The organism is Vibrio sp. HM8-C, from assembly GCF_058630515.1.
In genome coordinates this window covers 115,343-207,206 of record NZ_JBMMKS010000007.1, presented here as the reverse complement: position 1 = coordinate 207,206, position 91,864 = coordinate 115,343, and the positions used below count along the sequence as shown (strand labels likewise).

93 protein-coding genes (1 of these 93 only partly in view) are annotated in these 91,864 nt (G+C 42.9%); 66 read left to right on the top strand and 27 right to left on the bottom strand.

The window, feature by feature from the left end; all coding sequences use genetic code 11:
- Positions 1–228: 228 nt before the first annotated feature.
- Positions 229–1,086 carry an N-6 DNA methylase gene (locus ACOSVQ_RS10695; RefSeq protein ID WP_491982551.1) on the bottom strand — a complete coding sequence of 286 codons (858 nt, stop codon included), beginning with the start codon at positions 1,084–1,086 and terminating at the stop codon, positions 229–231.
- 436 nt (positions 1,087–1,522) lie between these two features.
- On the opposite strand from ACOSVQ_RS10695, the gene thrS reads away from it, so the two are divergent.
- From thrS to ACOSVQ_RS10635, 12 genes are all read left to right on the top strand, one after another.
- A complete protein-coding gene (thrS, locus tag ACOSVQ_RS10690) occupies positions 1,523–3,451 on the top strand; it encodes a threonine--tRNA ligase (protein ID WP_491982550.1) in 1,929 nt (642 codons plus the stop codon).
- A gap of 3 nt (positions 3,452–3,454) precedes the next feature.
- Complete coding sequence (infC, locus tag ACOSVQ_RS10685; RefSeq protein WP_165314170.1) at positions 3,455–4,006, top strand: translation initiation factor IF-3; 552 nt, start codon at positions 3,455–3,457, stop codon at positions 4,004–4,006.
- Between the two features lie 117 nt (positions 4,007–4,123).
- The gene (gene rpmI, locus ACOSVQ_RS10680) at positions 4,124–4,318 is read left to right on the top strand and encodes a 50S ribosomal protein L35 (protein WP_042485685.1); all 195 of its coding nucleotides are present in this window, start codon (positions 4,124–4,126) and stop codon (positions 4,316–4,318) included.
- 41 nt (positions 4,319–4,359) lie between these two features.
- Complete coding sequence (gene rplT / locus ACOSVQ_RS10675) at positions 4,360–4,713, top strand: 50S ribosomal protein L20 (protein ID WP_102939616.1); 354 nt, start codon at positions 4,360–4,362, stop codon at positions 4,711–4,713.
- Positions 4,714–4,886: 173 nt separating this feature from the next.
- Positions 4,887–5,327, top strand: coding sequence for a GNAT family N-acetyltransferase (locus ACOSVQ_RS10670; RefSeq protein ID WP_491982549.1), 441 nt, complete (start codon positions 4,887–4,889; stop codon positions 5,325–5,327).
- 62 nt (positions 5,328–5,389) lie between these two features.
- Positions 5,390–5,857 carry a GNAT family N-acetyltransferase gene (locus tag ACOSVQ_RS10665; RefSeq protein WP_491982548.1) on the top strand — a complete coding sequence of 156 codons (468 nt, stop codon included), beginning with the start codon at positions 5,390–5,392 and terminating at the stop codon, positions 5,855–5,857.
- A gap of 43 nt (positions 5,858–5,900) precedes the next feature.
- Entirely contained in the window at positions 5,901–6,374 is a 474-nt protein-coding gene (locus tag ACOSVQ_RS10660) for an ASCH domain-containing protein (RefSeq protein ID WP_491982547.1), read from the top strand.
- 123 nt (positions 6,375–6,497) lie between these two features.
- On the top strand, positions 6,498–7,442 hold the full coding sequence (locus ACOSVQ_RS10655; protein ID WP_491982546.1) for a D-2-hydroxyacid dehydrogenase family protein: 945 nt from the start codon (positions 6,498–6,500) through the stop codon (positions 7,440–7,442).
- A 72-nt stretch (positions 7,443–7,514) separates the two neighbouring features.
- Positions 7,515–7,850, top strand: coding sequence for a 5-carboxymethyl-2-hydroxymuconate Delta-isomerase (locus ACOSVQ_RS10650; protein WP_491982545.1), 336 nt, complete (start codon positions 7,515–7,517; stop codon positions 7,848–7,850).
- Between the two features lie 27 nt (positions 7,851–7,877).
- Positions 7,878–8,153 (top strand): putative quinol monooxygenase, encoded by a 276-nt coding sequence (locus ACOSVQ_RS10645; RefSeq protein ID WP_491982544.1) that lies wholly within the window; start codon positions 7,878–7,880, stop codon positions 8,151–8,153.
- A 90-nt stretch (positions 8,154–8,243) separates the two neighbouring features.
- On the top strand, positions 8,244–8,462 hold the full coding sequence (locus ACOSVQ_RS10640) for a VF530 family protein (protein ID WP_165312960.1): 219 nt from the start codon (positions 8,244–8,246) through the stop codon (positions 8,460–8,462).
- Between the two features lie 114 nt (positions 8,463–8,576).
- Positions 8,577–8,996 (top strand): MarR family winged helix-turn-helix transcriptional regulator, encoded by a 420-nt coding sequence (locus ACOSVQ_RS10635; protein WP_491982543.1) that lies wholly within the window; start codon positions 8,577–8,579, stop codon positions 8,994–8,996.
- A 45-nt stretch (positions 8,997–9,041) separates the two neighbouring features.
- Here ACOSVQ_RS10635 and ACOSVQ_RS10630 read toward each other — a convergent pair whose 3' ends face one another.
- Positions 9,042–9,224 carry a hypothetical protein gene (locus ACOSVQ_RS10630; RefSeq protein ID WP_491982542.1) on the bottom strand — a complete coding sequence of 61 codons (183 nt, stop codon included), beginning with the start codon at positions 9,222–9,224 and terminating at the stop codon, positions 9,042–9,044.
- A gap of 169 nt (positions 9,225–9,393) precedes the next feature.
- On the opposite strand from ACOSVQ_RS10630, the gene ACOSVQ_RS10625 reads away from it, so the two are divergent.
- The 5 genes from ACOSVQ_RS10625 (at position 9,394) to ACOSVQ_RS10605 (ending at position 12,081) form a co-directional block, all read left to right on the top strand.
- Positions 9,394–9,888 (top strand): arsinothricin resistance N-acetyltransferase ArsN1 family B, encoded by a 495-nt coding sequence (locus ACOSVQ_RS10625; protein ID WP_491982541.1) that lies wholly within the window; start codon positions 9,394–9,396, stop codon positions 9,886–9,888.
- Positions 9,889–10,008: 120 nt separating this feature from the next.
- Entirely contained in the window at positions 10,009–10,257 is a 249-nt protein-coding gene (locus tag ACOSVQ_RS10620; RefSeq protein ID WP_042485816.1) for a DUF3297 family protein, read from the top strand.
- A 263-nt stretch (positions 10,258–10,520) separates the two neighbouring features.
- Positions 10,521–10,901 (top strand): TonB-dependent receptor, encoded by a 381-nt coding sequence (locus ACOSVQ_RS10615; protein ID WP_491982540.1) that lies wholly within the window; start codon positions 10,521–10,523, stop codon positions 10,899–10,901.
- Positions 10,902–11,074: 173 nt separating this feature from the next.
- Positions 11,075–11,440 carry a VOC family protein gene (locus ACOSVQ_RS10610; RefSeq protein ID WP_165312955.1) on the top strand — a complete coding sequence of 122 codons (366 nt, stop codon included), beginning with the start codon at positions 11,075–11,077 and terminating at the stop codon, positions 11,438–11,440.
- 23 nt (positions 11,441–11,463) lie between these two features.
- Positions 11,464–12,081, top strand: a complete 618-nt coding sequence (locus tag ACOSVQ_RS10605) for an NUDIX hydrolase (protein ID WP_491982539.1) — start codon at positions 11,464–11,466, stop codon at positions 12,079–12,081.
- Between the two features lie 143 nt (positions 12,082–12,224).
- On the opposite strand, the gene ACOSVQ_RS10600 is transcribed toward ACOSVQ_RS10605, so the two are convergent.
- The gene (locus ACOSVQ_RS10600) at positions 12,225–14,174 is read right to left on the bottom strand and encodes a methyl-accepting chemotaxis protein (protein WP_491982538.1); all 1,950 of its coding nucleotides are present in this window, start codon (positions 14,172–14,174) and stop codon (positions 12,225–12,227) included.
- A gap of 317 nt (positions 14,175–14,491) precedes the next feature.
- Between ACOSVQ_RS10600 and ACOSVQ_RS10595 the strand changes: the two genes are divergently transcribed.
- From ACOSVQ_RS10595 to ACOSVQ_RS10575, 5 genes are all read left to right on the top strand, one after another.
- On the top strand, positions 14,492–14,962 hold the full coding sequence (locus tag ACOSVQ_RS10595; RefSeq protein WP_491982554.1) for a GNAT family N-acetyltransferase: 471 nt from the start codon (positions 14,492–14,494) through the stop codon (positions 14,960–14,962).
- A 63-nt stretch (positions 14,963–15,025) separates the two neighbouring features.
- Entirely contained in the window at positions 15,026–15,817 is a 792-nt protein-coding gene (locus tag ACOSVQ_RS10590) for a PhzF family phenazine biosynthesis protein (RefSeq protein WP_491982537.1), read from the top strand.
- 37 nt (positions 15,818–15,854) lie between these two features.
- Positions 15,855–16,055 (top strand): DUF1289 domain-containing protein, encoded by a 201-nt coding sequence (locus tag ACOSVQ_RS10585; protein WP_491982536.1) that lies wholly within the window; start codon positions 15,855–15,857, stop codon positions 16,053–16,055.
- Between the two features lie 23 nt (positions 16,056–16,078).
- Positions 16,079–16,570: a GNAT family N-acetyltransferase gene (locus ACOSVQ_RS10580; protein ID WP_491982535.1), complete on the top strand. Its 492-nt coding sequence runs from the start codon at positions 16,079–16,081 to the stop codon at positions 16,568–16,570.
- Positions 16,571–16,585: 15 nt separating this feature from the next.
- The gene (locus ACOSVQ_RS10575) at positions 16,586–17,020 is read left to right on the top strand and encodes a GNAT family N-acetyltransferase (protein ID WP_491982553.1); all 435 of its coding nucleotides are present in this window, start codon (positions 16,586–16,588) and stop codon (positions 17,018–17,020) included.
- A 145-nt stretch (positions 17,021–17,165) separates the two neighbouring features.
- Here the strand turns inward: ACOSVQ_RS10575 and ACOSVQ_RS10570 are convergent, their stop codons facing one another.
- The gene (locus ACOSVQ_RS10570; RefSeq protein ID WP_491982534.1) at positions 17,166–17,687 is read right to left on the bottom strand and encodes a DUF2058 domain-containing protein; all 522 of its coding nucleotides are present in this window, start codon (positions 17,685–17,687) and stop codon (positions 17,166–17,168) included.
- 229 nt (positions 17,688–17,916) lie between these two features.
- On the opposite strand from ACOSVQ_RS10570, the gene ACOSVQ_RS10565 reads away from it, so the two are divergent.
- Positions 17,917–18,417, top strand: coding sequence for a GNAT family N-acetyltransferase (locus ACOSVQ_RS10565; protein WP_491982533.1), 501 nt, complete (start codon positions 17,917–17,919; stop codon positions 18,415–18,417).
- 125 nt (positions 18,418–18,542) lie between these two features.
- Here the strand turns inward: ACOSVQ_RS10565 and ACOSVQ_RS10560 are convergent, their stop codons facing one another.
- From ACOSVQ_RS10560 to ACOSVQ_RS10550, 3 genes are all read right to left on the bottom strand, one after another.
- Positions 18,543–19,223 carry a tRNA (adenine(22)-N(1))-methyltransferase gene (locus ACOSVQ_RS10560; RefSeq protein ID WP_491982532.1) on the bottom strand — a complete coding sequence of 227 codons (681 nt, stop codon included), beginning with the start codon at positions 19,221–19,223 and terminating at the stop codon, positions 18,543–18,545.
- A gap of 153 nt (positions 19,224–19,376) precedes the next feature.
- Positions 19,377–20,051 (bottom strand): SDR family oxidoreductase, encoded by a 675-nt coding sequence (locus tag ACOSVQ_RS10555; RefSeq protein WP_491982531.1) that lies wholly within the window; start codon positions 20,049–20,051, stop codon positions 19,377–19,379.
- Between the two features lie 161 nt (positions 20,052–20,212).
- A complete protein-coding gene (locus ACOSVQ_RS10550) occupies positions 20,213–20,494 on the bottom strand; it encodes a hypothetical protein (RefSeq protein WP_491982530.1) in 282 nt (93 codons plus the stop codon).
- A gap of 90 nt (positions 20,495–20,584) precedes the next feature.
- Here ACOSVQ_RS10550 and ACOSVQ_RS10545 point away from each other — a divergent pair, with 90 nt between their 5' ends.
- Both ACOSVQ_RS10545 and ACOSVQ_RS10540 read left to right on the top strand, forming a co-directional pair.
- On the top strand, positions 20,585–21,280 hold the full coding sequence (locus ACOSVQ_RS10545; RefSeq protein WP_491982529.1) for an aspartate/glutamate racemase family protein: 696 nt from the start codon (positions 20,585–20,587) through the stop codon (positions 21,278–21,280).
- 72 nt (positions 21,281–21,352) lie between these two features.
- A complete protein-coding gene (locus tag ACOSVQ_RS10540; RefSeq protein ID WP_491982528.1) occupies positions 21,353–22,396 on the top strand; it encodes an AbrB family transcriptional regulator in 1,044 nt (347 codons plus the stop codon).
- An 89-nt stretch (positions 22,397–22,485) separates the two neighbouring features.
- On the opposite strand, the gene ACOSVQ_RS10535 is transcribed toward ACOSVQ_RS10540, so the two are convergent.
- Positions 22,486–22,923, bottom strand: a complete 438-nt coding sequence (locus tag ACOSVQ_RS10535; protein WP_491982527.1) for a DUF3069 domain-containing protein — start codon at positions 22,921–22,923, stop codon at positions 22,486–22,488.
- Between the two features lie 140 nt (positions 22,924–23,063).
- On the opposite strand from ACOSVQ_RS10535, the gene ACOSVQ_RS10530 reads away from it, so the two are divergent.
- The gene (locus ACOSVQ_RS10530) at positions 23,064–24,026 is read left to right on the top strand and encodes a GGDEF domain-containing response regulator (protein ID WP_491982526.1); all 963 of its coding nucleotides are present in this window, start codon (positions 23,064–23,066) and stop codon (positions 24,024–24,026) included.
- A gap of 3 nt (positions 24,027–24,029) precedes the next feature.
- Here the strand turns inward: ACOSVQ_RS10530 and ACOSVQ_RS10525 are convergent, their stop codons facing one another.
- Positions 24,030–24,872, bottom strand: a complete 843-nt coding sequence (locus tag ACOSVQ_RS10525; RefSeq protein WP_491982525.1) for a LysR family transcriptional regulator — start codon at positions 24,870–24,872, stop codon at positions 24,030–24,032.
- Positions 24,873–25,013: 141 nt separating this feature from the next.
- Between ACOSVQ_RS10525 and ACOSVQ_RS10520 the strand changes: the two genes are divergently transcribed.
- The 10 genes from ACOSVQ_RS10520 to ACOSVQ_RS10475 all read left to right on the top strand — a co-directional run bounded on the left by ACOSVQ_RS10520 (position 25,014) and on the right by ACOSVQ_RS10475 (position 38,312).
- Positions 25,014–26,531 carry an arylsulfatase gene (locus tag ACOSVQ_RS10520; protein ID WP_491982524.1) on the top strand — a complete coding sequence of 506 codons (1,518 nt, stop codon included), beginning with the start codon at positions 25,014–25,016 and terminating at the stop codon, positions 26,529–26,531.
- A 66-nt stretch (positions 26,532–26,597) separates the two neighbouring features.
- Positions 26,598–27,893, top strand: coding sequence for an anaerobic sulfatase maturase (locus tag ACOSVQ_RS10515; RefSeq protein ID WP_491982523.1), 1,296 nt, complete (start codon positions 26,598–26,600; stop codon positions 27,891–27,893).
- A 148-nt stretch (positions 27,894–28,041) separates the two neighbouring features.
- A complete protein-coding gene (locus ACOSVQ_RS10510) occupies positions 28,042–29,025 on the top strand; it encodes an AAA family ATPase (RefSeq protein ID WP_491982552.1) in 984 nt (327 codons plus the stop codon).
- A 5-nt stretch (positions 29,026–29,030) separates the two neighbouring features.
- Complete coding sequence (locus tag ACOSVQ_RS10505) at positions 29,031–29,981, top strand: DUF58 domain-containing protein (RefSeq protein ID WP_491982522.1); 951 nt, start codon at positions 29,031–29,033, stop codon at positions 29,979–29,981.
- The gene (locus ACOSVQ_RS10500) at positions 29,978–30,490 is read left to right on the top strand and encodes a DUF4381 domain-containing protein (protein ID WP_491982521.1); all 513 of its coding nucleotides are present in this window, start codon (positions 29,978–29,980) and stop codon (positions 30,488–30,490) included. Before ACOSVQ_RS10505 ends, ACOSVQ_RS10500 begins: the two co-directional genes overlap by 4 nt.
- A complete protein-coding gene (locus tag ACOSVQ_RS10495) occupies positions 30,483–31,478 on the top strand; it encodes a VWA domain-containing protein (RefSeq protein WP_491982520.1) in 996 nt (331 codons plus the stop codon). Before ACOSVQ_RS10500 ends, ACOSVQ_RS10495 begins: the two co-directional genes overlap by 8 nt.
- A complete protein-coding gene (locus tag ACOSVQ_RS10490; protein WP_491982519.1) occupies positions 31,471–33,177 on the top strand; it encodes a vWA domain-containing protein in 1,707 nt (568 codons plus the stop codon). The genes ACOSVQ_RS10495 and ACOSVQ_RS10490 overlap by 8 nt, the downstream gene beginning before the upstream one ends.
- The gene (locus tag ACOSVQ_RS10485) at positions 33,174–34,466 is read left to right on the top strand and encodes a BatD family protein (protein WP_491982518.1); all 1,293 of its coding nucleotides are present in this window, start codon (positions 33,174–33,176) and stop codon (positions 34,464–34,466) included. Before ACOSVQ_RS10490 ends, ACOSVQ_RS10485 begins: the two co-directional genes overlap by 4 nt.
- Positions 34,467–34,699: 233 nt before the next feature.
- Positions 34,700–37,216: a bifunctional diguanylate cyclase/phosphodiesterase gene (locus ACOSVQ_RS10480; RefSeq protein ID WP_491982517.1), complete on the top strand. Its 2,517-nt coding sequence runs from the start codon at positions 34,700–34,702 to the stop codon at positions 37,214–37,216.
- Positions 37,217–37,328: 112 nt separating this feature from the next.
- Positions 37,329–38,312, top strand: a complete 984-nt coding sequence (locus ACOSVQ_RS10475; RefSeq protein ID WP_491982516.1) for an HAD family hydrolase — start codon at positions 37,329–37,331, stop codon at positions 38,310–38,312.
- A gap of 118 nt (positions 38,313–38,430) precedes the next feature.
- Here ACOSVQ_RS10475 and ACOSVQ_RS10470 read toward each other — a convergent pair whose 3' ends face one another.
- Genes ACOSVQ_RS10470 through ACOSVQ_RS10460 form a run of 3 tightly spaced genes read right to left on the bottom strand, consistent with a single transcriptional unit; the run spans position 38,431 to position 41,464 of the window.
- Complete coding sequence (locus tag ACOSVQ_RS10470; protein WP_491982515.1) at positions 38,431–39,186, bottom strand: DeoR/GlpR family DNA-binding transcription regulator; 756 nt, start codon at positions 39,184–39,186, stop codon at positions 38,431–38,433.
- Positions 39,183–40,169, bottom strand: a complete 987-nt coding sequence (gene pdxA, locus ACOSVQ_RS10465; protein WP_491982514.1) for a 4-hydroxythreonine-4-phosphate dehydrogenase PdxA — start codon at positions 40,167–40,169, stop codon at positions 39,183–39,185. Before pdxA ends, ACOSVQ_RS10470 begins: the two co-directional genes overlap by 4 nt.
- On the bottom strand, positions 40,166–41,464 hold the full coding sequence (locus ACOSVQ_RS10460; RefSeq protein WP_491982513.1) for a four-carbon acid sugar kinase family protein: 1,299 nt from the start codon (positions 41,462–41,464) through the stop codon (positions 40,166–40,168). The genes pdxA and ACOSVQ_RS10460 overlap by 4 nt, the downstream gene beginning before the upstream one ends.
- A 200-nt stretch (positions 41,465–41,664) precedes the next feature.
- Here ACOSVQ_RS10460 and ACOSVQ_RS10455 point away from each other — a divergent pair, with 200 nt between their 5' ends.
- From ACOSVQ_RS10455 to ACOSVQ_RS10425, 7 genes are all read left to right on the top strand, one after another.
- Positions 41,665–42,801 (top strand): iron-containing alcohol dehydrogenase, encoded by a 1,137-nt coding sequence (locus ACOSVQ_RS10455; RefSeq protein ID WP_491982512.1) that lies wholly within the window; start codon positions 41,665–41,667, stop codon positions 42,799–42,801.
- A gap of 9 nt (positions 42,802–42,810) precedes the next feature.
- Entirely contained in the window at positions 42,811–43,686 is an 876-nt protein-coding gene (locus tag ACOSVQ_RS10450) for a dihydrodipicolinate synthase family protein (RefSeq protein ID WP_491982511.1), read from the top strand.
- 37 nt (positions 43,687–43,723) lie between these two features.
- A complete protein-coding gene (locus ACOSVQ_RS10445; RefSeq protein WP_491982510.1) occupies positions 43,724–44,722 on the top strand; it encodes a TAXI family TRAP transporter solute-binding subunit in 999 nt (332 codons plus the stop codon).
- A 109-nt stretch (positions 44,723–44,831) separates the two neighbouring features.
- Positions 44,832–46,712, top strand: a complete 1,881-nt coding sequence (locus ACOSVQ_RS10440; RefSeq protein WP_491982509.1) for a TRAP transporter permease — start codon at positions 44,832–44,834, stop codon at positions 46,710–46,712.
- A 79-nt stretch (positions 46,713–46,791) separates the two neighbouring features.
- Positions 46,792–47,943 carry a sialidase family protein gene (locus ACOSVQ_RS10435; protein WP_491982508.1) on the top strand — a complete coding sequence of 384 codons (1,152 nt, stop codon included), beginning with the start codon at positions 46,792–46,794 and terminating at the stop codon, positions 47,941–47,943.
- Between the two features lie 62 nt (positions 47,944–48,005).
- Positions 48,006–48,482, top strand: a complete 477-nt coding sequence (locus tag ACOSVQ_RS10430; RefSeq protein ID WP_491982507.1) for a NanQ anomerase/TabA/YiaL family protein — start codon at positions 48,006–48,008, stop codon at positions 48,480–48,482.
- On the top strand, positions 48,479–49,156 hold the full coding sequence (locus ACOSVQ_RS10425; protein ID WP_491982506.1) for an SDR family NAD(P)-dependent oxidoreductase: 678 nt from the start codon (positions 48,479–48,481) through the stop codon (positions 49,154–49,156). The genes ACOSVQ_RS10430 and ACOSVQ_RS10425 overlap by 4 nt, the downstream gene beginning before the upstream one ends.
- Before the next feature lie 46 nt (positions 49,157–49,202).
- Here the strand turns inward: ACOSVQ_RS10425 and ACOSVQ_RS10420 are convergent, their stop codons facing one another.
- Positions 49,203–49,823 carry a response regulator transcription factor gene (locus ACOSVQ_RS10420; protein ID WP_491982505.1) on the bottom strand — a complete coding sequence of 207 codons (621 nt, stop codon included), beginning with the start codon at positions 49,821–49,823 and terminating at the stop codon, positions 49,203–49,205.
- Positions 49,824–50,311: 488 nt separating this feature from the next.
- On the opposite strand from ACOSVQ_RS10420, the gene ACOSVQ_RS10415 reads away from it, so the two are divergent.
- The 4 genes from ACOSVQ_RS10415 to ACOSVQ_RS10400 are packed head-to-tail and all read left to right on the top strand — an operon-like array spanning position 50,312 to position 52,559.
- A complete protein-coding gene (locus ACOSVQ_RS10415; RefSeq protein ID WP_491982504.1) occupies positions 50,312–50,932 on the top strand; it encodes a hypothetical protein in 621 nt (206 codons plus the stop codon).
- Between the two features lie 25 nt (positions 50,933–50,957).
- A complete protein-coding gene (locus ACOSVQ_RS10410) occupies positions 50,958–51,284 on the top strand; it encodes a carbon storage regulator (protein WP_491982503.1) in 327 nt (108 codons plus the stop codon).
- Between the two features lies 1 nt (position 51,285).
- Entirely contained in the window at positions 51,286–51,963 is a 678-nt protein-coding gene (locus tag ACOSVQ_RS10405) for a C39 family peptidase (RefSeq protein ID WP_491982502.1), read from the top strand.
- Between the two features lie 17 nt (positions 51,964–51,980).
- A complete protein-coding gene (locus ACOSVQ_RS10400) occupies positions 51,981–52,559 on the top strand; it encodes a hypothetical protein (RefSeq protein ID WP_491982501.1) in 579 nt (192 codons plus the stop codon).
- 39 nt (positions 52,560–52,598) lie between these two features.
- On the opposite strand, the gene ACOSVQ_RS10395 is transcribed toward ACOSVQ_RS10400, so the two are convergent.
- Complete coding sequence (locus ACOSVQ_RS10395; RefSeq protein ID WP_491982500.1) at positions 52,599–53,594, bottom strand: transporter; 996 nt, start codon at positions 53,592–53,594, stop codon at positions 52,599–52,601.
- Between the two features lie 575 nt (positions 53,595–54,169).
- Between ACOSVQ_RS10395 and ACOSVQ_RS10390 the strand changes: the two genes are divergently transcribed.
- The 5 genes from ACOSVQ_RS10390 to ACOSVQ_RS10370 all read left to right on the top strand — a co-directional run bounded on the left by ACOSVQ_RS10390 (position 54,170) and on the right by ACOSVQ_RS10370 (position 59,127).
- Positions 54,170–55,543: an L-cystine transporter gene (locus ACOSVQ_RS10390; protein ID WP_491982499.1), complete on the top strand. Its 1,374-nt coding sequence runs from the start codon at positions 54,170–54,172 to the stop codon at positions 55,541–55,543.
- A gap of 234 nt (positions 55,544–55,777) precedes the next feature.
- Positions 55,778–56,140, top strand: coding sequence for a hypothetical protein (locus ACOSVQ_RS10385; protein WP_491982498.1), 363 nt, complete (start codon positions 55,778–55,780; stop codon positions 56,138–56,140).
- Between the two features lie 136 nt (positions 56,141–56,276).
- Positions 56,277–56,756: a DUF2127 domain-containing protein gene (locus tag ACOSVQ_RS10380; protein ID WP_491982497.1), complete on the top strand. Its 480-nt coding sequence runs from the start codon at positions 56,277–56,279 to the stop codon at positions 56,754–56,756.
- A 516-nt stretch (positions 56,757–57,272) separates the two neighbouring features.
- Positions 57,273–58,241, top strand: a complete 969-nt coding sequence (locus ACOSVQ_RS10375; protein WP_491982496.1) for a calcium/sodium antiporter — start codon at positions 57,273–57,275, stop codon at positions 58,239–58,241.
- 46 nt (positions 58,242–58,287) lie between these two features.
- On the top strand, positions 58,288–59,127 hold the full coding sequence (locus ACOSVQ_RS10370; RefSeq protein ID WP_491982495.1) for a mechanosensitive ion channel family protein: 840 nt from the start codon (positions 58,288–58,290) through the stop codon (positions 59,125–59,127).
- 137 nt (positions 59,128–59,264) lie between these two features.
- Here ACOSVQ_RS10370 and ACOSVQ_RS10365 read toward each other — a convergent pair whose 3' ends face one another.
- On the bottom strand, positions 59,265–61,154 hold the full coding sequence (locus ACOSVQ_RS10365; RefSeq protein ID WP_491982494.1) for a methyl-accepting chemotaxis protein: 1,890 nt from the start codon (positions 61,152–61,154) through the stop codon (positions 59,265–59,267).
- A 279-nt stretch (positions 61,155–61,433) separates the two neighbouring features.
- Here ACOSVQ_RS10365 and ACOSVQ_RS10360 point away from each other — a divergent pair, with 279 nt between their 5' ends.
- Positions 61,434–61,928: a YcxB family protein gene (locus ACOSVQ_RS10360; RefSeq protein WP_491982493.1), complete on the top strand. Its 495-nt coding sequence runs from the start codon at positions 61,434–61,436 to the stop codon at positions 61,926–61,928.
- Between the two features lie 76 nt (positions 61,929–62,004).
- On the opposite strand, the gene ACOSVQ_RS10355 is transcribed toward ACOSVQ_RS10360, so the two are convergent.
- Both ACOSVQ_RS10355 and ACOSVQ_RS10350 read right to left on the bottom strand, forming a co-directional pair.
- On the bottom strand, positions 62,005–63,702 hold the full coding sequence (locus ACOSVQ_RS10355) for an FAD-dependent oxidoreductase (protein ID WP_491982492.1): 1,698 nt from the start codon (positions 63,700–63,702) through the stop codon (positions 62,005–62,007).
- Between the two features lie 68 nt (positions 63,703–63,770).
- The gene (locus ACOSVQ_RS10350) at positions 63,771–63,956 is read right to left on the bottom strand and encodes a YgaP family membrane protein (protein ID WP_102942180.1); all 186 of its coding nucleotides are present in this window, start codon (positions 63,954–63,956) and stop codon (positions 63,771–63,773) included.
- 156 nt (positions 63,957–64,112) lie between these two features.
- On the opposite strand from ACOSVQ_RS10350, the gene ACOSVQ_RS10345 reads away from it, so the two are divergent.
- From ACOSVQ_RS10345 to ACOSVQ_RS10325, 5 genes are all read left to right on the top strand, one after another.
- Positions 64,113–64,415, top strand: coding sequence for an ArsR/SmtB family transcription factor (locus tag ACOSVQ_RS10345; RefSeq protein ID WP_165312919.1), 303 nt, complete (start codon positions 64,113–64,115; stop codon positions 64,413–64,415).
- A gap of 38 nt (positions 64,416–64,453) precedes the next feature.
- On the top strand, positions 64,454–64,873 hold the full coding sequence (locus tag ACOSVQ_RS10340; RefSeq protein ID WP_165312918.1) for a YeeE/YedE family protein: 420 nt from the start codon (positions 64,454–64,456) through the stop codon (positions 64,871–64,873).
- A gap of 57 nt (positions 64,874–64,930) precedes the next feature.
- Positions 64,931–65,389 carry a YeeE/YedE family protein gene (locus ACOSVQ_RS10335; protein WP_165312917.1) on the top strand — a complete coding sequence of 153 codons (459 nt, stop codon included), beginning with the start codon at positions 64,931–64,933 and terminating at the stop codon, positions 65,387–65,389.
- A 114-nt stretch (positions 65,390–65,503) separates the two neighbouring features.
- Positions 65,504–66,508, top strand: a complete 1,005-nt coding sequence (locus ACOSVQ_RS10330) for an efflux RND transporter periplasmic adaptor subunit (RefSeq protein ID WP_165312916.1) — start codon at positions 65,504–65,506, stop codon at positions 66,506–66,508.
- 2 nt (positions 66,509–66,510) lie between these two features.
- Entirely contained in the window at positions 66,511–69,678 is a 3,168-nt protein-coding gene (locus ACOSVQ_RS10325; RefSeq protein WP_491982491.1) for an efflux RND transporter permease subunit, read from the top strand.
- 119 nt (positions 69,679–69,797) lie between these two features.
- On the opposite strand, the gene ACOSVQ_RS10320 is transcribed toward ACOSVQ_RS10325, so the two are convergent.
- On the bottom strand, positions 69,798–70,691 hold the full coding sequence (locus tag ACOSVQ_RS10320; RefSeq protein WP_491982490.1) for an endonuclease/exonuclease/phosphatase family protein: 894 nt from the start codon (positions 70,689–70,691) through the stop codon (positions 69,798–69,800).
- Positions 70,692–70,999: 308 nt separating this feature from the next.
- On the opposite strand from ACOSVQ_RS10320, the gene nrdD reads away from it, so the two are divergent.
- From nrdD to ACOSVQ_RS10300, 4 genes are all read left to right on the top strand, one after another.
- A complete protein-coding gene (nrdD, locus tag ACOSVQ_RS10315) occupies positions 71,000–73,120 on the top strand; it encodes an anaerobic ribonucleoside-triphosphate reductase (RefSeq protein WP_491982489.1) in 2,121 nt (706 codons plus the stop codon).
- A 17-nt stretch (positions 73,121–73,137) separates the two neighbouring features.
- Positions 73,138–73,611 (top strand): anaerobic ribonucleoside-triphosphate reductase-activating protein, encoded by a 474-nt coding sequence (nrdG, locus tag ACOSVQ_RS10310; protein WP_491982488.1) that lies wholly within the window; start codon positions 73,138–73,140, stop codon positions 73,609–73,611.
- 122 nt (positions 73,612–73,733) lie between these two features.
- Positions 73,734–74,915, top strand: coding sequence for an amino acid aminotransferase (locus ACOSVQ_RS10305; RefSeq protein WP_491982487.1), 1,182 nt, complete (start codon positions 73,734–73,736; stop codon positions 74,913–74,915).
- A gap of 26 nt (positions 74,916–74,941) precedes the next feature.
- A complete protein-coding gene (locus ACOSVQ_RS10300) occupies positions 74,942–75,643 on the top strand; it encodes an ATP-dependent zinc protease family protein (protein ID WP_491982486.1) in 702 nt (233 codons plus the stop codon).
- Between the two features lie 202 nt (positions 75,644–75,845).
- On the opposite strand, the gene ACOSVQ_RS10295 is transcribed toward ACOSVQ_RS10300, so the two are convergent.
- From ACOSVQ_RS10295 to ACOSVQ_RS10285, 3 genes are all read right to left on the bottom strand, one after another.
- Positions 75,846–78,467 carry a bifunctional diguanylate cyclase/phosphodiesterase gene (locus ACOSVQ_RS10295; RefSeq protein WP_491982485.1) on the bottom strand — a complete coding sequence of 874 codons (2,622 nt, stop codon included), beginning with the start codon at positions 78,465–78,467 and terminating at the stop codon, positions 75,846–75,848.
- Complete coding sequence (locus ACOSVQ_RS10290) at positions 78,460–80,010, bottom strand: methyl-accepting chemotaxis protein (protein ID WP_491982484.1); 1,551 nt, start codon at positions 80,008–80,010, stop codon at positions 78,460–78,462. Before ACOSVQ_RS10290 ends, ACOSVQ_RS10295 begins: the two co-directional genes overlap by 8 nt.
- 496 nt (positions 80,011–80,506) lie before the next feature.
- The gene (locus ACOSVQ_RS10285; protein WP_491982483.1) at positions 80,507–80,971 is read right to left on the bottom strand and encodes an HPP family protein; all 465 of its coding nucleotides are present in this window, start codon (positions 80,969–80,971) and stop codon (positions 80,507–80,509) included.
- Between the two features lie 94 nt (positions 80,972–81,065).
- On the opposite strand from ACOSVQ_RS10285, the gene ACOSVQ_RS10280 reads away from it, so the two are divergent.
- Positions 81,066–81,644 carry a TetR/AcrR family transcriptional regulator gene (locus tag ACOSVQ_RS10280; protein ID WP_491982482.1) on the top strand — a complete coding sequence of 193 codons (579 nt, stop codon included), beginning with the start codon at positions 81,066–81,068 and terminating at the stop codon, positions 81,642–81,644.
- Between the two features lie 98 nt (positions 81,645–81,742).
- Here the strand turns inward: ACOSVQ_RS10280 and ACOSVQ_RS10275 are convergent, their stop codons facing one another.
- The 6 genes from ACOSVQ_RS10275 to fruB form a co-directional block, all read right to left on the bottom strand.
- Positions 81,743–82,387 carry a glutathione S-transferase family protein gene (locus ACOSVQ_RS10275; protein WP_491982481.1) on the bottom strand — a complete coding sequence of 215 codons (645 nt, stop codon included), beginning with the start codon at positions 82,385–82,387 and terminating at the stop codon, positions 81,743–81,745.
- Positions 82,388–82,447: 60 nt separating this feature from the next.
- A complete protein-coding gene (locus tag ACOSVQ_RS10270; protein ID WP_491982480.1) occupies positions 82,448–83,044 on the bottom strand; it encodes a DJ-1/PfpI family protein in 597 nt (198 codons plus the stop codon).
- Between the two features lie 184 nt (positions 83,045–83,228).
- Positions 83,229–83,495, bottom strand: a complete 267-nt coding sequence (locus ACOSVQ_RS10265) for a hypothetical protein (RefSeq protein ID WP_491982479.1) — start codon at positions 83,493–83,495, stop codon at positions 83,229–83,231.
- A 206-nt stretch (positions 83,496–83,701) separates the two neighbouring features.
- Positions 83,702–85,444, bottom strand: coding sequence for a PTS fructose transporter subunit IIBC (gene fruA, locus ACOSVQ_RS10260; RefSeq protein ID WP_491982478.1), 1,743 nt, complete (start codon positions 85,442–85,444; stop codon positions 83,702–83,704).
- Positions 85,445–85,461: 17 nt separating this feature from the next.
- On the bottom strand, positions 85,462–86,424 hold the full coding sequence (pfkB, locus tag ACOSVQ_RS10255; protein ID WP_491982477.1) for a 1-phosphofructokinase: 963 nt from the start codon (positions 86,422–86,424) through the stop codon (positions 85,462–85,464).
- Positions 86,425–86,434: 10 nt separating this feature from the next.
- Positions 86,435–87,574, bottom strand: a complete 1,140-nt coding sequence (gene fruB / locus ACOSVQ_RS10250) for a fused PTS fructose transporter subunit IIA/HPr protein (RefSeq protein WP_491982476.1) — start codon at positions 87,572–87,574, stop codon at positions 86,435–86,437.
- Between the two features lie 323 nt (positions 87,575–87,897).
- On the opposite strand from fruB, the gene cra reads away from it, so the two are divergent.
- From cra to ACOSVQ_RS10235, 3 genes are all read left to right on the top strand, one after another.
- Positions 87,898–88,878 carry a catabolite repressor/activator gene (gene cra / locus ACOSVQ_RS10245; protein WP_491982475.1) on the top strand — a complete coding sequence of 327 codons (981 nt, stop codon included), beginning with the start codon at positions 87,898–87,900 and terminating at the stop codon, positions 88,876–88,878.
- 201 nt (positions 88,879–89,079) lie between these two features.
- Positions 89,080–90,216, top strand: coding sequence for an exonuclease SbcCD subunit D (locus ACOSVQ_RS10240; protein ID WP_491982474.1), 1,137 nt, complete (start codon positions 89,080–89,082; stop codon positions 90,214–90,216).
- Between the two features lies 1 nt (position 90,217).
- A protein-coding gene (locus tag ACOSVQ_RS10235; RefSeq protein WP_491982473.1) for an AAA family ATPase crosses the window boundary here: on the top strand, positions 90,218–91,864 show its 5' portion. 1,395 nt of this gene lie beyond the right edge of the window; only the first 1,647 of its 3,042 coding nucleotides appear in the window; its start codon is at positions 90,218–90,220; its stop codon lies off the right edge, out of view.

Below are 91,864 nucleotides of genomic sequence, written 5' to 3'. Positions count from 1 at the left end.
GTGGCGGGTATTGGCTTTTCAAAATCAATATTTAGCTTTGTCGGTGCGAAAGTCGCTTTGATTACCCGCCAATATTTATTACAAGGACGAGAAGCGTAAATCTTGTCTAGAGTGACAGTGAGCATAGTAACCTCAAAATACTTGCTAACGTTCTAGTGATACTAAGTATGGCTTTTGACATTTTTATCATGGTTTTGTCATAAAGCTTTTTGATTCATAGTTTTACGATCATGCGCACATTAAATCGTAAACACTGTCATTAATGATTACACGAGAGACGTTCTGAATAATGCTAACTTTTTGATAGCTAGCTCCACGTTGTAACTGTTCAAGTAATTCAGAGCGTATCACTTCGGTGCTAGCTTCTGAGCAGTGCTTTATAATTGTTGTTGCGCGTTTAACAAGTAAGTTCGTTTCGGGTTCTTGGGTACGCTGCCCAATCATTTCCTTTATTGACCAACCGCCCAAATGATACATAGGAGTAAGCATCGTTCTGGAAAACTGCATTGTTAGTGTATTGCCAATAGTTACCTTGGCGGGAATACCCCAAAGAGCTAGTTGTATGTAACACATCATTGCTGCGGTCTGATCTACATCTACACAATAAGCCAGAAGTTTTTCTTGTGGGTTGTAGCCTTCTTCTATCATCACATCTGCTTGAGCTATGATCATCCCGCCTGAACCACATGCGGGTTCATGTGCCGTAATGAAGTTTTTCGTTTCTATGGTTTGCTTATCTAGTGACAGCTTTGCGCATAATTTAGATAGAGAGTAGGGCGTAAAAAACTGACCTAAATTTTTTGAGCTGATTTCCATCGCCATATACATTTCACCAAGCAAATCGCAATGACCGGATTCTTCAAAGGCACAAACTAGCATTCCTACCAACTTAGGCATTTCTAGCTGCTCATTTCTTTCGTAATTTCGAATAATACCCAAATACTTATTCTCTAATTCTTCATCCTTGGCGATTCCGTTGTTAATGGAAATTGCAAAACAGGTGATTAGGTCATCCCAAACTTTATGACGGTGATGGTATGGCGCGAAGTGTTTAAACGTTTTTTCGAATTCAGTTCTATGACTCATTTTCATATCTCACATTTTGGTACGTCGATTTGGTACAAGTGTGGGACATTGAATACTTCTGACCTTATGAACTCCAGTCGTCAATGTTAGATGTCGGTAAAAGCTCGGGTGTCGAAATGGAGTTTGGTATCAAAAGTCGGGTTGCCGGTTTCTCGAGTAAAGGTGTTTTGGTATCAGTTTGTAGTGGGCTATCTATATCGAGGGGCTAGTTTTGGTATCAAAAGACTTTTAAGAATTGTCATTTTGTTTGATAGAAATCACTAAAGGCTGTACTCTATGCCGTCTTGAACTTTTTGGTATGTATGTTTTGAATTGTACCAAAGCTGTACCAAATCCGGTTCCTGAAATAATTTATCCTTGATAACTAATTGTTTTCTAAGGTAACAAAATGATTATATGTGTTGCTTGGTGTGCAACACCACTGTAAGGACTATTCATGCCTATTATTACTCTTCCTGACGGCAGTCAACGTCAATTTGATAACCCAATTTCTACAATGGACGTCGCTCTATCTATCGGTCCTGGTCTTGCTAAAGCAACGATCGCAGGTCGCGTTGATGGTGTTCGTGTTGATGCTTGTGATTTGATCGAAAACGATGCAAGTCTAGAAATCATCACAGTTAAAGACGAAGTTGATGGTCTAGAAATTGTTCGTCACTCTTGTGCACACTTGCTTGGTCATGCTCTTAAGCAGCTATACCCAGAAGCAAAAATGGCTATTGGTCCTACGATCGATAACGGCTTCTACTACGACATCGATGTAGAGCAACCTCTATCTCAAGAAGATTTAGAGAAGATCGAAGCTCGCATGCTAGAGTTGGCTAAAACCAAATATCAAGTTGTGAAAAAGAACGTTAGCTGGCAGGAAGCTCGCGATACATTTGAATCTCGTCAAGAACCATACAAGATGGAAATCTTAGATGTGAATGTATCTCGCGATGATCGTCCAGGTCTTTACCACCATGAAGAATACATCGACATGTGTCGTGGTCCTCACGTACCGCACATGGGTTTCTGTCAACACTTCAAACTGTTGAACGTTGCAGGCGCATACTGGCGCGGTAACAGCGACAACAAGATGCTACAACGTATCTACGGTACTGCTTTCCATGATAAGAAAGCACTTAGCGCGCACCTAACTCGCCTTGAAGAAGCCGCGAAGCGTGACCACCGTAAACTGGGTAAGCAACTTGACCTGTTCCACATGCAGCAAGAAGCTCCGGGTATGGTTTTCTGGCACCACAATGGTTGGTCAGTATTCCGCGATCTTGAAGTTTTCATTCGTTCAAAACTGAACGAGTACGGTTACCAAGAAGTAAAAGGTCCGCTAATGATGGACCGCGTTCTTTGGGAACGCTCTGGTCACTGGGACAAATACGCAGACGCAATGTTCACAACGTCTTCTGAGAACCGTGAATACGCAATTAAACCGATGAACTGTCCGGGTCACGTTCAAATCTTCAACCAAGGTTTGAAATCTTACCGTGATCTGCCATTACGTATGGCTGAGTTCGGTTCATGTCACCGTAACGAACCATCAGGTTCTCTACACGGTATTATGCGTGTTCGTGGCTTTACTCAAGATGATGCACACATCTTCTGTACTGAAGATCAAATTCAGCAAGAAGTAACATCGTGCATTAAGATGGTATATGACACATATACTACTTTTGGCTTCGATAACATTGCAGTAAAACTTTCTACACGTCCTGAACAGCGTGTAGGTAGCGATGAAATTTGGGATCGCTCTGAAGAAGCACTAAAACTTTCTCTTGAAGCTATGGGCATTGCTTATGAGATTCAAGAAGGTGAAGGCGCGTTCTACGGCCCGAAAATTGAATTTACGCTACACGACTGCCTAGATCGTGCGTGGCAGTGTGGTACTGTTCAGCTTGACTTCAACCTACCGACTCGCCTTGGTGCGACATATGTAGGTGAGAATAATGAGCGTTTAGTACCAGTAATGATTCACCGCGCTATTTTAGGCTCTCTTGAGCGCTTCATCGGTATTCTGATTGAAGAGTATGCTGGTTTCTTCCCAACTTGGTTGGCACCAGAACAGGCAGTTGTCATGAATATTACTGACAAACAAGCTGATTACGCTCAAGAAGTAGCACAAAAGCTACAAAAAAGTGGTATTAGAGCAAAAGCGGACTTGAGAAATGAGAAGATTGGCTTTAAAATCCGCGAACACACTTTGAAGCGTGTACCGTATATGCTTGTTTGTGGCGACCAAGAAATGGAAGCTGGAGAAATCGCAGTACGTACTCGTAAGGGCAAAGACCTAGGCAAATTTAAGTTGGATGACTTTATTTCATACATCCACGCCGAAGTTGAAAGCCGTAAGCTTAATCTGGAGGAATAACCTATTAAAGGCGGAAGACGTGGCCAAGTTCCGGCCAAACAAAACCAGCACCGTTTAAACGGTGAAATTCGTGGCGTACGTGAAGTTCGTTTAACAGGCGCTGATGGTGAATCAGTTGGCGTTGTGTCAATTCAAGAAGCATTAGCTGCAGCCGAAGAAGCTGGTATGGATCTCGTAGAGATCAGCCCTAACGCCGAGCCACCAGTTTGTCGTGTGATGGACTATGGCAAGTTCCTCTTCGAAAAGAGCAAAGCTGCGAAAGAGCAGAAGAAGAAGCAAAAACAGATCCAGATTAAGGAACTAAAATTCCGTCCTGGAACTGATATCGGAGACTATCAGGTAAAACTACGCAACCTGATTGGTTTCCTTGAAGAAGGCAACAAAGTGAAGGTAACAATTCGCTTCCGTGGCCGAGAGATGGCTCACCAAGAGATCGGTGTTGACGTTCTGAATCGTTTGAAAGCTGACACAGAAGAGTTCGCTCTAGTGGAATCTTTCCCAACGAGAATCGAAGGTCGCCAAATGATCATGGTGCTTGCCCCTAAGAAGAAGTAATTAACGGCTTACAAGTAATGAACCTAGCCGCGTCCCTTTAAATAAAGGCACTTGGCTGGGTTTTATTCGCCCTAATTACGTTGTTTATTAAACTACTACAATGCGGAGTTATTCATCATGCCTAAGATGAAAAACAACAAAGGTGCTGCTAAGCGTTTCAAGAAAACTGCTGGTGGTATTAAATACAAGCACGCGACTAAACGTCACATTCTGACTAAGCGTACTACTAAGAACAAGCGTCAACTACGTCCAAATGCAATCCTTCCTAAGTGTGAAGTGGCTGCAGTACTACGTATGTTGCCATACGCTTAATTCTTTTTAGTTTATTTATCGTTTAGTTTAGGAGAAGCATAATGCCTCGCGTAAAACGTGGTGTACAAGCTCGTGCACGTCATAAGAAAGTTCTAAAACAAGCTAAAGGTTACTATGGTGCACGTTCACGTGTTTACCGCGTAGCTTTCCAAGCTGTTACTAAAGCTGGTCAATACGCATACCGTGACCGTCGCGCTAAGAAACGTCAATTCCGTCAACTATGGATTGCACGTATCAATGCGGCATCTCGTCAAAATGGTCTATCTTACAGCCGTTTCATCAACGGTCTTAAGAAAGCATCTATCGAGATCGACCGTAAGATCCTTGCGGACATCGCAGTATTCGACAAAGCAGCATTTACTGTTTTAGTTGAAAAAGCGAAAGCTGCTCTTTAATTAGCAGTCAAGTTTTGAAAAAGGAGAGCATTAGCTCTCCTTTTTTTATGTCCAATTTTTCGTCCTAACAGCCATGACGCGCACAGCTAGCAAATTTTTAGTGTGTTATTAGTATCTTAAATATGATGAATAGGTTACTAATACCAGACTAAAGGTAAAGACAGGAGAGAATAATGGAATATTCATTAAGAAAAGCGGTCGAGTCTGATGTGGAGTTCCTAGTTGAACTGCGTGAAACTACTATGGGTAAATACCTAAGAGAAGTAGGGATGCCAACAGGAAGAGAAGCCTACCTTGAAAGGGTTTATTACGCATTTGAGCAAGCTGAAATCATCGTTATCAATAATTCCTCTGCTGGTCTGTTCAAAGCTCAATTTAACCAAGATATTAATGAGTGGTATCTGGTACAGGTTCAACTTCATCCCGATTTTCAAAACAAAGGTATCGCTAACCGCCTTATTTCACAGCTGATGAGTAAAGCTAAAACAACGGGTTCAACCGTTGGTTTAAGTGTCGTTAAAACGAACCCAGCGCAACGTCTCTATGAACGACTTGGATTTGTGCGCGTTGGTGAAACTGATTTTGAATACTTAATGCAGTACACGCCTTCCTAATTTTTGGATGAAAGCATCCTCACAAACACATTTAATTAAGCTCCAGAAGTCAGGAGAGATGCATGATTACCATTCGTGGCTATGTCAAAGAAGATGCTCAAACACTTTGGGCTATTCATCATTTCACTATCCGTAACATTAATGTTCGTGACTATTGTCAAGCTCAGGTTGAAGCTTGGGCGCCAAATACTTTGGACCCAGATGTTTGGCAAAAACGTATGGACGGTTTAAATCCGTTTGTGGCGACGAGTGATGGTGTGGTCGTCGGGTATACGGATTTACAACCAGACGGCTTAGTCGACCACTTTTTTTGCCACCATCTCTATCAAGGACAAGGAATTGGTAAAGCTTTGATGAACCATGTGTTCGAGATTGGCAAACAACGCAATATCAAACGTTACTATTCACATGTCAGTATTACCGCTCGCCCTTTTTATGAACACATGGGTTTTAAGGTGGAAAAAGAGCAACAGATGGAAGTTAGAGGTCAAACTCTAACTAACTTCCTTATGGTGAAAATGGTTGATTGAGACTTACCCCACCGATTTATCCAATTAACTGAATAGGAAAATCATGGAAAGCAGAAGCCAGTTATTTCTGGAACGGTATTTGACATCATTACCGGAGAAAGCTGCACAACAATATCGCTCATTCAGTGCGGACTATTTTTGTGCTGACGAGTACAACGCTAACCTGTGTGCTGAACTAATTCTAAGAGGCGAGAAGAGAGCCTCTTGTAGCATGGACTATTGGTATAGCCATCAAGGTGAAACGATGTCCGAAGTTGCTCATCTTCAGGTAGTCACTAATTGGCAAGGCGAACCTATCTGCATTATTGAAGTTACGGCAGTGGAAAAGAGTCGATATAAAGATGTCACTGCAGAGTTTGCCGCCGCAGAAGGGGAAGGAGACAAAACGTTAGAGTGGTGGCGTGATGCTCATTGGCGGTTTTTCTCATTAGAATGCAAACAGCTCGGTATAGAGGCAACAGAAGATATGTTGCTGGTTTTGGAGCGATTCAAGGTTGTTTACCCAACCAAATTGTAAGGTGAAAATCACAAAAATGGCTTAGCTAATGGACAGCCTTGCATTGACTGCTATTGTTCAAATTCATCTCATTCTTTGCCTCCATGATTAGAAAGTTATCTGCATAAAAATAAGGAAAGCGCAGTGAAAATAGCCGTGTTAGATGATTATCAAAACGTCGTAAAAGATCTGGCTTGCTTTACATTGCTAGACGAGCACCAAGTCACTGTATTTACAGAAACCTACTCAGAAGCTGAACTAGTAGTAAAGCTCGTCGAGTTTGACGCTATCGTTCTGATTCGTGAACGCACCGTCATCACCGAATCCTTGCTTAGCCAACTACCTAATCTGAAGGTGATCAGTCAGACAGGAAAGGTGAGCAACCACATCGCCCCCAATATATGTGCAAAATATGGCGTACAAGTATTAGAGGGAAAAGGTTCACCTATTGCTCCATCTGAGCTGTGCTGGGCTCTAATAATGTCCTCTTCTCGGCACATACCAGCTTATACCAGTAATTTGAAAAATGATGTGTGGCAAAGTTCAGGAAGTCTGGGCTTAGGCAGAACGTTGAAAGGACTAAAGCTAGGGATTTGGGGTTATGGCAATATTGGGCAGAGAATCGCTCAATATGCGAAGGCATTTGAGATGTCGGTGTTAGTTTGGGGTAGTGAAAAATCACGCCAGTTAGCATTAGAACATGGCTTTGAAGCTGCGCAATCTAAGCAGTCATTCTTCGCTGATTCTGATATCGTCTCGCTGCATTTGCGGCTTAATGATGCAACTCGTTATTGTGTCACTGCTGACGATCTCAAACGGATGAAACCTAGTTCTCTTTTTGTGAATATCAGTCGTGCGGAATTGGTAGAAGATGACGCTTTGTATAACGAACTGGTTGCCGTTCCCACTAAGTACGCAGCTGTTGATGTGTTTCAGAATGAGCCAGCGACATTTGAGAATGAACCACTTTTAACATTAGCTAATGTATTGGCGACGCCTCATTTAGGCTATGTAGAGAAAAATAGCTATGAGCTCTATTTCAGCATCGCTTTTGAAAATATTTTGGCTTTTGTTAGAGAGCAGTGCTGACTATAAACTTCAGTTAGGAATCAAATAGCCAACCTATGACTTGTCGGAACGATTATTAAAAAGGAGCAGACTTTGCCTCATTGTATTGTTGAACACTCTTCTACTATCCCCAATGAAGAATTGAATCAGAAAGTTTTTAAAGGGGCGCTTGAGTCGCAGCTGTTTGAAGCTGATGGCAGTGATATCAAGGTGCGTAGCATTTCGTACCAACATTACCAAACGGGTACAAAGCATGAGGATTTCATTCATGTCACAGTTCGTATTTTGTCTGGGCGTAGCGATGAAAATAAGAAAAAGCTTTCTCAATCTGTGCTCGACCAGCTTAAGACTTTGCCACTTTCCCAAGCATCTATAACGGTGGAAATCGTGGATATGGACAGAAGTAGTTATTCGAAGTGTTTGGTTTAATCAAAGATTGTTCAAAGAGGTATGTTTGTGTCTAAAGTGATTTTACGGGGCTTTATATTAGTGCCTGAATCTGACCTAGAAGTGGTGAAGCAAGAACTTGTCACTCATAAGAGGCTGACACTTCAAGAGTCGGGATGCTTGGTGTTTGAAGTAATACAAGATTCAGACAATCCGTGTAGGTTTGATGTGTACGAAGAGTTCACTGACAAAGCTTCATTTGAGCAACATCAACAGCGAGTAAAAGCTTCCTATTGGGGAGAAGTGACGCGAAATGTCGAGCGTCATTATGAAATCGTAGAGTAATTTGCTGAGCTAGCCTCAGATGGATGAGGTGTTGTTAACGCTATCTGTTACACTACACCTCCCAACTATTTTGTTATAGAGATGCGCTGAATGAGCCAAGAACAACCGAAAAACCCACTGCACGGTCTTACCTTAGAGAAAATCCTTACTCAGTTGGTTGAACATTACGGCTGGGAAGGTTTAGATGCTCAAATTCAATTAAATTGTTTTTATAACAACCCATCGATCAAGTCTTCACTAAAGTTTTTACGCCGTACCCAATGGGCACGCGATAAAGTAGAAGCGCTTTATATTCAAACCTTTTGTTAAATCACAGCTGAGAGATATATACGCTAGGCGATTTTCTAGTTGATCATTTTGTTGCTTGAAACATACTTGACCACTCAAATATATTTCAAGATTTAATCAATAAGGTTTTTGACTATGAAAACGAATTTAACTTCACTGATGTTGGAGCACACATTAGTGAGCACTTTGCTTACCAAGAAAATCGATACAAGTTTAAGCGCCCATGGGGTGAGTTACACCGAATTCGTCATTATGCACCGACTTAATACTAGTACAGGTGGTTCTCTAAGCCGTATTGCGCTAGCGGATTCAGTAGGACTAACGGCTTCTGGAATTACACGTCTACTTGCACCGATGGAAAAGAACAACATAGTGCTTAAAGTTGCGAATCCAAGAGATGCTCGACAAAGTCTGGTGGGTCTTACTCAAGTAGGAGAACAACTTTATAAAGATGCTTCTGTTTCTTTCGAACACTGTTGTGAAGCGGCGTTTTCACTGTTTGAAGACGATGAGATTGAACTGCTTAAAAAGCTAGTGAACAAAATTAAATGCTAATACTGTTCTGCTTACGGAACAGCAGATACAACAGGAACTGAGGGCTCATAGCCATTCGTTAATCGATTTTGCATCGGGTAAGCGTGGGTCTCTATTTCTTCTGCGTTCATACTGCACGGAATGCTTTTTACTACGGCGTCGTTCTCTGTAGATTCTGCGCTCAGCCTGATACACACCGTCGACTAAAACTGTCTCTGTGATGTACGGAATCCTTAGCTTTTCTATCATGAAATAAGCTCTCGCGACTTATGAAATTTAAAGCATAGTTAGTACTAGAGTGTTTGCTCAATGGATAATTGTAAAGTCTGTGTCAAAAAATTAAATTTTGTTTTAAATTGATGGAAGTTTTCTCAACAGTAAATGCGTAAAAGCAGTTTTAATGCGTCATGGAGGACGTATGGTTATTCGGAATATAGTTAGTGCAGATATCCCATCGATTATTCAAATTTATAATCACTACATTGCTACCACTACCATTTCCTTCGAAGAATTACCTGTGACAGAAGAAGAGATGACAAAACGGGTAGAACAGGTGTTGAGTTTAGGATTCCCTTGGATTGTTTTGGAGCAAGATGGAGAGGTTAAAGGCTACGCTTACGCCAATCAGTGGAAGGCTCGCAGTGCTTATCGCTTTACTGTAGAACCATCCATATACGTCGATGCAGATGCGAAAGGCAAAGGTTTGGGTAAGGCTCTCTACGGAGAATTGTTAGAAATACTGAAAAGCGCCGGATACAAAAACGCTGTTGGGTCAATTGCGCTTCCCAATCAGCCTAGTGTCGCTTTGCATGAACGTATGGGATTCAAAAAAGTGGGCGAGTTTAACAACATCGGCTTTAAGTTTGATCATCAGATATCAGTGGGTTACTGGCAGTTAGAACTTAATAACTGATATTAGGGACGAATCTTTAGCCTCGGGTCATTAACCGCTATGCCTAGTAGGGTGTTAATTGTTGAGCCTATGGCTCTCATTGTTTAAAATGGCCTACTTTTTTTATATCAGGTCATAAAAATGAGCGAAAATAACTCAAAACCAGCTTTACCAGATCATCTATCAGGCAATCCACGCAGCCCACACTTTGTTGCTGAGTGCTTTGAACACCATATTGGTATTCGTCTTAACGGTAAAGAGCGTACTGATGTTGAAGAGTACTGCATCAGTGAAGGTTGGGTAAAAATTCCTTCGCCTAAAGCAAAAGATCGTTGGGGCAACCCAATGCTAATCACTTTAAAAGGTGAAGTAGAAGCTTTCTACAAGTAACTCGCTCTTATCTAAAGCGTATTGTTAGCTTTTAATGAACGCTATCGGATGCGTATACATAGGGCGCTTGCCCTATGTATCTCTCCTTTCAAGTTCTCCCCGCTCAAGTTTCCCTTTAAACACTCTTCTCTCCTCAACATCCCTGTCTTCTTTTTTGATTTTTTAAGTGACAATGTCACATAGGCAGTTTCTACAACTTTAGAATGAAGTTTTCGTTTGTGGTCTAAACTGATTGAAGCAATCTAAACCAAGAGGGATTGTTTATGGATCGTAAATTCATTCTGACTGCATTTGGATATGCCATTTTGGGATTAGCATTAGGCATACACATGGCAGCATCGAAAGATCATGGGCAATTTGTCACTCACGCACATATCATGCTGGTGGGTTTTGTACTCTCCTTTATTTATGGCTTATGTCATAAGTTGTGGCTAGACAACTCACAGTCAAAATTGGCTATCTTGCAGTTTTATGTGCATCAGTGTGGATCTTTGGTATTGCTGATTGGTTTATTTCTTCTCTATGGTCAATTTGTGGCTTTAGAACTCATTGACCCCGTTCTCGCTATTGCTTCAATTACTGTTTTTGTCGGTGTCGTTCTGATGAAAATTGAACTGATTAGGTGTACCCGAAAGCAAAGTTAATCTCCTGAAATACCGCTGATAATTAACGGCATATTTACCGAGAGTTTCCTTTCCTGTCATTCACTGATAGCCAATAGAGTGCTAGGCTTAAACTAAATCTTAAGCCTAGCTGACACCGTCCGTTTGCCAATCACAAACAACGGAAACCGGCACTATTTGAGGAAGAGATAACCATGAAACAGCACGAAAAAATAAATTATGTTGAGTACGCTGCTAAAGACTTAGTGGCGACGAAGTCGTTTTTCTCCATGGTGTTTGGTTGGGAGTTTATTGACTACGGTCCAGACTATGCAGCGTTTGCTGATCAAGGTATTGATGGTGGCTTTTATAAAGCCGATGCTTGCAGCCAAAGCGCCAACGGTGGTGCTCTGCTCATTTTTTACAGCGCCGACATTGAGCAAACGTTGGAAAAAGTAATACTCAATGGCGGAGAGATCGTTCGACCTATCTTTGAGTTTCCTGGCGGTTGCCGTTTTCATTTTACAGAGCCTAGTGGTAATGAGTTTGCTGTTTGGTCTGAAGGTTTGGCTGAACAATAAGTTGCAAGTGGCGGAGTGAAGTAATGAGTAAGTGGTTAGCGTGGGCAAAACAGATACAAGCGATTGGTCAGGCGGGTAAAACATATTCTAAAGATAAGTTCGATTTAGAGCGTTTCGCGCAAATCTCTGATATTTCTCATCAGATGTTTGCAGAGCTATCAGACACACCTGTAGAGCGTGTTGCAGAGTTATTCATCCCGGAAACTGGCTATCCTACACCAAAAGTAGATCTAAGAGCTGCCGTTATCAAAGACAACAAAATCTTGCTGGTACGTGAAAGAGAAGATGATTGTTGGTCACTTCCGGGTGGTTGGGCTGATGTGTGTGAAACAGCTTCTCAAGGTATTGTTCGTGAGGTGTTGGAGGAGTCTGGCTACGTAGTTAGCTCACCGCGTTTGGTGGCGATTAAAGATAGAGATGTTCATCCTTATTTTCCTAAGTTTCCCTATCATATTTATAAGATGTTTTTCCTGTGTGAGTTTGAATCTGGCGAGGCGGCGACTAACATCGAAATTTCCGATATCGGCTTTTTTGGTTTGGATGAGCTACCTAAGTTATCGGAAGGGCGAGTTTTACCTTGTGACATTGAGTTGATGTTTGAACATCACAAAGATCCAAACAAAAAAATCTATGTAGATTAGATACAAATATAAAGGCACGTATTGTTTGCCATGCAACAAACCGTACGTGCCCTTTGTTCCTAAGCAGAATCTAAACTCAAGCAACATCCCTATTTTAGTAACATCTTATAGTTAGGTAACACTGTGCTTTCTAACTTTCAACTCTATAGCTTGAACTGGGAAACCATTTCATTGAGTTGTTCTGCAAGCCTTGCTATCTCAGAACTAGAGCTACGGGTTTGATTCGACGCTACTGCGTTTTGTTCAGCAATCCTTTTCACGTTCACGACATTTTCGTTAATAGTTTCTGCAACGGAGCTTTGCTGCTCGGAAGCACTGGCGATTTGCATGTTCATGTCGTTAATTACGCTTATCGCATGGGTGATAGAGTTCAGTGCATTGCCTGTCTTGCTGGCTTGTTCCACACAATTGTCTGCCAATTGTTTACCCTGATTCATCACTTCAACAGTGCTTTGAGTGCCTGACTGGAGTTTCTCAATAATATTTTGTATTTCAGATGTTGAGCCTTGAGTACGTGAGGCCAGTGAGCGTACCTCATCAGCAACGACAGCGAAGCCTCGTCCTTGTTCTCCTGCTCTAGCCGCTTCAATAGCTGCATTTAGAGCGAGTAGGTTAGTCTGATCTGCAATACCTCTTATTACATCGAGGATAGAACTGATGTTGACGACATCTTGCTGAACCCCTGAAAGCTTTTCAGATGAGAGATTGACGCTTTGTGACAAGGTGTTTATGGACTGAATGGTCTGAGTAACAACAGCAGAGCCGGATGTGGCTTCTTTGTCTGCTTCATTCGCGGCCTCGGCTGCTTTTGCTGCGTTATTGGCAACATCGTGAACGGTAGCTGTCATCTCATTCATCGCTGTTGCTACCATTTCTGTCTCGCTTTCCTGCTGCTGAATGCCTTGAGATGTCTGGTCTGTCACCACAGCAAGTTCTTCAGAAGCAGAAGCCAGTTCGTCACTCGCACCACTAATCGTGCCTATCATTTGTTTTAAGCGGTTAGCAGTATTTTGAATCGCGGCAAGTAACATACCCGTTTCATCTTTACTCGTCTCGCCAACATTGACGGTTAAGTCACCTTCAGCGAGTTGATTTGCCGCATCGACGGCTTTATGAATTGGTGTGGTTATCACGGTAGTCAAAATATATGCTGCGACCATACCAACGATAACGGCTACGACTGAGAGGATGATCGTCATTTGAATACTGCGGTCTGTGTTTGCTTCCAATGCGGGGCCGAGAGTATCTTGTTCCTTCATGACGGAAGCTTTAGCGCTTTCAACGTCAGCCGCTACTTTAGGGCCGAGTACATCAAGGGTGTTCTCAATGAGATCATTGCGCTTTTCAATCAAACGGTAAATCTCATGCATCGCAGCAACGTATTGAGAATGTGCGCGGCTAAACTCGGAGAACAGACGTTTACGTTCAGGATCTTGCAGCGTATTGGTGAGATCATCTATCTCTTCCTTCATCGAAACATCCATGTTTTGCACAGCAACGTCGTAGTCTTCTTTTTGGTTGGTCTGTAAGAACTTGGCGACGAATAGTCTGCCCATAAACATAGCTTTTTGGGTATGTCCTGCCTCATATACGGCTTCGGTATTGCCATCTTCGTAAGCAGACTTAATGATGGCTTCTATAGCCACTTTCATTGCATCACCGTTTGGAATCAGTTGTTTGTCGTGAACGTTATTCCTCTGATTTACAAGTTCAACGACTTGAGAGAAGGTACTTTCGTAGTTGGTGAGAGAGGAAACAACGGATTGAGCAAGTTTGATTCGTTCTGGATTGGTAACCCGCTCTTTCGCTTGGTCAAGCAGAGTATGCATTTTGTTTACATACTCTTTGTATTCTTCAATATCTGAGTCGCTTTTTGTGAGTAGGTAGTCTTTCACATTCATGCGAGCCATTAACATGCTGGCTTGAATGTTACCGGCTAAGTTTGTTTCCCGTGCTAATCCCCTATATTGCATTAACCCTTCATCGGTGTTTTTTAGAGCAATAACACCAATGGCCAAAACAATGGAAAGTAACGCCAACACAGCGCCGAAGCCGAGACCCAGCTTTTTTCCCAACTTTAGATCTTTAAACATATAGCCACCTGATTTTTGCCAAACCGACACAAAAATCATAACCACAATTTATATAAGGCAATACTAAAAAAGGAGTAAATTGATTAGAGTTTGATAAAGATCAGGTTATTTAGATGTTGCTAATAAATAGTTTTCTTTATTTATTTGAAGCTCGACACGGCGGTTCTTTATCGAATATTTGCAGTTATTTCTGACTATTCAGTATGTTATTTGTTTTTGCTGTTGATTGTTTGTTGCATAAATATTACGTTCACTGAACAACGCAATTTCACTTCCTAAAGTGAGAAACGCATAACGCAATGGAACTAAGGATAGTTGTGGTATTCATCGAGAAATACAGCCCCATTTGGCAACAAGAAGCAAGTCATCTGAGCGTTCGTGAAGAACAAGCGCAATTTACGATCGGCAATATTTCGCAAGTTGTTGAGCAGTTAAAAGAGACAGAACATCCTCATCTGATTATTTTTGAAGGTAAACCCGTGGGTTTCTTCTTACTGGATTTGGAGTATTCGATCAAATATCAATTTGGTAGCCAAAAAGCGATAGGGATCCGAGCATTATTGGTTGATCAGCACTATCAGGGTAAAGGCATTGCGACCCAAGCCATCAAAGCTCTGCCAAACTATGTAGTGGGGCACTATCCTGATTTTGAAGTCATGCAGCTCACAGTCAATTGCCGTAACAAACCTGCTTACGAATGTTATTTGAAATGCGGCTTTGCTGATACGGGTGAACTGTATTTGGGCGGTCCTGTCGGACCACAACACATCATGCAGTACGTTTTGTAGCGATTAGTTTGTATCGATTAAGTTTAAGGTATCCTTTTTTAAAAAGCCGTTGGAGCGCTGTAAATGGAATTAGAAGTATTTGTGGTGGATGCCTTCACTGATAAAAAGTTTCAGGGAAATTCAGCGGCAGTCGTACCTGTTCTTGAGTGGTTATCAGACGAGTTGATGCAAAATATCGCCGCAGAAAACAACCTTTCAGAGACTGCATTTATTAAAGCCATCGCGCCGAATAGATACGCTATTCGCTGGTTTTCGCCAATTACAGAAATAGATTTTTGTGGGCATGCGACCCTCGCAGCCTCCTATGTGCTGTTACATTTTTTAGAATGCAAAGGGCAGATTGAATTTGTCACATCAAAAGTCGGTGAGCTTCAAGTTAATCAGCTTAGAGATGGACGCATTGAAATGAGCTTTCCCAATCAGTTGCCTGAAATTGTAGAAGATATACCTGCCGCTCTGCATGAAGGTTTGTCTATTCGTCCAGTTAAAGTACTCAGAAATCGGCAAGCGTATTTTGCAGTGTTGTCTAGTGAGCAAGATGTCCGAAACGTCCAATATCATAGTGATAAGCTCAAATTGTTAGCGCCTTACGATGCAGTTGTAACGGCTCAAGCAAATGAGTTTGATTTTGTGTCTCGATATTTTTGGCCAGCAAATGGTGGGGATGAAGATCCTGTCACGGGTTCAATTCATTCTGGTCTAGCACCATATTGGGCTGAGCAACTTGGCAAGTTAGAGCTTACGGCATACCAAGCATCCAAAAGAGGCGGGGTGCTTTTTTGTCAGGTGATTAACGATCGCGTGCTTGTCTCTGGTTTTGGTGTACTGTATTCGCGCGGAACAATTTATATTTAATCGTCTTAGCAATAGCTAACAGAGTGTGGATGTAACAATGAGTTCGAAATTAGACACAGCGGGCAATACCCCTGCGTCACCTTGTATTCGTCAGTGTTGTTTGGATGAGCAAGATATCTGTGTTGGCTGTTTTCGAACCATAAACGAAATCATCCATTGGAGTGCGTCGTCGAACGCAGAAAAAATTCAAATAATAGAACGATGTAAAGAAAGAAAAGTGCAACGTAAACGTTGCTAACTAATGAGAGTGTTGGAGTTGTTATGACAGTTGAGATTCGAAGGGCAGAACCTTCAGATGCAAAAGCGATTAAAAAGATTTATGAATGCAAGAATGCTTATTCGAGCACGCTCCAACTCCCCCATCCATCGTTAACACTCTGGGAAAAACGCACAACGGATGTACCTGATAATGTGTATGTCTACGTTGCTCTTGTTGATGGAGAAATCGTAGGCAACTTAGGCTTCGAAGTTTGCACCAGCCCACGTCGACGCCATGTCGCATCTTTTGGTATGGGTGTCAAAGATGATGTTCAAGGTCGCGGTGTCGGTAGTGCATTACTTTCAACGGTGGTTGATCTCGCTGACAACTGGTTGAATCTAAAGCGTATTGAATTGACGGTTTACAGTGACAATGACAGAGCCATTAACCTTTACAAGAAGTATGGCTTCGCTATTGAAGGTGAATCGAAAGCCTATGCATTTAGAAATGGAGAATATGTCTCTGCATATCATATGGCGCGAGTCATCGATTAATTAAGAGGTTGTATGATGATAACCCTACGAGAAATGGATATTTCTGATTATCAGGCAGTGATTACATTATGGGGACAAACGGATAACCTATCGCTTAGGGATGCCGATTCCGAGCAAAACATCGCAGCGTATTTACAGCGCAATCCTGGGCTGAGCTACGTTGCTCTTGCTGATGAGATTGTGATTGGGGCAGTGCTTGTTGGAACAGACGGTCGCCGTGGATATCTACAGCACCTAGCGGTTGATGAGCGTTATCGTGGTCAGAAGATCGGGCACTCTTTGGTTGATATGTCTGTGCGTGCATTGGCAGAGATTGGGATCTCAAAAACCCATTTATTTGTACTCAATGAAAATCACAGTGCAAAAGGATTTTATGACAAGCTTGGCTGGTATCCTCGTAACGAAGTCACCATGTATTCCTTTAATAGTTCCGATAACCTCAATGTTTAGTTGTGTGTCTACGGAATAACCGTTCATAGTGAAGCAGAAACTCTCGTGAAACCAAAAGCTATCGAGAAACTAAAAAACGGCGCTTTGAGCGCCGTTTTCTACTTTTGCTTTTCTACTTTTGCTGAAGTCTAATTCAGTCTTTTGATTACCACATAAGGTCATCAGGTACGATGAAATCTGCGTACGGGTCATCTTCTGCCGGAATATCAGCTTCTGGCGCTTTTTGTTCAATCACAGTCTTGTCGTCGCGCATCGTGATTTTGTTTGCCACACCGCTTGGGATAACCGCATAGCTTTCTTCATAGCGGGCAATTGCAACGATACCTTTGATTAGCTGATCGCGAATTAGTGACGTTACGTAAAGAGACTTCACTAAAGTTCCGTCAGTGAAGTTGTATTTGATATCACCATCAGCAATATCAATTTTATTCATTGCTACTAGTTGCTTGATTTGAGCACTGATCTCTTTGCTAAGGCGCTGCTCATTTTGTTGCAGGCTAAGTTCTTTGTCGCGCTCTTGCTGAGCTCGTTTGTTTTCTTCAACAGCTGCTTTCACTTCGCGAGCCTGTACACGAGATTTCTTCGAGCCTTTTTGTACTTTTTTTAATTTTTTTTCATTAACCAAGCCAGCCTTTAGCATCTGTTCTTGGAGTGTTAGCTTTGCCATTGATATGTCCAGTTTCTCAAATTTGTGCCATTTTAACGGCTCAGACACTGCAAATAAAGCGCCACTTACATTAGTGGCCATTGATATGAACTACGTGAATGTAGTCGCTTTCTGATACCCCATCTTATTGTTGGAGATGTGATATTTATGCATTGCGAGTCATTGAACAGGGCGTTATATTCAAATTTTAGCTCCTACCATTTAATAATTTTTCACGTGGATCTGAGATATGGAATTAGAGTTATTAGAAGAAAAACATTTCCAATCACTATTTGAGTTTGAGAAAAACAACCGTGACTGGTTCGAGCAATTTGTGCCACCAAGACCATCAAGTTATGACAGCTTTGCCAGCTTCCGTGATATCACCACTAGCTTGATTGGACAGCATGAAGAAGGGACTGGATACTTCTATGTCGTTGTCGAGGATGGTGAAGTGATCGCTCGCGCCAACATTATTGATGTGACTGATGATGAGTGTGAAATTGGTTATCGAGTTTGCCAGAACTGGAGTGGTAAAGGCGTGGCTAGCTTTGCCGTAAACGAGCTAAGTGAGATTGCTCGCGATGAGTTGGATCTCCGTTTGCTTACCGCGAAAGCCGCTACGAATAATCCGGCATCTATGCGCGTGCTTGAAAAGTCGGACTTTGTACGTGTAGGTCAAGAGAAGAACGCCTTTGTGCTTAATGGTAAAACACTCACTCTTGCTTGCTACGAGAAAACGCTCGATTAATAAAGATCGATCAATAACATCATTCTGCTTTTAGTGGCTGTTTTGTAGTGACAGCCACTTACCTTGTTCTGCTCCTTTGAACTCTTTTCTTCTGGTGAGCTCTTTCTGCTAGAGAATAGGCGTTATTACTCTTCAATTTTTAATTCTGAATAGGCATCGATAATGTGCTGCACATTTGCGGTATTGCCATTTTGAATGCGTCGGTAATGATTTAATGTCGCTGTCAGATAACGGTTAGCTGTCTTGGCTTGCTCTTTACTGTTGCAACGCCAAAGTTCGCTACCCGTTGTGTGTATCGGTTTTCTATTTTCGTTGGCAGTAGAGACCAGTAGGACTTCGTAGAAGCGACCGTTTTCTTCCAGCAGAGCTTCTTCTATCAAACCAAACTGCAAGCCAATCAGGGTTTGTCGCAAGGCAAATTGATGATGTACAGGACAAAGTAAGAACTCGATATTTAGAGCTGAGTGATTTTGATGAATTTGTTCAATGAAATGCATCATTAAATCACCACCTACGCCGGCAATGATAACCAAATGTTTCCCTGAGAATTGCTCCAAAGGAAGTTTGGCGACATCTAAGCAGTGGGTATGCCATTTAGCCGATGAATTGGCATAGAAGCGTTGCAGCTTAGCTTCTACTTCTGCCATTAGGCTTGGTACGATATCCACAAAATGGATATTCTCAGCCGCTTGTCTATGAAGAAGGGAAGCGCCAAGAAAACCGTGGTCACAACAGCAGTCCCAAATGTGGTCATAATTTGCAGTGACCATTTGTTCGATTTGTTTGAGTCGTTTGCTGAGTTTCAATGGGTTTACCTAGAGCGTAATTAGACGGGCGAATTCTAGTGGTTTTCTCAGTTTGAGAAAACCGTTATCAGATGATTCGCCTTGTGACGTTACGCTATCGAGCAGAGCAAAAACAATAGGGTCGCACACTTAGCCCCTATTTGAACGTTGGCGCTATTCCAGTTCAACCTGAGGACGGAAGACCATCTCATGCATCACCACATCTTCTGGAAGTTCTAAGATCTGGTTAATGGTGTAGGCCACACTCTTCGCACTCATATATTGAGGACGTTCCACTTCACGGAAGTTGGTATCTGTGCCGCCCGGAAATAACGTCGTTACTTTAATTCCATGTGGCTGGGCTTCTTTCATCAGAATCGAACTGAAACCCGCAAAGCCTTGTTTCATCGCTGTGTAAACACTCATGGTCTCATTGGCGCGTTTGGCGACGGTGCTTACTACGTTTATGATGAAACCTTTTTTCAGCGGCTTCATTACGGTTAGTGCTTCACGGCTTAGAAGTGCTGGTGCGCGTAGGTTTACCGCGTACTGATGATCGAACTCTTCCAAAGTAAACTCTTCAATGGCACATTTTCTAGAGTTCATCCCTGCGTTGTTGATCAGCACGTCGAGCTTGCCAAGCTGATGATAAGCTTTACTAAACATCTCGACAGTTTGAATCGCGCAACTCAAATCCGCTTGGATAGTGAAACACTGAGTTTCTGCTGCCAACTCTGCAAGTTTGTCAGTGTTTCTGCCTGTAGCAACAATCTTATGGCCTTTTGCTGCCAGCAATTTAGTGAGTTCATAGCCGATGCCGCTAGTCGCTCCGGTGATTAGGATATTCATAGCTATTCGCTTTCTTAGACATGGTGAGTGATGAGCTGATAGTGGCAGTATACGGTGGCTACGTAAAGAGAGTTCCGTACAGTAACTCAATGAATTTGGTGTGAAAGCGAGTTTGATTGGCAGAGAATAAAGTCAGGAGAAGTGCATGGTTGAAGTCCAGCTTAGGAAGGAATACGATGGTTCTTCACTAAAGAACGACGTACGTTTGTACACATTTTGCCAAAACGACGGATGTCATCGAAACCGGGCTCATTACCTCTATTGATTTGGTGCTGCCAATAGCTTAATTCGGAATCAACGAGTTCCATGAGCTTCTTGGGGCAGCCTATACAAGTATTGTCAGTACCACATTTAAAGGTGTCTTCATTGTATAGAGGGAATTGTTCCTTCACATCATCAATGATTTGCTGCATGGCTGTAATTCTATCGGGCTTTTTTGACACTTGAGTTCTCGCTAGACCTAGAGGCTATTCCCATAGTTGTAGTAGGGTAATCGAGGTGGTATGTGATTGGCAACAGCATAAGGAAAACAGATGAAAACAATCGGACTGCTAGGTGGGATGTCTTGGGAATCGACGGTGAGTTATTACAAAGCGATTAATGAAGGAGTCAAACAGTCTTTGGGCGGTTTACACTCCGCGAAGATTGCACTTTACAGTGTGAATTTCGACGAAATCGAGAAATTACAAAGAGTTGGCGATTGGGAGCAAGCGGGCGTTGTTTTAGGTGAAGCGGCCAAATCAATACAAGCTGGTGGCGCTGACTTCTTACTTATCTGTACCAATACTATGCACAAGGTTTTGCCGCAAATTGAACAGTACATCGATATCCCTGTACTACATATTGCAGACGCTACAGCGAACAAACTGTTGGAAGATGGTATTACCAAGGTAGGCTTACTTGGTACTGCCTTCACTATGGAGCAGGATTTTTATAAGCGTAGGATCAGCGACAAATTTGGCATAGAAGTGATTGTTCCCGAACACCGAGACCGCGAAGTGATACATCGAGTGATTTATGATGAGTTGTGCCAAGGGCAAATTCTTTCTGAATCAAGAGAGAAATACATCAGTATTATTGATAGCTTACGCCGGCAAGGCGCAGAAGCGGTCATTCTAGGGTGTACGGAAATCGCATTATTAGTCGAGCAACAACACACTCAAGTTAAGCTTTACGACACAACGAAAATTCACGCCGAACAAGCGGTGAAACTCGCACTCTCCAACTAATAAACATCCCCAAATCTACGCTGTGTTTATGTAGATAGAGTTCGTATTGGGGAAAGGATGTAATTCAATACTATGTTTGAAGGTTCTACTCGGTATAGTCTGCCCATTATGATTGCCATTGCTCTGCTTTCGGCATCTGTTGGGCTTTTGTCTGCTATACCTCTGGCTGAATTATTTATGTCAGCAGCTACCATTATTGTTTTGAGGAAACGATTTGGCGTAAAAGTGGTTATTCCAAACTCGCTCCTGATGTTTATCCAAGTGATTTTAGGGATCAGTGTTGGTTCAACGATTTCTCTAGGCGAACTTTCCCATACTCTGAATCCAGCAGTGATATTGGGTTTGGTTATCTGTCTGATTTTGCAAACAAGTTGTAGCTTCTGGTGGTTGCACCATAAAGAAAAATGGAATCCGTTTGAATCTCTACTTGGTGCTGTGCCGGGAGCGATGGCGGCCATTTTGGTGATCAGCGAGTCAGGCAATAAACCGTCACCAAAGGTGGTTTACTCACACTCTGTTCGTTTGATTATCCTAATTGTGTTGGCGGGCTTTATTTCAAATACGACAGCTGATGTCGCGATTGAACATACGGTTATTGGCTGGCAACAGTGGGCGTTACTGCTAGGCGTGATCGCAGTCAGTATGCTCTGTGGTAAGCTCTCGCTGCGCTTTGGTATTCCAGCTCCGTATATGATTGCTTCACTGGTGATTGCTGCATTCTGTAATAGCTACATTACGACAGTAGATTTATCAGTACCTTCGTTCATAGTCATCTTTGCGACAGGACTGCTTGGCTCATTGATAGGGGCGCGTTTAGCTGAAACGACTTTACGTGAGGCGATGTCCTACTCCAAAGCGGGAGTATTTGTCACTTTGATCGGCTTATTTGTCGCTGTCGTAACGTCTTATGTTGCGTCTCACCTTCTAGGTATGAGTTGGCTGGTAGTGTTGCTAGCTTGGGTGCCGGGAAGCGTGGAAGCGATGACCGCGGTTGCTCTGCTGCTTGGACTAGAACCTGCTTTTGTCATGGTGAATCATGCGATTCGCTTGTTATTGCTCTACACCTTGCCAGTGGTGTTAAAAAATCGCTTAGAACAATTGAGAGAGCAGCAATAGCAAATTGGCTTGAGTTGTAGATTTACAGTTTCAAAGCAGATAAAAAAGCCCGCTAGCAATAGCGGGCTTTTGTCTGCCTGACGCAGAAATTATTTTGCGAATACGTCTTTAAAATCGCGCTTAAGGATAGGATCACGGCGAGCTTTCTTAAGCTGCTTAGCCATATCCTTCACGCAGTCGTATAGGACTTTGTCCAACAGTTGAGCACGGTACTCTTCTTTGTCTTGTTCTGTCATATCTTTCGGCAGTTGAATGCTTGGAAACTCTTCCATCACATTGATACCAGCGAAAGCTTGGCTAACAGAAATAAGTGCATGAAACTGCTCAAAATTGTCCAAAATGTTTTGCGCACTTGCTGGAAGTTCATCCCAAGCTTCACGAACAGCTTCTTCAGACACTTCGTGAATAGACGTCACCATGTGGTACATCTCTTCTGGTACTTGGTCGAATTCGATTACTTGGCGTAACTCTGGAGAAATGGCTTCTAAGTCCACTGTTGTTGTTTCGTTTTGAGTTGTCTCAGACATGAAAAAATTCTCGATAAGAAAAACTGTAATGCTAGAAATTTTAGGTGAAATGTCAACATAAGCTTTTCATTATTAAGCTATGAAAGGTCGTGAAAGTTATGCTATACGTAACTATATGATTGTAATGGAAAGAGATTAGCATGGTAGCTACCGGTTCCTCGATGCGAATTTTGTTGGTTGACGATGTTCAACTAGACAGAATGCAATTGGCGATTCGCCTAAAACAATTGGGTCATAATGTCGAGGCTGTTTCTAGTGGTCGAGAGGCGCTATTACTTTATCCGCAATTTGATCCTGAGCTTGTCTTGCTCGATATCTCAATGCCGGATATGGACGGTTTTCAACTGTCACAGGAAATCCGCTCTCGTTACCCTGAAGACTGGATTCCAATCATATTTTTGAGTGGTCATGATGAGCCTGCGATTATCGCGCAAGCGATAGAAGCGGGTGGCGACGATTATTTGATTAAGCCAGTCGATAAACTTGTTCTGAACTCAAAGCTTCTCGCAATGCAGCGCATTGCTAATATGAGAAGGGAACTCAAACGCACTAGTGCGAAGTTAGAAGAGCTCAACCGAGTGTTGCAGCATCAAGCTAATGAGGATGGACTAACACAAGTTTTCAACCGCCGCTTTATGGACGAAAAACTCAAAGAGATGATCTCTTGGCATGGTCGCCATGGTGGCTCTTTTACCGTGATCCTGTTTGATGTCGACCAGTTCAAGCCTTTTAACGACAACTATGGTCACATTGAAGGGGACCATTGTCTGTACACCTTGGCGCAGGTGACCAATAAATTGTTTTGCCGCAGCGGTGAGTATGTTGGTCGCTATGGTGGTGAGGAGTTTGTGGTTATGCTTTCTCACAATGAAGATTGTGAAACGGCAGCGGAACGTATTCAAAAGGCCATTCATGAGCTTTGCTATCCTCACGCTTTCAGTTCTATTGCCAATTACGTGACGGTTTCACAAGGCGTTGTTTCCGTCACTCCAACTGGTAAAGAAACCTTATCGCATATCTATGAACTCGTCGATCAAGCCTTGTATCAAGCCAAGACGCAAGGTCGTGACCGTTATGTCATTAAACAAGTGAATTACAGCTAGTGTCTATTTCGTATATTGGGTCAGCTTTCGTTTAATGTTTTCTCGCAACGTCTTGTGGGCAGGGTTTTGTAGTTCTCGTTTGTGATAAACCAAATGATAGGGTGCCATATCGGTTTTTATCGGGCACTCTAAAACTTGTAAGTCTAACTTTTTCGCCCATTTTTGAGCAAAAGACTGGTTAACAAACGCTAGTGAATCGCTTTGTGAAACGTGCAGTACCAAACCAGCCATAGAGCTGCTGACAATATCTGCTTTTCGCTCTTCAATCGGCTCTAGAGCGATTTGTTCAAAACCACGCAGGTTTTCCCAAGTCGCAGAGTTGAGCACATGATGCTCCTGATAATACTCTTGCTTGGTGATTTTTCCTTTGATTCTGGGGTGCCCTTTTCTACACACCACGACTAACGGTTCCCGATGTACTTCTTCAATCACAAATGAACTGTCTTTTGTCAGTATCGTATCGATGATGAGATCGGCCTTTTGTTGTCTCATATATTCGAATAAAGCACTTTTGTCTTGTGGGGACTCAGTAAAAGTGATGTTTTGCATCGGCCAAAGGCTATGCAACACAGCTTCGTTACAATAGACGTTGAAATGTTCTCGCATATGCATAGCATTTTCGATGATATCTAAGGCTTGTCGGAAAAAAGGTAACAGTTGGTAACCTTTCGTTGTCAGTTCTATCCCTCTACCGCTTTTTACAAACAGTGTCTGACCGTACTCTTTCTCAAGTCTTTTAATCGCTGAGCTCACTGCGGGTTGTGTCAGATTCATCTGATCTGCAGCTTTCGTATAGGACAGATTCTCAGCAACAACTAAAAATGTACGTACTAGATTAAGGTCCATAAAACCACCATTCATAAATTTCATTTATGCATGATAAAACAAAAGGTGGATTGTTTCTCGTTTAAATAAGGATTAGTCTACTTTTGATATGTGCATGTTTGAATAGACATTTCTAATCACTAACCGTCAAATGGAGTCTTTATGAGTACAGGTGATAATAAGCGCGCAAGCAAGTTGCTGCTAAATGCATGCACACTTGCTATGGGTGCAGCCTCGATGACCGCCTATGCGGCTGACAAGCCGAATATTCTGGTTATCTTTGGTGATGATGTTGGCTACTGGAACTTAAGTTCTTACAACCAAGGTATGTTGGCTTACACAACTCCGAACATCGACAGTATTGCTAAAGATGGTGCGAAGTTTACTAACTTTTATGCTCAGCAAAGCTCAACTGCTGGGCGCAGTGCTTTCATTACAGGTCAAATGCCGAAACGTACAGGCTTAAGTAAAGTCGGCATGCCTGGAGCGAAAGAAGGTATTTCAGAGAAAGATCCAACAATTGCAACCATTCTTAGAGATATGGGTTACGCAACAGGTCAATTCGGTAAAAACCACTTGGGTGACCGCGATGAGCACCTTCCTACTAATCATGGTTTCGATGAGTTCTTTGGTAACCTTTACCATCTAAATGCAGAAGAAGAACCAGAAAACGTTGATTACCCGCAAGATCCCGAATTCAAGAAGAAATTTGGTCCTCGTGGTGTCATTCACTCATATTCCGACGGCAAGATCGAAGATACGGGGGCACTAACACGTAAGCGTATGGAAACGGTGGACGGTGAGTTCCTTGAAGCGGCTGAAGGCTTTATGGAAAAACAAGTGAAAGCAAACAAACCTTTCTTCACTTGGTTTAACACCACTCGCATGCACAACTTCACTCACCTTCCTGATGAGTATAAAGGTGCAACGGGCGCTGGTTTCTATGCGGATGGTGTGAAGCAGCACGATGACCAAATTGGTCAAATCCTGCAAAAAGTAAAAGATCTTGGTATCGAAGATAACACTATCATCGTTTACACCACGGATAACGGCCCAATGATAAACCTTTGGCCTGAAGCGGGTATGAGCCCGTTCCGCAGTGAGAAAAACACTGGCTGGGAAGGTGGTTTCCGTGTTCCTATGATCATCAAATGGCCTGGTCATATTGAAGCTGGTAAAACTCTAAATGGTATTACTTCTCTAGAAGACTTCTTCCCTACGTTGGTTGCTGCAGCAGGTAACGATAAAGTGAAAGATGAGCTTCTAAAAGGTAAGAAAGCAGATGGTAAGTCATACAAGGTTCACCTAGATGGCTACAACCAACTACCTTACTGGACAGGTAAATCTGAAGAATCAGCACGTAACGAATTCTTCTACTGGAGTGATGACGGTGATTTATTCGCTTTACGCCAAGGCAAGATGAAGTTCCACTTTAATGTTCAAGAGAACGAAACTGGGTTAGATATATGGCGTAAACCGCTGACTAAGCTACGTGTTCCATTTATGTTCGATTTAAGTATCGACCCATTTGAACGTGGTGACACAGGTATTGGCTATGGCCAGTGGATGTATGAGCGTTCATTCTTGATGGGACCTGCAGCTGCAAAAGTGGCTGAGATGATGGAAACATTCAAAGAATTCCCACCACGTATGGAAGCGGGTTCTTTCGTTCCAAAATAACGATATTGGCTGTAGTGTAATGGTGGCGCTCTTCGGAGCGCCATATTTTGAAATAAGGATGTATAAATGACGAAAACTTCAATGCGCGCTTCAACAATGCTGGATGTAGTAGCGTTAAAGTCTGCATATAAAGATCTCAGTGATAAACCCCAATATCAACGCCGCTTTCACGTTATGGCAAAGCCCGGTGGAGCTAAATGTAACATTGACTGCCAATATTGCTTTTACTTGCATAAAGAAGATCTTCTTCATCAACCAAAACAACCCAAAATGGATGATGAAACCTTAGAAGCTTTTGTTAAGAGTTATATTGAGAGTCAAGATGGCGAAGAGATCGTCTTCTCTTGGCAGGGTGGTGAACCCACATTACTCGGTTTGGACTATTTCCGCCAAATCGTCACTTTGCAAAAGAAATATCAGCCAGCAGGCGTTCGTATTGAGAATGATCTGCAAACTAATGGTATTTTGCTCAATGACGAATGGTGTGAGTTTCTAGCACAGAAAAATTTCCTTGTTGGTCTGTCGATAGATGGCCCTGAAGAGATCCACAATAAATATCGTGTCACCCGCAGCGGTAAGCCAACGTTCCATTTGGTGATGAAAGCTGTCGAGACGATGAAAAAGCACGGTGTGCGATTCAATGCTTTGGTCACTGTCAACAACCACAACGTTAAACATCCACTTGAAGTGTATCGATTCCTGACTCAGGAGCTTGGAGTCACCTACATTCAATACAACCCAGTGGTTGAACCCAGTGATTTCAAAACAACGGCGCCACAGTTTTGGAACGATAGCATGATCCCAACCGTAGGCAGTGAACTGGCTAAGCCGGGGCATCCTATGTCGGTGGTAACGGATTGGTCTGTCGATGCTGATGACTGGGGACAGTTCCTGATTGCGACGTTTGAAGAGTGGGTGAACAACGATCTAGGGAGCGTGTTGGTTAACTTGTTTGAAACTGCGGTTGCTCAGGTCATGGGTAAACCAGCTCAGCTTTGTATTACCGCAGAGTTCTGTGGCAAAGGGCTCGCGATAGAACACAATGGTGATGTGTTTAGCTGTGACCATTACGTGTATCCAGAATACAAACTTGCCAACGTTAAAGACCGTCCATTAAACGAGATGGCTTTTTCTATCAGACAACAAGCCTTTGGCACGGCAAAACGAGACTCCTTACCTAAGTACTGTAGAGAGTGTCCATATCTCAATCTGTGTTGGGGTGAATGTCCGAAGAACCGACTACTAAAAACGCCTGACGGCGAAGAAGGGCTTAACTACCTGTGCCCTGGAATTAAAGCATTTTTCGATTACTCGCTACCGATTTTAACGGGTATTTCCGTATTGCTTGGCCAAAATCAGTAGCTTGGGTAAACGAATAGCTTAATTAAAATGTGGCTTAGACAAAGCGATTTATAACAAAACAAAATTTTAGATAACAAAGATTTGCTAGGAATAAATGATCCGTTTGGAAACTACTATCCGTTAGGAAACAGAAATGACAGTTGACGCTATGAATAATCAAGCCCACGCAGATGTGGTCAAATTATTAAACTATTTAGATTCACAAGTGGTAGGGCAACACTCGGTTGTGAAAGGCATCCTGCTTGGTTTACTCAGTAGTGGTCATGTACTGTTGGAAGGTTTGCCGGGCACAGCGAAAACTCGTTCGGTAAAAGCGCTGGCGAATGCATTAACCATCTCGTTTGGTCGTATTCAGTTTACTCCGGATTTGCTTCCGTCAGATGTTACAGGTACAGAGGTGCTTCAGGAATCCGAGGGTAAGTCATCACTGCACTTTCAACCGGGTCCTGTGTTTAACCAAATTGTTCTAGCCGATGAAATCAACCGAGCGCCAGCGAAAGTGCAAGCTGCGCTTTTAGAAGCGATGGCAGAAGGCACAATTACTGTTGCGGGGCAGACACACAATTTGCCGGAGCTGTTCATGGTGCTGGCAACACAAAACCCGATTGAGCAAGAAGGTACCTATCCTTTACCAGAAGCGCAGATGGACCGATTCCTTCTCAAAGTCTGTGTTGACTATCCTACTCACAGTGCTGAAAGAGACATCATTCGCTTAGTTCGTCAGGAAGAAGCGGGTGAGTCATTTTCAGCAAGCCGTGAACGCGTCACCATTTACCCTGCTTGTATTTCCCAAGCGAGAAAAGAAATCACCAAAATTGAACTGTCTGAATTGGTTGAAACTTACATCATCAATTTAGTGATGGCGACTCGCGAACCTGAGCTATACCCAGATTCAAAACTTGCTAACTGGCTTGCGATTGGTGCTAGCCCACGAGCTTCAATTGCGTTAGATAAATGTTCGCGTGCATTGGCGTGGTTAGAAGGGCGTGACCATGTGATTGTTGATGATGTACGCACCGTAGCGCCTATGGTTATGGGGCATCGATTAAGTCTCTCCTACGAAGCACTTGCCGACGGTATTAGCCAGCAAGATTTGGTGATGGAACTTCTGGATGTCGTCAATATTGGGTGATCACTATGATTGATAGGCAAGATTGCTTAGATCCCCGTATTTACGTTGACATCAAACAGCTCAACCGTACGCAAAGCCACGTATCCAACATTAACTTATTGGGCGCTCGTTATTCTCGCGCTCAAATGTCCGGTCGCTATCAATCTCATGCGCGAGGTCGAGGTTTAAACTTCGAAGAGTTACGCCATTATCAAAAAGGCGATGATATTCGTCAGATGGATTGGAAAGTGACGCAACGAACCGGTAAACCGCACGTTCGCAGCTACACCGAAGAAAAAGATCGCCAAATTATCCTGTGTGTTGATCAACGCAGTGCGATGTACTTTGGTTCGGTTAGCCATATGAAGTCCGTCGTGGCTGCTGAAATAGCTGCGTTGATGGGCTGGATGGCACTGGCGCAAAATGATCGAGTCGGTTTTCTTATCTGTGACTACCAAAGATTCCACTGGCGTTCTGCTAAACGTGGTGGCAAATCCTATCTGCTTGGGCTGAACGAGCTGGTTCAAGCTAACCAAAAGCTCAATGTTAAGGCGCAAAATGCCACTAGTGTGGGTATGAGTCACTGGCTTAAAGCGTTACAGGAGAAAAAGCTTAAATCGGCGACAATTATTATCATCAGTGATTTTATTGATGCTGATGAACAGACTCTGCGTCAACTTCAGTATTTGCATCAGCACAATGATGTGATCAGCGTTTTCGTTTCTGATCCGCTAGAATCGACGTTGCCGACGCAGAATCTAAATGCCCCTTGGGTTATTGGCGATGGCGAATTTCAGTTCTCTTTGCAGCAAGGTAAGCAGAGCGAGAAGGCATACGAAACTCTGCAACAGCGCCATGAAGAAAAACGTGACCAACTCAAGAAGCTGATGGCTGCACAGAAACTGCCTTGCATCGAGATTGGCACTCAGGGTGACCATTTTGTTGAACTCGCTAAGTATCTGGAGGTGATGAAGTGATCCCTAAACCGCCAGACAGTTACATGCTGAGAAACCTTCGTGATGTGGAACTGCCTGAAGTCTTCAGTTGGTTTCCTCAAACAATCGGGTGGCAAATCGTATTTATCTTGATAGTGCTGTACGCAGCATATCGAGGTTATCGCTACGCCAAACATTGGTGGAATAATCGTTACCGACAAGAAGCGATCGCCGCTTTGCAATCTCTTCAATCGGACGACATTAACTGGCCTTATAAAATGGTCAAGGTGGTTAAGGCTGTGTTGGTATATCTAGACAAACGCAATGCAGCTTTGTATGGCGTTAACTTGTTATCAAAAATGGATTCTTTTTCTCTATTGAATAATGCAGGTGCGACAGGGTCTGATTTTCGCCATGATCAAGCAATTCAACAATGGTTGGCGTGTACTGAGAACAGCAAATTGGACTATCCAGATTTTGACTATATGCGTGATCGTCTCGTTGTCTGGGTTAAAACACATCAAGCGATAGCTGAAGGTGAGCATGAGTAGTATTGAATTTGCGCATCCTTGGTATTTTTTAATACTGCCACTACCTCTGTTGGTTTACTGGCTAGTGCCTGCTTACCACAGCCGAGAAAGCGCAATCAAAGTGCCTTTTTTCTCTCAGATCCTTGAAGCATTAAACGAATCACCAAAGGAAGCGGCAGGTTTATTGACTTCACAATGGTGGCAAAAAGTTACGTTACTTATTTCATGGTTACTGATAGTGACTGCTTTGGCACACCCGAGCGTGTTGGGTGACGTGCAAACCAGAGAAGAGTTTGGGCGTGATGTGATGGTGGTAGTCGATTTATCAGGCTCAATGGCAGAGCAAGACTTCACTGTGGATGGAAAAAGTTTAACGCGTCTGCATGCGGCTAAACAGGTATTAGAGCAATTTGTGGCTAATCGAGAGGGCGACCGCTTTGGTTTGATTTTGTTTGGCGATTCAGCCTTTGTTCAAACGCCGTTTACAGCCGATCGAAATGTGTGGCTGAGTTTGCTCAATGAGTCTGATGTAGCGATGGCAGGGCAGAGTACGAACCTCGGTGATGCAATGGGGCTTGGCATCAAAGTATTCGAACAGAACTTAGATCCAGAGCAGCAAAAAGTGATGATAGTGCTAACTGACGGTAATGATACTGGCAGTTTTGTTGAACCTATTGATGCTGCCAAAATTGCCGCAGCAAAGGGCATCAAAATTTATATGATTGCGATGGGTGACCCTGAAAGTGTGGGTGAGCAGCCACTCGATATGAACGTGATTGAGCGAGTTTCAGCTCTCACTAAAGCCCGTTCATTTACAGCTATAGACCAACAAGCGCTGAGCGATGCTTACAAGCTGATTGATGAGTTAGAGCCGCAAACTTACAGCATGGCGACGTATCGACCTAAGATCAGCCTGCATCATTATCTGATAGTTGTTTTGGTTGTTCTACATCTGCTGGTGTTTGGTGCTCTCACTATAAAACGACTACGAGAGGTGCCAAATGAGTGATTGGCAGCTTGAATGGCAATATGTTTTGCAGTTTCATTTTTTACGCCCTTGGTGGTTATTAACGTTAATACCATTGGCGATCATTTTTTATCTACGTTGGAAAGTGAGCGCGGACGAAAATCGCTTTGCCTTTTTCCCTGCTCATTTACGTAATGCATTGACAGTGCAGAGTTCAGGGTGGAGCAATCAACTGCCGCTTAAAATGCTGAGCCTGTTACTCATTCTTTCGGTTTTGATTTGTGCAGGACCGGCATGGCAAAGGCAAGCATCCCCGTTTGGTGAAGATTCTGCATCACTAATGATTTTGCTCGATAACAGCGAAAGCATGCAGCAGAAAGATGTAGCGCCAAGCCGGCTCGAACGCGCTAAACATAAAATTACCGATTTAACACAGCTTCGCGCTGGTGGAAAAACCGGTCTCATGGTGTATGCGGGCAGTTCACATGTAGCAATGCCATTAACCAAAGATAATCAGGTTATTTTTCCTTACTTATCTGCTTTGAGTCCCGATATTATGCCCCGCGCAGGCAAAGCGCCTCAAACAGCGTTGCCTTTGTTAGCGCAGCAGATTGAAGCCAACAAAGGAAACACTATTCTTTTGGTGACCGATGGTGTGGATGGCAACACAGCAAATGACTTTGCGCGTTATTTTGGAGCTCGTCCTTATCAGTTACTCATTCTTGCTGTAGGGAATCCTGACGCTGCAGCAGAGTCACCGATGGATATCGCTTCGTTGCAAACCTTAGCTGCAAATACCAATGGAAAACTGATTGAAATGAGTATTGATGATGCAGATGTGGCGCAACTCAATAGCCAAATTGAGCGTTTCATGTTGATCAACAGTGATTCTTCAATGCCTTGGCAGGATGAAGGGTATCGCTTGTTATATCCTTTGGTCTTACTGATGTTGCTGTGGTTTAGAAAAGGCTGGCTGGTTAAGTGGAGCCTAGTGTTGGTAGTGAGTATGCCCTTACTTATGCCCGAATCTGCCAATGCTGCGGGTATGGTAACGAGTAAGTCAGAATCAACTTCTACCATAGAACAACCAACGATTTGGGACAAAACAGAACAGTGGTGGATGGATTTGTGGTTAACGCCCGATCAACAAGCGCAGAGATTGTTTAATCGTGGTGATTACAAGCAAGCGGCTGCACATTATCAAAAGCCATTAAATAAAGGTATTGCTTACTACTACGCTGGGGAATTCAAACTGGCTCATTCTGCCTTTATGCAAGATAACACACCGCAAGGTTTTTATTATGCTGCCAGTGCGTTAGCCAGACAGCGTGAGTATGTGGCTGCTCGCGCTCTGTTAAGGCAGTTGAACGAATTACCTGAGCTTGAAAGCACTCTAAAAGAGAATATCGCTTATAACCTCAAAGTGATTACTGGGCTTATTGATGAAATCGATGACATGAGTAAATCCCAAGCCAACAGTATGGATATGGATCAGGAAGTCTCGATTGAGTTGCCGGATAACCAGCCACAAACGGCTGATGGCGCGGATGAAAATACCTCTGAAGATCAAATGAAAAAGCAGCAGCTTAGTGCTGAGCAAATTTTAGGTGACCCTAAATTGGCGGAAGTATGGTTAAAACGAGTAGAGGCAGACCCTAGTCGCTTCTTGCAGTCTAAATTTCAGATTCAATACAACCAAGCGGGATCATTAGCGCCGGGAGTCGAGGAAACGAAACAATGATTAACTCTGCTCACATTTCTCCTCAAATACGTTCACTTGCAGTCATACGCACTATTTTGCTTATTTGTTTATTGGCAATAAATGGAGTCGTATTAACGCTGAGTGGAGTGGCTCATGCGGATGAATCGCAACCTACTCAAGTGACCGTGCGTAGCTGGCTTGGCAGTAAGCCAACAGATGAGTTGCAAGTTTTCTCACCGACTCAGCAAATTATCCTTAATATCGAAGTGTCTACTAACACTTGGTATACCGCTGGGACAAAGATTTCAGCGTTAGAGATACCGGATGTGCTAGTTAAGCGCCGTAACTCATTTGCTGTGAACTCGACAGTGCGTGAAAAAGGGCAAACGTGGTCTCGACAACTGTGGGAGGTAGTTCTCTACCCGCAGAAGAGTGGTGATTTTACTGTTCCAGCTGTGTCTTTAGACGTACAAGTTTCGGGTAGCAATGGCGAAAAGCAGCAGGTGAAATTGGCAACGCCACCACAGAAATTTCGAGTTGAGATCCCGAGCGCTGAATTGGGTGGAACACAATCTTGGTTTGCTGCAAGTGATGTGACGGTGAAACAAGAGTGGCTAACTTCATCTGAAGATCCAAAAGTAGGAGACGCTATCACTCGTGTGATAGAGATTCAGGCACAGGACTCACTGTCGGTATTACTGCCGACTATGATGACAAACTCTGTCAATGATGCTTGGCAGGGCTACTTGAATCCTCCCAAACTGGTTGATACGCAAAGTCGTGATGGCTACATTTCAAAGCGTAAAGATAGCCTCACCTATGTGTTACAGCAGGGTGGTGATATTCATTGGCCAAGTATAGAAATTTGGTGGTGGAATACCAAAGCTCAAAGTTTGGAAAAGGTCTCCATCGAAGGTTACAAAGTTCATGTGAAACACACATTCGCCTCATGGCTAAAAGCCTATCGCTACGTATTAATCAGTTCACTGATTTCTGCACTTGTGCTGGTATTTATCCTATTTGCTACGCGCCGCTATTACCGTACTCATCCTTCACCTCAGTGGGTAAGCTATTACTTAGCCGTTTTAAAAGGACGGTGGCCAGTTGCGCGTACTCTATTGTACAAAAAGGCTCGCTCAACGACAGGGAACATAGTGATGAACGAAACTCTGCAAAGCAAAAAGTTACAAGACAAAGTATCGCTAATGCAGAAACAGGAACCGAACCGCAGACTAATGATCCAACTTTGGCGAAATATAAAGCGTAAAGCAAAACGGGATAAGTTTATTTCTAAAGCATTACCTGAATTAGACAGCATCAATAAGTAATATTTATGTTGATGAATTAATCTCTGATTATGATTTGTAATTATCTATATACAAACCTTTTCAATATATCTAAAAATAATGGACATCGTGTGTCAGTCATTTCTGTATTTTTTATATTCGTGATGTGTACAAATTTTTGATTTATTCACAGCCATAGAATAAAGGTTCTATTAAATGGCTTCTTATAGGCCAAAGTACTCAAAGTCAGTGACAATATTCAACTAGTAAGCCCTATGAAAAGAAGCCTGAAGTCTGCCATTCTTATCCCATTTGTTATCATATTTTTCATTACCTTTATTGGTATCTCTTCTGTTCAATTGTATAAGTTTGAACAGCGGCTAGGTGTCATGGGGCAAAAGAAAATGTTGTCCATTACTAATAGCATCAAGCTTAAGTTAGATCATTTTCTAAAAGAGCCTTTGCATCTAGGAATGACGATCGGCAGCCTAATTACGGCAGACTCTTCGAAAAATACGCATGATTTATCGAATGTACAACACTACCTTCGTTCAACTATTTCAGATGTTTATCATCAACTTCCTCAAATTGATGTGATTGGTTTTGGAACGGATTCAGCTGAGTACGTTGGCTTTCGAAAGGCCGAAGACAATCAGAGTCATTTGATATTAAAAGACGCTCGAACGGATGGGAAGATGACCTTCTTTGAAGGAGACTCAACCGACAGTGATACAGTCATGACGGTGAACAATTTCGACCCTAGAGAAAGGCCTTGGTATCTTTCTGCACTTCAAGCAAGCAGTCCTGTTTGGTCAACGGTTTATAACAGTATTGATATATATAATAAAACCAACGCCACTATTTCAGCTGTTATTCCAATTACAAATTATGCTAGTGATGTAGATGGTGTTTTATCTTTAGATATTAGTATAGATACATTGGCTGATTTTATGTTTGATTTGAAAAATAACTACAATGTGATGGTTTATATTTTCAATGACAACGGAGAAATTATTTCTCATTCAGGTTCGGATAATATTGATAACTTTAGTTATCAACGTAATGTCTCTCGATTAAGTGCTGCGATTGATCCTGTGGTGATTAAAAGCCTTAGACATATGTCGACATTTGATTTTAATAAGTTAGACGATTCGATTAGCTATGAAACGAACGTTTCTGGGGAGACTTTTTATAACAGTGTCACCCCTTACATTACGGTAAATGATAAGGACTTTCGTTGGTATATAGGTGTGTCCGTTTCTAAAGAATCTATGTTTGAGGAGACTCTGGAAAACCGAATTTTGAGTTGGCTGATTGGTATTGTGATATGTGCGATAGGCTTACTTTTAGTGGCAGCTTACATAAAAAGAATCATACTCCCTATCGAGCTCACCATCTCAGCCGCAAATAAACTCGCATCGGGTCATAAGATTGGCAAGATTGCTAAAGGCAGTAACATCAAAGAAATACAAATGTTGGTTATGAGCTTTAACCGTATGTCGGTGAAAATCGACAGAACGATTAGCAAACTGAAAAATCAAGCGTATGTTGATGATTTGACAGGGCTACACAGTAAAGCCGGTTTGGTTGATAGCTATAAAAACATAGATAATCGCCACGGTACTTTGTTTGTGTTCAGTATTAGTGCTTTTAAGAACATCAACGACTCGCTCGGGTATGACAAAGGTGACAAAGTATTGAAAGAAGTGGCCTGCCGGTTGCTCAAATTCACCGAAGAAGGCAGCCTGATTGCTAGAATTGATGGCGGTAAGTTTGCTTTACTTTCTCCAAGGGAGCTGGATTTCAGACAGTCTAAAACCTATGCAAAGAGCATTAAGCAGTTTTTAACTGAAAGTTTAGTGATTGATGGGGTGGAAGTTGCATTCAGAATCTCTGTCGGCGTAGTAACTGATACTCAGGTGTATTCTGGTATCGAGCAGTGTTTAAGAAATGCCAGTGTCGCATTGTCAAATGGCCAAAAAGGGCAAGGACGTATATTCCACTTTAGTAGCGAAATGCTAAAGAAAATTGAGCATAAAACTCAGATGTGTGCCGATATTAAACATGGTATCGAGAATCACGAATTTGTTCCCTTTTATCAACCTATTGTCGATTTGAAATCAGGCAAAGTCGTTGGTGCTGAAGCTCTGGCTCGCTGGATGTCACCTAAGCTTGGTATGGTTGCGCCAGATAAATTCATTCCAATTGCTGAAGAGAGTGGTTTTATAGACCAACTGGGTGAATTGATCCTGCTTCAGGCTTGCTCAGATATTACAAAAGGTATTGCTGAAGGCAAATGGTCTTCTGATTTCAAAATGCACGTCAACATATCCGTGTTGCAACTTTCCCGTTCGTCATTCTTGACGACGTTGCAAGATATTATGAACAGCACTCGTGTAAACCCGAAAAACCTATCTCTGGAGATTACTGAATCTGGTCTTGCGGAAAACAAGGGTATATTCAATCGCAATTTAGAAGCGATTATTGCGATGGGAATTCATGTTTCCATTGACGATTTTGGCACAGGTTACAGTTCACTTTCGTATCTGCAAGAGCTGGATTTTGATTGTCTCAAGATTGATCGTGCGTTCGTCAGTACCTTAACAGAAGACAACGTCGACTCTTCGTTGACAGCGATGATTCTCAATATCTCTAAAACTATTGATACCTACGTAGTGGCTGAAGGGATAGAAACGGAAACTCAAGCTAAGCTACTAAGTAGTCTCAATTGCCAGCTTGGACAGGGGTATTTCTTTGGCAAACCTACTCCTTATTCTAATTGGAGCTACTAGCTCAAACAGTTAAAAGCAATTGGTTGTATATACAATATGGCAATCGGTGCTATTGTGTTAACCACTAGTCCAAAGTGCTGGTGGAATAATAATTATCAGTAAGGAGAACGTCGTGAAATTGGCTCACTTAAAAAAATATGCTCTAGCTATATTGTTAAGCTTGGCTTCTCTCAATCTTGCTTGGGCAGCCAAAGATCCATTGCCGTCTTGGAACTCTGGCCCATCGAAAACAGCGATTATCAACTTTGTTCAATCGGTAACAAAAGCCGATTCACCGGATTTTGTTCCAGTTGCGGAACGTATCGCAACGTTCGATAACGACGGAACACTATGGTCTGAACAACCTATCTATTTCCAAGTGCAGTTTGCACTTGATCGAGTAAAAGCATTAGCACCTTCCCATCCTGATTGGCAGACTGAAGAGCCATTTGCGAGTGTGTTGAAAGGCGATATCAAGAACCTGCATACCGAAGATCTTATGAAAGTGTTGTACGCCACTCATACTGGTATGAATACGGAAGAGTTTGATGCTATTGCTAAAGAGTGGATTGCAACAGCGAAACACCCAATCACAGGTAAGAAATACACAGACATGGTTTTCCAACCGATGCTCGAACTGCTTGATTACCTACGTGCAAATGACTTTAAAACGTTCATCGTTTCAGGTGGCGGTACGGGCTTCATGCGTGCTTGGGTTGAATCTGTGTACGGTATTCCGCCGGAGCAGGTGGTTGGTACCACCTTCAAAACTGAGTTTGTTATGAACAACGGAGTACCAGAGATCAAACGATTACCAGAAATTTTGGTTAATGATGATAAAGAAATGAAAGCGCTGGAAATTTACGAGCGCATTGGTCGTCAACCGATTGCCGCTTTTGGCAACTCCGACGGTGATTTAGCTATGTTGCAATGGACATACGCAGGCGAAGGCTTACGTTTCCCTATGTACATCCACCATACCGATGAGAAACGCGAATTCAAGTATGACCGTGAGTCGCATGTAGGTCGTTTGGATAAAGGTTTGGACGAAGCAAAAGCGAAAGGTTGGACTGTCGTGGATATGGCGAAAGAGTGGAAAACCATTTATCCAAACTAATGTTATCTGAACGAATGCTATCCAAGCTACTGCTATACAAACTGATCGCACCTGCTAGTGAAAATGTGCAGTAATAGAAAGAAATAAGAAGCCGCAATTGAAGAGATTGCGGCTTTTTTTATACGACGATTAACTCGATATTTTTTGAACGAATTTTTGATTGAATTTCGTCATCGAGGTTGGTGTCTGTGATTATTTGGGTGGTATCAACCAAATCACATGCCTTATACAGAGAATAAGCACCGTATTTCGAGCTGTCCGCAATCAGGACTTTCTTGTTGGCGTTAAGAATAATGTCGCGCTTTAACGCTGCTTTTTCGTCTGTCGGTGTAGTTACGCCTTTTTCTAAACTCCAGCTATTGCAGGTTAAAAATGCGATGTCTGGGTTTATTGAGCGTAACAATTGTCTACCGTGCTCGCCAATGGTGGATTGGCTGCTGTGGTCGACAGTACCGCCTGTAACAATGACTTCAATCTGCTTAAATTCAGACAAGAACAGTGCAATATGCAGGTCAACCGTAATCACTCTGATCGGCAAATGAATAAGGTGCTTAACCAGTGCCATTGAAGTTGTACCCGCATCGAGTACCACTGAGTCTCCAGCTTGAACTAATGCTGCTGCCGTTTCTGCAATGTTCTGTTTCTCACGCATACTGCGCAGCATTTTTTCATTGGTGGTTGGCTGATTCGCAACGAATCGGTTTAATGAGACACCGCCATGAGTTCGAGTGATGACACCTTGTTCATCAAGTTTGATCAAGTCGCGGCGAATAGTGGCGGGAGATGCCGCCACAACTTTCACTAAGTCATCGACTGTCACCAAGTTATGGTGTTTAAGGTATTCAATTATCTGCTCAACGCGGTGATTTTTCATACATTGCTCAATTTGACCGCCAACTCGACGGATTTAACCATACTTTCTGGGTTCGCCTTACCTAACCATGCAATGTCAAACGCAGTGCCATGGTCTGCTGAGGTACGGAAAAACGGTAACCCGGCCGTGATGTTAACACCATCGTAAAAGCCCATCAATTTCAACGGGATGTGACCTTGGTCGTGGTACATAGCGACAACGATATCGTACTGACCTTGAGAGGCCTGTAAGAACACGGTATCTGGCGGACAAGGGCCATAAACATCCAAACCTTCTTGCTTCATGGTTTCGATACAAGGGTTTAAAATTTCGATCTCTTCATGGCCAAATAGACCATTTTCGCCAGCATGTGGGTTCACGCCTGCAACAGCAATTTTTGGTTTAGCAAAACCTGCTTTTTTCATGAATTCGTCGGCGATTTTAATAACAGTATTTACTCGAGTTTTGTTGAGTGTCTGTAAAAATTTAAGTAATGCAATGTGAGTGGTTACATGGATAACGCGCAAAGTGTCAGTGTAAAGAACCATTGCGTAATCTTTCGTATTTGTAAGTTTTGCAAGCAGCTCCGTATGACCAGGGTAGTGGTGACCTGCTAGATGTAATGCTTCTTTATTCAAAGGCGCAGTTGCAATAGCACTAATTTCGCCTTTTAATGCCAGTGCAGTCGCCGTTTCTATACAGCGGTATGCAAGATCACCCGCTTGCGCTTGTACTTTACCGAACTCAAAATTGTCTAGGTCAGCTAAAGGCGTATCAAGAACGTTCACGATTCCTGATTCAAACTGAGCTTCGCTGACTTTGTTGATGATGTTGATTTTTTGTGGCTTAGCCAATTTTTTATCGATCACCATTTGAAGAATTTCTGCACTGCCAATCACAACGCAATTGGTTCCGGACAGAGAATCTGTTTCGAGTGCTTTAAGAATGATTTCAGGCCCTATCCCTGCAGGATCGCCCATTGTGATACCAATGACACCTTTCATTGTCTGACCTCTTTATGTAATTGTTGAATAACTTGGGAAAAAGTAGCGGGTTCGCCAAAGCCACCAGCTTTAGTAAAAATGGGGAACGGAGTGAAAGTGCTGTTCAATGTTCCCCAAGGGACACAACCTGCAACTCTGCCTCCTATCTGATAAGAGGAAGCTCCTAAGTGTTGAGCGGTAGCGATAGCAATATCGCCACCACATAGAATCATTCCACCGATATATGCGTTCGCTGTTTTGATGATTTGAGAAGCAAAGGAGGCAAGGCATTCACGAACATGTTCTGCAAGCTGTTGTTGGCTAAGTTCATGTTGCTCAGCAATGGCTTTTAGCTCGTGTCTCAGTTCGACATTCTTGCAGCTGCGAACCACACAGTTCGAACCTTGCTTTAATACTTCAATGGCTTGGTCAGACTTTGTCTCAAGATAGCTTGTCCAATCAGGTGATAGCAGTTTCTCAAGCTCTAGGTCGATGACTTCGGCGTCTTTGTTATCAAGCAAATATTGAGACTGTTTTAACGTCATTTCACTCATCGAACCAATCACGGCCAGTACTGGTGCAGGGCTATGTCTAAGCTCTGTCAGAGGAGAGGATTTCTGAGCGACAAGTGAATAAGTTAACTCACCGGTAGTCACGAATACCGTAGGAACATTGAGTTGACTTGCAGCATGGTAGAGATCAAAGAGATCGGTATGAGATTGCGCATCACATACGATAATTTTGGCACCTGAATCATAAAGTTGAGCAAAATTTTGTGCATGTTGCTCACTATTGACGTCTGCTAGCAGATATTCGATCGTAGCAGCGTTAGTTTGAAGCTCAATGATATCTTTGATTCTTGAAGAGCGAATCGGTGATTTAGGATCGGATGCAAACTCTGTTTCAGACAGTGGAACATCGTTGACGTAGCATAGCCCACCAACGGTTTTTCTTTTCGCATTGGGAGCGGCAATCGCAACAATGGATAGTGCATAACCTGTTGCCAATAGCGCTTGAATTTCGCTTCCGATGTTTCCACGTAGCGTTGAGTCAACTTTCTTTATTAATAAAGGTTGTTTCTGTGCAAGCTGAAGATTGATGGACGTGTTGGCTAATTGATCTTTAGCTTCGTTGCTTGCCAAATCTCGGGAATTGGTACAGATGACACCAACACTTGAGTTGTTGTCATGACTGATCTCATCCGTAAGTAATACCTGCGTAACAATACCAGATGACGCAAGTGCGACACCTATATCGTTTGCCCCTGTAAAATCATCGGCAACTATATAGCGAGGTATGTTAATTCCTTCCTTCATAGCGACATCTGTACTCCAAGATTTATCGACTTCAGTTATTCTAATCAAAAAATCATTAAAATAAAGCAATTTTTGATTAAATTTAATCATTATGATTATTTGTGAGCTAAATCCCGCATTTGAATCTGGCTTTTATGTATAAATATGATTGTTTAATGACGATGATGATTGAATTTAATCAATCAAAGTAGGGGAAAGGAATGAACATCTTTACAACAGTGATTAGTGGCGGCATCGAACAGATGTACCAAGTTTTGTCTAATGATCAGCACTTATTGATTATGACTGATAGCAATGTCATCAAGCTCGATAAGGTTCAGTCACTTGTTTCATCACTGGAAAAGCAAGGTTATCAATATACACTAGTCAGCGATTTGCCTGCAGAGCCAACCAACCATGATGTGGAAAGCTTGATTGATAAGTTACCGGCTGAGGTTGGTGTCGTTGTCGGGATTGGTGGCGGAAGTGTATTGGATATATCAAAACTCATCTCAGTACTTTACGCTTCAAACACTGATCACTTAGATAATTTCAATCGTCTATTAGAAGGTGAAAAGCCTGCTGCAAGAATTCCTCTCGTTCTTGTTCCAACAACCGCAGGGACAGGCGCTGAAGCAACACCGAACTCAATTATCGCGCTTCCAGAAAAAGCCACAAAAGTTGGTATTATTTCCCCTGTGATGTTGCCGGACTACGTAGTTTTAGCCCCAGAATTGACGACATCAATGCCGCCGCATATTACGGCTTCTACTGGAATTGACGCACTTTGCCATCTCATCGAATGCTATACAGCAAGTGTTGCGAACCCTGTTGGGGATAATTATGCCTTGATTGGTATGCAGAAATTCTTCTCAAACATTGAGCAAGTGATTGAGAAACCTCATGACTTAATGGTGCGTTTAAACCTACTGTGGGCTTCGTACTACGGTGGCGCTTCAATTTCTCACTCTGGAACGCACTTGGTGCATGCGCTCTCTTATCCGTTGGGTGGCAAATATAAAATCCCACATGGTTTAGCGAACTCATTACTGCTTGTACCAGTAATGAAGCATATCTACAGCCACTGTGAAGAAAAATTAGCCAATGTTTATCGCTTACTTCCTGCAGCTGACCTCTCGCTATCAGAATCTGCCATGGCAGCTGAACTGGTTAAATATCTTGAGCTGTTAGTAATAAAGCTCGGCTTACCGACGCGTTTAAATGCAATTGGTATTGAGAAGCATCAGCTTCCTGAGCTGGCAGAAAGTGCGATGCAAGTAACACGATTACTCAACCATTCTCCGGTAAAAGTTTCACAGCAAGATGTGTTGGAACTTTATCAAAGTATTACAGATTAAGGACAAGCTATGACAACCCCAATTACAGGTCCACATGTTGCGATTGTTACGCCATTTGACGCTCAAGGATCGCTAGATGAAGAAGCACTAAGATTTCAAGTTCGTCGCCAAATATCAAACGGAAACAAAGTGTTCTGTAACGGAACCAATGGTGAGTTCTTTGTCTTGAGTGATGAAGAAAAGCGTCGAGTAACCGAAATTTGTTTGGATGAAGCTAAGAGCAGCGATCTAGTCGTCACACATATCGGCGAGACACATTTGGCGCAAACTATCGCTCACGGTAAAGACGTTGCCGCAATGGGAATTAAAGCGGTATCTGTTATTACTCCTTGGTTTTCAGCATTGCGAGCGAACGAGTTAGTACGTTATTACCAACAAGTCGCTGATGCAGTTCCTGTTCCTGTTTATCTCTATAACATTCCAGCGCGTACAGGTAACACTATTACACCTGAAGTCGCAGCTGAACTTGCTAAACATCCAAACATTTACGGCATTAAAGACAGTGCGGGATCGTTGGAAAGCTTGCAAGGATTTCTTTCTGTTAGCAACGAAGCAGAAAATTTCGATGTTTTAACAGGACCTGATTCTTTAATTCTTACTGGTTATCAACTGGGCTGCGTGGGATGCATTTCTGGAATTGCCAATATCGTACCTGATTTGGTTAACCAAGTTTATCGCGGCTTTAAACAGGATGAGCAGGGTTTGGCTAACAAGGCTCAAGAAAGAATTAACTATTTAAGATCAACGCTGTATCCAATCGCTTTTGCTCCGGCGGTTGTGAAGAAAATGATGAATTTACTGGGTGAGAAGGTTGGTGAAAGCCGTTATCCAGTTCATTTTACGGAGGAAGAAACCGAAAAAATGTTATCGATGTATAACGGATAAATAGCGTTAGAAATATTAATAATAAGGATACCCTACAATGTTAAATAAACACTTTAAATCTGCTTTTAAAACCGCTGTATTGTGTTCCACATTAGTCGCTGGTGTTGCTCATGCGGCATCTACGGCAAGTATCATTTCACAACCACCAGGCAACGGTTGGTATACATACGGTACAACATTTTCTCAACTGATTCCTAAAGCGACCAAAGACGAATACAAAATTAAGCTTATTCCTCGTGGGGGCGGTATGACAAACCCTGTGGTAGTTAACGAAGGTAAAGCAGATTTTGGTTTTGCTACGTCGAACGCAGCAGTTTGGGCTCGTGACGGTCTAACGGATATTTATCAAGGTCGTACTAACAAAGAACTAAGAATGGTTCTAGATGATGTTCAGCAAGCGTATACCATTACAGTTGCTCGTAAAGGCTGGGTTGAACAGACTGGTAACGATACTTGGGAAAAAATCATCAACGCAGATAAAGTCATTATTGCGATGAAGCCTACTGGCTCTCAAGTTCCAATTATTGCTGATTACATTTTTAAATCTCTTGGTACTGATTTTGAAACTCTTAAAAATCAGGGAAAAATCGTTCAAATGGGTAGCGGTCAGGCTAGCCAAATGATGCGCGACAACGCAATCGACGTATATATCGATAACGTTCCTGCAATGCATCCAAACCTAACAGAAATGACGTTAACGAGTGACGTTACCTATATCCCTTATTCTAAAAAGACACTAGAAGATCTAGCGAAAGTTGGTTTACCTACTGGAACAATGCCTGCTGGTACTTATGATGATCAAACTGCAGATTACATTAACCCAGTCAGTGCTACGGTATTCCTAACTAACTCAAAAGTAAGTGACGATGTGGTTTATAACGTGACTAAATCACTAATTGAAAATCAAGCTGAGATTAAAAAGACACATGCTCCTCTAAAATTCTGGCATCCAGAAACCATTGGTTCACATGACAAACTCGTAGAGCTACACCCTGGTGCACTGAAATATTACCGTGAGCAAGGTTGGCTTAAATAAGTTTTAGTCATAAGGACAACCCAAGAGATGTATGCACGGATTCCCGCATACATCTCTTACCAAGAGTCTTATAGGTAGAGCCCGTTGGTTCGGTAAGTAGGATATAGCTATGAAATATCGTCATTTTATGAACACTATAACGGCAGTGATTAGTATTGCTTATTTAGTGTTTTTACTTAGACAGTTCTTTTTTCCGGTTTCACCACTGACTGCTGCAAGTATTCATGTATACATGGCAACAGCACTGGTTTTATGTTTCCAGCCTTTAGAGTTCAAAAATCAATCCCTTCTGTATTTAGGAAGAGTTGTAAACCTTATTTTTGTCGGGTTAACGTTAACCGTTGTTTATCACTACTATACCGCGATTCCACGTTTGGAGACTCGATTAGAGATGATAGATGACGTACTTTTCGCAGATAAATATGCATTCAGTGTTGGTCTGTTAATGCTATTTGAAGCAGTAAGACGTTCTGTTGGTTTATCATTGTTATCAGTTGTTATTGTTTTCGTTATATATGGTTTCTTTGGGCCATCTTTCCCAGGATGGACTGCTTTTGACGGATTCGATATGGACACAATGACTGAGCTAATCAGTATGCAAGCTGATGGCTTGTTTGGTATTACTGCAAGTACGGCCATTAACTTTGTATTTTTCTTCGTAATGTTCGGTTGCGTATTCACAATGACAGGTGGTGGCAGTGTTTTCATCGACTTAGCAATGAAAGCCACAGCTTCTTTAACTGGTGGTGCAGCGAAGATGTCACTACTCGGTTCAGCACTATTTGGCATGGTTAGTGGTTCGGCAGTTGCCAATACGACGTCGACTGGTGTTCTTACTATTCCAATTATGAAACGCTCTGGTTATACGAAAGAACAGGCGTCTGCGACGGAAGCTATTGCATCGACTGGTGGTCAGTTAATGCCTCCAATCATGGGTATAGCAGCATTTGTGATGGCCGATATGCTTGGCATTCCATACGCTGAAATTGCCGCGGCTGGCATTATTCCTGCGACCGCTTTCTACTTTGCGCTATTCGTCATTATTGATTTAAGAGCTCGTAAAACAGGTGTGGGTAACATTGCGAAAGAAGATCTGCAATTTGAGCCTATTATGCCTCGTCTTCATTTGCTAATTTCACCAGTATTTTTGGTCATTGCTCTGATTTCTGGTTACTCAGCGCCTTATGCTGCATTCGTTGGTACTGTGTTTGCCTTAGCAGCTCCATTGCTACGTAAGAACACTCGTTACAGCTACAAAATTATTTACCCGATGGTAATGGATATTGCTAAGCAGATGTCTTGGGTTTCAGTACCCCTCGCATCTGTGGGTATCATTATGGTGCTCGCAACTCAATCTAATTTAGCCTTCAAGTTTGTAGAAATACTAAGCTCCGTTGGACAAGATAATCTCTATTTATCGCTGATTATGGTGATACTTGGTTGTGTCATTATGGGGATGGGATTGCCGACCGTTGCAGCTTACATTATAGGTTCTATTATTTTCGCTCCAGCACTAGTTTCAATGGGAGTAGATGTCCTAGCGGCAAACATGTTTATCATGTACTACTGCGTGCTATCAATGGTTACACCGCCTGTAGCACTTTGTGCATACGCAGCATCCGCCATCGGACATGCAGACTCATCTAAGACGGGTTTTATTGCGTTCTCATATGCACTCGTTATTTTCCTAATTCCATTCAGCTTCATTACTGACCCTGTAGTACTTTGGCAAGGTAGTTGGTATATGATACTTGTGGCATTTATGGGTATGTTAATGGCGACATTCTGCTGGGCGGTGTTCTTGCAAGGTTGGCTGAAGAAAAACCTGAACGTCTTTGAGCGAGTTCTGTTCCTAGTAGCGAGTCTAGGGATTGTTCTTGACAACTCGGCAACACCACTTTGGTTCTTGTTCCTGGCTGTGGCGGCAGGATTAATTGTCTGGTGCTGGAAGTCTTCACCAAGCAAAGTTCCAAGCGTAACTTTAGTTTAATTCTTCCTTTTAACTAGCCCTCTTAATGAGGGCTAAATTTACCCTCTACATAAAAAATCCAAACAATGGAGTAGATTCAATGAATCAAGAAGTCATTACAGTTGTACGAGATGGCAAGTTGACTGCGACCAATGGTCAAATTTCTACCGCAATGTTACCTTCTGACTACCCACAAAACCATGCCTCGAATTTATTAGTACTACCGAACGGTGACATCTTGTGTACTTGGTTTGCCGGCACACAGGAAGGTGTCGCTGATATTTCAATCTTATGCTCACGACTACGTAAAGGTTCAGATGTTTGGGAACCGGCAGTGAAACTGTCAAATGATCCTGAGCGATCAGAACAGAACCCTGTACTATTTTTAGACCCTGACAATACTCTTTGGCTGCTTTGGACTGCGCAAATTTCCGGTAATCAAGATACGGCGATTGTACGTTACAGAAAATCAGACGATTTTGGTGAAACTTGGCAGGACATTGATGTTTTGATTGATAAGCCTGGCACATTTATCCGCCAGCCTATTGTGGTTCTTGATAATGGCAACTGGCTACTACCGATTTTCAACTGCACAGTAAAACCTGGTGAGAAATGGGTTGGAAACTACGATACGAGTAGTGTGAAAATTTCTGAAAACAAAGGTAAAACCTGGCGAGATGTTGATGTTCCTGAAAGCCTCGGTTGTGTTCACATGTCAATTGCATCACTTAAAAGTGGGTCTTTAATTGCGGTTTATCGTAGTCGTTGGGCGGACAATATTTATCAAAGTTATTCCCATGACAATGGTGAAACATGGACTGAGCCTAAAGCGACAGCGCTACCTAATAACAACTCATCCATTCAGGTTACCGCGTTGAATAATGGTGATTTAGCGATGGTCTTTAATAACATGAGTGCTGCTGGTGCAACTGATCGTCGTAGCTCTCTTTATGATGAAATTGAAGATGACAGCGGCGCAGTAGAACCAGAGATCATTGATGGCAAAAGTGCATTTTGGGGTGCGCCACGAGCACCAATGTCACTGGCAGTATCGAAAGATAACGGCGAGAGCTGGACTATCGTTGCGAACCTTGATGAAGGTGATGGTTTCTGTATGACGAACAATTCACAAGAGAAACTCAATAGAGAGTTTTCTTATCCGACGATTACTCAATCGGAAGATGGCGTTGTTCATGTCGCTTATACCTATTTCCGTCAGGCAATTAAATACGTTCGTATTAACCAACTGTAATTAATCAAAATATGTGTAGCCCGATAACTCATGGGGCTACATTTTCTCCAAGGGATACTGTCATGATATGTGGAAGCTTATTTTCTTTACAAACTGCGGGATTACCCGCTCCATTCAAAAAAATCCTCTCTTCTCCTAAATGTACATTTGAAGCTTTAACGAGTGCGGATGACCATAAATTACAACTCGCTGGTGAAGACTGGTTCTGTAATATTGGCCCGTCATTGACTCAGGAAGCTGAGTTGCGTCATACAGAGTTCCACAAATTGTACGCTGACATTCAGGTTGTATTGGATGGTGAGGAAATTATCAATTATGGTGTACTCAATTGTATGGATGAGCAAGCCATTGAGAAAAAGCCAGATTTACTAATCTTGAGTCAACCTAACCTTACACATTCAGTGCACCTGAAACCGGGAGATTTTGCCATTTTCTTACCGGGAGAGCCTCATCAGGCTTTATGCATGGTTTCTGAACCAAAACCAGTGCGTAAAGCGGTCTTTAAAGTGCCATTATCAATGATTGAGGAACGGCTATGAGTCGCCACGCATTAGTTACTGGCGTCAGTTCAGGTATCGGGCAAGCAATTGCAGAGACCCTGCTATCCAAAGGTTGGAGGGTTACGGGATTAAGCCGAACCAAAGTGGAGCATGAAAATCCTTACTTTGTCAGCCACTCTGTAGACCTGTTTGATACCAATAATTTGGTGGCGTGTTTAGAACAATTACCTCAGGTTGATGCGGTAATACATGCCGCAGGAAAAATGGTGGCGGCGCCGCTAGGGGAGCTAAATATAGAAGAGAGCCGATCTATATGGCATCTCCATGTTGGTGTGGCAGAAATACTGGCTAATCATTTTGCGGATAAGCTTGGCGACGGTGGCAGAATTGTGGTTATTGGTAGCAGAACATCTAAAGGTGTCGCCGGACGCTCGCAGTATGTTGCAACCAAATCTGCGCTATTTGGCATGGTTCGTAGTTGGGCAGCAGAGCTCGCTCCAAAGGGCGTTACCGCTAATATTGTCGCTCCTGGCGCGACTGAAACGCCGATGTTGTTAAATCCTAATCGACAATCCTCCCCACCTAAATTGCCACCTATTGGAAGATACATTTCACCTTATGAAGTTGCAGAGTATGTGAACTTCATTCTTTCTCCACATGCAGCCGCGATTACTGGGCAAGAGTTAGTAATATGTGGAGGTGCATCGCTGTAAGGTGATGCACCTATTTTTCGTAAAATGAAGACAATACGGCTACACATTATGCCCTAACCAACTTCATGAGCTTTATCGCATCTCGCCGTTTATGAACGTCGAGCTTTTTATATATCTTGTAGATATGAGTTTTTACTGTGCTTTCAGCAAGAAATAGTGTTTTGGCTATCTCGCAATTGGAGCTGCCATTCGACATCAAATTCAATATCTGCCTTTCTCTGTTCGTGAGTTGTTCTAGGCACTGGTGACTTGAACAACCTGGAATTCGATAAATATTGAGCATCCTTTCTAAACACTCTCGTGGAAGCCACAATCCTCCATCTAAAATGCAATCTATACTCTCGGGTAAATGCTCTATTTTTGCATCTTCCAAAAGCAGACCTTTTAACGATTTCCAGCGTATACACATATCGTTTTGCTTGTTTTCGGGGACGTTGAAAACAAGTACTCCTAAATTTAGTACATCAAAATCAGGAAGTTGCTGTGATTGCTCTAATGTCTGGTAAACATTGAAATCGATGATCACTAAATCGATTTTTTTTTGTTTTGATAACTCGGATACTTCGCACGTCTCAATGGCTATATTTTCAATTTTATTTAATTGATTTTTTATTAAATTATTTTGTAAGGCGTTCTCTGAGATTATCAACAAGTTTTTGATGTTCATAGGAAAACCTAGTTATTGGATAATATGTTGATATTTTTCTGGCGTTGTTTGATTAATAGGTTAGCAATGACCTGTTCAATTGGTCAATTTTTAGGATGTATTTATTATGAGTCGCTGGTATAAATAAACTTTAGTACTATTTTAAGTGAATTTATTTACAAGCTTATATTAAATAACTTATTGATAGATGTGCGTGTGTGTTTTTAATTACTTTTTAAATTATCACTTCAATGGTTGGTTATTAAAAAGTATCTATTTAGTCAGTGAAAATTATTGATAAAAACATACTTTTATACAACTTGTTAAAAATCTGTATCTAATCCTCTGATTTGAATTGTTTTTATTTTTTGTGTTTTTAGCGGAAGGAGGGGAAATTAATGTCTTATTTTTATTGGTTAATTTTATTTTAAAAACCCTATCTATAATGAATTTGCCTTTCGGCATTTAGCAGTAATTTAAAAACACTTAATTCACATGGAGTGAATATTATGAAATTATGTAAAACAGGTATCGCTATCGCTGTCAGTACATTAATGGCTAGTGGAGCTGCTTGGGCAGTAGCTGACAATAATGATGTGTTGAGCAACAACACAACGTACGTTGATGCGAGTGACACAACAACGACAACAACCAATACAGACTTGAGTGATAACAATAGTTTCAATGATACGAACAGTAACAACAGTTCTACTGACGTTGATCTATTGAGTAATAACGACACTGAAACGAACACTCTAACCAGCAATGACAACGATACAGACGTTGATTTGCTCAGTAACAACACCGATAACAGCGTCAACAATAGTGGAAATTCAACTAACTCAGCAAGTTGGACTGACAGTGCGAACACTTATAGCAACTCACAGAGTTATGAGTTGAACATTGATTCTGAAGTGGTCGTGGCTAATGCGTCACTAAGCGGCAATGTATCAGGTGTGGGCGTTAGCTATGGCGGTGGCTTCGTTAGTGCTGGCGTTAGTGTCAATAACATGAACTCTCTTGACGGTATGAGCGGTGCGGCAGGTATCGTCACTGTGTCCCAAAACTCTGGTGCTAACTCTTTGACACAACAAGCGGTAACTACCAACGCTTCATTGTTCACTGACTAATTTAATATCTAATCAGGAGTAAGCGATGCGCTTAGCAATAATCGCCTTGAGTGCGATGGCTTCGCTATCCGCTAGTGCCGATGATATTAATTTGACTGAACAAGAACTGTCTCCAGATGTTATGGAAAGTTCACGGGGTGGTCAATATTACATCGACATTGAGAGTATAACGGCATCGTCTGAACTTAATGGTGTCAATGCAGGCAACACGGTTAGTGATTCTGTGACTGGTAACAATATTATGTCATCAGGAGCATTAGCTAACAGTTCCGGTATTAACAGCGTTATTCAGAACAGTGGAAACAACGTGCTGATACAAAACTCAACGGTCGTAAACCTGACACTCAAATAATATGAACGTATATCGTTTTTTAGCTGTGACGGTGCTGCTTTTTTCTGCACCGTCATATTCATTAAATATACTGCCTAGCCGCGGTCAATATTCCGTGCCAGTTAAGAGCTACAGTGAAGTTGTGTTCGGTAAAGTTCTTCGCCAAAAATACGATTTCAGTTGTGGTTCAGCTGCTTTGGCATCATTACTTTCCTTCCATTACGACATGCCTTCTGATGAGCAAGACATTTTCCAGAATATGTTTGATAAGGGTGATAAGAAACTCATTGAGAAACAGGGGTTTTCTTTACTTGATATGAAAAACTATTTGGAAACAGTTGGTCTTAAGTCAGACGGTTTTAAACTCAATTTGACCAAAATTCGAGAGCTCGGCGTACCAGGAATTACTCTGGTTAACTTCGATGGTTACTTACATTTTGTTGTGATCAAAGGAATGAATGATGGCTATGTGATTCTTGGTGACCCTTCCAGAGGAACCATGAAAATGAAGTACGGAAAGTTTGAGGAGCATTATCAGGGAATTGTTTTACTTATTCGTAATCGAGCTGAGGTAGGGCGGACAACTTTCATTACGGATAACGATTTCTCTGTGTACGCTGCATCGCCAGTGAAACAAGGGGTGATGAGAGACAGCTCCGGAAACACCGGTATTCTGAGGCCAAACGTAGGACAGTATTGAACTCTATGGAGGGATCTATGAAATATCGTTACCTATTTGGAATCATGATAGCGTTAAATATTCCAGTAGGAGAGGTGGTAGCTAATTCGCTAACTGTTAATTCACCCGTTGCCAATACACTAACTAGTGGTGCTCAGCTGAAGTTGGATTATGTAAATCCTATGAATGACGAGCAGTTAGCCAGTTATCGAGGTGGTTTCAAAGTTCAAAATGACTACATAGTCAATATCGGGCTAAGTATAACGACAGCTATTGATGGCAATGTCATGCTTAATTCGAAAATCGCTAATTTAGTCATCCAGAATGGGAATCTGAAAAATCTCGCGATTACTAGCGAGGAAACTAAGGAAGCAGGGCTCGTAAACGTGATCCAAAATGGTAGTGGAAATCATATCTCTGTCGATGAGATATCTTCCTCTTATCGACCTGAAGTCGTTACTGCCTCTTCGATTACCAACATAGTCCAAAATACTTTGGATAACAGTGTGATTGGGCTGAGTACGATTGTCGATGTTGATGCACAAGTAGGTTCAGCTTTACAGCAAGTCCGAGTGGCAAAACAGCTTGAAGAAGCCGTTATGGCTCGCTTCTATTAATACCTCATATCCTTTCTACTGATTGTAGAAAGGATATTTTTAAAACGTTACGGGTACTCTCACCGAAAGCTGAAAGTCTGGGGTATCTTCAGTTAGTCCTGCTTGAGCACTTATCCCAATAGACGTTTTCTTGCTAATAGCGTAGTTGATTCCAAAGTTAAGTGCGTCTAGTTGGAGCAACTTCGCATCATCATTTTCCACACCGTTTATTTTACTTTTCAATATAGTTTTATGACTTAGACCGACAGAGAAAGAGAAGTCAGGATTAATGGCAAAACCAAAGCCACCACTAAGAGAAATGGTATCTCCCAGATCAATCTCAATTGGCTGATTACTGATTTCAACATCGTCTTTAAAATTATAAATGTAACTCAAACTCGAATAGATGACGGCGGGGTCGGAAGGGAAGATCATAGAAATTGAAGGCTCTACGCTCCAAAAACCTGAACCTGTTGGAACCTCCAATAGTGTATTTGTACTGGAATCTACATCTACATCATAGGGAGATTTCCCTGTATCAGATTTCACGATCAAACCCGCAACCCAATAGGGTGTTGTAAGGAAATTGAGTTGTTGGCGTAGAGCAAATTCCACATCACCAAGACCGCCGCCATCTAGGTTGGTGTTGATAGTGTTGGCTTCAGCGCCATCCTGAATTGGTCTAGTGGAAATTTGGTCGTTACGATAGACGTAAGGAAGCCTGAGCTCTAATTCTGTGCTGCGGGTTAATCCGTAGCGCATGGTTAATCCTGTAGTAATCGTTGTTCTGTCGGAGTCTGATACTTCAATTCGACCCACCAAAAGGGTGGGCAAAATAGTATAACCAACGACAGATACTTTATTTGAAGAGTTCTGTGTGTAGCTAATTGATGTATCAACAGCAAATTTTCCTTTTGGTGTTAATACACCCGGTCTTTCTATTATGTCATTAACAGATTGTGGGCGTTTAGCTTCCTCTTGCTCATCAGCAAAAACGGGTTGAAATAATCCACATAGAATTGGAAGAAAGGCAAGCGATGTATATTTAGTTAGCATGTTTATATTCTACTTTGTCAGGGTCTATTTAACTTAGATAAATATCTTTGAAAAATCTTTCTACACCCAGTAGGAATATGTTTGGTTATTGAATCTGGGAAATGTAATTGGCGTTACTCTACAAATGAGACATTGTGCCTAATTGGGGAATAATTAAAACAATATAATATAAAAGTTTATGGATATTTTTATTTGGCATACTTTCATAATACAGATTGTTAAAATTCAGACTTATTAAAGTATTTATTCTATTTTCATAATAATGAGTAATTGCTCTGTTAATGTCTATAGAGGGAAAAATAGATATGGCGGATAGGTGTGGTTTCGCATTTTAAATACTTTTATACATCAAGTTCGTTTTACTAATTCTCTAATCCAAGCATATCAATCTCATTTGCTCAAATGATATGTATTGCCGGCTTCACGTGTAAAAGTGTATGACGAAGCATTAAGAACGATTTTGCATATCCAAGAACAAATGCGAATTGGATCTGCTTAGGATAAACAACTACTTTACGCTCCTTTGTCAGAATTATATCTGAAATCCCCTTTTATCATTGTCTAAGGAATGTAGTATGTCTGTTGCGGTTATCGCTGCATTAGTAGTATTCGCCGGTATTCTCTTTATGTTGTTCAAACAACAGCAGAAGCAAAATACACTTTCACGCCTAGTTCTTTTGGGCCTTGTTTCAGGCAGCTTGTTTGGTCTTGGTCTACAACTCATTTTTGGTGAAGGTAATCCAGTTGTTGGTCAAACTCTTGATTGGGTTAAAGTCGTTGGTAGCGGCTATGTCGGCTTACTGAAAATGGTCATCATGCCATTAGTTCTAGTTTCTATGATTTCTGCGGTTGTGAAACTGGAGAAGGGTGGTTCGCTGGGTAAAATCTCAGGCTTAACCATTGGTGTGCTTCTTTTCACTACTGCAATCTCTGCGATTATCGGTATTGGTATTGCTCACGTATTTGGCCTAAGTGCAGAAGGTTTAACCGAAGGTGCACGTGAAACTGCGCGTATTGCAGTGTTAGAAAGCCGTTCTGCTAGCGTAAGCGATTTGACCATTCCTCAGATGCTTATCAGCTTTATTCCAACAAACCCGTTTGCTGATTTAACCGGCGCTCGTTCAACATCTATCATTGCCGTAGTTATTTTCGGTGTTCTGACAGGTATTGCTGCTCGTAAAGTGATGATTGAGAGAGAAGAATCGGCTTCTTCAATCCGTAGTTTCGTTGAGAACGCTCAGTTTGTCGTTATGCGCCTTGTAAAAATGATCATGGCTCTAACTCCATACGGTGTCGCAGCTTTAATGGCTAAAGTAGTAGCGACTTCAAGTGCGTCAGATATCCTGAATCTGCTTAGCTTCATCGTCGCTTCTTATGTCGCTATCGCTTTGATGTTTGTGGTACACGGTGTGTTGGTTGCGTTTGTTGGTGTAAGCCCGAAAGAGTACTTCGCCAAAATTCTGCCTGTTCTGACTTTTGCATTTACGTCACGTAGCTCTGCTGCAACGATTCCGCTAAACGTAGAAGCTCAAATTGAGAAGTTACGCGTACCGCCAGCGATTGCAAACCTATCAGCTTCATTCGGTGCAACAATCGGTCAAAATGGCTGTGCGGGTATCTACCCAGCAATGTTAGCTGTGATGGTTGCTCCTAGTGTTGGTATTGACCCACTAAGCATTCATTTCATCGTTTCTCTGGTGGCGATGATCACGATTAGCTCGTTCGGTATTGCTGGTGTGGGTGGTGGTGCGACTTTTGCGGCGTTGATTGTTCTACCAGCTATGGGCCTACCTGTTACTATCGTAGCGTTACTTATTTCGGTTGAACCGCTCATCGACATGGCCCGTACAGCATTAAACGTTTCTGGTGCAATGACTGCAGGTACTATTACTAGTCGTATCTTAGGTGAAACTGCTCCCGAAGAAGAGCTGCAAACTCAGAAAGCGTAAGCATATCAGTTCGACTAATTCGATAAAGGCAGGTATGAAACCTGCCTTTATTTTTGCCTCAAATATCCGCCACCGAGTCTATTTACTATTAAAGGGTGAATAGAACTTTAAAATAGTCCGCCTCATAAGCCATACCTGCCATGGGATATCACTCGAAACATAAATGCATTCAGTTGCTTATTATTCGTTTTCACCACCAGTGATCAGAATCGAAAATGAAAAGGAGCGAGTTAGATGCTAGAGAAAGTCGAAAACGTGATGGAAATGAATGGTCTTGAATTCGCGCGCAGCACATACAGTTTGACTGCGAAGTTTAGCTACGGGATTGGTAGCGTAAAAATCAGATACGATCCTGTGACCAATACTTACCCGTATAACTGCGGTGAAAAATGGATATGGGTGACCTGCTTCATCATGTTGGGTTTCTCCTTCGACATGATGCTCAATTCATCTGACTATATTTTTTCTGGATATTTAGCAGGGATGATGTTTGCGTCGGCAATGTTGAGCTTTTTTCAGCAGGCGCTTCTTCATATTCAGATGTTGGATATCAAAGCTCAGCTTAGATCTGAAGGCATATATCTTAAGTTTGGTTGATTGCAGAGATGATTCAAATAATCCCAACTCGGACATTTAAAGAGGCGAAGTAACAGAAGGCAATCAATGATTATAGGAACTAATATTGATAACAGTCGTCTGATTGCTATCGTATCTTGAGTTCCCCGAGGTGGGTATGACATCGTCTCATAAAGGCTTGAAGGCCATTGCCGTTTTAGAGGCTTTTAAAGGTCTTCTGTCTCTTATTGTTGCCTTTGGGCTTCATGTTTTGGCAGGTAAGAATCTTCAGCAAGTGGCTGAAACCATAGTCAGCCATGCTCATTTGAATCCTGCTGGCCGTATACCAAGTTTATTTATCCATGATATGAGCACATTACCCGAAGGTAAAATAGTGATTCTATCTATCGGTGTCTTTGTTTATGCACTGATTCGCTTTGTTGAAGCGTATGGACTTTGGCGCGGTTTTATTTGGATTGAGTGGTTTGCTCTGATAAGTGGTGGTGTTTATTTACCTTTCGAAATCTATGAAATGTATACCCATGTCAGCGCTATCGGTGTCGGTATTTTCTTGGTGAATGTCGTTGTTGTCTGGTACATGGCGCGTATTTTGTTGAGCAAACGTAAAGATAGGCGACTGACTTCTGAGGAAGTTTGAGTCGCTAAGTTGTTTATCAGTTCAAATAGTAGAACTAGAACAGTCAAGCTGGCCTCTTGCTTTTAAGTACACAATTTTTATCGATTAAACAATAGTATACGTTTCCCGACATGCAGAAATTTCGGTTTCATTTAATCAATTTCCTGTTGGGTTGATCATGTGTTCGTATTTATTTAACAAATAAATATTTGAAGCACGTCATATTCATCCGGTACAATCCAGCTCTGTTTAAGGGAGTAGCCTTCTTCTAATTTAGAAGAGTGAATGTCAACAGTCTCCAAGCCTTACGCTTGTGGTATTCACGTCCTATCTGGTTCTGGCAAGACTTAAGCAATATGAAGGTTCGGGTCGGATCTTTATTATTGCTTAATCGTTCGCCGACCCATTTGTGAAAGGGCATTTTCTTACGATGACAGCTATTTTCTTTTATCCGCGCTTATCCATTTCTATGGTTGAATCGCGTCTCAGCTCTAACTTACCTGCTTTTAAAATCCAGTCACTTTCAGGAGCTCGACTATGTTGCTAGCGATGCTTGCTATTGTTGTTGGTTTTGCATTACTTGTTTGGAGTGCAGACAGATTTGTTGACGGTGCAGCTGCTAGTGCAAATCATGCCGGTATGCCACCTTTACTTGTGGGTATGCTGGTGGTTGGGTTTGGTACATCGGCGCCAGAAATGGTGGTATCCATGATGGCTGCGATGGACGGTAACTCGCCGCTAGCATTAGGTAATGCGCTAGGTTCTAACATCGTTAACATCACTTTAATTCTTGGTTTAACGGCCATCATTGCCCCCATCGCTGTTCACTCGAATATTATTCGCAAAGAGTTACCGATTCTTTTGATCATCACTCTTGTTGTTGGAGCAATGCTTTGGAATCACGACATTAGCACGATGGAAGCTTGGCTATTGCTAGGTGGTTTCCTGTTCCTCATTTGTTGGTCAATTTGGCAGGCTATCAAGGGTAAAAATGATTCTCTAGACAAAGAGTTTAGTGAAGAAATTTCTCAGCAAAACATGCCATTAAAGCGCGCGATTTTCTGGTTAGTGCTTGGACTTATATTGCTGATCGCCAGTTCAAGAGTGTTGGTTTGGGGAGCGGTTGAAATCGCTACACAATTAGGTGTGAGTGATTTACTCATTGGTCTGACGATTGTTGCGTTAGGCACATCTTTGCCTGAGTTAGCTGCGTCAATCGCTGCTGCACGAAAAGGTGAACACGATATAGCGGTAGGCAATGTCGTTGGTTCAAACATGTTTAACTCGTTAGCGGTGATTGGTATTGCTGGAACGATTGAACCTATCAGTAACATTGGTGCAGAAGTGTTTTGGCGTGATTGGACATCCATGCTGATAGCCACTCTTATCTTGTTGTTTACCGCATTGTTCTGGGGAAAAACAAAGAGCATTACTCGTTCGGAAGGCTTGATACTTCTACTGTGTTATATCAGTTACAACACTTATCTCATCTATAACTCGCTATGAACGGGATTCATTTAAATAAAGACTTGTCATTCAAAACGGAAGAACCATGGAAACTTTAGTTAATCTTTACGAATTACATCAAGACCTGATTATTCAGCTGACGCAAAACAGCTTGCTCACGATCGTCGTTTTTATCGTCGCATCAATCGTTTCTAAGATCGTAAGACGTGGTGTTCACAAGGCTGCTGAAAAGTTAAGTGGCGGCGATGAAATTGTTTCTCGCCTACTTTCTCAAGTAGCCTATTACGCGGTTTATCTCGTCGCTCTGGTTATTATCCTTGACTTATTTGGTGTCAATACTGCCAGCTTGGTTGCCTTGTTGGGTGCAGCAGGCTTAGCGATTGGTTTGGCGCTTAAAGACACGTTAAGCAACATCGCCGCAGGGATTATGATCCTATTGCTTAAACCGATTAAGAAAGGTGAATTTGTTGAGTTTAGTAGTTACTCAGGCAAAGTAACCGATATTGGTTTGTTTACTTCGGTTTTTGAAACCGCTGACGGTTTGTACATATCCAGTCCAAACAGTGTGGTTTGGGGCTCTACGATTAGAAACTTTAGCCGTAATAACAAACGCCGTATGGATATTACCATCGGTATTTCTTACAAAGACTCGGTTGAAGTGGGCTTGGAAGTTCTGAATAAATTGGCGTCTGAGCAAGAGGCGATTCTTAAAGATCCTGAACCAAAAGTGATTGTCCATATGCTTGCAGATAGCTCTGTTAACCTGCAATTGCGAGCTTGGGCTCCAACAGACCAGTACTGGGATACTTATTGGGCAATCCAAAAGCAGATCAAATCAAGAATTGAAGAGGCAGGCTTGACCATACCGTTCCCACAACGAGATCTTAACATCAAGTGGACTGATGAAATGCCAGTTAAGCGTTAGGACTTATAGGCAGCATTTGCTTTTGAACTAAAGTCTCTAGGTTGAATATCTAGAACAAGAAATAGGGCAGCGCTATGGGCTGCCCTAACTTATTCGCGATGCTCACGTTGATCACTATGTGAGGATCGATGATTTAATTAGATTTTAAATCGACCAATTTGTTTTTCGAGTTGAACCACTAAGTCCCTCAATGCATGGGCTTCATTTTCTCCAGAAATCGCATCCTGAGCGAGACCATTACTCAACTCACGCACTGATTCTGTATTGGAATTGATTTCTGAAGTCACTAAGGATTGTTCTTCTGCCGCCGAGGCAATTTGGGTTGCCATATCGCTAATCATGCTAATTGCTTGGCTTATTTGCTGTAACTGGTCTCCCATGTGTTGTACATCATCCACACTTGTCGTCACTAAAGAGTGGCTGTGAGTCATTGCGGATACAGCCTCACCGGTTACTTTTTGCAGACCTTCTATCTTTGACTGTATCTCCTCAGTGGATTGATGCGTTCTTTGCGACAGCACTCGTACTTCGTCCGCGACAACGGCAAAGCCACGACCGTGTTCGCCAGCTCGAGCCGCTTCGATGGCAGCGTTAAGAGCAAGCAAGTTAGTTTGCTCAGCAATCGAACGGATAGTAGACAGAATGGTGGAGATCTCATGGGTGTGGTTTTCCAGTTCACCAATGATTTTTGTTGAACTATTGAGTTCAGAAGCTAATTGATTAATTGAACGAATGCTTTTTTGCATTTGTTCATAGCCCTGTTGTCCAAGAGTGACTGATTCATTTGCACTTTTAGCGGTGCTTTCTGCATTGTTTGCTATTTCTGCTGTTGCCGCTGCCATCTCAGTAACGGCGGTTGCTACCATAGTAATTTCGTCTTGTTGCATTCCCACTCGGGAGCTACGGGATGACGCTGATTTCGCAGAGTGATCAGCATTTTTGTTTATGGATAAAGTGATATCGCGAACGTTCACCATAATCGTATGTAAACTGCCCACGAACTTGTTGAACTTTTCTGCCAATATTCCAACTTCGTCATTACTGGTCACTTCCAATCGCTGGGTTAGATCTCCGTTACCTTCGGCAATATCAGTTAACGCTACGGTAATTTCCGAAAGCCCTTTAAGCTGCTTCGCAACAACAGTTGATGCGATTAAACCAAGTACGATTAGAATAGCGGCTGCAATTAGCAGTTGGTGTAACAAGGTGGCTTGAATCGGCTCTTCTAAGGTTTTTTTATCTAACACCATCACCAACATCCAATTTGTATGGGCGATGGATTCACTGACGATGATTTTCGCTCGCTCTTGCAGCTCAATCTCAAATTGAGAGCGATTGTCTGAGGAATTTTTAAGTGCATTCCATGTGAGGTTTGGATGTATATCGGTTATGGGCTTTAACACAAGGTTTGAATCATTGTGAGCAACAATGTTCCCCTTGGCATTCACTAAAAAGGCATAGCCATTCCCCGGAACTGCAATGGACAGGACATCTTTAGCCAGTTTATCTAATGCCAAATTCGAGCCCACGACACCAATGATTTTTCCATTGACCACTACAGGGGATGCTAGAGTTACCACCAGAGCTTTCATGGTAACGCTGACATACGGTTCAGTCGTAACGGCTTGTTTTTCCTGCATCGCCAACTTATACCAGTCTCTGACACGTGGATCATAACCTGATGTATTTAAAGCTGGATCTTGCCTGAACATTTCGCCCTGTTCATTGCCATAGTAGCTAAGGCCAAATGCTCCGGAAGTCATAAGTTGTCTTAGGTGTGGAACTAACTCTATTGCTGGATTTGCAGCGATTTCATTTTTCATGCCTTCGACAGCTAACTGTTTGTCGTGAAACCAATCACCAATACCTGCACTGTAGGCTTTCAGCGTGTTATGGCTTTCACTATAAATGTTCTTCCAACTCTCTTCTTTGCTGGATTGATAACTCACGATAACCAATGCTATTGCGGTAATGGCGATAGCAATGAGCGTGGATAACAAGACCTTTGCTTTTAGCGTCAGACCCATAGGTTCATTCCTTACATTGCTTAGTCTAAATAATCATTTTTTATTAATGATTTAATACTCTATAACAAGTATATGAACGATATATGGAGATTGTCTTTTATTAATGAATTTTGTGCGCTGGGGTTATTGTTTGCACGTTTACCATAAGCTGAGCGGTATTATTGATTTACAAATCAGAATCAAAATTGCTGAAGATAAGCTCTGAGACGCTATACAATGCCTGTGTTGCAAGATCGCAACATGGAATATTCATTCACAGAAAACTCAAAGTAGCCATACATGCCTAAAGATTTCGATTTCACTACAGAATACACGCTCGACAAGCCTTTCTTTGCCGAGTGTTATGATCAAACTAGCCAGCCTGTTAAGTTCCCACATGCGTATCTAAAAGCGATACTGTTTCTTATTTTTGGCGTGTGTCTATTAGAGTTTGAGTTGCTACCTAATGGTTATGTTGGTTGGTTTTTTATCGTTTTGAGTGTTGTTGAAGTGTTCAGTGTTTATTTCAAGCGAACTTGGTGGTTATGGCGACAAACGATGAGTTCAAGCCGTGGCAACAAAGTGGTGTTTCAAGTTAACGCGAACGGTGTGAATTACAAAAGTGGTAATATCGATCGTCGCATTGCTTGGAGCGAAATCGACCAACTTGAACAAACCGACTTAGGGTTCATTCTGCATCTAGGTAAGCAAAGGCAATATGTCAGTAAATCTTGCTTAAAAAAAGAAGTAATCGAATTCATGATTGAGCAGCACGCAGCAGCAAAAACGAAGTGATGTTATTGGGTACGAGATCAAAAAGACCAGCACAGGTGTGCTGGCCAATTTCTAGTATATAGACGCTAATGTTCTATTACGCTTTAGCAAACAGGTAAGTGCGGTAGCCACCTAGCAGGTTACGTGCTTTGTAGCCGTTGTTTACTAGTTGACGATATGCCACGTTTCCGCGCAGACCCACCTGACAGTAGATCACAATCTCTTTGTCTTTTGGCAGTTCATTCATACGTTGACGTAACTGGTCTACTGGGATGTTTACTGCACCTGGTAGGTGTCCATTTTTCAGCTCACCAGGGTTACGTACATCAAGCAGTAGTTGGTCTTCAGTTAGGTTATCAATCTCGTCAAAGTGAATTGCAGTTGAATCGCCTTTGATGAGGTTGTTCGCTACGAATGCCGCTTGGTTGATCACGTCTTTCGCACTGCCGAATGGTGGAGCGTAAGTCAGCTCAAGGTGTTGTAACTGTTCAACAGTCATACCCGCACGTTGAGCAACCGCCATCACGTCGATACGCTTGTCGATACCGTCTTTACCCACCGCTTGCGCACCGAAGATTTTGCCAGACTTAGGATCGAACAGCATTTTGAACGAAACCACTTCTGCACCAGGGTAGTAGCTTGCGTGGCTAGCTGTGTGTACATACACTTTTTCGTACTCAATGCCTTCACGTTTTAGCTGCTTCTCGTTCTTACCCGTTGACGCCACTGCTAGATCAAAAATCTTACAAATCGCAGTGCCTTGAGTACCTTGGTAAGTTTCTTTGCGACCTAACATGTTGTCTGCTGCCATACGGCCTTGACGGTTTGCAGGTCCTGCAAGAGGCACCAATGTTTGTTTGCCCGTTACGAAATCTTTTTCTTCGATAGCATCACCAACCGCATAGATAGATGGATCGCTGGTTTGCATGTAATCGTTGGTATAAATACCGCCAAGTTCACCAATTTGTAGACCTGCTTCTGACGCCAATTTGGTTTCAGGACGCACACCAATTGCCATGATAAGAATATCAGTGGTAAGTGTGTCGCCATTGCTTAGCGTTAGCTCAAGTTCGCCATTCACATGTTGATGCTCTGCTTGACCAGAATCCATACTTGCTAGTGATGTTGTTGGCTTGAACTCTACCGATTTCAGAGCAGTAGAGAGGCGTAAGTCGATGCCTTTTGCTTTGATTTCCGCGTGAGCAAAGCCTGCCATTTCACGGTCTACTGGCGTCATCACTTGGTCAGCCATCTCTAACAGAGTGGTTTTAATACCAAGCTGGTGGAACGCTTCCATCATTTCCAAACCGATAAAACCACCACCCACAACCGTTGCGTGGTCAACTTGGTTGGTATTAATGGTTTGGATAATCTTATCCATATCTGGAATGTTGCGCAGTGAATGCGTTAATGGATTATCTAAACCTGGGATCGGTGGAACTACTGGACCCGCACCTGGGCTTAGAAGTAGAAAATCATAGCTTTCTGTGTATTCACTTTGATCTAACAGATTACGAACTGTGATGGTTTTTTCTTCACGGTTAATGCGGAGTACTTCATTCATCACACGTACGTCTACATTAAAACGCGCTAGGAAACTTTCCGGCGTTTGTAGTAGAAGATTACCGCGTTCTTTGATGTCTCCACCGATGTGATATGGCAACCCGCAGTTGGCAAACGAAACGAACGGCCCACGTTCAAACATAATGATTTGTGCGTCTTCGCTTAAACGACGAGCACGAGCCGCGGCAGAAGCACCACCTGCAACACCACCAATGATCACGATCTTAGTCATAATTTACTCCAAGTTTTGTTTTGGCTCGCAAAGCTATCAAAGCTATTTGATAGCTTTGTTACGAGCTACTAACGTAAGCCTAATTTTTTCAGAAAATAAACTGCTGGACATATCCCTGTGAAGGCACTCTGAATCAGGTTGGCACCAACAAATACCGTCAACCAAACAAAGTTAGGGTGGACGAAGGCAGTCAAAATTACTGAGATCAGTATCATACTGCCAGCTAATACTCTTACACCGTTTTCAATAGTCATTTTGTTACCCTCCGCTGGATTAATGCACTCACTATAGAACCTTAAATTAGAAAAGTCTAATGTTAATTTGTCTAATTTTATAAATGCTAAATAAGCATTGACTAATGTTGATTTATTAGTAGAATCTAATTCAACGATTTAAATGAGGGTTAGACGATGGAAGCTGTCAACATTAATACAATGAAGAAAAATGCAGCGGAAGTCTCTGAACTGCTAAGAATTATGGCTCATCCTGAGCGATTGATGGTTTTATGCCAACTGACCAAAGGTGAAGTTGGTGTGGGTATGTTGCAACAAGGCTCAGCTTTGAGCCAGTCTGCTTTTTCTCAACACTTAACCGTGTTACGTAAACATGGTCTTATTAAGGCTCGTAAAGAGTCTCAACAAGTGTTTTATTCGCTCGCAGACAACCGTGTAACTCAACTGATTCAAAGCCTGCAAACGACGTTTTGTGGGTAATATTTTTTAATTTAAAACTTTAATTTATAGAGGTAGTTATGGCTTTTTCCATTCCATGGGAATCTTTGGCCGGAGGCATTTTATTAGGTATTTCAGCAACATTGATGTTGCTAATGAACGGAAAAGTAGCGGGTATCAGCGGTATTTTAACGGGCTTGATGACACCAAAAACGAAGGATTTTGCATGGCGACTACTGTTCGCTCTGGGAATGATTTCTGGCGGCGTGCTGGCTGTGTTGATGCTAGGTGGTGAAGCTCCAGTTCAGTTCGAAACAAGTAGTGCGATGCTCGCAATTGCGGGTCTATTAGTTGGCGTTGGTACACGTTTAGGTAACGGTTGTACTAGCGGACATGGCATCTGTGGCATTGGACGTTTATCTAAGCGTTCTATTGTCGCTACCTGCGTATTTATGGCAGTAGCAGCAGTAACGGTTTTCGTCCGTTTCCATGTTCTTTAATTTTAGCTTTTATAGTTAAAACATAAGCTTAAGTTATAAACTAATAGGTGCATTCAAATGAATAATATGTTGTTTCGATTAACGTCTCTGTTGGCGGGCGTGTTGTTTGGTATTGGTATGATCATTTCTGGTATGGCAAACCCTGCAAAAGTATTGGGTTTTCTAGATGTAGCCGGAAACTGGGATCCAAGTTTGATGTTCGTAATGGGCGGAGCTCTGATGGTGTTTATGCCAGCGTATTTCTTCCTTATCAAACCAAAACAAAAGCCGGTTAACGCTGAAGAATTCTGTTTGGCAACAAACAAAACAGTAGATAACCGTTTACTAGGTGGTGCAGCAATTTTCGGTTTGGGTTGGGGTATTGCAGGTATCTGTCCAGGACCTGTCGTTTCAAGCCTTGCTTTGGGTAACTCAGGCGCTTGGATATTCTTCGCTTGTATGATGGTTGGCCTTGGAGCAACAAACTTATTGATCTGTATTAAGAATAGTAAACAAGCTCAATCACAAACTGCTTAGCCACACTATGCTATTAGTGGTATAGAAATTGAGTATAGGTAACGACTTATACTAACGAAACTTATATAAATGAAATAGTAGCGAGCGGTATCTAAGCACTAAGGAGAGTGACTTATGAGGTGGTTAACTTTGAGTATTGCTGCGGCGCTAGCCTCTTCAGGTTACGTAAGTGCAGAACAGATCAGTGAACGTTACATCGTAAAGAGTGAGTCGCTCTCGCAAGTAGTGCAACTTGATGGCGTTGTTCAACCTATTAATCAAGGTACCGTTGCTTCACAAACTTCTGGCCGAATCGTCGGCTTGAATGTTGATGTGAACGACTACGTGAAAAAAGGAACAGTGCTGTTGGAAATCAGCGCTGTTCAACAATCCGCTTCGTTAGATGCCGCCCAAGCGCAACTGGCAAGTGCTATTGCTCAAGACAGAGAAGCCCAAGCGCAAGTGAAGCGCTATCGTCAGCTTTTCCCTAAAGGTGCAATTTCACAAGATGTCATGGACTCGGCAGAAGCAAGAGCTCGCAGCGCAGCCGCAGCCGTGAAATCAGCCCAAGCTTCTGTGGCTCAAGCCAAAGAATCCCTCGGATATACCAGTGTGACAGCGCCTTATGAAGGTGTGGTTACGCAAAGGCATGTTGAGTTGGGTGAGACGGTTGCTCCGGGAACACCCCTAATCAGTGGTTTTTCTACCGATAAACTCCGTGTAGAAACGGAGATCCCACAACGTTATCAACCCGCTGTATTGGATGTTGCTCAGTTTGAAGTGGTGTCACCGCAGGGTGAACGCATTCTTCCAACACAATATAGCTTGTTTAGCTATGCGGATCCTCAATCTCATACCTTCAAAATCCGTCTGAATCTGCCTGAACAAATCACTTCTTTTGTTCCGGGTATGTGGGTGAAAACCGAGTTCCACTATGGTGACAGAGACACTATCCTCATTCCAAACAGTTCGGTTGTGCGTAGAGCTGAACTTAGCTCTGTGTTTCGAATTCAAGGTGAAAGCCGCGTGCTTAATCCAGTTCGCTTAGGCCAAACCTATGGTGACTATACGGAAGTGCTGTCGGGTCTTGAAGAGGGCGATGTCATTTCTACCATGGCTCTTAACGCAGAAGGTAAGTGATTATGGACAAACGACTCGGCATCTCGGGTCGCATTGCCGCGGCCTTCCAAAATTCTGCTATGACACCTTTGCTCGCGTTAGTTGGGCTACTAATGGGGCTTTTTGCGGTTATCGTGACGCCAAAAGAAGAAGAGCCTCAAATCGATGTGACATTCGCAGATGTTTATATCCCATTTCCCGGCGCTTCACCTGCTGAAGTGGAAAGCTTGGTGACTACACCAGCAGAACAAGTCATCTCTGAGATTCAGGGCATAGATAAGCTTTACTCTTTCTCACAACCTGATGGTGCGATGATTGTTGCCATCTTTGATGTGGGTGTAACTCGAAACGATGCTGTGGTTCGCATCTATAACAAGCTCTATTCCAATAAGGATTGGATGCCCCAAGGTGTGGGCGTGGGTGAACCCATTATCAAACCCAAAGGTATCGAAGATGTACCTATTGTCACTATCACTTTGGCTGACAAGACGGGCGAGTTTGACCAGCAGCAGTTAACTCAGGTCGCTCACGGACTGGAAACTGAGCTAAAGCGCATTGATGGTACACGCGACATTTACACAGTGGGTGGTCATAACACCATCGTTGATGTGCGCCTCGATCCGGTAAAAATGAACAGTTTTGGCATTACCCTTGATCAACTGAATCAGCATTTGCCATCGGCTAACTCTAGCTCCACCATGCTGTCGCTGACTCATGACAATCAAGAGTTTCCAGTGCAAGTGGGGCAATTCCTCACTCGCGTAGAAGAAGTCAAACAACTGGTTGTTGGCTTACATAACAACACGCCTGTATATCTGGAAGATATCGCGACCGTGAAGTTTGGTGTGAATACGCCGACACAAAATGTATGGACTAGCGATAAGCAAGGCATCTATCCAGCGGTGACATTAGCCATAGCCAAAAAAGGTGGTGAGAACGCGGTAAACGTGGCGAACGCAATCGAATCACGTTTGGTCGAGTTAGAGAACCAGTTAATTCCTCAAGGTATCAATGTAGAAATCACTCGTGATTACGGTAAAACCGCCGCAGACAAAAGTAACACGCTGATTGGCAAGCTAGCCTTTGCAACCACGGCGGTTGTTATCTTAGTTGTATTAACCATGGGTTGGCGAGAGGCTGCGGTCGTAGGCTTGGCAATTGTCGTCACCTTGATGATCACACTATTTGCATCGTGGGCATGGGGTTTTACTCTCAACCGGGTATCGCTATTCGCACTGATTTTCTCAATAGGTATTCTGGTTGATGACGCAATTGTGGTGGTGGAAAACATTCATCGACACATGGCGATGGGCAAGCAAAAACTGAGTGAGCTTATTCCTCCTGCCGTTGATGAAGTGGGTGGGCCAACCATTCTGGCGACATTAACGGTTATTGCTGCACTATTACCTATGGCATATGTCTCTGGTTTGATGGGGCCATATATGAGTCCAATTCCAATCAATGCGTCTATGGGTATGCTCATTTCGTTGGCGGTAGCATTCGTAGTATCGCCATGGCTTGCTGGACATTTCTTAAAACCAGCGGCGCATGGTCATCAAGAGGGCGGCGCAACGAATTCGGTTTTCCATCGCATCATGGCGCCGTTTGTGACGGCGAAAAACCAAGGTCGCAATCGCTTTATGTTGCTTTTGGCTATTCTCGCTTTAATTGCTGGCTCGGTACTACTTCCGGTTTTCCAAGCCGTTGTGTTGAAGATGCTGCCTTTTGATAACAAGTCTGAGTTTCAAGTTGTGCTGGATATGCCTGAAGGCACGTCGCTAGAAAGAACTCAGCGAGTGCTGTTTGAAATGGGCGCAGAGCTAAACAAAGTTCCAGAGATGGAAAGCTATCAGATCTACGTGGGCACAGCTGCGCCGATTAACTTCAACGGTTTGGTTCGCCATTACTTTATGCGTAGTCAGGCAAATCAGGGCGACATTCAGGTTAACCTTGCCGGACGTAAAGAGCGTGACCGAGACAGCCATGAAATCGCCAGTGCAATTCGCCCGATTTTAAAAGGTGTTGCGGATAAGTTTGGCGGTAAAGTCAAAGTGGTAGAAGTGCCGCCAGGCCCTCCGGTTTGGTCGCCAATTCTGGCGGAAGTGTATGGTCCAACGCCTGAAATTCGTAATGAAGCTGCGAGACAAGTGCGCGAAGTGTTCCGAACAACGCCAGACATTGTTGATGTGGATATGTATTTGCCGGAGCTCCATCAGAAATGGCAAGTTGTGATCGATAGAAGCAAGGCATCACACTACCAAGTGCCTTATGCGTCGATTGTTGATGCACTAGCGACTTCTATTGGAGGTAAGGCGGTTACGTATTTGCACAGCGAGCACAGCAAATATCCTATCCCAATTCAGATACAGGCAAGTGAAACGGCGAAGGTACGTTTAGAACAAGTCCTTAATATGAAAGTGGGCAGCATGATGGGTAATGCGTATCCGCTGTCTGATTTGGTAACGGTTCGTCAAACGCCAATGGAAAATTACATCGTCCATAAAAACCTTGTTCCTATGGTGATGGTAGTGGGGGATATGGCAGGTAGTGTGGATAGTCCACTGTACGGTATGTTCAATGTGGGCAGTGAGCTGGATAAAGCGATGACGGTTGATCAGTACTATATCAATCAGCCAGATGGGCTTAATGGCATCTCTATACTATGGGATGGTGAGTGGACAATTACTTACGAAACCTTCCGCGATATGGGCATTGCTTATGCGGTCGGTATGATCCTGATTTACCTGCTTGTTGTGGCTCAGTTTAAGTCGTATTTAGTGCCGTTAATCATTATGGCTCCTATTCCATTGACCATCATTGGTGTCATGCCGGGGCATGCGTTGTTGGGCGCGCAGTTTACCGCAACGTCAATGATCGGGATGATTGCGTTGGCGGGCATTATCGTACGGAACTCGATTTTGCTGGTGGATTTCATTAATCAGCAAGTCGAAGAGGGCGTTGCGTTTTCTGAAGCTGTGATTCAGTCGGCGGCGGTACGTGCGAAGCCCATTATGCTGACGGCACTTGCTGCGATGATAGGAGCGGTATTCATCTTAGATGATCCAATCTTTAACGGGTTGGCTATTAGTTTGATTTTCGGGATTTTTGTATCAACAATTCTGACTCTGTTGGTTATTCCTGTCCTATACTATGTGGTGATGAAAAGACGTTTTGAAATAGATCCTATTTAGATGTAGGGATGTGTAGTTAGTAATTTGTACTAATACCTAACCCAATGCCTCACCGTGTAAGCCAATACGCAGTGAGGCATTTTTTGATCCGCTACATTAAGTCTTGATGTGTAGATTGATTACCAATTAAACGAAGAGACAATTGGGCAGTGATCACTCAAGTGATAGTTGAGCGTATCTTGGTCTTTATAAACCACTTGTTTAGCGTTAGAGGCATTGAGTTTCGGGCTGACAATCATGTGGTCAATCACAGAACGAAACTGATGCAACTGTTTGCCCTCATTACGTTTTCGAACTTTACACTCTGCCTGCGTGTTCTTCGTTGCGAGATTTGGTGCTTGTTTTAAACCTTGCGTAAGAGTTGTCCAAAGCCAATCTTGCTTAAAGCTCAAGTTATGATTGAAATCACCCGTAATCACGTATTCTTGCCCAAGTTTCTCGCGTTCTTTTATCCAGAGGTTGAGATTCTTTCCTTGATTTAAAAGTGTCTGGCAGGTCTCTTTCTGTGAATAAAACTTCCCAGTGCACCCTGCTTTTAAATGTACAGACAATGTATGAACGGGTGTTGCACTGTCAGGATAGAGAACCACATAAGAGGCAAATCGAAGCTTATGATTTCCTTTGCCGTACAGATCGACATCTTTTGGATCAGCAAAAGGTACGCCTTTACGAATCGCAAATCCGGTGTACTGGTTAATATCGGAAAACTGATGATTGCGGTATTGCGGTAAATTTCTGTCTGAAAGCACTATCGAATACTCAGGTGAGCTCACCCGCTTGAATGCTTCTATACTGTCTACCTCTTGAAAGGCAATCACATCGGCATTGAGCTTGGTAAAGTATGAACTTAGTGCGGAAAAGTCTTGGCCATTTCGTTTGCCTTCATAAACATGGTGATTTTGGCTAACCGTAAGCCATTCGATATTCCAAGTGCTTATGGTTAATTTTTCAGCATGTGAAGTAACGGGTATTGCAAACAAAATAGTGGCAAATAAAGCTTGAAATCGACGCATTTTTTCAATCCTTCCATCGCATCTTAAGTCCATTTTTTGGCAGTGCTTAATCTATCAGGCTTCGTGAAAAATCAACAACTGCTATCACAATTTTTGCGGTTTGCAGCATTTCTTACAAGTTTGAGATCTCGAGCCGTAAGATTGAATCAATTCTGCTCGGTGGTCTAAATCCATTGATCTATATCAATACTCTTGGGTGGTGTCGGAGGTTAAATACGCCACTACATATAGTGTTAGTTGGATAATAAGAAGCCCTATATAGTGTGTTTGTGGATAAGTCTGTGAGTATGCTGGGGTAAGGAGAAATTTTGAAACCTATCGTGATCAAACGTGATGGCTCTAAAGCCCCGTTTAACAGGGATCGTATTCAATCTGCAGTTGAAAGTGCCGCAGACCATGTGGATAAAGAGTTGGCTATTTACGCTCTGAATGTTGCACTAGCTGTCGAACTCAAATTGAAAGATTACGAAGAAGTTCATATCGCTGAAATTCAGACGATGGTAGAGAACGAGCTAATGCAAGGTCCGTACAAAGCATTAGCTCGTTCATACATTGAATATCGCCACGACCGCGATATTTCTCGTGAGAAGCAAAGCGCGTTGACCAAAGAAATCGAAGGCTTAATTCAAGAAAGCAACGCTGATCTTCTTAACGAGAATGCCAACAAAGATGGCAAAGTGATTCCAACACAGCGTGACTTGCTAGCGGGCATCGTTGCTAAGCACTATGCGAAAACACGTATTCTTCCTCGCGACATCGTTCAAGCGCATGAAGAAGGTGATATTCATTATCATGACCTTGATTACGCACCATTCTTCCCGATGTTTAACTGTATGCTGATTGATCTGCAGGGCATGCTGACTCACGGTTTCAAAATGGGTAACGCGGAAATTGATACGCCAAAATCCATTTCTACTGCGACTGCGGTAACGGCTCAAATTATCGCTCAGGTTGCAAGCCACATCTACGGCGGTACTACAATCAACCGTATTGATGAAATCCTTGCTCCGTATGTCGCAGCGAGCTATGAAAAACATCTAGAAATCGCCAAAGAGTGGGATATTCACAGCCCAGAAGAATTTGCTAAAGCTCGTACGGAAAAAGAGTGTTACGACGCATTCCAATCGCTAGAGTACGAAGTAAACACACTGCACACTGCTAACGGTCAAACGCCATTTGTGACGTTCGGTTTTGGTTTGGGTACTTCTTGGGAGTCAAGACTTATTCAAAAGTCTATTTTGAAAAACCGTATAGCTGGTTTAGGTAAAAACCGTAAAACGGCGGTATTCCCTAAGCTAGTATTTGCGATTAAAGATGGTTTGAACCACAAGAAAGCCGATCCAAACTACGACATTAAGCAGCTTGCACTAGAATGTGCATCAAAACGTATGTACCCAGATATCCTTAACTACGACAAAGTGGTTGAAGTGACTGGGTCATTCAAAACGCCTATGGGCTGCCGTAGCTTCCTAAACACTTATGAAGAAAACGGTGAGCTTGTCCATGAAGGTCGTAACAACCTTGGTGTAGTCAGTTTGAACTTGCCTCGTATTGCGTTGAAAGCAAAAGGGGATTTGAACAAGTTCTACGAATTGTTGGATAGCAAATTAAAACTGGCTCGTCGTGCACTGGAAACTCGTATTAGCCGTTTAGAAAAAGTGAAAGCTCGCGTTGCCCCAATCCTATATATGGAAGGTGCATGTGGCGTTCGTCTGAAAGCAGATGACTCAATTACTGAGATTTTCAAAAATGGTCGTGCTTCTATCTCCCTTGGTTACATCGGTGTACACGAAACCATTACCGCTCTGTTTGGTGCTGATGAGCATGTGTACGATGACGCAGCGCTTCGCCAGCATGCGATTGATATTATTCAGCGCTTACGTGATGCAGTAGACCAATGGAAAGAAGAGACAGGCTACGCATTCAGCCTGTACGGTACGCCGAGTGAAAACTTATGTAGCCGTTTCTGCCGAATCGATGCAAAAGAATTTGGTGTTATCGAAGGGGTGACTGACAAAGGTTACTACACCAACAGTTTCCATTTGGATGTGCAGAAAACAGTAAACCCATACGATAAGATCGATTTCGAAATGCCTTACCCAGAAATTTCGAGCGGTGGCTTTATCTGTTACGGTGAGTTCCCGAATATGCAGCGCAACATTGAAGCGTTGGAAAATGTCTGGGATTACAGTTACTCGCGTGTTCCTTATTACGGAACAAACACACCGATTGATGAGTGTTATGACTGTGGTTATACCGGCGAATTTGAGTGTACCAGCAAGGGCTTTGTCTGCCCTAAATGTGGTAATCATGATTCGTCCCGAGTGTCTGTAACGCGTCGCGTATGTGGCTATTTAGGTAGTCCTGATGCTCGTCCGTTTAACTTCGGTAAACAAGAAGAAGTTAAACGTCGCGTGAAACACCTATAGGCGAAACACGATTAACCATGAACTACCATCAATATCATCCTATTGATGTGGTCAACGGACCGGGGACACGCAGCACACTGTTTGTCTCCGGCTGTGAACACAATTGCAAAGGCTGTTATAACCAGAGCACATGGTCTTTACGCTCTGGTCATCCCTATACACAAGAGTTAGAAGATCGCATCATCGCGGACTTAAACGATGCTCGTATACCTAAACGCGGTTTGTCACTTTCCGGCGGTGATCCACTTCATCCTCAAAATGTGGCTACCATTCTTCAGTTAGTAAAACGTGTAAAGCATGAGTGCGCTGGTAAAGACATCTGGCTATGGACAGGCTATGTGTTAGCAGACTTTAGTGAAGCGCAAAAGGAAGTACTGACATATATCGATGTGTTAGTGGATGGCAAATTCGTAAAAGATCTCGCTGACCCTAGTTTAGATTGGCGTGGCAGCAGCAATCAGGTCGTTCATTACCTCACATCTCAATCCTGATTCGGTTAATTAGCTTCGGTCGTCGAGGCTAATAAACTCATACCAAACAAGTATCTTGAGACAGCACAGCGATAGTGTTACTTTGAAACTCATCACTTGAATTTCAAAAGGCTGTGACTTTCATGTTCTCCCATTTAACTGCTCCAACACTTGACCCAATCATCTCTCTGACTGCGGCTTTTCGTAACGACCCTCGTACACAAAAGGTCGATCTCGGCATTGGTGTTTATAAAAATAGCTTAGGTGAAACGCCAATCATGCAAGCGATTATGCAAGCCCAGGATATAGTGGCAAAAACGCAGAAATCGAAATCTTACGTTGGCCTTGCTGGGTGTGAAGAATTTAACCAATCTATGGTGGATTTGGTACTGGGTGATACGCCTGTACGTGACCGTATCTGTGCTATCCAAACTCCGGGTGCAAGTGGTGCATTACGTATGCTTGCGGATCTAATGCGCTTTGCGCAGCCAGAAACGACGGTGTGGCTCACTGACCCAAGCTATGTTAACCACAAGCCAATCATGGAAGCGGCAGGGCTGAAAGTGAAGTTCTACAGCTATTTTAGCCAGCAAACCAAAATGGTGGATACTGACCGTATGCTTGCGGATCTCGCACATGCAGGCCCGAAAGATGTGGTAGTGATTCATGGTTGTTGTCATAACCCAACGGGAGCCGATATTGATTTTGCAGCTTGGCAGGCGATTACTGAACTAGCGCAGAAAAATGGCTTTACCCCATTTGTCGACATTGCTTACCAAGGCTTTGGTGAAGGTTTGCAAGAGGATGCAAAAGGTATTCGTTATCTCGCTGAACGTGTAGAAGAGATGCTGATTACTACTTCTTGTTCGAAAAACTTTGGTCTATACCGTGAGCGCACGGGTGCAGCTATGGTTTTGGGGAAAAACGCAACAGAAGCGGCAAATGCAAAAGGCAAGTTGCTGACCTTGGCTCGCACAACGTACACCATGCCACCTGATCATGGCGCAGCGTTGGTGAAAACAGTATTACAAAGCGATGCGTTAACCATAATTTGGAAGAATGAATTGGTCGAAATGCAACAGCGTCTGTTAAGTCTTCGTCAAAGCTTGTGTAAACAGTTGAGAAATCAACACAATACTTCACAATTTGATTTCATAGAAAGCCACAAAGGTATGTTTACTATGCTAGGCTTAACAGCAGAGCAAATGTTACGTCTGCGCGAAGACTTCGGTATCTATGGTGTGGCCGATAGTCGAATCAACATTGCCGGATTAACAGAGAAAGACATCCCTTATGTGGCGGATGCAATAATGAAAGTTTTATAGATATTTTCAGTTGAGTAGGTGAACGAATGAAACAACAGTGGAAATTTTTAATTCCTTTGATGCTTAGTGGCGGCTTAATTGCGTGTTCTACCACACCTGATGAAGGTGAAGCCAAGGATCAAGCTGTTCAAGTTGAGGAACCTAAACAAGAGGTTTCAAAACCGGCAGAAAGAGACCTTAGTCAATATGAAACCTTAACGCCCAAAGTTGAGCCAATTGCTGAACCTAAACCAGAAGTTAAGCCAGAGCAGCAACCAAAGCCGGATCCAAAACCGCCAGTTGTGGTTGATGCGAAGAAAACGGCCGATGGACGTTTAATCCTTGGCGAGCAAGAGTGGGTTTATGTTCCGGGCCTGAAAGAAAATTTCCGCGCACGAATTGATACTGGTGCGACGACCTCCTCAGTGAGTGCGGTCGATGTTGTTCCATTCGAACGTGATGGCAAAGACTGGGTTAAATTCAAAATTGCACATGACGAAGTGACGAGCAAAGAATTTGCTCTGCCTGTAGAACGTTGGGTGGACATTCGTCAATCAAGCGCTGAAGGTACTCAGCGACGTGCAGTGGTTATGGCGTGGATTCAAATTGGTGACTTAAAAGAGAAAACTGAATTCACTCTAACAGACAGAAGCCATTTAACGTTCCCAGTACTGCTCGGTCGCAGCTTCTTCAAAGATGTTGCCTTGGTGGACGTAAGCCGCAAGTACATTCAACCTAAACACAAGTAAGATTGAGTTTAAGATACTAAAGCCAGCTTCTGCTGGCTTTTTCTTTTTCTCACTAACCACTGTCTCGGACAGTAGTCATAGAATTTAAGTAAAACCCAATAGATTGAGTTACCATTCACCTGTAAGAGAAACCTCTCAAAAGTGCGTGTTTGAGATGTGTTAAGTGACATGTGCTGCAAAGCGTCTCGCCTAAAAAGACAGCTTATGAATGTCTTTGAACCGCATTCAAGTTGTTTGATGCATCTTCGCTCGCCAATGCATGCTCAGCCTGATTATTGATAATCAGCTCTAGCCAATCCTTTTCTGAAAGAGGTTTTGACAACAAATACCCTTGAATAGCATCACAGCCTCTGCCGAGTAAGTACTTTAGCTGTTCTTCGGTTTCAACACCTTCTGCCACCACTTCCAACCCCAGTGCTTTGGACATATCAATAATAACGTTAACGATATTTGTCGCCGCGACACCGTCTTGATGACCAATTCCATCCACAAAGTATTTATCGATTTTTAGCTCTGAAATAGGCAGCTCTTTGATATAACTAAGACTTGAATACCCAGTACCAAAGTCATCGATTGAAAACGAAAATCCAAGATCAGTTAGCAAACGCATTTTGCGTTTTACCAGTTCAATATCGCTAACTAAGGTCGTTTCAGTTAGCTCGAGCATGAGTAAATGAACAGGAACTTTGTATTTCTTAATGCAAGCAACAAGTTTGCGTTCAAAGTCGGGTTGTACGATTTGTTTGGAGCTGATGTTCACCGCAACGCGCATCTCGATACTTTTCGTCGCCAACTCAGCCAGAAGCTGACACACCCTTTCAATGACCAAATCACCGATTAAAATAATATCGTCATTTTCTTCTGCAATAGGAATGAACTCTGCGGGGCTAACAAACCCCAAGCGAGGTGAAATCCAACGAACCAATGCTTCAGACGATGTGACTAAGGTGCGGTCTCTAAATTGGGGTTGCAATACGATGTGGAATTCGTTGTTTAGAATAGCGTCATGGATGCTTAGCTTAATCGATTTGCGTCGCTCGTACTCTTCCAGCTCAGTTGCCCCTAAGAAAACGCGGCCGAATGGCTTGTTTTGCTTAGCTTTCTTCATGCCAAATTCTAATGAGTCAATGATGCTATCTAAGGTCAACGATTTGGCTTTGGTGACCATGCTTGCCATCGAAGCGGAAAGAAACACCAGGTCATCTTTCCAATTCAATTCGTAGAGCTGTGGGTCAATTAGGTTGCTTTCAAGGAGTTTATAATCGAGCGACGCTATGTTAGAGCAGGGCTCACTTCGACTTGAAACAATAAAAAATCCATCTAATTTAAACTGAAAAATGAGGAATTTATTTGCTAAGCAGGCTTTGAGTCGCTGAGCCAATAAAGCCAGAAGTTGGTTAACTACCTCTTTTCCATAAGTTAAATTGAGATTGGAAAGACCATCAACATTTAGATAAGCAAAGTACAAATAACTTTCGGAAACGACAGCGCGGTTAATCAGTTCCGTGGCTTCTTTTTCTAAAGAGGAGCGGTTACGTAATCCTGTAATGCTGTCAATGAACGCCAGTTTATAAATGGTGTCATTGGCTTTCAATCGTTCGGTAATGTCGCGCACAATTCCGATGTAATAGGTGTCACCCCCGTATTTATACTCAGATAGCGCCAGTTCCATCTGAAATACTTCGCCGTTCTTACGAAGAGCTGGAAGTTGACGTCCGATACCTATGATTTGTGCATGCCCCGTTTGATGGTAATGGCGCATATAACCATCGTGGCTGGACGCATAAGGTTCTGGCATTAAAATATTAACCTGCTGTCCGATAAGTTCTTGTTCGCTGTAACCGAACATCTGCTTAGCTCTTTTATTGATGCTTTGAATTTTGCCGTCGGTGGCAATCGTGACTACGGCGTCGTTTAAGCTGTCGATAATGCCATTTAGGTAACGAGCGTTAGCGCTCTCCATCTCCAGCATTTTTCTTTCTGCGGTCACATCTTCTATTGCGCCATAGATGCGTTTTGTCCTGCCATCAGAGCTTCTCTCAACTTTGCCGTTGGTTCGTATCCACTTTTTATTGCCTTTGTTATCGGTCAATCTGAAATCGTTAATGCTGCCTTCACCGTCTATCAAAGCGATCTGAAAGAGCTGTTTAAGTCTCTCGCGGTCATTCTCTTCAAAAAAGGAAAAGGCGAGATCAACGGTTAGTTTCTCTTCACTGTCCAAACCGTAAATGCGATAAACCTCCTGAGACCAGTAGAGTGATCGAGAGGTAACATCGTATTCCCATGCGCCGATATCGGACATAGCACAAACTTCATTAAACAGAGATTGAAACGATTCAAGTTTTAGCAGATGCCACTCACTCTGCAATCGCGCTTGAAGCTGTGAAACGAAAATATCGACGAAGAAATGGGTATCACAGAATGGAGCGACATTGCCTCTGGTTAACGCAACTAGCAAGCCAATAATTCTGCCATCGCAACATATGGGAAATCCCAGATAGCTTTGAATATCGCCATCATCGCAATAAGTTTGGCTCGAATAACGACTAGAGAAATCGTTAATGATGAGATAGTGATTGCTGTTGTAGACCATCTCACAGGGCAACTCTTTAAGTTGATATGAGAAATTATCTACGACTTCATTACCTTCCAATACAAGGTGGGTTTGTATGCCGTCAAATGACTCATTGAGCTCAGCGACGAATACTATGTCGGCTTTTAGTGCCTTGTTTAGCATTTTCAAAGAATGCTCAAACTCTCCATAATTTTGCTGGAGAAACTGTTTAAGTATGTTAGTTGGGCATTCTCTTAAGTGCTTATGCATCGCCTTTCTCTCTAAACGAAGAGCCCAACGAGGCAAGTTTATCTGCTCGTTCTTTTACCGCAGTGGATTCACAAGCGACAAGTTCGGCTTGTTCAAGATTACTTTCCGATGCGTTACTGATGTTGACGATATTGCGGCTAATTTCTTGTGCAACGGCACTTTGTTCTTCTGTCGCCGTTGAGATCTGTGCAGCTAACACTGAAACATCCGTGATAGCGTCATAGACTTTTTTCACCAGTATTTGGGTCTCTTTCGCTTCCTCAGTACAGTTCTGAGCAGCGAGTTTGCCCTGATTCATTTTCTCTGCCCATGTACGAAGCGTAGCTTGAATATCGGTAATGGAACTTTGTATTTGTTGGGTTGCGTGATGGGTACGGGTAGATAGCGCTCTTACTTCATCGGCTACTACAGAGAATCCTCGTCCATGCTCCCCAGCTCTGGCTGCTTCTATAGCAGCATTAAGAGCCAGCAAGTTTGTTTGATCCGCAATGCCAAGAATTTCCTGCATTACGTTGCCAATTTTGTCTGCTTCCACGACCAGATCTTCTGCTGCTTCTGCAGACTTAGCGACTTCTGATGCCAGAGTTTCGACTTCTCTCATAGTGTGGTCGACGGATAGGGACGATTTAGAACAGTTTTCGTGTGCTTCTTCGACCTTATGATTAGTGCTGACGGTATTTCTGGCAACTTCATCAATCGTTGTTGCCATCTGTTCTACAGCAGTTGAAACCTGATGCAACTCTGAGGCTTCTTGTTGAACACCTTCCTTTGTCTTGTTAGATAAGGACAATAGAGCATCCGCACCATTTTCCAAGATGCGAGTACTGTCTGCGATTCGTCCAATAATTGTCACCATTCGACCTTCATACATTTTTAAATGAAAGTCTGCGATACCAAACAGGGAGTTGCCTGAAAAAACGTAACGCGAAACACTGTCGTAGTTTGACGAAAGGCGATTAAAATATTGCGTCGTTTTCAGTAAGTGTTCAAAGAACACTATGAAAGGTAAAGCAATCAGTAGGGCATTGAGCCAATAGAAGTACGTGCCAGCCCAAAGAATGAATATGCCGAGCACGAAGAACAACGCTAGTCTAACTTTGGACGACAGTTGAGGAATCGTGTGAATAGATTTCCCAGCATTAACACGTTTGTAGAGTTGTTCCGCTCTGTGTCTGTAGGTCGGTTGTAACTTACGTCTTACTGACTGATAGCCAATTTTTTTATCGTTCTCATAAATCGGCGTTACAAACGCATCAACCCAATAGTAACGTCCATCTTTGCATCTATTTTTTACAGCACCTCGCCAAGCGTGGCCTGCTTGCAAATGCTGCCACAAATCTGCGAACGCAGCTTTGGGCATATCAGGATGTCGGACAATATTGTGGTTTTTGCCAATTAACTCTTCGGCACTGTAACCTGCGATTTTGCAGAAAATATCGTTGGCGTAGGTCACCACTCCGCGTAGATCCGTTGTCGAGACTAGCTCGTCATTTTCAGAAAAAACAACTTCCTCATCGATTAAATCTTGATTCCGTTTCCCCATGGGACACCTTTTACTGACATTGGCTCGTTAATACAGCTTTTAAAGTGTTCTTTTTCTAGGTCACGCAGCGTATCGATACGGTCATCTCTGTTATCAATCAGTTACGGCATTTGTAGGTTCTACATAGTTTGATTGTAGGGAAAGCGTGCTCATATCGCTTATCCATTTGGTATCGAATTTAGTCAGCACCTTTGCAGTACTTATTCGCTAGGGTGTGTACAAAATTTAAGCTGCTTTAAACTTATAGGTGATAGATACGGTATATGCAACTGGCTCTATGAGCTTACTTTTTACAAAAACGATTCAGTCAAACAAATGAGATTTATGTCAGCTCTTCATTGACAACAGTAGATTGTAGTCACTTAAAAAAAGGCGACGGTTTTCGGTCTTGCGCATATGGAAATAGTGCTCTTTAAGTGGCAGGGAAGAGTGTTTACGTACTGATATAAAGCCTATCTAAATACTGCCACTGGACTTTGAATCGTTACTCTCGCCTTCAGCTTGCTGAGCTACTCAAAACAAATTTGTGCCTAAGCTGCTTCATAGTTTTGCCAATCAATACGATGATGACTGCTCCAATAAGAACAGGTGTAATTAAGAATCCCCAACTTTGCCCCGACAACATGATCAATATAGGGTTTGCGCCAGCAGGTGGATGAGTTGTCTTTGTGACGAGCATTAGGGTAACTGCAATGCCTGTCGCCAAGGCTAAGCTAATAGGGGTTACACCGATGAATTGAACAAAAAACACACCTACAAAAGCGGTCAATAAATGTCCTAGAATGACATTTTTAGGCTGAGCAAGTGGGCTATCGGGGACACCAAAAACCAGTACGGTGGTTGCACCAAAAGGAGCCATCAGCAATGCGAGGTTATAAAACGAATGATCAAAGTAAGACAAAGCTCCGATAGCGATGCTCGCTCCAATTCCGGCAATAATTGACAACAATATATGGTTCACTAGATTTCTCCTTTTTAAGTAGACCGATTTGTCTACATTTATAAAATAGACAGATCGGTCTACTTGTGTCAACATTGTTTTAAAGGAGAACAATATGAGCATAAAACGTCAGTTATTAATCGATAAGGCGCTGGAGCTTTTTTACTACAATGGAATAAATTCTATTGGTATAAATGAAATTCTTAAATCATCGGGTGTCGCCAAAAGAACGTTGTATATGAACTTTGATAGCAAAGAAGCATTGATATTGGCGGCTTTGCAGCAACGTCATGAGCGCTTTTTGAATTGGCTTGAGGGCAAACTTTCTGGTGCAGAGTCAGATGCAATTGTGATTAAAAACCTATTTAATGCATTAGCGAATTGGTTTCAGAATTTAGAACCCGAGTTAGGCGATTTCAGAGGGTGTTTTTTTATCAATACATCGGCTGAGTTTAGTGACTCAGGCTGCGACATTGCACGTTTCTGTCACCAGCATAAGCAAGAGGTGAGGCTGTTGATCAAAAAATATCTTCATACAGAAAGCACACTCTTGTTGGACTCAATTTGTGTACTTAAAGAAGGGGCGATAACTACCGCTTATATGACGGGTGATAGCCAGACAGTAACCACGAACTGTTTAGACATATTGAAAGTGTTACAGGAAAGCATCAGTCAAACAGAGACTAAGAAATAACCTGTAAGAAGGTAAAGCGTTTGCCTTTGTAATCCTTACCTTCTTTGGCAACTAGGACTGAAACTCTATTTTCTTCCTGCTACATAGGTGAAGGCGAATCAGCTAGAGGTAAAAGGAGTCAGATCCATACCTTCAATTTCACACACTGCTTTAATCGTTGGGTTGTCGCATAGGCGTTTTAGATATGCAGCTAAATGCTCGAAAGTCAGCGGTGATTTTTCTATTGGTAGTGACCATTCAGCAAGCATGAACAGGAAATAATCACACGCTGAAAGCGTACTACCCAGTAAATACTCATTGTGTTTAAGTTGGTCATTAATGATGGAGAGCGCTTCAGCAATTCGTTCATCTTGCGCCGCGACCACATTCGGAATGGTTGATTCGTCATTGGTATGTCGTTGTGGATAATAACGAACCATCAATTCAGCTTGAAGTGTGTTGTTTAAGTAAGCGATCCACTGATAAAACAATGGGCGTTTGGGATCTCCTATTGCTGGCATTAAACCAGATTGAGGATGTAATTCGCAGATATGCATGCATATCGCTGGGCTCTCGAATATAGATTGACCATCAACAACCAATGTTGGAATACGACCGGCAGGGTTCAACTTGAGATACTCAGCTGATTTCTGAGAATTCGCCTTTTTGTCTACCAAGATTAACTCATAATCAGCTTTCAGGTGGTGGAGCAAAAAATGAGGCGCTAGGCTTGCGTTGTTCGGGTAGTAATAAAGCTTGAACAAAAGTGACTCCTTGTCTATCTGCGGCTTATAACGTTATCAATGCTGTAAAAAATGAACGGCCTAAATATAGTTCTTAAGTACTGACATGCAGTGCTCTACCGTCAACTCTTTCTCTCCAACGGGAGCAACGTAGTGAATGGCTTTTTCTGCATGATCTCGACCGGACAATTTCCATATTACCCAAGCTGCTAGATATTGAGAGGATAAACATCCACCAGAGGTAGCAACATTACCTTTTGCAAAAAATGGCTGTTCGAGAACTTCAACTCCCATTTCCTGTACCCAAGGTTTAGTGGTTAAATCCGTACAGGCTGGAACATCGTTAACCAAATCTAAAGCCGACAGTAGCAATGTTCCGGAGCATTGAGCACCAATAATTTGAGTGTTTGGATCGAGTGAAAGGCGAGACAAAATGGATTGGTCTTTGGCGATATCTCTTGTGAATATACCGCTGCCGAAGAGCACCGCATTCGCTCGATTAGCAAACTCTAATGGCTGCTGCGCTTCAATTCGAACGCCATTCATTGAAGTAACAAATTCAGAAGGGCAGGTAATTTGAACGTTCCAACCATATTGTTTCATTCGGTTCAGAATGCCTGAAGCGATAAACGAATCCAATTCATTGAATCCTTCAAACGTGAGTACAGCTATATCCATATAATCCTCTATGTATTGGCGCGTTTTGGACAATGTTTTAGGTTATATAGTGCTCATCATTTAACTGCAACCCATAACGTTTGGAAAGCATTTGCTGGATGTAAATACATTTACAAACGAATTTAGGAGTGAATCAATTTAATTCGAAAGGGCAGTGTTATCTATATGTACCTAGATAAATGAGTTAAAGCTTAATCTCTATATTGTCGCGAATGTATGTTGGAATAGATAATTTTTCATCTAGGTCTTTGAATCTCTTCTCTACAGGCATAGCAAGAACTACCGCATTTAGTTCTTCATAGCTGATGCCAGCGACTCTACAGCCTGTCATTAACCCATTGATAAAACACTTCTTATCTCTTTTCTCACGCTGCTCACTTTCTGGAATGGTTGAGTACAACTCGCATTCTTTTTTAAGAAGGGTGATAAGCTGTTCTTTTATAAGTTCCATGTTCTTCCTAGATAGAGTCGGTCAAGTTAATCTCATAATTAGCCAATAGAAATAGTTGGTCAATGGGCAGCTATAAACTTAACGTTTTCTCCTTTAGGACAAGAAACAAAAAAGCCAGTGAACAGTGTCACTGGCAATAGCCTTAGGGGGGCAAAGACTTGGAATTATAAAGGAGCTAAGTAAAGACTTAGCTCCTCTTTTTTATCTTAAGAAGCTGTAACCGCAGATTTTGCAGTTGCGCGTGCTTTAAAGAATGCGTAGCCGAAACCAGTTACCGCTGTACCTGCTGCGATAGCCACTAGGTACATAAGTACAGGTGTAATCGCGTTAGGGATAAGCAGTACAAACAGACCGCCGTGTGGAGCCATTAGTTTTGCACCGAACAGCATAGATAGAGCACCAGTTAAAGCGCCACCTGCCATACATGCTGGGATGACACGCATTGGATCTTTCGCTGCAAATGGGATTGCACCTTCAGAGATGAAGCATAGACCAAGTACGAATGATGCTTTACCTGCTTCACGCTCACTTGGTTCAAACTTATCTTTAGCAAGGAAAGTTGCTAGACCCATACCTAGAGCTGGAACCATACCTGCTGCCATGATAGCTGCCATTGGAGCGTAAGTTTGAGAAGCAAGTAGACCAACACCGAATGTGTAAGCAGCTTTGTTTACTGGACCACCAAGGTCGAAACACATCATCGCGCCTAGAATCACACCAAGTAGAACTGCGTTAGCTGAACCCATGTTGTTTAGGAACTCAGTCATAGCAGACATGATGCTTGATACTGGGCCACCAACTACATAGATCATTACCAGACCCGTTACTAAGCTCGCAACGAATGGGATGATTAGAATTGGTTTAAGTGCTTCCATTGATTGAGGCAAAGAAACTTTGTCTGCAATGTATTTAGCTGAGTAACCAGCAATGAAACCAGCTGCGATACCACCTAAGAAACCTGCGCCAGTAGAGCTCGCTAACATACCGCCGATTAAGCCCGGTGCAAGTCCAGGACGGTCAGCGATTGAGAACGCGATAAAGCCAGCAAGAACAGGGATCATAAGAGCGAATGCTGAGCCACCACCGATGGTCATCAATGCTGCCGCTAGAGTGCCTTGTTCTTTAAACGCTTCGATACCGAATACGAAAGAAAGTGCGATGATCAAACCACCTGCAACCACCACTGGAAGCATGTGTGAAACACCCGTCATTAGATGTTTGTACACACCTTTTTTCTCGCCAGTGGTTTCTGCGCTTTTCGAAGCTTCAGCTTGAGTGTAAACCGTTGCTTTCTCGAAAGCGTTGTTGATCTCTTGTTCTGTTTTCTTCAGCGCAAGGCCAGTACTGGTTTTGTACAGTTTTTTGCCGTTGAAACGATCAAGTGGAACGTCGATATCTGCTGCAATGATGACAAGATCTGCATCAGCAATTTCTTGTGCAGTCAGTTGGTTTTTAGCACCAACAGAGCCACGAGTTTCTACTTTTACTTTGTGACCAAGACGAGCACCAGTTTCTTCCAGCGCTTCAGCAGCCATAAAAGTGTGTGCAACACCTGTTGGGCAAGCAGTAATCGCAACGATCTTCTTCGCGCTAGCTACTGGAGCCGCTGGTGCTTGGTAAGTGGTTGCTGCGTTTGCACTAAGCTCTGATGCTTGTTCAACAGCAGCTTTCAAGTACGCTGTTGGGTTACTTGTGCAAGCCGAAATGTCGCTTTGGTAAACTTTTTTGCCCACAAAGCGAGTGGTATCAACAGGTGTATTGGCTGCAACGATAACTACGTCAGCACCGCTGATGTCTGAATCAGTCAGCGTGTAGCCTTCAATCACAGAAGAATGACATTCCACAACGGAAGTCCAGTTCAGCGATTTAGCCGCTTGTTCAAGTAGTCCGGCAGCGATAATGCTGTTTGCAACGCCGCTAGGGCATGCAGTGATAATAGCAATATTCATAGTACGACCTTCTGTCCTTAATCGTTAGATACTGTAAAAGTATCAACTGGTTGTAATTGGATTTCTTTTTGTAGGGTGGTTAATTGAGTTTCTGAAGTCACACCCACACCAACCTGAGTCACCGCTAGGGCAGACAGGGCTGTTGCGAATGTGATTAAAGATTCTTTGTCCATGTTTTGCATATGTCCCCAACAAAGACCAGCAACTAGGGTGTCACCAGCACCGACGGTGCTAACAACTTCCATACGTGGTGGTTTTGCATGAAGCCATTGGCCTTGGTTTAGCCACATGGTTCCGTTGGCTCCCATTGAGACAACGATGTTCTCGATACCTTTCTCAGCCAGTTGCGCCGCAGCTGAACGACACTCTTCAGGCGTTGCTAACTCACGACCAACAAACTGAGACAGTTCTTCATCGTTTGGCTTAATCAGCCAAGGATGAGCATTTAAGCCTGCTGCAAGGGCATCGCGGCTGCTATCAAACAGAACGCGTTTACCAAGTGAATGCAGCTTTTCTATCCAAGACGCGCATAAGCTTGGAGAAACACCCGTTGGTAAGCTTCCAGCTAGCACGAAATAATCATGGTCTTGCGCAAGACGAAGCAGTGTCGCTTCAAACGCAGCAATATCTTGCTCGGTAACATTGATTCCAGGGAAATTGATGTCACTCACTTCACCATTAGCTTCAACAAGTTTGACGTTGATGCGGGTTGAACCCTGAATGCGGATGAACTCATCGCGCGCACCCATCTCTTCAAACAGTTGGCAGAACATCTCTTGGTTGTCTTTACCAAGGAAGCCCGTAACAGTCACTTCTGCGCCAAGGTCGCTCAGCACTTTTGCTACGTTGACACCTTTACCCGCTGCATGAAGTGAACCTTTCTTAACAAGGCTCACAGTGCCCACGTTCAGCGTCTCTAAGCTGCCAGTTAAATCGAGCGCAGGGTTCAGAGTTACGGTAACGACTTTTTTGGTTGTCATAAGTCGCTCCTTAACCTTCACCTAGACCTGCGTTGATCGCAGCGCCGATAGATTCCAGTGCTTTTGCAGCGTCAGGACCTTCGGCAGTGAACTGAAGCTGATGACCGTGCTTAACGCCTAATGCGATCACTTTCATCAAGCTCTTAGCGTTGACAGATTTTCCATCACCATCAAGGTTTGAAACCTTAATAGCGGATTCAAATTTCTTCGCTTCAGCAACCAACATAGCGCCTGGACGAGCATGCAAACCGTGAGAGTTTTTGATCTTAAATACCGCAACATTTTCACCCGCAGATTCAGCAGGCGCTTCTTCTTGCACTTCGTTACTGAATAGAGTAAGCAGTTGATCCACATTAGCTTTCAAAAATGCTTCCTGTTCGCCAGCGAATACTTTTTGCGACAGCGTGTTAAGCATGTTTTGGTGTGCATTGTTGCAAGCAGCGAAGGCAACAAGTGCTTTCACAGGCAGACCGTCATGCTCACAATGATTTGCTGTTGAAACGAAAGACATTCCTGTACGTTTCACTGCTTTATCGCTGCTCACTACCCATAGGCCTTTGCCTAGATGAGTCGGTTTTTTAGTGACTAAATCCGCAACGAATTCAGAATCCGCACAGCCTGTATTTTTTAATAGACCGCCAGCGACAGCGCTCATTTGCACCATGTCACTTGCAGGGAATAGTAGTTGGATAAGTGAAGCATCGAAATCCGCTTCGAACTGAACTTCACCATTGAGCAGAGCAATGATGTCATTCGCCGATTTAGCTTGTTTCAATTTCTCTTCTACACCATCAGCAGAAAGCACTTTTGTCAGTTGCTTTAGAATACCAAGGTGCTCATCAGATTTCGCCGCGATACCAATTGCAACATAAACCGTGTTGTCGTCGCCCCAGTTCACACCGTTAGGGAAATGGTGAACCGCAACGCCTGTTTGTTTAACGAGATCGCGTGTGTCTGTGGTGCCATGAGGAATAGCGATACCGTTACCCAAAAACGTAGAGTTTTGAGCTTCACGGTTCAGCATTCCTTCAACATAGCCACTATCGACTAAGCCTTTTTGAGTGAGGTCGGCAGCGATAGCGCGAATAGCGTCCAACTTGTTCGCGTGAGCTTGAGCAAGTTGAATGTTTTGAGTAGTTAATTGCAGCATTGTTTGCCCCTTCTTTTGTCGTAGTTCGACAAGATTATTTTTAATTCTTTTTTATTGTAGTTAACTTTTATCTAACATTAGCTGAAACGATTCAGCATTTAGTCCAAAAAAATTCAGCAAAGTTGCCAAATGGTTTTCAAATAGTCACTTGGAACGTCTACTGATTATTGAGAAATTACCGTAAACATTGACATTGGTATCAATTCCCAACTTTGCTGAATCCTTTCAGCTTTTATACTGAATCGATTCAGCGTATAATTCAACTCCAATGAGGATCGAAAAATTGTTTCTATGATCCGACGCACATAAATAGAGCAGTTGATATGACACTAGATGAAATCGCGAAATTAGCTGGAGTTTCGAAAACGACTGCAAGCTATGTGATCAATGGAAAAGCCCAAAAGTACCGCATTAGCGAAAAGACTCAGCAGAAAGTCATGGCTGTGGTCAATGAATACAACTATCGACCAGATCATGCGGCATCGGCATTAAGAGCGGGGAATAGTCGTTCGTTTGGTTTGATCATTCCAGATCTAGAGAACACCAGTTACGCCAGATTAGCTAAGCTTATCGAACAAAATTCTCGACAAGCGGGTTACCAGATTTTGATTGCCTGTTCTGATGATGATCCTGAAACTGAAATCAGTGCGGCAGAGGCATTGGTGTCACGTCGTATCGATGCGCTTTTTGTAGCGAGCTCGATTCCAAATGCCAGTGAGTATTACCTAAAAATGCAAAACTTAGGTACTCCGGTTATTGCGATTGACCGTCCGTTAGATGATGAATATTTTGCCTGCGTGATCAGCGAAGATTACGGGGCGGCTTATGACCTCACGTCCTCGCTATTAACAGAAGATGTAAAAACGGTCGGCTTAATTGGTGCGTTACCCGAGCTGAACATTTCTCAAGAGCGTCAACTTGGTTTTGAGTCTGCTGTGAAATCAAACCAACGCCAATTTATGCTGGGTTACGGCGAACACTTTAACCGTGAAGAAGGTCGCCGAGTGTTTGAACAGTGGGTGAAAAAGGAACGTCTGCCGGATGCGATTGTGGCAACCTCTTATACCTTGTTGGAAGGTATTTTAGATGTGCTGATGGAACATCCTGATCTTCTAAAGAACATTCGTTTAGCAACGTTTGGTGACAACCGCTTATTGGATTTCTTGCCAATCAAAATCAATTCATTACCGCAACAATTTGAAGTGATTGCTGATAGCGCTTTAGCGCTTGCACTTAATGCGTCAGCGAAGCGTTATCAGGCGGGTGTTGAGTTGGTTCCTCGTCGTTTAAAAGTCAGAGCTTAAACGCTCAACAAACAAGCTCATTAAACAGAGCTTAACAACCAAATCAGTTGGCTTGTTGCCCTTGGGTGTTACTCATTGAACACAAAGGGCAACGAATCCTGTATCAGCACTCACTCTTTGCCTTTTCAGCGTCGCATTTACTCATAAAACGGGTATCATATTTGGCAACTATTATAAAAGTGTTCGTTGCACAGGAAAGGCATGAAGTTTCTTCACACCTCAGATTGGCACCTTGGCCGTCAGTTTCATAACGTGTCGCTACTTGAAGATCAAAGACACGTTCTCTCTCAAATTGTTGATTACATCAAACAGAATCCAGTGGATGCTCTTGTGCTGGCGGGTGATGTTTACGATCGCTCCATACCACCGACGATGGCTATTGAATTGTTAGATGAAGTTGTCACGCAAATTTGCGGTGAGCTTGGTGTGCCTATGATTGTGATACCGGGCAACCACGACGGAGCCAAACGACTGGGTTTTGCTGCCAAGCAGATGAAGCAGTCTGGCTTGCACATCATTGCTGACTTTAAGCAGATGCTTGAGCCCGTTGTGCTTACTAGTGAACTGGCGGGTGAAGTTGCTTTTTATGGTATGCCTTATAACGATCCTGAACTTGTGCGCCATTATTATCAGACAGTCGTCAGCACTCACGATGAAGCTCATCAACATCTTTGTGGCTTAATTGTCGAGCAATTTCAATCGTCGCAACGAAATGTGCTTGTGAGCCACTGTTTTGTTGATGGTGCGATTGAATCTGAGTCAGAACGTCCACTTTCCATCGGGGGCTCAGACAGAGTCAGCCACGAACACTTTTTATCCTTCGATTATGTTGCCCTTGGTCATTTGCATCAGCCTCAGATGAAAGGCACTGATTACATCCGCTATTCAGGTTCATTGATGAAGTACAGCTTCAGTGAACAGCACCATAAGAAAGCAATGACGTTGGTTGAACTGAACAAAGATGGCTTCGTATCGGCAACTCAAGTTCCGCTTGATGCTCCTCATAACATGCGCATTGTGGAAGGCGAGTTAGAGCAGATTCTGCAACAGGGCAAAACAGACCCAAACAGCCACGACTATTTACTGGTTCGCCTGCAAGATAAACATGCCATTCTCGACCCAATGGAAAAGCTGCGAAAGGTTTACCCAAATGTTCTGCATCTTGAAAAACCGGGCATGCTGATTGGTGTGGATCAGGAAATGGGCAAAGCACGTCTGGCTCGCGGAGAAATGGACATGTTCAAAGATTTCTTCCTTGAAGCTAAGCAAGAATCATTAACCGAAGCACAAGAACAAGCCGTGAGTGCGGTTATCCAGTCATTGAAGCAAGGGGAATAAGATGCGCCCAGTCCGATTATCGATTCAGGCATTTGGTCCTTTTGCTGGCAAAGAGGTGGTGGATTTCACCAGCCTTGGTGCTTCACCATTGTTTCTCATTAATGGTCCAACAGGGGCTGGGAAAAGCTCGATTCTAGATGCGATTTGTTTTGCCTTGTACGGAGAAACAACGGGCAGCGAACGTACTGGCGATCAGATGCGTTGTGATTACGCGGATGCAGAACTGCTCACTGAAATAGAGTTTGAGTTTGAATTGGCAGGGCGAGTTTATCTCGTCACTCGCAGTCCAGATCAAGAAACGCTGAAAAAGCGTGGTGAAGGCACAACCAAGAAAACTCACTCAGCCACGCTGGTGGAACTGGTTAATGGTGAGCAGAAGTTGCTAGCGAACAGACCGAATCCCGTCGCCAAGGCTATGGTTGATTTGATTGGCTTGGATGTGAAGCAGTTCCGCCAGGTTATGGTGATTCCACAGGGTAAGTTTCGAGAGCTCTTGGTTGCGAACTCTAAAGAGCGTGAACAAATCTTTGGTCAGCTATTCCAAACGCAGATTTATACCCAGATTGAACGTGCGCTGTTTGATAAAGCTGCGGGTATTCGAAAAGAGAAAGACGAGTTTGATAACCAGATAAAAGGTGCATTGAATGTCGTTTCTGTCGCCTCTGAAGAAGAGTTAAAAGAAGAACAAACCAAGTTAGAACCAGAGTTGAAACAAGGTGAGCAGACTTATCAAACATTGCAACAGCAACTGGATGAAGCGAAGAAACTGCGCAACTTGGCGTTGGAGCTTAAGCAGAAATTTGCGCAAAAAGCTGAGTTTGAAAAAGCGGTTGCTGAACATCAGTCACAACTGGCTGGCATTGAACTACTGCGCCAGAAAAGAGTAAAAGCGAGAAAAGCGTTAGCGTTGGATTTGCCTTTCAATCAGTGGGTAAGTGCTACAAAGCAGTTTGAACAAACGACAAAAAGCGTTGCAGAAAAGCAGCAGCAAACTTCGCAAATCAAGCTTCAGTTTGAACAAAACGAAGCGGCTTGGAAACAAGCGGCTCAGCATGCGCAGAGTGTTCCAGAGCTGTCACAACAGCTCTATCAACTTGAAGAAATTGGCAAAAAGTACCGCGCCTTAGATGATAAACAAAAGGCACTCATCGTTGCTCAGCAGACTTTTACCAAAACGAGAATAGAGGAAGAGGAGCTTGAGAAGCAGCTAAAGGGATTAGATAGCGAGATTCAAGCCAAACGTGCGGAATACGAGCAAACCTCGCACGCAGTTTCGAGCTTAGATGCAAAACGTCTTTCTCTGGGGAACATTGCTGAGCAGATCAAGATTCGCCAAAACTGCAGCCAATTAAGTGAGCAGCAAATCAAGCTCAAACAGAATGTCATGGTGGCTGAAAACGCTTATAAAGAAGCGCAGCAAATGACAGCCAACGCTAAGCGTGAAGCCGATAAGCTAGAAATGATTTGGCACACCAACCAAGCCGCGGAGTTGGCTAAATCATTAAGCGAAGGTGATGCTTGTCCTGTATGTGGAAGCCTAGAACACCCGCATTTAGCGAACTTTACAGGTGATGTGGTTACTCGCGCTGATGTGAAAAATGCCCGCGATGAACAGCAACGCCGTGCGACAAATGAGCTGGAAGCGCTG

Excerpts from the sequence above, each read along its gene's own strand:
- ACOSVQ_RS10695 (WP_491982551.1), bottom strand. The coding sequence starts at position 1,086 with ATGAGTCATAGAACTGAATTCGAAAAAACGTTTAAACACTTCGCGCCA.
- thrS (WP_491982550.1), top strand. The coding sequence starts at position 1,523 with ATGCCTATTATTACTCTTCCTGACGGCAGTCAACGTCAATTTGATAAC.
- rpmI (WP_042485685.1), top strand. The coding sequence starts at position 4,124 with ATGCCTAAGATGAAAAACAACAAAGGTGCTGCTAAGCGTTTCAAGAAA.
- rplT (WP_102939616.1), top strand. The coding sequence starts at position 4,360 with ATGCCTCGCGTAAAACGTGGTGTACAAGCTCGTGCACGTCATAAGAAA.
- ACOSVQ_RS10670 (WP_491982549.1), top strand. The coding sequence starts at position 4,887 with ATGGAATATTCATTAAGAAAAGCGGTCGAGTCTGATGTGGAGTTCCTA.
- ACOSVQ_RS10665 (WP_491982548.1), top strand. The coding sequence starts at position 5,390 with ATGATTACCATTCGTGGCTATGTCAAAGAAGATGCTCAAACACTTTGG.
- ACOSVQ_RS10660 (WP_491982547.1), top strand. The coding sequence starts at position 5,901 with ATGGAAAGCAGAAGCCAGTTATTTCTGGAACGGTATTTGACATCATTA.
- ACOSVQ_RS10640 (WP_165312960.1), top strand. The coding sequence starts at position 8,244 with ATGAGCCAAGAACAACCGAAAAACCCACTGCACGGTCTTACCTTAGAG.
- ACOSVQ_RS10635 (WP_491982543.1), top strand. The coding sequence starts at position 8,577 with ATGAAAACGAATTTAACTTCACTGATGTTGGAGCACACATTAGTGAGC.
- ACOSVQ_RS10630 (WP_491982542.1), bottom strand. The coding sequence starts at position 9,224 with ATGATAGAAAAGCTAAGGATTCCGTACATCACAGAGACAGTTTTAGTC.
- ACOSVQ_RS10625 (WP_491982541.1), top strand. The coding sequence starts at position 9,394 with ATGGTTATTCGGAATATAGTTAGTGCAGATATCCCATCGATTATTCAA.
- ACOSVQ_RS10620 (WP_042485816.1), top strand. The coding sequence starts at position 10,009 with ATGAGCGAAAATAACTCAAAACCAGCTTTACCAGATCATCTATCAGGC.
- ACOSVQ_RS10615 (WP_491982540.1), top strand. The coding sequence starts at position 10,521 with ATGGATCGTAAATTCATTCTGACTGCATTTGGATATGCCATTTTGGGA.
- ACOSVQ_RS10610 (WP_165312955.1), top strand. The coding sequence starts at position 11,075 with ATGAAACAGCACGAAAAAATAAATTATGTTGAGTACGCTGCTAAAGAC.
- ACOSVQ_RS10605 (WP_491982539.1), top strand. The coding sequence starts at position 11,464 with ATGAGTAAGTGGTTAGCGTGGGCAAAACAGATACAAGCGATTGGTCAG.
- ACOSVQ_RS10600 (WP_491982538.1), bottom strand. The coding sequence starts at position 14,174 with ATGTTTAAAGATCTAAAGTTGGGAAAAAAGCTGGGTCTCGGCTTCGGC.
- ACOSVQ_RS10590 (WP_491982537.1), top strand. The coding sequence starts at position 15,026 with ATGGAATTAGAAGTATTTGTGGTGGATGCCTTCACTGATAAAAAGTTT.
- ACOSVQ_RS10585 (WP_491982536.1), top strand. The coding sequence starts at position 15,855 with ATGAGTTCGAAATTAGACACAGCGGGCAATACCCCTGCGTCACCTTGT.
- ACOSVQ_RS10580 (WP_491982535.1), top strand. The coding sequence starts at position 16,079 with ATGACAGTTGAGATTCGAAGGGCAGAACCTTCAGATGCAAAAGCGATT.
- ACOSVQ_RS10575 (WP_491982553.1), top strand. The coding sequence starts at position 16,586 with ATGATAACCCTACGAGAAATGGATATTTCTGATTATCAGGCAGTGATT.
- ACOSVQ_RS10570 (WP_491982534.1), bottom strand. The coding sequence starts at position 17,687 with ATGGCAAAGCTAACACTCCAAGAACAGATGCTAAAGGCTGGCTTGGTT.
- ACOSVQ_RS10565 (WP_491982533.1), top strand. The coding sequence starts at position 17,917 with ATGGAATTAGAGTTATTAGAAGAAAAACATTTCCAATCACTATTTGAG.
- ACOSVQ_RS10555 (WP_491982531.1), bottom strand. The coding sequence starts at position 20,051 with ATGAATATCCTAATCACCGGAGCGACTAGCGGCATCGGCTATGAACTC.
- ACOSVQ_RS10545 (WP_491982529.1), top strand. The coding sequence starts at position 20,585 with ATGAAAACAATCGGACTGCTAGGTGGGATGTCTTGGGAATCGACGGTG.
- ACOSVQ_RS10540 (WP_491982528.1), top strand. The coding sequence starts at position 21,353 with ATGTTTGAAGGTTCTACTCGGTATAGTCTGCCCATTATGATTGCCATT.
- ACOSVQ_RS10535 (WP_491982527.1), bottom strand. The coding sequence starts at position 22,923 with ATGTCTGAGACAACTCAAAACGAAACAACAACAGTGGACTTAGAAGCC.
- ACOSVQ_RS10530 (WP_491982526.1), top strand. The coding sequence starts at position 23,064 with ATGGTAGCTACCGGTTCCTCGATGCGAATTTTGTTGGTTGACGATGTT.
- ACOSVQ_RS10525 (WP_491982525.1), bottom strand. The coding sequence starts at position 24,872 with ATGGACCTTAATCTAGTACGTACATTTTTAGTTGTTGCTGAGAATCTG.
- ACOSVQ_RS10520 (WP_491982524.1), top strand. The coding sequence starts at position 25,014 with ATGAGTACAGGTGATAATAAGCGCGCAAGCAAGTTGCTGCTAAATGCA.
- ACOSVQ_RS10515 (WP_491982523.1), top strand. The coding sequence starts at position 26,598 with ATGACGAAAACTTCAATGCGCGCTTCAACAATGCTGGATGTAGTAGCG.
- ACOSVQ_RS10510 (WP_491982552.1), top strand. The coding sequence starts at position 28,042 with ATGAATAATCAAGCCCACGCAGATGTGGTCAAATTATTAAACTATTTA.
- ACOSVQ_RS10505 (WP_491982522.1), top strand. The coding sequence starts at position 29,031 with ATGATTGATAGGCAAGATTGCTTAGATCCCCGTATTTACGTTGACATC.
- ACOSVQ_RS10495 (WP_491982520.1), top strand. The coding sequence starts at position 30,483 with ATGAGTAGTATTGAATTTGCGCATCCTTGGTATTTTTTAATACTGCCA.
- ACOSVQ_RS10490 (WP_491982519.1), top strand. The coding sequence starts at position 31,471 with ATGAGTGATTGGCAGCTTGAATGGCAATATGTTTTGCAGTTTCATTTT.
- ACOSVQ_RS10485 (WP_491982518.1), top strand. The coding sequence starts at position 33,174 with ATGATTAACTCTGCTCACATTTCTCCTCAAATACGTTCACTTGCAGTC.
- ACOSVQ_RS10480 (WP_491982517.1), top strand. The coding sequence starts at position 34,700 with ATGAAAAGAAGCCTGAAGTCTGCCATTCTTATCCCATTTGTTATCATA.
- ACOSVQ_RS10470 (WP_491982515.1), bottom strand. The coding sequence starts at position 39,186 with ATGAAAAATCACCGCGTTGAGCAGATAATTGAATACCTTAAACACCAT.
- pdxA (WP_491982514.1), bottom strand. The coding sequence starts at position 40,169 with ATGAAAGGTGTCATTGGTATCACAATGGGCGATCCTGCAGGGATAGGG.
- ACOSVQ_RS10460 (WP_491982513.1), bottom strand. The coding sequence starts at position 41,464 with ATGAAGGAAGGAATTAACATACCTCGCTATATAGTTGCCGATGATTTT.
- ACOSVQ_RS10455 (WP_491982512.1), top strand. The coding sequence starts at position 41,665 with ATGAACATCTTTACAACAGTGATTAGTGGCGGCATCGAACAGATGTAC.
- ACOSVQ_RS10450 (WP_491982511.1), top strand. The coding sequence starts at position 42,811 with ATGACAACCCCAATTACAGGTCCACATGTTGCGATTGTTACGCCATTT.
- ACOSVQ_RS10445 (WP_491982510.1), top strand. The coding sequence starts at position 43,724 with ATGTTAAATAAACACTTTAAATCTGCTTTTAAAACCGCTGTATTGTGT.
- ACOSVQ_RS10440 (WP_491982509.1), top strand. The coding sequence starts at position 44,832 with ATGAAATATCGTCATTTTATGAACACTATAACGGCAGTGATTAGTATT.
- ACOSVQ_RS10435 (WP_491982508.1), top strand. The coding sequence starts at position 46,792 with ATGAATCAAGAAGTCATTACAGTTGTACGAGATGGCAAGTTGACTGCG.
- ACOSVQ_RS10430 (WP_491982507.1), top strand. The coding sequence starts at position 48,006 with ATGATATGTGGAAGCTTATTTTCTTTACAAACTGCGGGATTACCCGCT.
- ACOSVQ_RS10425 (WP_491982506.1), top strand. The coding sequence starts at position 48,479 with ATGAGTCGCCACGCATTAGTTACTGGCGTCAGTTCAGGTATCGGGCAA.
- ACOSVQ_RS10420 (WP_491982505.1), bottom strand. The coding sequence starts at position 49,823 with ATGAACATCAAAAACTTGTTGATAATCTCAGAGAACGCCTTACAAAAT.
- ACOSVQ_RS10415 (WP_491982504.1), top strand. The coding sequence starts at position 50,312 with ATGAAATTATGTAAAACAGGTATCGCTATCGCTGTCAGTACATTAATG.
- ACOSVQ_RS10410 (WP_491982503.1), top strand. The coding sequence starts at position 50,958 with ATGCGCTTAGCAATAATCGCCTTGAGTGCGATGGCTTCGCTATCCGCT.
- ACOSVQ_RS10405 (WP_491982502.1), top strand. The coding sequence starts at position 51,286 with ATGAACGTATATCGTTTTTTAGCTGTGACGGTGCTGCTTTTTTCTGCA.
- ACOSVQ_RS10400 (WP_491982501.1), top strand. The coding sequence starts at position 51,981 with ATGAAATATCGTTACCTATTTGGAATCATGATAGCGTTAAATATTCCA.
- ACOSVQ_RS10395 (WP_491982500.1), bottom strand. The coding sequence starts at position 53,594 with ATGCTAACTAAATATACATCGCTTGCCTTTCTTCCAATTCTATGTGGA.
- ACOSVQ_RS10390 (WP_491982499.1), top strand. The coding sequence starts at position 54,170 with ATGTCTGTTGCGGTTATCGCTGCATTAGTAGTATTCGCCGGTATTCTC.
- ACOSVQ_RS10385 (WP_491982498.1), top strand. The coding sequence starts at position 55,778 with ATGCTAGAGAAAGTCGAAAACGTGATGGAAATGAATGGTCTTGAATTC.
- ACOSVQ_RS10380 (WP_491982497.1), top strand. The coding sequence starts at position 56,277 with ATGACATCGTCTCATAAAGGCTTGAAGGCCATTGCCGTTTTAGAGGCT.
- ACOSVQ_RS10375 (WP_491982496.1), top strand. The coding sequence starts at position 57,273 with ATGTTGCTAGCGATGCTTGCTATTGTTGTTGGTTTTGCATTACTTGTT.
- ACOSVQ_RS10370 (WP_491982495.1), top strand. The coding sequence starts at position 58,288 with ATGGAAACTTTAGTTAATCTTTACGAATTACATCAAGACCTGATTATT.
- ACOSVQ_RS10365 (WP_491982494.1), bottom strand. The coding sequence starts at position 61,154 with ATGGGTCTGACGCTAAAAGCAAAGGTCTTGTTATCCACGCTCATTGCT.
- ACOSVQ_RS10360 (WP_491982493.1), top strand. The coding sequence starts at position 61,434 with ATGCCTAAAGATTTCGATTTCACTACAGAATACACGCTCGACAAGCCT.
- ACOSVQ_RS10355 (WP_491982492.1), bottom strand. The coding sequence starts at position 63,702 with ATGACTAAGATCGTGATCATTGGTGGTGTTGCAGGTGGTGCTTCTGCC.
- ACOSVQ_RS10350 (WP_102942180.1), bottom strand. The coding sequence starts at position 63,956 with ATGACTATTGAAAACGGTGTAAGAGTATTAGCTGGCAGTATGATACTG.
- ACOSVQ_RS10345 (WP_165312919.1), top strand. The coding sequence starts at position 64,113 with ATGGAAGCTGTCAACATTAATACAATGAAGAAAAATGCAGCGGAAGTC.
- ACOSVQ_RS10340 (WP_165312918.1), top strand. The coding sequence starts at position 64,454 with ATGGCTTTTTCCATTCCATGGGAATCTTTGGCCGGAGGCATTTTATTA.
- ACOSVQ_RS10335 (WP_165312917.1), top strand. The coding sequence starts at position 64,931 with ATGAATAATATGTTGTTTCGATTAACGTCTCTGTTGGCGGGCGTGTTG.
- ACOSVQ_RS10330 (WP_165312916.1), top strand. The coding sequence starts at position 65,504 with ATGAGGTGGTTAACTTTGAGTATTGCTGCGGCGCTAGCCTCTTCAGGT.
- ACOSVQ_RS10325 (WP_491982491.1), top strand. The coding sequence starts at position 66,511 with ATGGACAAACGACTCGGCATCTCGGGTCGCATTGCCGCGGCCTTCCAA.
- ACOSVQ_RS10320 (WP_491982490.1), bottom strand. The coding sequence starts at position 70,691 with ATGCGTCGATTTCAAGCTTTATTTGCCACTATTTTGTTTGCAATACCC.
- nrdG (WP_491982488.1), top strand. The coding sequence starts at position 73,138 with ATGAACTACCATCAATATCATCCTATTGATGTGGTCAACGGACCGGGG.
- ACOSVQ_RS10305 (WP_491982487.1), top strand. The coding sequence starts at position 73,734 with ATGTTCTCCCATTTAACTGCTCCAACACTTGACCCAATCATCTCTCTG.
- ACOSVQ_RS10300 (WP_491982486.1), top strand. The coding sequence starts at position 74,942 with ATGAAACAACAGTGGAAATTTTTAATTCCTTTGATGCTTAGTGGCGGC.
- ACOSVQ_RS10295 (WP_491982485.1), bottom strand. The coding sequence starts at position 78,467 with ATGCATAAGCACTTAAGAGAATGCCCAACTAACATACTTAAACAGTTT.
- ACOSVQ_RS10290 (WP_491982484.1), bottom strand. The coding sequence starts at position 80,010 with ATGGGGAAACGGAATCAAGATTTAATCGATGAGGAAGTTGTTTTTTCT.
- ACOSVQ_RS10280 (WP_491982482.1), top strand. The coding sequence starts at position 81,066 with ATGAGCATAAAACGTCAGTTATTAATCGATAAGGCGCTGGAGCTTTTT.
- ACOSVQ_RS10270 (WP_491982480.1), bottom strand. The coding sequence starts at position 83,044 with ATGGATATAGCTGTACTCACGTTTGAAGGATTCAATGAATTGGATTCG.
- ACOSVQ_RS10265 (WP_491982479.1), bottom strand. The coding sequence starts at position 83,495 with ATGGAACTTATAAAAGAACAGCTTATCACCCTTCTTAAAAAAGAATGC.
- fruA (WP_491982478.1), bottom strand. The coding sequence starts at position 85,444 with ATGAATATTGCTATTATCACTGCATGCCCTAGCGGCGTTGCAAACAGC.
- pfkB (WP_491982477.1), bottom strand. The coding sequence starts at position 86,424 with ATGACAACCAAAAAAGTCGTTACCGTAACTCTGAACCCTGCGCTCGAT.
- fruB (WP_491982476.1), bottom strand. The coding sequence starts at position 87,574 with ATGCTGCAATTAACTACTCAAAACATTCAACTTGCTCAAGCTCACGCG.
- cra (WP_491982475.1), top strand. The coding sequence starts at position 87,898 with ATGACACTAGATGAAATCGCGAAATTAGCTGGAGTTTCGAAAACGACT.
- ACOSVQ_RS10240 (WP_491982474.1), top strand. The coding sequence starts at position 89,080 with ATGAAGTTTCTTCACACCTCAGATTGGCACCTTGGCCGTCAGTTTCAT.